General features: G+C 63.2%; 102 protein-coding genes and 1 other annotated feature (1 of these 103 cut by a window edge). Of the genes, 61 read left to right on the forward strand and 41 right to left on the reverse strand.

Going from position 1 to position 113,840, the window contains the following annotated elements; genetic code table 11:
• The 5 genes from clpP to ppiD form a co-directional block, all read left to right on the forward strand.
• A protein-coding gene (gene clpP, locus BN1119_RS09205) for an ATP-dependent Clp endopeptidase proteolytic subunit ClpP (RefSeq protein ID WP_041996934.1) crosses the window boundary here: on the forward strand, nt 1–534 show its 3' portion. 90 nt of this gene lie to the left of the window's left edge; 534 of the gene's 624 nt are visible here — the last part of the coding sequence; its start codon lies beyond the left edge, outside the window; it ends in the stop codon at nt 532–534.
• 69 nt (nt 535–603) lie between these two features.
• Nucleotides 604–1,878, forward strand: a complete 1,275-nt coding sequence (clpX, locus tag BN1119_RS09210; protein ID WP_041996937.1) for an ATP-dependent protease ATP-binding subunit ClpX — start codon at nt 604–606, stop codon at nt 1,876–1,878.
• Between the two features lie 141 nt (nt 1,879–2,019).
• Nucleotides 2,020–4,374 (forward strand): endopeptidase La, encoded by a 2,355-nt coding sequence (lon, locus tag BN1119_RS09215; RefSeq protein WP_041996940.1) that lies wholly within the window; start codon nt 2,020–2,022, stop codon nt 4,372–4,374.
• 240 nt (nt 4,375–4,614) lie between these two features.
• A complete protein-coding gene (hupB, locus tag BN1119_RS09220) occupies nt 4,615–4,887 on the forward strand; it encodes a nucleoid-associated protein HU-beta (RefSeq protein WP_005315375.1) in 273 nt (90 codons plus the stop codon).
• A gap of 149 nt (nt 4,888–5,036) precedes the next feature.
• Entirely contained in the window at nt 5,037–6,950 is a 1,914-nt protein-coding gene (gene ppiD, locus BN1119_RS09225; protein ID WP_041996942.1) for a peptidylprolyl isomerase, read from the forward strand.
• A 130-nt stretch (nt 6,951–7,080) separates the two neighbouring features.
• Here ppiD and cdd read toward each other — a convergent pair whose 3' ends face one another.
• The 3 genes from cdd to BN1119_RS09240 all read right to left on the reverse strand — a co-directional run bounded on the left by cdd (nt 7,081) and on the right by BN1119_RS09240 (nt 9,204).
• Entirely contained in the window at nt 7,081–7,959 is an 879-nt protein-coding gene (cdd, locus tag BN1119_RS09230) for a cytidine deaminase (RefSeq protein WP_041996944.1), read from the reverse strand.
• A 193-nt stretch (nt 7,960–8,152) separates the two neighbouring features.
• Nucleotides 8,153–8,839 carry an LrgB family protein gene (locus BN1119_RS09235; protein ID WP_041996949.1) on the reverse strand — a complete coding sequence of 229 codons (687 nt, stop codon included), beginning with the start codon at nt 8,837–8,839 and terminating at the stop codon, nt 8,153–8,155.
• Nucleotides 8,836–9,204 carry a CidA/LrgA family protein gene (locus BN1119_RS09240; RefSeq protein ID WP_041996952.1) on the reverse strand — a complete coding sequence of 123 codons (369 nt, stop codon included), beginning with the start codon at nt 9,202–9,204 and terminating at the stop codon, nt 8,836–8,838. The genes BN1119_RS09235 and BN1119_RS09240 overlap by 4 nt, the downstream gene beginning before the upstream one ends.
• A 130-nt stretch (nt 9,205–9,334) precedes the next feature.
• On the opposite strand from BN1119_RS09240, the gene BN1119_RS09245 reads away from it, so the two are divergent.
• Nucleotides 9,335–11,050, forward strand: a complete 1,716-nt coding sequence (locus BN1119_RS09245; RefSeq protein WP_041996955.1) for a glycoside hydrolase family 36 protein — start codon at nt 9,335–9,337, stop codon at nt 11,048–11,050.
• Between the two features lie 75 nt (nt 11,051–11,125).
• On the opposite strand, the gene BN1119_RS09250 is transcribed toward BN1119_RS09245, so the two are convergent.
• A complete protein-coding gene (locus BN1119_RS09250) occupies nt 11,126–11,647 on the reverse strand; it encodes a hypothetical protein (protein ID WP_041996958.1) in 522 nt (173 codons plus the stop codon).
• Between the two features lie 111 nt (nt 11,648–11,758).
• Nucleotides 11,759–13,186: an exodeoxyribonuclease I gene (gene sbcB / locus BN1119_RS09255; protein WP_041996960.1), complete on the reverse strand. Its 1,428-nt coding sequence runs from the start codon at nt 13,184–13,186 to the stop codon at nt 11,759–11,761.
• A gap of 326 nt (nt 13,187–13,512) precedes the next feature.
• On the opposite strand from sbcB, the gene BN1119_RS09260 reads away from it, so the two are divergent.
• The 3 genes from BN1119_RS09260 to BN1119_RS21120 are packed head-to-tail and all read left to right on the forward strand — an operon-like array spanning nt 13,513 to nt 16,646.
• On the forward strand, nt 13,513–14,688 hold the full coding sequence (locus tag BN1119_RS09260) for a hypothetical protein (RefSeq protein ID WP_209434901.1): 1,176 nt from the start codon (nt 13,513–13,515) through the stop codon (nt 14,686–14,688).
• Nucleotides 14,689–14,748: 60 nt separating this feature from the next.
• On the forward strand, nt 14,749–16,371 hold the full coding sequence (locus BN1119_RS09265) for a hypothetical protein (protein ID WP_041997200.1): 1,623 nt from the start codon (nt 14,749–14,751) through the stop codon (nt 16,369–16,371).
• Nucleotides 16,368–16,646 carry a YkgJ family cysteine cluster protein gene (locus BN1119_RS21120; RefSeq protein ID WP_084205378.1) on the forward strand — a complete coding sequence of 93 codons (279 nt, stop codon included), beginning with the start codon at nt 16,368–16,370 and terminating at the stop codon, nt 16,644–16,646. Before BN1119_RS09265 ends, BN1119_RS21120 begins: the two co-directional genes overlap by 4 nt.
• 68 nt (nt 16,647–16,714) lie before the next feature.
• Here BN1119_RS21120 and BN1119_RS09270 read toward each other — a convergent pair whose 3' ends face one another.
• Nucleotides 16,715–17,635 carry a BrxR family helix-turn-helix transcriptional regulator gene (locus BN1119_RS09270; protein ID WP_041996962.1) on the reverse strand — a complete coding sequence of 307 codons (921 nt, stop codon included), beginning with the start codon at nt 17,633–17,635 and terminating at the stop codon, nt 16,715–16,717.
• Between the two features lie 100 nt (nt 17,636–17,735).
• Here BN1119_RS09270 and BN1119_RS09275 point away from each other — a divergent pair, with 100 nt between their 5' ends.
• The 13 genes from BN1119_RS09275 (at nt 17,736) to BN1119_RS09335 (ending at nt 31,201) form a co-directional block, all read left to right on the forward strand.
• Nucleotides 17,736–18,026, forward strand: a complete 291-nt coding sequence (locus tag BN1119_RS09275) for a DUF4258 domain-containing protein (protein ID WP_041996965.1) — start codon at nt 17,736–17,738, stop codon at nt 18,024–18,026.
• A gap of 6 nt (nt 18,027–18,032) precedes the next feature.
• Entirely contained in the window at nt 18,033–18,674 is a 642-nt protein-coding gene (locus BN1119_RS20900; RefSeq protein WP_244463713.1) for an ADP-ribosylglycohydrolase, read from the forward strand.
• 558 nt (nt 18,675–19,232) lie between these two features.
• Nucleotides 19,233–19,727, forward strand: a complete 495-nt coding sequence (locus BN1119_RS09285; RefSeq protein ID WP_157438646.1) for a putative pterin-binding protein — start codon at nt 19,233–19,235, stop codon at nt 19,725–19,727.
• A 1-nt stretch (nt 19,728) separates the two neighbouring features.
• Nucleotides 19,729–21,627 (forward strand): putative bifunctional diguanylate cyclase/phosphodiesterase, encoded by a 1,899-nt coding sequence (locus BN1119_RS09290; RefSeq protein WP_041996969.1) that lies wholly within the window; start codon nt 19,729–19,731, stop codon nt 21,625–21,627.
• A 57-nt stretch (nt 21,628–21,684) separates the two neighbouring features.
• Nucleotides 21,685–22,287, forward strand: coding sequence for a recombination mediator RecR (gene recR / locus BN1119_RS09295; protein WP_041996972.1), 603 nt, complete (start codon nt 21,685–21,687; stop codon nt 22,285–22,287).
• 218 nt (nt 22,288–22,505) lie between these two features.
• Entirely contained in the window at nt 22,506–24,419 is a 1,914-nt protein-coding gene (gene htpG / locus BN1119_RS09300) for a molecular chaperone HtpG (protein ID WP_041996975.1), read from the forward strand.
• A gap of 223 nt (nt 24,420–24,642) precedes the next feature.
• On the forward strand, nt 24,643–25,287 hold the full coding sequence (gene adk, locus BN1119_RS09305; RefSeq protein WP_041996978.1) for an adenylate kinase: 645 nt from the start codon (nt 24,643–24,645) through the stop codon (nt 25,285–25,287).
• A 73-nt stretch (nt 25,288–25,360) separates the two neighbouring features.
• Nucleotides 25,361–26,335, forward strand: coding sequence for a ferrochelatase (gene hemH, locus BN1119_RS09310; RefSeq protein ID WP_041996981.1), 975 nt, complete (start codon nt 25,361–25,363; stop codon nt 26,333–26,335).
• 53 nt (nt 26,336–26,388) lie between these two features.
• Nucleotides 26,389–26,784 (forward strand): MAPEG family protein, encoded by a 396-nt coding sequence (locus BN1119_RS09315; RefSeq protein ID WP_392440879.1) that lies wholly within the window; start codon nt 26,389–26,391, stop codon nt 26,782–26,784.
• A gap of 197 nt (nt 26,785–26,981) precedes the next feature.
• The gene (locus BN1119_RS09320; RefSeq protein WP_041996984.1) at nt 26,982–28,286 is read left to right on the forward strand and encodes an inosine/guanosine kinase; all 1,305 of its coding nucleotides are present in this window, start codon (nt 26,982–26,984) and stop codon (nt 28,284–28,286) included.
• A 153-nt stretch (nt 28,287–28,439) separates the two neighbouring features.
• Nucleotides 28,440–30,071, forward strand: a complete 1,632-nt coding sequence (locus BN1119_RS09325; protein ID WP_041996987.1) for a methyl-accepting chemotaxis protein — start codon at nt 28,440–28,442, stop codon at nt 30,069–30,071.
• 155 nt (nt 30,072–30,226) lie between these two features.
• Nucleotides 30,227–30,589 carry a DUF2750 domain-containing protein gene (locus BN1119_RS09330; protein ID WP_041996990.1) on the forward strand — a complete coding sequence of 121 codons (363 nt, stop codon included), beginning with the start codon at nt 30,227–30,229 and terminating at the stop codon, nt 30,587–30,589.
• A 117-nt stretch (nt 30,590–30,706) separates the two neighbouring features.
• Nucleotides 30,707–31,201, forward strand: coding sequence for a hypothetical protein (locus BN1119_RS09335; RefSeq protein WP_041996993.1), 495 nt, complete (start codon nt 30,707–30,709; stop codon nt 31,199–31,201).
• Here the strand turns inward: BN1119_RS09335 and BN1119_RS09340 are convergent.
• Nucleotides 31,195–32,775, reverse strand: a complete 1,581-nt coding sequence (locus BN1119_RS09340) for an EAL domain-containing protein (protein WP_041996997.1) — start codon at nt 32,773–32,775, stop codon at nt 31,195–31,197. The genes BN1119_RS09335 and BN1119_RS09340 overlap by 7 nt on opposite strands.
• 186 nt (nt 32,776–32,961) lie before the next feature.
• On the opposite strand from BN1119_RS09340, the gene glgC reads away from it, so the two are divergent.
• A complete protein-coding gene (gene glgC / locus BN1119_RS09345) occupies nt 32,962–34,245 on the forward strand; it encodes a glucose-1-phosphate adenylyltransferase (RefSeq protein ID WP_041996999.1) in 1,284 nt (427 codons plus the stop codon).
• Nucleotides 34,246–34,329: 84 nt separating this feature from the next.
• On the opposite strand, the gene BN1119_RS09350 is transcribed toward glgC, so the two are convergent.
• Nucleotides 34,330–36,327 carry a hypothetical protein gene (locus tag BN1119_RS09350; protein ID WP_041997001.1) on the reverse strand — a complete coding sequence of 666 codons (1,998 nt, stop codon included), beginning with the start codon at nt 36,325–36,327 and terminating at the stop codon, nt 34,330–34,332.
• A gap of 130 nt (nt 36,328–36,457) precedes the next feature.
• Nucleotides 36,458–37,042 (reverse strand): lipoprotein, encoded by a 585-nt coding sequence (locus BN1119_RS09355; RefSeq protein ID WP_244463714.1) that lies wholly within the window; start codon nt 37,040–37,042, stop codon nt 36,458–36,460.
• 182 nt (nt 37,043–37,224) lie between these two features.
• Here BN1119_RS09355 and lpxM point away from each other — a divergent pair, with 182 nt between their 5' ends.
• From lpxM to BN1119_RS09370, 3 genes are all read left to right on the forward strand, one after another.
• Nucleotides 37,225–38,214 carry a lauroyl-Kdo(2)-lipid IV(A) myristoyltransferase gene (lpxM, locus tag BN1119_RS09360; RefSeq protein ID WP_041997216.1) on the forward strand — a complete coding sequence of 330 codons (990 nt, stop codon included), beginning with the start codon at nt 37,225–37,227 and terminating at the stop codon, nt 38,212–38,214.
• A 168-nt stretch (nt 38,215–38,382) separates the two neighbouring features.
• Entirely contained in the window at nt 38,383–39,369 is a 987-nt protein-coding gene (locus BN1119_RS09365; RefSeq protein ID WP_041997004.1) for an LpxL/LpxP family acyltransferase, read from the forward strand.
• Between the two features lie 160 nt (nt 39,370–39,529).
• The gene (locus BN1119_RS09370; RefSeq protein WP_041997007.1) at nt 39,530–40,390 is read left to right on the forward strand and encodes a PA4780 family RIO1-like protein kinase; all 861 of its coding nucleotides are present in this window, start codon (nt 39,530–39,532) and stop codon (nt 40,388–40,390) included.
• Nucleotides 40,391–40,477: 87 nt separating this feature from the next.
• Here BN1119_RS09370 and BN1119_RS09375 read toward each other — a convergent pair whose 3' ends face one another.
• Complete coding sequence (locus BN1119_RS09375; RefSeq protein ID WP_041997010.1) at nt 40,478–41,356, reverse strand: pirin family protein; 879 nt, start codon at nt 41,354–41,356, stop codon at nt 40,478–40,480.
• Between the two features lie 31 nt (nt 41,357–41,387).
• Entirely contained in the window at nt 41,388–41,969 is a 582-nt protein-coding gene (locus tag BN1119_RS09380) for a DUF3106 domain-containing protein (protein WP_052448043.1), read from the reverse strand.
• A gap of 147 nt (nt 41,970–42,116) precedes the next feature.
• On the opposite strand from BN1119_RS09380, the gene BN1119_RS09385 reads away from it, so the two are divergent.
• From BN1119_RS09385 to alkB, 3 genes are all read left to right on the forward strand, one after another.
• The gene (locus BN1119_RS09385; RefSeq protein WP_041997013.1) at nt 42,117–44,507 is read left to right on the forward strand and encodes a DNA polymerase II; all 2,391 of its coding nucleotides are present in this window, start codon (nt 42,117–42,119) and stop codon (nt 44,505–44,507) included.
• 119 nt (nt 44,508–44,626) lie between these two features.
• The gene (locus BN1119_RS09390) at nt 44,627–45,178 is read left to right on the forward strand and encodes a DUF3617 domain-containing protein (protein WP_041997017.1); all 552 of its coding nucleotides are present in this window, start codon (nt 44,627–44,629) and stop codon (nt 45,176–45,178) included.
• A gap of 23 nt (nt 45,179–45,201) precedes the next feature.
• Nucleotides 45,202–45,876, forward strand: coding sequence for a DNA oxidative demethylase AlkB (alkB, locus tag BN1119_RS09395; protein WP_209434902.1), 675 nt, complete (start codon nt 45,202–45,204; stop codon nt 45,874–45,876).
• 72 nt (nt 45,877–45,948) lie between these two features.
• Here alkB and pfkA read toward each other — a convergent pair whose 3' ends face one another.
• From pfkA to BN1119_RS09410, 3 genes are all read right to left on the reverse strand, one after another.
• The gene (gene pfkA / locus BN1119_RS09400; RefSeq protein WP_041997020.1) at nt 45,949–46,920 is read right to left on the reverse strand and encodes a 6-phosphofructokinase; all 972 of its coding nucleotides are present in this window, start codon (nt 46,918–46,920) and stop codon (nt 45,949–45,951) included.
• A gap of 122 nt (nt 46,921–47,042) precedes the next feature.
• On the reverse strand, nt 47,043–47,798 hold the full coding sequence (gene tpiA, locus BN1119_RS09405) for a triose-phosphate isomerase (protein WP_041997024.1): 756 nt from the start codon (nt 47,796–47,798) through the stop codon (nt 47,043–47,045).
• A 135-nt stretch (nt 47,799–47,933) separates the two neighbouring features.
• Complete coding sequence (locus tag BN1119_RS09410; RefSeq protein ID WP_041997225.1) at nt 47,934–48,668, reverse strand: ElyC/SanA/YdcF family protein; 735 nt, start codon at nt 48,666–48,668, stop codon at nt 47,934–47,936.
• 179 nt (nt 48,669–48,847) lie between these two features.
• Here BN1119_RS09410 and cmoM point away from each other — a divergent pair, with 179 nt between their 5' ends.
• The 10 genes from cmoM (at nt 48,848) to BN1119_RS09460 (ending at nt 59,619) form a co-directional block, all read left to right on the forward strand.
• Nucleotides 48,848–49,624: a tRNA uridine 5-oxyacetic acid(34) methyltransferase CmoM gene (gene cmoM / locus BN1119_RS09415; protein WP_039040723.1), complete on the forward strand. Its 777-nt coding sequence runs from the start codon at nt 48,848–48,850 to the stop codon at nt 49,622–49,624.
• A 114-nt stretch (nt 49,625–49,738) separates the two neighbouring features.
• The gene (gene mukF, locus BN1119_RS09420; protein ID WP_041997030.1) at nt 49,739–51,058 is read left to right on the forward strand and encodes a chromosome partition protein MukF; all 1,320 of its coding nucleotides are present in this window, start codon (nt 49,739–49,741) and stop codon (nt 51,056–51,058) included.
• A complete protein-coding gene (gene mukE, locus BN1119_RS09425; protein ID WP_041997033.1) occupies nt 51,039–51,776 on the forward strand; it encodes a chromosome partition protein MukE in 738 nt (245 codons plus the stop codon). Before mukF ends, mukE begins: the two co-directional genes overlap by 20 nt.
• Nucleotides 51,777–51,821: 45 nt before the next feature.
• Nucleotides 51,822–56,249, forward strand: coding sequence for a chromosome partition protein MukB (gene mukB / locus BN1119_RS09430; RefSeq protein ID WP_084205380.1), 4,428 nt, complete (start codon nt 51,822–51,824; stop codon nt 56,247–56,249).
• 163 nt (nt 56,250–56,412) lie between these two features.
• Nucleotides 56,413–56,802: a septal ring lytic transglycosylase RlpA family protein gene (locus BN1119_RS09435; RefSeq protein WP_041997036.1), complete on the forward strand. Its 390-nt coding sequence runs from the start codon at nt 56,413–56,415 to the stop codon at nt 56,800–56,802.
• A 170-nt stretch (nt 56,803–56,972) separates the two neighbouring features.
• Nucleotides 56,973–57,446 (forward strand): cupin domain-containing protein, encoded by a 474-nt coding sequence (locus BN1119_RS09440; protein WP_041997038.1) that lies wholly within the window; start codon nt 56,973–56,975, stop codon nt 57,444–57,446.
• A 33-nt stretch (nt 57,447–57,479) separates the two neighbouring features.
• Nucleotides 57,480–57,962, forward strand: a complete 483-nt coding sequence (locus tag BN1119_RS09445; RefSeq protein ID WP_041997040.1) for a GNAT family N-acetyltransferase — start codon at nt 57,480–57,482, stop codon at nt 57,960–57,962.
• A gap of 137 nt (nt 57,963–58,099) precedes the next feature.
• Nucleotides 58,100–58,465 (forward strand): SH3 domain-containing protein, encoded by a 366-nt coding sequence (locus BN1119_RS09450; protein ID WP_041997043.1) that lies wholly within the window; start codon nt 58,100–58,102, stop codon nt 58,463–58,465.
• Between the two features lie 199 nt (nt 58,466–58,664).
• On the forward strand, nt 58,665–58,994 hold the full coding sequence (locus BN1119_RS09455; RefSeq protein ID WP_041997046.1) for a putative quinol monooxygenase: 330 nt from the start codon (nt 58,665–58,667) through the stop codon (nt 58,992–58,994).
• Between the two features lie 133 nt (nt 58,995–59,127).
• Nucleotides 59,128–59,619 (forward strand): SixA phosphatase family protein, encoded by a 492-nt coding sequence (locus BN1119_RS09460; protein WP_041997050.1) that lies wholly within the window; start codon nt 59,128–59,130, stop codon nt 59,617–59,619.
• Between the two features lie 115 nt (nt 59,620–59,734).
• On the opposite strand, the gene BN1119_RS09465 is transcribed toward BN1119_RS09460, so the two are convergent.
• Together BN1119_RS09465 and BN1119_RS09470 are read right to left on the reverse strand one after the other, a co-directional pair.
• Nucleotides 59,735–60,325, reverse strand: coding sequence for a hypothetical protein (locus tag BN1119_RS09465; protein ID WP_041997231.1), 591 nt, complete (start codon nt 60,323–60,325; stop codon nt 59,735–59,737).
• A 110-nt stretch (nt 60,326–60,435) separates the two neighbouring features.
• Nucleotides 60,436–60,639 (reverse strand): hypothetical protein, encoded by a 204-nt coding sequence (locus BN1119_RS09470; RefSeq protein ID WP_041997053.1) that lies wholly within the window; start codon nt 60,637–60,639, stop codon nt 60,436–60,438.
• A 183-nt stretch (nt 60,640–60,822) separates the two neighbouring features.
• Between BN1119_RS09470 and BN1119_RS09475 the strand changes: the two genes are divergently transcribed.
• Nucleotides 60,823–61,689 carry a PhzF family phenazine biosynthesis protein gene (locus BN1119_RS09475; protein ID WP_041997054.1) on the forward strand — a complete coding sequence of 289 codons (867 nt, stop codon included), beginning with the start codon at nt 60,823–60,825 and terminating at the stop codon, nt 61,687–61,689.
• A gap of 122 nt (nt 61,690–61,811) precedes the next feature.
• On the opposite strand, the gene BN1119_RS09480 is transcribed toward BN1119_RS09475, so the two are convergent.
• The 3 genes from BN1119_RS09480 to BN1119_RS09490 form a co-directional block, all read right to left on the reverse strand.
• Nucleotides 61,812–62,447, reverse strand: coding sequence for a LysE family translocator (locus tag BN1119_RS09480; protein ID WP_041997056.1), 636 nt, complete (start codon nt 62,445–62,447; stop codon nt 61,812–61,814).
• Nucleotides 62,448–62,833: 386 nt separating this feature from the next.
• A complete protein-coding gene (locus BN1119_RS09485) occupies nt 62,834–63,016 on the reverse strand; it encodes a hypothetical protein (protein WP_041997058.1) in 183 nt (60 codons plus the stop codon).
• Nucleotides 63,017–63,271: 255 nt separating this feature from the next.
• Nucleotides 63,272–63,850 carry a PhnA domain-containing protein gene (locus tag BN1119_RS09490; protein WP_041997060.1) on the reverse strand — a complete coding sequence of 193 codons (579 nt, stop codon included), beginning with the start codon at nt 63,848–63,850 and terminating at the stop codon, nt 63,272–63,274.
• Nucleotides 63,851–64,593: 743 nt separating this feature from the next.
• Between BN1119_RS09490 and BN1119_RS09495 the strand changes: the two genes are divergently transcribed.
• Entirely contained in the window at nt 64,594–67,812 is a 3,219-nt protein-coding gene (locus tag BN1119_RS09495; RefSeq protein WP_041997062.1) for an ExeM/NucH family extracellular endonuclease, read from the forward strand.
• Nucleotides 67,813–67,893: 81 nt separating this feature from the next.
• Here the strand turns inward: BN1119_RS09495 and BN1119_RS09500 are convergent, their stop codons facing one another.
• From BN1119_RS09500 to BN1119_RS09530, 7 genes are all read right to left on the reverse strand, one after another.
• Entirely contained in the window at nt 67,894–69,474 is a 1,581-nt protein-coding gene (locus BN1119_RS09500; protein WP_041997065.1) for a methyl-accepting chemotaxis protein, read from the reverse strand.
• Nucleotides 69,475–69,679: 205 nt separating this feature from the next.
• Nucleotides 69,680–70,678, reverse strand: coding sequence for a lipid A deacylase LpxR family protein (locus BN1119_RS09505; protein WP_041997068.1), 999 nt, complete (start codon nt 70,676–70,678; stop codon nt 69,680–69,682).
• Nucleotides 70,678–73,782: an efflux RND transporter permease subunit gene (locus BN1119_RS09510; RefSeq protein ID WP_084205383.1), complete on the reverse strand. Its 3,105-nt coding sequence runs from the start codon at nt 73,780–73,782 to the stop codon at nt 70,678–70,680. The genes BN1119_RS09505 and BN1119_RS09510 overlap by 1 nt, the downstream gene beginning before the upstream one ends.
• A complete protein-coding gene (locus BN1119_RS09515) occupies nt 73,779–74,885 on the reverse strand; it encodes an efflux RND transporter periplasmic adaptor subunit (RefSeq protein WP_041997071.1) in 1,107 nt (368 codons plus the stop codon). The genes BN1119_RS09510 and BN1119_RS09515 overlap by 4 nt, the downstream gene beginning before the upstream one ends.
• Nucleotides 74,886–75,290: 405 nt before the next feature.
• Entirely contained in the window at nt 75,291–75,857 is a 567-nt protein-coding gene (locus BN1119_RS20435; RefSeq protein WP_041997075.1) for a nitroreductase family protein, read from the reverse strand.
• Between the two features lie 145 nt (nt 75,858–76,002).
• Nucleotides 76,003–78,930 carry an AAA family ATPase gene (locus BN1119_RS09525; RefSeq protein WP_041997078.1) on the reverse strand — a complete coding sequence of 976 codons (2,928 nt, stop codon included), beginning with the start codon at nt 78,928–78,930 and terminating at the stop codon, nt 76,003–76,005.
• A gap of 268 nt (nt 78,931–79,198) precedes the next feature.
• Nucleotides 79,199–79,738, reverse strand: coding sequence for a glycine zipper 2TM domain-containing protein (locus BN1119_RS09530; RefSeq protein WP_041997081.1), 540 nt, complete (start codon nt 79,736–79,738; stop codon nt 79,199–79,201).
• Between the two features lie 326 nt (nt 79,739–80,064).
• Here BN1119_RS09530 and BN1119_RS09535 point away from each other — a divergent pair, with 326 nt between their 5' ends.
• Nucleotides 80,065–81,687, forward strand: coding sequence for an acyl-CoA synthetase (locus tag BN1119_RS09535; RefSeq protein ID WP_041997084.1), 1,623 nt, complete (start codon nt 80,065–80,067; stop codon nt 81,685–81,687).
• A 131-nt stretch (nt 81,688–81,818) separates the two neighbouring features.
• On the opposite strand, the gene BN1119_RS09540 is transcribed toward BN1119_RS09535, so the two are convergent.
• Nucleotides 81,819–82,118 (reverse strand): hypothetical protein, encoded by a 300-nt coding sequence (locus BN1119_RS09540; RefSeq protein WP_041997087.1) that lies wholly within the window; start codon nt 82,116–82,118, stop codon nt 81,819–81,821.
• A 158-nt stretch (nt 82,119–82,276) separates the two neighbouring features.
• The gene (locus tag BN1119_RS09545; RefSeq protein WP_157438647.1) at nt 82,277–82,678 is read right to left on the reverse strand and encodes a hypothetical protein; all 402 of its coding nucleotides are present in this window, start codon (nt 82,676–82,678) and stop codon (nt 82,277–82,279) included.
• 58 nt (nt 82,679–82,736) lie between these two features.
• On the opposite strand from BN1119_RS09545, the gene BN1119_RS09550 reads away from it, so the two are divergent.
• The gene (locus tag BN1119_RS09550) at nt 82,737–83,414 is read left to right on the forward strand and encodes a helix-turn-helix transcriptional regulator (protein ID WP_041997095.1); all 678 of its coding nucleotides are present in this window, start codon (nt 82,737–82,739) and stop codon (nt 83,412–83,414) included.
• Nucleotides 83,415–83,480: 66 nt separating this feature from the next.
• Complete coding sequence (locus tag BN1119_RS09555; RefSeq protein WP_041997096.1) at nt 83,481–83,801, forward strand: hypothetical protein; 321 nt, start codon at nt 83,481–83,483, stop codon at nt 83,799–83,801.
• A gap of 73 nt (nt 83,802–83,874) precedes the next feature.
• Here the strand turns inward: BN1119_RS09555 and hisIE are convergent, their stop codons facing one another.
• The 8 genes from hisIE to hisG form a co-directional block, all read right to left on the reverse strand.
• Nucleotides 83,875–84,510, reverse strand: a complete 636-nt coding sequence (gene hisIE / locus BN1119_RS09560; protein WP_041997098.1) for a bifunctional phosphoribosyl-AMP cyclohydrolase/phosphoribosyl-ATP diphosphatase HisIE — start codon at nt 84,508–84,510, stop codon at nt 83,875–83,877.
• A complete protein-coding gene (hisF, locus tag BN1119_RS09565) occupies nt 84,503–85,276 on the reverse strand; it encodes an imidazole glycerol phosphate synthase subunit HisF (RefSeq protein WP_041997100.1) in 774 nt (257 codons plus the stop codon). The genes hisIE and hisF overlap by 8 nt, the downstream gene beginning before the upstream one ends.
• On the reverse strand, nt 85,276–86,049 hold the full coding sequence (hisA, locus tag BN1119_RS09570) for a 1-(5-phosphoribosyl)-5-[(5-phosphoribosylamino)methylideneamino]imidazole-4-carboxamide isomerase (RefSeq protein ID WP_041997103.1): 774 nt from the start codon (nt 86,047–86,049) through the stop codon (nt 85,276–85,278). The genes hisF and hisA overlap by 1 nt, the downstream gene beginning before the upstream one ends.
• Nucleotides 86,050–86,054: 5 nt before the next feature.
• Nucleotides 86,055–86,669 (reverse strand): imidazole glycerol phosphate synthase subunit HisH, encoded by a 615-nt coding sequence (gene hisH, locus BN1119_RS09575; RefSeq protein ID WP_041997106.1) that lies wholly within the window; start codon nt 86,667–86,669, stop codon nt 86,055–86,057.
• Nucleotides 86,670–86,754: 85 nt separating this feature from the next.
• Nucleotides 86,755–87,864, reverse strand: a complete 1,110-nt coding sequence (gene hisB / locus BN1119_RS09580; protein WP_041997109.1) for a bifunctional histidinol-phosphatase/imidazoleglycerol-phosphate dehydratase HisB — start codon at nt 87,862–87,864, stop codon at nt 86,755–86,757.
• An 11-nt stretch (nt 87,865–87,875) separates the two neighbouring features.
• Nucleotides 87,876–88,946, reverse strand: a complete 1,071-nt coding sequence (hisC, locus tag BN1119_RS09585) for a histidinol-phosphate transaminase (RefSeq protein ID WP_041997112.1) — start codon at nt 88,944–88,946, stop codon at nt 87,876–87,878.
• Nucleotides 88,943–90,268, reverse strand: coding sequence for a histidinol dehydrogenase (hisD, locus tag BN1119_RS09590; RefSeq protein ID WP_041997115.1), 1,326 nt, complete (start codon nt 90,266–90,268; stop codon nt 88,943–88,945). Before hisD ends, hisC begins: the two co-directional genes overlap by 4 nt.
• Nucleotides 90,269–90,280: 12 nt before the next feature.
• A complete protein-coding gene (gene hisG / locus BN1119_RS09595; protein ID WP_041997120.1) occupies nt 90,281–91,177 on the reverse strand; it encodes an ATP phosphoribosyltransferase in 897 nt (298 codons plus the stop codon).
• 25 nt (nt 91,178–91,202) lie between these two features.
• Nucleotides 91,203–91,331, reverse strand: a sequence feature (His leader region).
• 188 nt (nt 91,332–91,519) lie between these two features.
• On the opposite strand from hisG, the gene BN1119_RS09600 reads away from it, so the two are divergent.
• The 7 genes from BN1119_RS09600 to rnd all read left to right on the forward strand — a co-directional run bounded on the left by BN1119_RS09600 (nt 91,520) and on the right by rnd (nt 99,074).
• The gene (locus BN1119_RS09600) at nt 91,520–91,765 is read left to right on the forward strand and encodes a hypothetical protein (protein ID WP_041997124.1); all 246 of its coding nucleotides are present in this window, start codon (nt 91,520–91,522) and stop codon (nt 91,763–91,765) included.
• Nucleotides 91,766–91,832: 67 nt separating this feature from the next.
• Nucleotides 91,833–93,785 carry a DNA repair helicase YoaA gene (locus tag BN1119_RS09605; protein WP_041997126.1) on the forward strand — a complete coding sequence of 651 codons (1,953 nt, stop codon included), beginning with the start codon at nt 91,833–91,835 and terminating at the stop codon, nt 93,783–93,785.
• 23 nt (nt 93,786–93,808) lie between these two features.
• Entirely contained in the window at nt 93,809–94,510 is a 702-nt protein-coding gene (gene tsaB, locus BN1119_RS09610) for a tRNA (adenosine(37)-N6)-threonylcarbamoyltransferase complex dimerization subunit type 1 TsaB (RefSeq protein WP_041997128.1), read from the forward strand.
• Nucleotides 94,511–94,539: 29 nt separating this feature from the next.
• Nucleotides 94,540–95,070, forward strand: a complete 531-nt coding sequence (locus BN1119_RS09615; RefSeq protein WP_041997131.1) for a Slp family lipoprotein — start codon at nt 94,540–94,542, stop codon at nt 95,068–95,070.
• A gap of 27 nt (nt 95,071–95,097) precedes the next feature.
• On the forward strand, nt 95,098–95,937 hold the full coding sequence (locus tag BN1119_RS09620) for an alpha/beta fold hydrolase (protein WP_409337747.1): 840 nt from the start codon (nt 95,098–95,100) through the stop codon (nt 95,935–95,937).
• Nucleotides 95,938–96,115: 178 nt separating this feature from the next.
• A complete protein-coding gene (gene fadD, locus BN1119_RS09625; protein ID WP_244463715.1) occupies nt 96,116–97,876 on the forward strand; it encodes a long-chain-fatty-acid--CoA ligase FadD in 1,761 nt (586 codons plus the stop codon).
• A gap of 85 nt (nt 97,877–97,961) precedes the next feature.
• The gene (gene rnd, locus BN1119_RS09630; protein WP_041997134.1) at nt 97,962–99,074 is read left to right on the forward strand and encodes a ribonuclease D; all 1,113 of its coding nucleotides are present in this window, start codon (nt 97,962–97,964) and stop codon (nt 99,072–99,074) included.
• Between the two features lie 138 nt (nt 99,075–99,212).
• Here the strand turns inward: rnd and BN1119_RS09635 are convergent, their stop codons facing one another.
• The 4 genes from BN1119_RS09635 to dusC all read right to left on the reverse strand — a co-directional run bounded on the left by BN1119_RS09635 (nt 99,213) and on the right by dusC (nt 102,547).
• Nucleotides 99,213–99,581, reverse strand: coding sequence for an RNA polymerase-binding protein DksA (locus BN1119_RS09635; RefSeq protein ID WP_041997137.1), 369 nt, complete (start codon nt 99,579–99,581; stop codon nt 99,213–99,215).
• A gap of 81 nt (nt 99,582–99,662) precedes the next feature.
• Entirely contained in the window at nt 99,663–100,628 is a 966-nt protein-coding gene (locus BN1119_RS09640) for a DMT family transporter (protein ID WP_041997139.1), read from the reverse strand.
• 74 nt (nt 100,629–100,702) lie between these two features.
• On the reverse strand, nt 100,703–101,530 hold the full coding sequence (locus BN1119_RS09645; RefSeq protein ID WP_041997142.1) for an AraC family transcriptional regulator: 828 nt from the start codon (nt 101,528–101,530) through the stop codon (nt 100,703–100,705).
• A gap of 72 nt (nt 101,531–101,602) precedes the next feature.
• Nucleotides 101,603–102,547: a tRNA dihydrouridine(16) synthase DusC gene (gene dusC / locus BN1119_RS09650; protein ID WP_041997145.1), complete on the reverse strand. Its 945-nt coding sequence runs from the start codon at nt 102,545–102,547 to the stop codon at nt 101,603–101,605.
• 177 nt (nt 102,548–102,724) lie between these two features.
• On the opposite strand from dusC, the gene BN1119_RS09655 reads away from it, so the two are divergent.
• From BN1119_RS09655 to BN1119_RS09690, 8 genes are all read left to right on the forward strand, one after another.
• Nucleotides 102,725–103,102: a YbaN family protein gene (locus BN1119_RS09655; protein ID WP_041997148.1), complete on the forward strand. Its 378-nt coding sequence runs from the start codon at nt 102,725–102,727 to the stop codon at nt 103,100–103,102.
• Between the two features lie 126 nt (nt 103,103–103,228).
• Nucleotides 103,229–103,774 carry an adenine phosphoribosyltransferase gene (apt, locus tag BN1119_RS09660; RefSeq protein WP_041997151.1) on the forward strand — a complete coding sequence of 182 codons (546 nt, stop codon included), beginning with the start codon at nt 103,229–103,231 and terminating at the stop codon, nt 103,772–103,774.
• Between the two features lie 287 nt (nt 103,775–104,061).
• Nucleotides 104,062–106,731: a DNA polymerase III subunit gamma/tau gene (gene dnaX / locus BN1119_RS09665; protein ID WP_041997153.1), complete on the forward strand. Its 2,670-nt coding sequence runs from the start codon at nt 104,062–104,064 to the stop codon at nt 106,729–106,731.
• Between the two features lie 114 nt (nt 106,732–106,845).
• A complete protein-coding gene (locus BN1119_RS09670) occupies nt 106,846–107,175 on the forward strand; it encodes a YbaB/EbfC family nucleoid-associated protein (RefSeq protein WP_041997156.1) in 330 nt (109 codons plus the stop codon).
• 134 nt (nt 107,176–107,309) lie between these two features.
• Nucleotides 107,310–108,494, forward strand: coding sequence for a methyltransferase (locus BN1119_RS09675; protein WP_084205385.1), 1,185 nt, complete (start codon nt 107,310–107,312; stop codon nt 108,492–108,494).
• A gap of 251 nt (nt 108,495–108,745) precedes the next feature.
• A complete protein-coding gene (locus BN1119_RS09680; RefSeq protein ID WP_084205386.1) occupies nt 108,746–110,194 on the forward strand; it encodes a chitinase in 1,449 nt (482 codons plus the stop codon).
• A 174-nt stretch (nt 110,195–110,368) separates the two neighbouring features.
• The gene (locus tag BN1119_RS09685; RefSeq protein ID WP_041997163.1) at nt 110,369–110,767 is read left to right on the forward strand and encodes a GFA family protein; all 399 of its coding nucleotides are present in this window, start codon (nt 110,369–110,371) and stop codon (nt 110,765–110,767) included.
• 41 nt (nt 110,768–110,808) lie between these two features.
• Entirely contained in the window at nt 110,809–111,036 is a 228-nt protein-coding gene (locus BN1119_RS09690) for a DUF4287 domain-containing protein (RefSeq protein WP_041997166.1), read from the forward strand.
• A gap of 111 nt (nt 111,037–111,147) precedes the next feature.
• Here the strand turns inward: BN1119_RS09690 and smrB are convergent, their stop codons facing one another.
• A complete protein-coding gene (gene smrB / locus BN1119_RS09695) occupies nt 111,148–111,672 on the reverse strand; it encodes an endonuclease SmrB (RefSeq protein ID WP_041997169.1) in 525 nt (174 codons plus the stop codon).
• 79 nt (nt 111,673–111,751) lie between these two features.
• Between smrB and prmB the strand changes: the two genes are divergently transcribed.
• Nucleotides 111,752–112,687: a 50S ribosomal protein L3 N(5)-glutamine methyltransferase gene (prmB, locus tag BN1119_RS09700; protein ID WP_041997246.1), complete on the forward strand. Its 936-nt coding sequence runs from the start codon at nt 111,752–111,754 to the stop codon at nt 112,685–112,687.
• Nucleotides 112,688–112,699: 12 nt separating this feature from the next.
• Nucleotides 112,700–113,788 carry a chorismate synthase gene (aroC, locus tag BN1119_RS09705; protein WP_041997171.1) on the forward strand — a complete coding sequence of 363 codons (1,089 nt, stop codon included), beginning with the start codon at nt 112,700–112,702 and terminating at the stop codon, nt 113,786–113,788.
• The last annotated feature ends 52 nt before the right edge of the window (nt 113,789–113,840 follow it).

The raw sequence follows: 113,840 nt of genomic DNA on the forward strand, positions 1-113,840 counted from the left end.
TACGATATCTATTCCCGTCTGCTCAAAGAGCGGGTGATCTTCCTGACCGGTCAGGTCGAGGATCACATGGCCAACCTGGTGGTGGCCCAGCTGCTGTTTCTGGAGTCCGAGAGCCCGGATAAAGACATCTCCATCTATATCAACTCCCCGGGCGGCGCCGTGACCGCAGGCATGTCCATCTATGACACCATGCAGTTCATCAAGCCGGACGTGAGCACCGTCTGCATGGGGCAGGCCTGCTCCATGGGTGCCTTCCTGCTGGCTGGCGGTGCCAAGGGCAAGCGTTTCTGCCTGCCCAACGCCCGGGTGATGATCCACCAGCCCCTGGGTGGCTTCCAGGGCCAGGCATCTGACATCCAGATCCATGCCCAGGAGATCCTGAAGATCAAGAATACCCTGAACGAGCGGCTGGCGTTCCACACCGGTCAGGACATGGCCACCATAGAGCGCGACACCGACCGTGACAACTTCATGTCGGCGGAGCAGGCGATGGCCTATGGCCTGGTGGACGGCGTGTTCAACCAGCGCGGCTAAGCAGGGTACACCGGTCTGTTATAAACTCAGCAGACCGATCATCCTCTATTGATACAACGAGGTTGCTGAATGACAGAGAAACGCAAGGGTGAGGGCGACAAGCTGCTCTACTGCTCTTTTTGCGGCAAAAGCCAGCATGAAGTGCGCAAGCTGATCGCAGGCCCTTCCGTCTACATATGCGATGAGTGTGTCGAGCTGTGCAACGACATCATCCGCGAAGAGATCCGCGAGATCTCTCCCAAGCGTGATGGCGATGCCCTGCCGACTCCTCACGAGATCCGCGCGCACCTGGATGACTATGTCATCGGGCAGGAGTATGCCAAGAAGGTATTGGCCGTGGCCGTCTACAACCACTACAAGCGTCTGCGTAACAGCGGCGATGGCAGTGGCGTCGAGCTCGGCAAGTCCAATATCCTGCTGATTGGCCCGACCGGCAGCGGCAAGACCCTGCTGGCCGAGACCCTGGCCCGCCTGCTGGATGTGCCCTTCACCATGGCCGATGCCACCACATTGACCGAAGCCGGTTACGTGGGCGAGGACGTGGAGAACATCATCCAGAAGCTGCTGCAAAAGTGCGACTACGACGTGGAGAAGGCCCAGCGCGGTATCGTCTACATCGACGAGATCGACAAGATTTCCCGCAAGTCGGACAACCCCTCCATCACCCGTGACGTGTCCGGGGAAGGGGTGCAGCAGGCTCTGCTCAAGCTGATCGAAGGCACCATCGCCTCCGTGCCGCCGCAAGGGGGCCGCAAGCATCCGCAGCAGGAGTTCCTGCAGGTCGATACCTCCAAGATCCTCTTCATCTGTGGCGGTGCCTTTGCCGGTCTGGACAAGGTGATCGAACAGCGCTCCAGCAAGGGGGCCGGGATCGGCTTTGGCGCCGAGGTGAAATCCAAGGACGCCATGGCGACCTTGAGCGAAACCTTCGCCAAGGTAGAGCCGGAAGATCTCATCAAGTACGGTCTGATCCCCGAATTCATCGGCCGTCTGCCGGTGGTGGCGACCCTGACCGAGCTGGACGAGGCAGCCCTGATCCAGATCCTGAAAGAGCCGAAAAACGCGCTGACCAAGCAATATGCAGCCTTGTTCGATCTGGAAGGGGTGGAGCTGGAGTTTCGTGACGACGCCCTGAACGCCATCGCCCGCAAGGCGATGGAGCGCAAGACGGGTGCCCGCGGTCTGAGATCCATCGTCGAAGCCGTGCTGCTCGATACCATGTATGACCTGCCGTCCCTGGATGGGGTCAGCAAGGTGGTGATCGACGAGACGGTGATCAAGGGCGATTCCGCGCCCCTGATGATCTACGAAAATAATGATACCCAGGCGGCTGCATCCGAGTAACAGACTGATTTTTAATCAGATGAAAGGGGCTTTTTGCCCCTTTCTTGCTTTTTACGGCCAAGGCGATTGAATCTCATCTTTACGCCCCCATATACTCAGCCAAGCGCTTTGCCAACGGTATAACAAGCCGAGAGGACATATATGAACCTAGAGCGTTCAGAACGCATCGAGATTCCCGTCCTGCCTCTTCGTGACGTGGTGGTGTATCCCCACATGGTCATTCCACTCTTCGTGGGGCGGGAAAAATCCATTCGCTGTCTTGAAGCGGCCATGGAGCAAGACAAGAAAGTCCTGCTCATTGCCCAGAAGGATGCGTCAACCGATGAGCCAACCGTCGAGGAGATCTTCTCGGTCGGGACTGTGGCCAACATATTGCAGATGCTCAAGCTGCCTGACGGCACCGTCAAGGTGCTGGTGGAAGGTGGCCAGCGTGCCCGCCTCGAGCGGATGATCGACGATCACGACTTCTTCGTGGGGGAGGCCGAGTACATCGCCTCTACCCCGATCGCGGAGCAGGATCAGGAGGTGCTGGTACGCTCCGCCATCGGTCAGTTCGAAGGTTACATCAAGCTCAACAAGAAGATCCCGCCCGAGGTGCTCACCTCGATCTCGGCGATCGATGACGCGGCGCGCCTGGCTGACACCATGGCGGCCCACATGCCGCTCAAGCTCGAAGACAAGCAGAAGGTGCTGGAAATCGCCTCCGTGTCCGAGCGCATCGAGTTTCTGATGGCCATGATGGAGTCGGAGATTGACCTGCTGCAGGTCGAGAAACGCATCCGCTCCCGGGTCAAGAAGCAGATGGAGAAGAGCCAGCGGGAGTATTACCTCAACGAGCAGATGAAGGCCATCCAGAAAGAGCTGGGTGAGCTGGAAGACTCGCCCGACGAGTTCGAGGCCCTCAGTCGCAAGATTGAAGAGGCCGGCATGCCCGCCGACGCCCATGACAAGGCTCAGGCCGAACTGGCCAAGCTCAAGATGATGTCACCCATGTCGGCGGAAGCCACCGTGGTGCGCAGCTACGTCGACTGGATGGTGCAGGTGCCCTGGCGTGCCCGCTCCAAGGTCAAGAAAGACCTTGGCAAGGCGCAAGAGGTGCTGGACGCGGATCACTATGGCCTGGAGAAGGTCAAGGATCGCATCCTCGAGTATCTGGCGGTGCAGGCGCGGGTCAACAAGCTCAAGGGGCCCATCCTCTGCCTGGTCGGGCCTCCCGGGGTGGGCAAGACCTCGCTCGGCCAGTCCATCGCCAAGGCCACCGGCCGCAAGTATGTGCGTATGGCGCTCGGCGGCGTGCGTGACGAGGCGGAGATCCGCGGTCACCGTCGCACCTACATCGGCTCCATGCCCGGCAAGCTCATCCAGAAGATGGCAAAAGTCGGGGTGAAGAACCCGCTGTTCCTGCTCGACGAGATCGACAAGATGAGCTCGGACATGCGTGGGGATCCCGCCTCCGCCTTGCTGGAAGTGCTGGATCCCGAGCAGAACAACAGCTTCAACGATCACTATCTGGAAGTGGATTATGACCTGTCGGACGTGATGTTCGTGGCCACCTCCAACTCCATGAACATCCCGGGTCCGCTGCTGGATCGGATGGAAGTGATCCGCCTGTCCGGCTACACCGAGGACGAGAAGCTCAACATTGCCAAGCAGCACCTGGTGGCCAAGCAGATCCAGCGCAACGGCCTGAAACCGGCGGAGATCATCATCGAGGACTCTGCCCTGGTTGGCGTCATCCGTTACTACACCCGGGAAGCCGGGGTGCGTAGCCTGGAGCGCGAGATCTCCAAGATCTGCCGCAAGGCGGTGAAGAAGATCCTGCTGGACAAGAGCATCAAGCAGGTGCTGGTCAACGGTGACAACCTCAAGGAATTCCTGGGGGTACAGCGCTTCGATTACGGCAAGGCCACTGACCAGAACCAGATAGGTCAGGTGTGTGGTCTGGCATGGACCGAGGTGGGGGGCGATCTGCTCACCATCGAGACCACCAACGTGCCGGGCAAGGGCAAGCTCACTTACACCGGCTCCCTCGGCGACGTGATGCAGGAGTCCATCCAGGCTGCCATGACGGTGGTGCGGGCCCGGGCCGAGAAGCTGCGCATCAACGGCGACTTCTACGAGAAGCGCGACATCCACGTGCACGTACCGGAAGGGGCGACCCCGAAAGACGGTCCGAGTGCCGGTATCGCCATGTGCACCGCCCTGGTCTCCAGCCTCACCGGCAACCCGGTGCGTGCCGACGTGGCCATGACGGGGGAGATCACCCTGCGCGGTGAAGTGCTGCCCATCGGCGGACTCAAAGAGAAGCTGCTGGCGGCCCATCGCGGTGGCATCAAGCGGGTGCTGATCCCGAAAGAGAACGAACGCGATCTCGAGGAGATCCCGGCCAACGTCAAACAAGACCTTGAAATCTATCCGGTTCGCTGGATTGACGAGGTCCTGGAGCTGGCGTTGCAGGAGAATCCACAGGGTTTCGAACGCGTTTCTGTCGTATAAAAGTTGATGCGCCGCAAACTTGGCGCACATGGCCGGGGGTTAAGGCTTGCAAGCGCCGGATAACGGCAGTAGCCTTGACCCCCGTTCCGGTACTCATGATCGGTCGCAATGCGTGATGTGGCGCGGGTTTGCGCCATATTGTCACTTGCAACTGACCAGGAGGCTTGTTATAAAACCTCCACTTGTTGTGGCCAGGGAAATCAGCGCCGCAGCGATGTTCGATAAAAGGGGAATATAAGAGTGAATAAATCTCAACTGATTGACAAAATTGCAGACGGCGCCGATATCTCCAAAGCCGCCGCTGGCCGTGCGCTGGATGCTTTCATTGATGCAGTGGGTGAGGCCCTGAAAGAGGGTGACCAGGTTGCTCTGGTTGGTTTCGGTACCTTCGCCGTTCGTGAGCGCGCCGCTCGTTCCGGCCGCAACCCGCAAACTGGTGCGACCATCGAGATCGCCGCAGGCAAAGTGCCTGCCTTCAAGGCCGGCAAGGCTCTGAAAGACGCTGTCAACTGAGCCGGTTGCTGATCCTGTCGGCTCCGTCCTTGGTCGCAGACCAGACAAAGTGAGAGGGCTCTCCCTCATACTGATTGACCAAGGCGCATCGCAATCGGTGCGCCTTTTCATTATTCATGCCCATCGAGTACGGGAGCATAAGTACACACATGATGTTGGATAAACTACGGGAAGGGGCGCAGGGCACGGTAGCCAAGGTAATACTGGGGCTTATCATCCTCTCCTTCGCCTTGGCCGGGGTAGGCAGCTACCTCAATGGCCCGGCTCGCAGCGCCCCCGCCACCGTCAATGGCATTGATATCAGCCAGCAAGCGCTGGAAAACGCCTATCGCAACGAGCGTGCCCGCATGGAATCCCAGATGGGGGACGCCTTCAACCAGCTGGCCGCCAACCCGGATTACATGAAGCAGTTCCGTCGCTCCGTGCTCGACCGACTGATCGATCAGGCTCTGGTCGATGGCAAGGCCCGGGATCTGGGTCTGCGAGTCAGTGACGAGCAGATCAAGCAGGCCATCGTCGCCATGCCGGAGTTTGCCGAGAACGGCAAGTTCAACAATGACCGCTACCTGCAGCTCATTCGCCGTGCCAACATGACCCCGGAGATGTTCCGCGACTCCCTGCGCCAGGACATGGTGCGCCAGCAGCTGGTTGGCGCCCTGCTCGGCACCGAGTTCGCCCTCAAGGGTGAGGCGGAGCAGCTGGACAAGCTCTACAACCAGACCCGGGATCTGCGCCTGGTGCGTCTGGCCGCCGATCGCTACCAGGGCGAGGTCAAGGTGAGTGATGAAGAGGTGGAGCAGTTCTACAAGAGCAATGCCCCTCGCTTCATGAACGACGAGAAGGTCAAGGTCGATTACCTGCTGCTCGATGCCGCCACCATGGGCAAAGAGATCAAGGTGACCGAGCAGGAGGCCCGTGATTACTACGATCAGCACCAGGACCTGTTCCAGCGTGCCGAGCGTCGCCAGGTGGCTCACATCCTGATCCCCTTTGACAAGGATGAAAAGGCCGCCGAGCAGAAAGCCGCCGGCTTGCTGACCGAACTCAAGGGCGGCGCCGATTTCGCGGCGCTGGCCAAGGCCAACTCCTCCGACACCTTCTCCGCCAAGAAGGGCGGCGAGCTGGACTGGTTCGAGAAGGGGGTCATGGATCCTGCCTTCGAGCAGGCCGCCTTCGCCCTGAAGCAGACAGGGGATCTCTCCAACCTGGTGAAGAGCCCGTTCGGCTTTCACATCATCAAGCTGATCGGGGTCGAGGCCGCCAAGGCCAAGCCGTTCAGCGACGTGATGAGCGACACCATCGCCCGTCTGCAGGCAGACAAGGCCAAGGAGCAGTTCTTCAACCTGCAGCAGACCATGGCTGACACCAGCTTCGAGAACCCGGACTCCCTGGACATGACAGCGGATGCCCTTGGCCTCAAGGTGCAATCCGTCGACTACTTCAGCCAGGGCGATGCGCCGGCGCCGCTCAACGATGGCAAGGTGCTCAGCGCCGCCTTCTCCGAGCAGCTGCGCGACGAGAACACCAACTCGGACGTGATCGAGCTGGGTGACGGCAAGGCGCTGGTGCTCCATGTGACCGGCTATCAGCCCAAGGCGGTCAAACCGCTGGCCGAGGTGAAGGCGCAGGTCGTTGCCGCCATCACCCACGACAAGGCGAGCGAGATTGCCCGTGGCAAGGCTCAGGGTCTGGTCGAGCAGATCAAGGCCGGGGATGACATTCGCGCCGAACTGGCTGCACTGGGTCTCGAGATAGAGACCCATCAAGGGGTGGCCCGTTTTGCCCAGGACCTGGATCAGTCCCTGCTGGCCGATGCCTTCCGTCTGCCCCATCCGGTCGATGGCAAGCCGAGCGTGGATCTGGTGACCGAAGCCAATGGTGACAGGGTCATCGTCGCCCTGGACAAGGTCAATGTGCCCAAGGAGGCGTCTCAGATGCTGACCATGCTGCAAGGGCAGCTGGGTCAGGGCAAGGCCCAGGCAAGCTATCAGTCCCTGGTCGAGGCGCTGCGCAAGTCCGCCAAGATCGAGTACTTCGCCGATGCCGAGGCCACGGTGGAGTGACAGTCTCCCGGCAGTGAATGACAAGGGCCCGCAATCGCGGGCCCTTTCTCATGGTGCTGGCGCACAGAAATAAAAAGAGGAGGCTGGCATGGCGCCAGCCTCCTCTCTTGTCTCATGGGCAAGGCATGGGCTAGATGGCCAGGTATTCCAGCGCGACCCCACCCAGGGCCTTGAGCACGGATCTGGCCGCATCCTGCTGGCTGATCTGGCCCTTGGCGCTCTCAACCAGTACGGCTCGGCGCAACTGGCCGAGATCGGCACCATTGAGCACGGCGTGGGCACAGGCCATCTGCATGGGGGGCAGACTCGGGTTGAAGGCGGCGTTTTCGGCATAGCGGCCGCAGAAGGTACGGCCGTCGGCAAACGCCAGGGCCACGGCGGCATAGCCCTGGCTGTAGGGGGCATAGCTCTGGCGCGCGGCGGCCAGGGCGGCGCACACCAGGGGATCCTCACTGGTGAAGGGCAGATCATGGTGCTGCGGGCTCATCAGGGCATCTGTGATGTCGAGATCTGCCGGGCCGAACGAGTGGGGCAGGAAGGCCTGCAAGGTGCTGATGTCGTCCGGCAGTGAGACCTTGAGCACCTTGGCGGTGCTCAGCTCGTTCATGAACTGACGGCAATGGCCGCAGGGGGTGTAGTTGACGGTGATCTCGCTGATCCCCGTCTCCCCGCCGAGCCAGGCGTTGGAGATGGCGGATTGCTCGGCATGGACCGAGTGGAACAGGCCTTGACCGGCGAATTCCATGTTGGCGCCCAGATACCAGCGACCGCTGAGTCCACAGGCGATGGCGCCGACGAAGAAGCGAGAGATGGGGGCGACCGAACAGGCAGCGGCCAGGGGCAGCAGGGCGAGGCGCAGCTCACGCTCGCCAAGCCGGGTCGCGTCCATCAGTTGCTGGATCTGTTCCGGGCTGAAGCTGGCGGAAAAGTCGTCGCCGAGCATGGGGGCCACGGCGGCGCTCAGGTCCGCGGGCAGGCTGTCGAGTGTCTTGGCAAAGCGGGGATGCATCTATCTGTCCTCATGGGCCAATTGGGAGGACATTGTAGGGAGTGACTCAGCCGATTTGTGTGAACTGGCTCACAGCCTGACTGCGCTGTGCCGGCCGCTCCCGCAGGGAAACGTTTGCCTTCTCCGGCCCCGCTCTGGAGTCGGACAGGGGGCGACGCCATGGGGGCGCAGGGCAGGGGATGGCGCCAGGGGTTCAGGGGATCAACCAGTGATAGAGGGCGAACAGCGGCGGCGCCACGGCGGCGGTGAGTATGCCGCACATCACCATGGCCAGCGATGCGAAGGCACCCTGGCTTATCCCCCGCTCGGCGGAGGCGGCGGTACCGATGGCATGGGCGCAGGCCCCCATGGCGAGTCCCTGGGCCTCGGGGTCCGTCACCCGCAGCAACCTGAGCAGGGGGTAGCCAATCAGGGCGCCCGTGATGCCCACCACCACCACCACGGCTGCCGCGATGGCAGGGATGCCGCCGATGGACTGGCTGACGCTCATGGCCAGCGGCGTGGTGATGGACTTGGTGGAAAGAGAGGCCAGCAGGGCGGGATCCGCCCCCAGCCAGTGGCCAATCCCCAAGGTGGTGCAGACCGAGATCAGCACGGAGGCCAGGGTGCAGATCAGTATGGGCTTGAGCCTGGCCTGGATCTGGCGAGCCTGCTGGTAGAGGGGCAGGGCCAGGGCCACGACGGCGGGCTCGAGCAACGCCGTGATGGGGCGAGTGCCGCTCTCATACTCTGCCAGGGGCAGATCCAGCCAGAGCAGCAGGCCGATGATCACGGCGGTGGGCACCAGCACAGGGTTGATGATGGGCCAGGGCAGCTTGCGATAGAGAGCCCGGGTCAGGAAATAGAGCGCCAGGGTGAGGGGCAGGGCCAGCCAGATCATGGTTTCATCTCCCGGTTCATGCGCTGATAGAGACGGCCGACCACGGCCAGGATCAGCACTATGCCGACGACGACGCACAGCAGGACGATCTCGATGGATTGACGCAGGGGCTCGAGCCAGGCCACCAGGCCGACGGCCACGGGCACGAACAAGACTCCCATGTGGCGCAGCAGCAGGCCGGCGCCCTGCTCGACCCAGTGCAGCTTGACGAGCTGAAGGGAGAGCAGCACGAACAGGATGAGTAGGCCGAGGATGCTGCCGGGGAAAGCGAAGGGCAGCAGGGCCGCGACAGCCTTGCCTACCAGCAGACAGGCGAGGATGACCATGAAGTCGCGAAGGTAGATCAAGGTGCGTTGAACCAGCACAAGAGCCTCGTTGAATAGCTGTGAGCGGGTTCGCAGTTTATCAGAGTGGCGGGGCAACAGGACAGGGCCAACTGGCCCGCAGGGGATACAATGGCCCCGGCATCATCCCCATTCACCAGAAGGAGTTCCCATGTCCTCCCCCTCTCTCCTGGCCAGGTTGCGCCAGCTGCCCGCCGATCCCGCCCTGCCTCCCCAGCTGCTGCAAACCCGTCAGTGGGATGGCCCCCTGTGCCGGGTGAGGCTGGACAACACAGGGTCCGGCCCCGAGGCTGTGCGCCACTGGCGGCTGTTTGAGGGGGATCTCGGTCTTGCCCCCGACGCGGCCATCTACGGAGAGGGGTTCCAGATGCTGGCCCAGACCATGGGTAGCTGGCAGGCCCCCGAGCCGGTGGGCCGTTGCCCCGACGCCGGCGTCTATCGCATCACGGAGGACGACGGTTATCACACGGTGCACAACCTGCTGCTGGTGGCCTGCGAGGGGGGCTGGCTGCTGCTGGCGTTCGCAAGCTGCCAGCGCTTTGGCGGCGAATTTCGTCTCTATCCGGACGGGCGCCTCGAGATAGTAATGAACGCCGAAGGGCGCCCCCTGGCACCGGGAGAGCACTGGCAGAGCGAGGCGCTGATCTGCCTGGAGGGACCGGACAGGGAGGCCCTGCTGGGGTCGCTGGCGGATCACATTGAGGCCGAACACCCTTCGCTGGTGGCGGCCGTGGCCGCGCGCCCGAGTGGCTGGTGCTCCTGGTATCACTACTATGCGAACGTGAGCGCCGCCGACATTCGCGAAAACCTGGCGGTGCGGGCGATGCGTTTCCCGGCCCTGCGCTACGTGCAGATAGATGACGGCTATCAGGCGAAAATGGGGGACTGGCTCACCCCTTCACCCAGGTTCGAGCAGGGGGTGGCAACCCTGGCCGGGGAGATCCGCGCCGCTGGCTGCGAGCCCGCGCTCTGGGTCGCCCCCTTTATTGCCGAGCCCGGCTCCCAGGTGTTCCAGGAGCACCCGGACTGGTTCGTGAAAGGGGAGGATGGCCTGCCGCTTCCCTCGGAGCGGGTCACCTACGGCGGCTGGCGCTGCACCCCCTGGGATGTGCTGGACGGCACCCATCCCGAGGTGCAGTCCCACCTCGAGCAGGTGTTTCGCACCCTGCGCGAGCAGTGGGGCATCCACTACTTCAAGCTGGATGCCAACTTCTGGGGCGCCATCCACGGCGGCCGCTTCCACGACCCCGTCGCCACCCGGGTCGAGGCCTATAGACGCGGCATGGCCGCCATCCTGCGCGGGGCGGGGGCGGGCGCCTTCCTGCTCGGATGCAACGCCCCCATCTGGCCTAGCCTTGGCCTGGTGCACGGCATGCGGGTGAGCGATGACGTGGAACGCCAGGGCCGGCGTTTTCGCCAGATAGCGCGGGAAGCCTTCTGCCGCGCCTGGCAAAACGACCGGCTCTGGGCGCTGGATCCCGACTGCGTCTGCCTGCGGGATATCCCGGGCCAGCACGCCAGCCGCGCCGAGTACGATTTCCACCTGGCCGCCCTGGTGGCGAGCGGTGGCATGGTGCTGGCGGGGGACAGGCTGCAGGATCTGGACGAGGTGCAGGGGGCGCACCTTGGCAAGCTGCTGGCCCTGTGCGCGGCGCGCACCCCGGCGGCCCGTTTCGATGACATGGGGTTTGGCCGCGCTCGGGTGGCCCTGCCCGGGGGCGGCGCGCTGCTCTGCCTGTTCAACTGGGGCGAACAAGCCACGGATATGGCGCTGCCGGCGGGGGGCAGGGATTTCTGGGATGACACCCCCCTGGCAGAGACGCTGGTGCTGATGGGAGGCCAGGGGCGGGTGATCCGCTACTCCTGAGTGCAGCACCCAACAAAAAGGCTCCTGCGGGAGCCTTTTCACTGTCAGGAGCTGCTGAGCCACAGTGGCCATTCGCTAGTAGCGCCACTCGAACCCCATGGCGTAATTGGCCTGGCCATATCCGGGGATCTGGTTGGTGGAGGCAAGGGCCTTGAAGGTGAGCAGGGGAGTGAGGGGAATGCCAAGGCCCATGCCGACCGCTATCTGATCGTTGGGGTTGCCTATCATGTCTGCCCGCAGCATGCGGTAGAGGGAGAGATCCTGGCTCATGTGGACATAGCTTTGGGAAGCGAGGTTGTAGAGCTGACCGAATACCTCCAGCTGGAACCCGGCCTGGGGGGTGATGGCGATGGGCAGGCCGGCAAACTTGTAGAGATCCGAATAATTGAAGTAGCTGTTGGTGATGGCCGGGGTGAAGTCCGTCTTGCGGTAAAGGGCGCTGAAACTCTCCTGCATCAGCAGATAACTCTGGCGCGGCAGTTGCAACAGGTAGTCCGGCAGCTCGAAGCGAGGAGAGGCGAGGGCCGTCGGGGTCAACAGGGTCAGGCCAAGGAGATTGGCGCAGAGCAGGCTGGCAGAGAGCAGGTTGGCGCGCATCTTTTATCTGTTCTCCCTCAAGGGCCCTGGTCCCGGGCGATCACGACCTACCGGCATTATGGCGCCAGCAGGCCGCATTCACAGGGGTTTAACTGTGAAACCAGTCACAAGTTACAGATCTTCAAGGTAATGATAGAGGGACTTCAGGATGGCAAAGTTCCGATCGTTCCCCTGATTCTGCTCCGCCAGCGCCTCGAGACGGGGCACATAGTCCGGCAGACGGCGGCTGAAGTAGTCGCTGCAGTGCAGGCGCCAGCGCTTCTGCTCCGCTTCGCTCAAGGTGTGGGGCCAGTTGCGGGCGCGGTAGCGAAACAGCATCTCTGGCAGGCGCGGGTCGCTGAAGGCAAACTGCCGCTCCCCCAGCAGATCCGCCGGGGTGGCGCGCACCAGATCCAGGGTGGACTTGTCGCCATGGCCGAAGAAACCGGCGTAGAGCTGGGTATCGGGATCGCCATCATTGCTGCCGGCAAACTCCTGATTGAATACCTCCACCAGTTTTTCCCGCACCTCGGGATGGGCCCGCAGCAGATCAAGGCTCTTGCGGCACTGCTCCCGGTCGATGCCAAGCTGATCGGCCCGCTCCGGGGTCAGGGTGGCGGCCGGCGCCAGCACGGGGCACTTGTTGATGTGCACCAGTTTCACCGGAATGCCGGCCAGCTCCCCGAGATCCTCTTTTTTGGTGTAGAGGCGCTCGCGGATCTCCTCGCTGGTGAGCTCGATGAGGGGGGTGGGGTCACGGGTCAGATCCACCATGATCACCGCGTTCTGGTTGCTGGGGTGCCAGGCGAGCGGCGACACCCAGCTTGCGCACCCCTGCCAGGGGGAGAACATGCCGGAGACGTGGACCAGGGGCTTCATGGTCACCACGTCGATGAGGGCCTTCACCTTGTTCTTGTTGCGCAGGGCAAACAGGTAGTCAAACAGCTTGGGCTGGGCCTTTTTCACCAGCCTGGCCATCTCTATGGTGGCCAGCACGTCCGAGAGCGCATCGTGGGCGTTGACGTGGGCCACGTTGTTGGCCACAGTGAGCTTTTCCAGGCGAAAGCTTGGCTTGCCCTCGTCGTCGAGGGCCCACTCTATCCCCTCCGGGCGCAGGGCGTAGCAGGCCCGCAGCATGTCGAGTATGTCCCAGCGGGAGTTGCCGTTCTGCCAGGCGTAGGCATAAGGGTCGTAGAAGTTGCGATACAGGGTGTAGCGGGTCACCTCGTCATCGAAGCGGATGCTGTTGTATCCGAGCACGCAGGTGTTCGGGGTGGCGAACTGCTCGTGGATCTGACGAATGAAATCCGCCTCGCACAGACCGTCCTTCATCGCCTTTTGCGGAGTGATCCCCGTGATGAGGCAGGCCTCCGGATCCGGTAGATAGTCTGCCGGCGGCTTGCAATAGATGACCAGGGGCTCGCCGATGACATTGAAATCGGCGTCGGTACGGATGCCGGCGAACTGCGCCGGTCTGTCCCGTGCCGGGCTGATGCCGAAGGTCTCGTAATCGTGGAAGTAGAAGGTGGGCTCGCTGCCGGGCTGTGCTGTTTTGCTCATGTTGCTCGAGGTGAGGTGTCCGATGGCGGCGCCATGGCGCCTGGGTGGGCGGTGCCATGCACCGCAATTGTCAGCATGGTAAACCATAGCGCAGGCAGAGCGAAGGGAGAGCCGCGCAGGTGGTGGTTTATTGGGCGAAAAGTGTTGAGTGGTGATGGTTTTGGTCTGGTAACTGAGTGGATCGATCCGATATATGTTTGAAAATGTGACATGTCTTTTTATACACCAGTACCGAAATATACAGTTTTATGTATGATAGCCGAACCAAAGAACAGATTGTTCCACCCGTTCGCAAAGTTAATGTGACGAAATAATGTATACCGAGTATGCAGATGCTTATCGATGGACTGCAACTGTTTGGTGTATTCCATTTTTTACGATTCATTAAAGGGATCTTAATCATGCCAATTCCAATTATCCTCGGTGCAGCTGCGCTGGCTACTGCAGCCTACGGCGCCAAAAAGGGTTATGACGGCTACCAGAAACACTCTGAAGCAGACGATACCGTTAACTCTGCAAAAAGGCGTTACGAGGAAACAAGAGCACCGTTTGACATACAGGAAAAAGCCACCAATGAAGTCCTTGATGTATTGGGGCAGGAAGAGCTAAAGATCGGACAGCAGTTCAACGAGTTCAAAACACTTGCCGATGACATTCTGCAAAAGCTCAACAGCGGTCGCCAGAATAAACTCGAGATCAGTATTCCCAAGCACAAGCTACAGAAAATTGAGGGTTACAGCTATACGGCCATTGGTGTGTTGGGCGCGGCGGCTGGAGCCGGAGCAGCCGGAGCTGCGGCTGGATTTGCCATTTATGGTGGAGTCATGGCACTGGGTGCTGCCTCTACCGGTATAAGTATTTCTGCGTTATCCGGCGTCGCCGCTACCAACGCTACTCTGGCGGCCATTGGCGGTGGATCTCTTGCCACAGGTGGCTTGGGAATGGCTGGAGGCAGTGCGATCCTCGGTGCAGCCGTGGCTGGTCCAGTGCTAGCTATTGCTGGCTGGGCATACAACAGCCATGGCGAGGAAGCAATTAAAAATGCGAATAAAATAAACAGTCAAGTTGGTAGTGCTATTGCGAAACTTAAAAATGCTCAGGAACAGCTCAGTAATACAGAAGATTATGCTTTCGAAATTATCGAAGTGATGAAGGCTGTTTACGCCCAGTTTGACCAGTACTTCGACATCCTCAAGGCAGTCACCCGCCAAATTGAAGCAGCTAAGGTGCTCAAGCAGGATCCACAAGTGGCGCTGGCTCAATTGAGCGACACGATTATGCGTGCAATTGGCAACGGCTATGCACTGGCAGCGATCCTCGTTGACCTGATCACCACACCGTTGTTCCGGGTCAAGCATGTCAACGGTGAGATCCAGAAAGACGAAAACGGCGTGCCGGTGATGGATACGGACGAAGACGGCTCAATGATCCTCAATACAGATCAGCTGGATACACAACTCTGCGACACCAAAACCAGCGCTGCCCGCATAGAGCCTGCGTAACTTACTTGCGGGGCCGTTAGGCCCCTTCTTGATATTGTTTAGATAGTCATGGACGCCACTATGCACGCCGCCGCGCAAGACTTCCCGTGGGCTGTAGAGCTCGAGAAAACCGTTATCAGTAGCTTGGTTACCAGTTTTGGACTGGACTTTTTGTTGTTTAAAGATCAGAAGGGTGGTGATGTAAACACGATCCACAATGTTCGTAGTGGCGTGTGGGCCACAACTGATGAACAACTGCGTTATGAACAACGCGAAGATTACAATAGTGAGCTCTACCATAAGCATGCTAATTACATTGCCACCGGCGAGCGGGATAAAGCCAAGCAATCCGCCGGCACCTTGCATGACCCTTATCGCAATACGATGATGGGCGCGAACGAACAGCGCAACCTCGACCACGTTATCAGTGCAAATGAAATCCATAACGATCCTGGTCGTGTTCTGGCCGGTCTAAATGGGGTGGAACTGGCTAATCAAAGTAGCAACCTGCAAACCACCCTCGAAACCGTCAATAAATCGAAAAAAGATTCGCCTATCAACCAGTATCTGCAACGGCTGCCGGGTCTGATTAATGAGCACGAAACTCAACTGGCTAAAGACCGAGCCCGCTTGGCCACCCTGCAGCGCGACACACCAGAGCAGCAGCACAAGGCCCGGGAACTGGAAGACACGATCCGTAAAACCGAAATAAAAGTCTCAAAACTCAAGTCGGTGGATCCTGATGCCATGCGTAAACGTGATGCTGAGGCTAGGGCGCCGTATGAAAAACAGATTAACCACACCTACTACACTAGCAACAAGTTTCTCCACGAAACCGCAAGCGCCGCAGGTAAAGCCGGCTTGGCCATGGGCACCCGACAAATGCTCGGAATGGTCATGGCAGAGGTGTGGTTTGAACTACGCGAGCAACTGCCAGCCCTGCTGACCAAGCTCAAAGTCAATTTCAGCTTCGAAACGTTTGTAGGCAGCATTACTGCCTCGCTTAAAGGCATCTGGGAACGAGTCAAAGCACGTTTTAACGCCTTCTTGGTTGCATTCAAAGACGGCGTATTTTCAGGTATCCTCGGTAGTCTTACCACCACCGTATTCAACATCCTCGCCACCACCCATGTAATGGCGATCAAGATCATTCGCGAGAGCTGGGGTGTATTGGTCAAAGCCATCAAGTTATTGGCCTTCAATCCCGACAAGCTCAGCTTCGTTGAATTGTGCCAGGCGGTCACCTCATTGTTGTCAGTCGGAGCAGCTACCACAGTAGGCTCCATGGCTTACGCCCAACTGCTGCCAATATGCAGTTTTCCGTTCGGTGCTGAGCTTGCAGCCTTTGCCGGTGCTCTAATAACAGGCACTGTTACCCTCGGACTCAACTATTTTTTGCTGCACAGCAGTGTGACTCGTAAGCTGTGGGCCTTCGTCGAATCCATGGGGCCACATGTAGGCACGCTTAAACAGTTCCAGGCTATCAATGCAGAACTGGATCGTTATCTGGCCGAGTTGACCCAACTGGAATTCAATCTAGACGTATATGAACTAAAGGAGTTCACTCTCGAACTGCAAAGTTGCAACGATGAATTACAGCGTAGTGTACTTTTGCAACAAGAAGTGAAAGCTCGCGGAATTGAATTACCATTCGAGGTGGGAAATGTTGTCAGCACTCGTAACTGGCTGGAGTCGCTAATATGACATTACCTGCATTTCCTTGTACACAATGTGGTTTGTGTTGCCAGCATGTGAATCGGTCTGAATATACCATTGATTTAGATCGTGGTGATGGAGTATGCCTACATTACAATGATGCAGAAAAACTTTGTTCGATATATGACTCTCGACCAGATATTTGCAGAGTAGATAAGCAATACAGAATTAATTATTCAAAGTACTATAGCTGGCAAGATTTCATTGCTGCAAATATAAGTATTTGCCAAGAGCTACAGAGTAACGCGATCAGCGGGAAGTGAAAATAAAACAGTGTTTGCATGAGGCTCTGGGACACCGCATGCAACACCTAATCAGGCCATACTTTTTTCTACCGCAGCACCTGCAAATCTGCACTCTTGAGCTTGAAGGTACAGCCTTGCTGGATGAGGTCCTCCCGATTTGCCAGCACCAGCGGGTAGAGCAGGGGATGTTGTTGGTGTTCACCGTTATAGCTCACCTGCATCCGCTCCAATGCGTAGTGCATCAAAGGGATGCGCTGGCTGATCAATAACTTGCCATCTGACATGGCGTAGTCGCTGGCGATGATGGCTTGCTGACCTTGACTAAGACTTGGATTGGGAACGACTACGCCGCTGACTTGGGTGTTCCACTCCAGATCCAGTTCCCTACCATGGGGTGACGCATCCAGCAGGTCAGGTTCGCCACGAAAGCGGCTCATCACGAAGTCCAGATATTCTCCTTTCTTCTCGCAATAGGCCCGCACATGCCAGCGGATCCCGTCATAGACCAGGGTATGAGGCACGATATTGCGGCCGCTCTGCTCTTCTGAACTCAGTGAGACATAGTCCACATCTACCCGTAACTGGCCTCGAGCCGCTTGCACCAAACCACGTACGATCTTCGGGTCAATATGTCGGTTTGGCACATCCAGGATCTCTATGTGGCCGTAGCGCAGATCCATCAAGGGTAGGGTCAGAACCCCGGATTCGTGCTGGCGCTGATATTGCTTCTCCCGGTGCAGCAGCATCAGATACTCGTCAACCTTGCCTTCACTAAAGCGGGGCACAAACTGGTCGGTTGGTTTGTATCCCTTCAGGCTCTTGTCATAAACCAGCCCGTCAGGTGCGTGTTCGTTGAGGTAGAGGTTGATGTCTCGCGAGGCTTGCTGGCGACCGATATTGAAAGCGGTTGTCAGGTGGTTGGTGGTGAGTCGTCCTTCCCACAACAAGACGATCTCCAGCAGGCGAAAACGCAGGGTTTGATCCCAGGTGAGCTCTTTGGGTGTCATATGTGCTCCAAAATGCGACATGTGTATGTAACCAGTATCGGCATGAGTATACAGGCTACATATAATGAGTCCATCTAAAGCGGCACCAAAGGAGAATGTCATGAACGGTAAACTGGATACTACCTATAGCCATCATGCGTCATGCCGGATGCAGCAACGTGGTATTGCACCCGAACTGGTGGATATGCTGCTGAACATCGGACGCTCTGCTTATCACCAGGGGCGCGAACTGGTTTATCTCGATCGCAAAGGATTGGCAATGTTGCAAGCCAGCTGGGGCTTGCCAGCGGAATTCTGCCAGCGTCTGCGTCGTCACTATCTGGTGCTGCAGGGCGGCGAGATTGTCACCGTTGGCCACAAAACCACCCATTTCAAACGCGATCGCCACTGAGGCACTATGAATCAACATCTGGTACCGGGTCAGGGGGATGCCCCCCTGATCAAGGGGATTGCTTGCCTGCTGTCAGCTGAGCGAGTCACGGAACTGACCTCTTTACTTGGCAAGGGGGGGGCTCACCAAGTTCGTGGGGCATCACCGCTGGCGGTTGTGACCGCATTGGCGATCCATATCGAGCAACATCGGCTGGATCGCACGTTACTGCCCATTTACCAGGGGCGTGAGCAACTGATGGCCGGAGCTGCTGACTTGCTGGGGAGAGAGGCAAGTTTTGAAGATCAAGACGCGTTTCGCCTGCTGGCACTGCTGCTCGACAAATTGCTGCGGGGAGGGGGTGGCAGTCGTCAGGCCAAACTGGATGGACTCACGCCTAGCGTGATGGAGCAGCGGGCACTGGCGGCCATATCCCCGAATACCGGTTCCGTAGTGCGCGGCAGCTGGCGGCGCAAGTCACGTAATCAGTTGGGTCATGCCAGTTGGTTGGATGTGGTGGAAGCGGCCCTTTGGTGTTTCTGGCATGGTGACGCCTTGGAAAGCGGCGAAGTATTGCTCGGCGTGCTGTTGGGTCGGGATGAGCGAGTAAGGGGGGTCTATGGTTTGCTGGCCGGGGCTTTCTACATGAACAAGTCAGCTGGGTGCTGATTGGGTTGTTTGAATGTTATCTCAAGGCATTGAAATGTAACTGTAAATTGAACTTCTGCAGTTTATGACCACGAACTTCTGCATGTTGTGTTTCACATATGAAACAGCTGGACTGGCCTTACTTGTTTTTTTGCGGCCAAAGCGGATGAAGTCCTGACGGTTCAGTTACTCAAACGAACACCGTTACTATCTGTAGCAACGGTCCTCAAATTTCATCATGTCCCAATTGTGTACCGCGCTCATCAGCGTAAGAACCATAAACCTTTATAAATCAGTTCATTAAAAAACACATATTGCAAAACGTGGAAGTAGTAGAAGGTGGCTTGTGTCATGGCTCTCTGTCGATGCAGGGGAAAACGGGGCCGCGAGGGCCTGGGCCGCCAATGCTGGCACAGATGGGGAACCCACTGCAACGCTGCTGGTGTCTGACGGGCGTGTCTGTCGCTTTATTGGTCGGCCAGGCCCCTGGTTCGAGCCCCTGGTTGCCATTCGACTATGGTCTACTATGAGACTGCATATCAAGTTGATAGCGTCTAATCAGGCTCGAGGGGAAACCATATGACCAATGGTATCATGACATGGGCGGCCTGTGGCCTGTTGCTGATGACGAGTCAGGCCCAGGCCCGTGAGCAGGCGGACGAGGTGCTCCTTACCGTCAGCGGCGCCGGGTGCTGTGGCGGGGCCGGGGTGGCCCATTACACGGCTGCCGCTCTGGCGGCCCTGCCCCAGAGCGAACTGGTGACCGCAACCCCCTGGACGCAAGGCAAGCACAGCTATCGCGGTGTGTTGTTCAAGACCCTGATCGACAGCCTGGGGCTGCGGTCCGGTCAGTTCAAGGTGAGCGCCATCAATGACTACTGGACACTGCTGCCTGGCGCCGATCTGGATGCCTATCCCGTGCTGCTGGCGACCGAGCAGGATGGCAAGGCCCTGACTCTGCGCAACAAGGGGCCCGTCTGGGTAGTCTATCCGTTGTCGGATCATCCCGAGCTGGATCGGGAGCAATACCACAGTCAGATGGTGTGGCAGGTGAATCGCATCGAGGCGCAATGAGATGGTGCGCGGCAAGTTTGTCTCCCTGACCTGTATTCTGGTGACCTTCGTGGGGGTCACCTTCTGGTCGGCCTGGAGCTATGATCGCGCCTTCACCGAGCTGGTTCGCTACACCCAGCTCTCGGCCTGGTCCCTGGCCCAGCTCGAACTCGAGCTGCAAGGGTTTCAGGAGGGCTTGACCCTCTATCGGAGCGGCCATCTCGACGGGCGTGAGTTGAACAAGCGTTACGATCTGGCCTGGAACCGGCTCGATATCTTCCTCAACGGAGAGGAAGCGAGTGCCATCCGTGCCCGCTTCGGGGCGGCGGACAAGGTGGGCCACATTTTTTCCCTCATCAAGCAACATGAGCCGGACGTCGTCTCACCGCAGCGGGACTCTCCCGCCCTGGGTCAGCTGGCGGCGGGACTGGGCGAGGCCATGCCGGCCATTCGCAGCCTCATGGTCGAGAATTTCACCGGCCAGAGCGCCATTCGTCAGCGGGCCTCGCTGCTGCAATCCAGACAAGACAATCTCTGGCTGCTCAGCGCCCTGCTGCTGGTGGGACTGGTGATGCTCTACATGCTCTCCCGGGAGACCCGACGCCATCAGTTTCTCGCCTGGAACGATCCCCTGACCCTGCTGCCCAACCGCGCCGCCTTCATCCGGCAACTGGAGCAGGAGGCGCGCCGCCACGGCAATCAGGGGCGTCCACTCACCCTTTGCCTCATCGAGCTGAATCATTTCAAGGAGGTCAATGACAGCCTGGGTTATGCCAGCGGCGATGCCCTGCTGGTGAAGGTAGCCCGGGCCATGGCCTCTTTCATTGCCGGGCGTGCCTACCTGGCGCGCATCGGCGGCGATGAGTTTGCCCTCTACTGCTTCGAACCGCTGGCGCCAGAGTGGCCGGACAGCCTGCTGGCGCACCTGCAGCAACTGGTGTTCGAGGCGGATCCGGCCCACAGGGTCAAGGTGAGCATGGGGCTGAGCCAGAGTCGGGTCAGTCAGCATCAGGTCGAGGAGATCATGCTGTTTGCCGACATCGCCCTCGACAACGCCCGCCAGCAGGGGGGGCGCAGCCAGTTGTTCAATCAGGCCATGCTGAGCCGCTACGAGCGCAGTCGCCAGCTCGCCGCCGAGCTGCGTGATCAGCTCAACGGGGCGGGGGCGGATCAGCTCAGCCTCCATTATCAGCCCATCATCAAGCGGGAGCGCCATGTGCTGGGGGCGGAGGCGCTGCTGCGCTGGCAGCATCCCGAGTATGGGTTCATCAATCCTGCGGACATAGTGAGCCTGGCCGATGACAATGGCCTGGGTGAGCGGTTGGGGGAGTGGATCTTTGATCGGGTCAACCGGGATCTGATGCCCATGGCCCCCGAGCGGCTGACGCAACTGGAGGTGTCCATCAACCTCTCTGGCTCCATGTTCAACGAGGCGCTGCCCTCCCGGGTGGCGCGCATGCTGCTGGCGAGCCCCCTGTGCGCGGATCAGCTGATCCTGGAGTTGACCGAGACCATTGCCCTGGATGATCTCAAGCTGAGCCAGCATATCCTGAGCGCCTTGCAGCAGTTGAACGTGCGCATCGCCCTCGATGACTTCGGCACGGGATGGAGTTCGTTCTCCTATCTCAAGGAGCTCCATTTCAACAAGATCAAGATAGACAAATCCTTCATCCAGCAGATAGACAGTCACCCCCGCCAGCAGCTGTTTGTCAGCAGCATCACGGATCTGGCGCACAAGCTGGGGGTTCCCGTGGTGGCCGAGGGGGTGGAGACGGCGGCCGAGCTGGCCGAGGTGTACGAACTTGGCGCGGACGAGATCCAGGGTTACTTCTATGCCAGGCCCATGGCGGCGGCCGATTTTCGTGCCTTCTGCCAGCGTTATCTGGCCCATCAACCCCAGGCCATGGCACAGATGGGCTGACGCTCGCCCCCGCCTCGGGTATAGTCCTGCGCCAGGATATGCCTTGAGGAGTGCGAGATGAAATTCAGTCCCCTGCTGGACGACATGATGAAGGCCCTGCAGGTGTTGCCGGGTGTCGGTCCCAAGTCGGCCCAGCGCATGGCGTTTACCCTGCTCGAGCGCGAACGCAGCGGCGGTCTCAAGCTGGCCCAGCTGCTCTCTCGCGCCCTGACCGAGATAGGGCACTGCAGCCAGTGCCGCACTTTTACCGAGCAGGAGCGCTGCGAGATCTGCCAGAGCCCGAAGCGGGCAGAGAGCGGCATGCTGTGCGTGGTGGAGAGCCCGGCTGACGTGGCCGCCATCGAGCACACGGGCCAGTTCTCCGGCCGCTACTTCGTGCTGATGGGTCACTTATCGCCCCTTGACGGCATAGGTCCCGAGGAGCTGGGGCTGGAGATCCTGGCGCGGCGCCTGCAAGAGGAGCAGATCCAGGAGCTGATCCTGGCCACCAACCCCACCATAGAAGGGGATGCCACCGCCTGGTACATCGCCGACATGGCGCGCAGTGCCGGGGTCAAGGTGAGCCGCATCGCCCATGGGGTGCCGGTGGGGGGCGAGCTGGAGCTGGTGGACGGTACCACCCTCTCTCACTCGCTGATGGGGCGCCAGCCCCTGAACTGAGTCCGCGCCAGCCCCTGAATTGGGCCCGTGTCAGGCTTGTTGTTTCCCAAACCCGCTGCGGCGGGTTTTTGTTTGACGGCGGCGGGGCGCTCAGGGCCATCCTGGCGTAAAAATCGCCATTCGCATCGACACAGGCATTTGCCCCCTTGAAATGGGGAAGCCCGGCCCCATCTTGTATCAGGAATATGTTCAACCCGAATCGCCTGAGGATAGTGTCGATGACCCAAAGCGTTCATGCCGAAACCCACGGGTTTCAGACTGAAGTCAAACAACTGCTGAGCCTGATGGCCCACAGCCTCTACTCCAACAAAGAAGTGTTCCTGCGCGAGCTTATCTCCAACGCCTCCGATGCGGCGGACAAGCTGCGCTTCAAGGCGCTTTCCGATGCCTCTTTGTTCGAAAACGACGGCCAGTTGCGCGTTCGCCTGGTGGTTGATAAAGAGAATCGGACCCTGACCATCTCCGATAACGGGATCGGTATGACCCGGGATCAGGTGATCGAGCACCTGGGTACCATAGCGAAATCCGGCACCGCCGAGTTCTTCAAGAACCTCTCCGGTGATCAGGGCCGTGACTCCCAGCTGATCGGCCAGTTCGGGGTGGGCTTCTACTCCGCCTTCATCGTCGCCGACAAGGTGACCGTGGTGTCCCGCGCCGCCGGTACTGCTCCGGAGCAGGGCGTGCAGTGGGAATCACAAGGGGAAGGCTCCTTCACCGTGGCCGACGTGACCAAAGCCGGTCGCGGCACCGACGTCATCCTGCACCTGCGTGCCGAAGAGGAAGAGTTCCTCGACGACTGGCGCCTGCGCTCCGTGGTCAGCAAATATTCCGACCACATCAGCGTGCCGGTGGAGATGTTCAAGGAGGGCACCCCGGATCGGGAAGAAGACGGTGAAACCATCGTCGGCACCCTCGGCGAGTGGGAGCAGGTCAACCGCGCCACTGCGCTCTGGACCCGCAACCCGAAGGACATCAAGGACGAGGAGTATCAGGAGTTCTACAAGCACGTCGCCCATGACTTCGAAGATCCGCTGCTCTGGGGTCACAACCGGGTGGAAGGGGCCCAGGAGTACACCAGCCTGCTCTACGTGCCGGCCCGTGCCCCGTTCGACCTCTACAACCGCGAGCAGAAGCACGGCCTCAAGCTCTACGTGCAGCGCGTCTTCATCATGGATGACGCCGAGCAGTTCATGCCGACCTACCTGCGCTTCGTGAAAGGGGTGCTGGACTCCAACGATCTGCCGCTCAACGTCAGCCGTGAAATCCTGCAAGACAACAAGGTGACCGTCTCCCTGCGCAAGGCCTGCTCCAAGCGGGTGCTCTCCATGCTGGCCAAGCTGGCCAAGGATGATGGCGAGAAGTACGCTAAGTTCTGGAGCGAGTTCGGCAACGTGCTCAAAGAGGGCCCGGCCGAGGATTACGCCAACCGCGAGGAGATCGCCAAGCTCCTGCGCTTTGCCAGCACCGCCGGCGAGGGCGAAGCCCAGACTGTGTCGCTGGAGGATTACGTTGGCCGCATGAAGGAAGGCCAGCAGAAGATCTACTACATCACCGCCGACTCCTACGCTGCCGCCAAGAACAGCCCGCATCTGGAGATCTTCCGCAAGAAGGGGGTCGAAGTGCTGCTGATGTGGGAGCGGGTCGACGAGTGGCTGATGAGCCACCTCACCGAGTTCGACGGCAAGCAGCTGGTCTCCGTCACCCGTGGCGAGCTGGATCTCGGCGATCTGGAGGACGACGCCTCCAAGCAGGCCCAGGAGGAGGCTGAAAAAGCCAACGCCGGTCTGGTGGAGCGGGTCAAGCAGAGCCTGGGTGAAGCGGTGAAAGAGGTGCGTGTCACCCATCGTCTGACCGATTCACCGTCCTGCATCGTCACCGACGATCACGGCATGAGCACCCAGATGATCAAGCTGATGCGCGCCGCCGGCCAGCCGGTGCCGGAGCAGAAGTACATTCTGGAGCTCAACCCCGACCACGCCCTGGTGAAGAAGTTGGGCGCCATCGAAGACGAGGCGCTGTTCGGCGAGTGGGTCACCCTCTTGCACGAACAGGCCCAGCTGGCAGAGCAGGGCGGCCTCAATGATCCGGCGAGCTTCGTCTCCCGTATCAACCGTCTGTTACTCCAGGCATGATTTGTTGGCCCACTGCATGCAGTGGGCTTTTTTTTCGCCAAGGCAGGGGGGCGCTGCATTTTCACGCAGTTTCGGTTTCCATCTGTCACTCAGCATTGCCGGAATGACGCCGGGAAACTGGTGGTAAAAGCGGCACTCGTTTGCGGTTTGCTTGTTAAAAAGCGTGAAACCGTGTAGTTTTTTGCCTTCTCAAGAATTGAATAACCAATCAATAGGAGCGTGTATGCGCATTGTTCTGTTGGGGGCTCCGGGCGCCGGTAAAGGCACCCAGGCTCAGTTCATCATGGAAAAACACGGTATTCCCCAGATCTCCACCGGCGACATGCTGCGGGCGGCGATCAAGGCGGGCACCGAGCTGGGCCTCAAGGCCAAGGCCGTGATGGACGCAGGTCAGCTGGTCTCTGACGACATCATCATCGGTCTGGTCAAGGAGCGTATCGCCCAGGCCGATTGCGCCAACGGCTTCCTGCTGGACGGCTTCCCCCGCACCATTCCCCAGGCGCAGGCCATGAAGGATGCCGGTGTGGTGGTGGACTTCGTACTGGAATTCGACGTGCCGGACGAGGAGATCGTCAAGCGCATGAGCGGCCGCCGCGTTCACGCTGGCTCCGGCCGTACCTACCACGTGGTGTTCAACCCGCCGAAAGTGGAAGGCAAGGATGACGTGACCGGCGAAGAGCTGGTGATCCGTGCCGACGACGAAGAGACCACGGTGCGCAAGCGTCTGGATGTGTACCACCAGCAGACCGCGCCCCTCATCGGTTTCTATGGCAAGGAAGCGGAAGCGGGCAACACCCGTTACGTCAAGATCGACGGCACCCAGCCGGTCGACCAGGTGAGCCAGCAGCTGGCTGCCATTCTGGGCTGATCCCGACTTCGGGAACATAGCGCTATGAGCAGGGCCCATTGTGGGCCCTCTTTTCATGTGACAGGAAGTAAACGTGACCACCAAAACCGGGATCCTGCTTGTCAATCTTGGCACCCCTGCCGCGCCCACTCCCGCCGCCGTCAGGGCCTTCCTCGGAGAGTTTCTGCGCGATCCTCGCGTCGTCGAGTTGCCGCGCCTGTTGTGGCTGCCGCTGCTCAAAGGCGTCATCCTGCCGTTTCGTGCCCCCAGGGTGGCCAAGCTGTATCGTCAGATCTGGACCGAGCAGGGCTCGCCGCTGCTGGCCATCAGCCGCGGGCAGCGCATGGCGCTGGAGCAGGAGCTCAAGCGCGAAGGCGTCGATGTGCCGGTGGAGCTGGCCATGACCTACGGCTCGCCCTCCCTCGAAGAGGGGTGGCAGGCACTCAAGGCGCAAGGGGTCAATCGGGTGATACTGCTGCCGCTCTATCCCCAGTATGCCGCCAGCACCACGGCCGCCGTGTTTGACGGCTGGGCCCGGGCGATGCGCGCGGAGCGCCACCTGCCGGTGATGCGGCTCATTCGTGACTACCATGCCCATCCCGAATACATTCAGGCGCTGGCCATGAGCGTGCGTCGTCACTGGGAACAACATGGCCAGGGGGAGCTGCTGCTGATGTCGTTTCACGGCATTCCCCAGCGCTGCGAGGACGAGGGGGACCCTTACGGTCATCAGTGTCGACGCACCGCCAGCCTGCTGGCGGAGGCGCTCGGCCTCTCCGCATCCCAGTGGCGTGCCAGCTTCCAATCCCGTTTTGGCAAGCAGGAGTGGCTCAAACCCTACACAGATGCCACCATCGCCGAGCTGGCCGAGCAGGGCATCAAGCGACTCGATGTCATCTGCCCCGCCTTTTCGGCGGACTGCCTCGAGACCCTGGAGGAGATCCAGGTCGAGAACCGGGAGGTGTTCATGGCCGCCGGTGGCGAGCAGTTTGAATATGTTCCGGCCCTCAACTGCGACCAGGCCCATATCCGCATGATGGTCTCGCTCATCTGCCGCGAGCTGGCCTGAGGGGGAGGGCGGCTATCGACCCGCCCCTGTGCATGACACGACATGGAGATCCTATGATATTGCCCGTCACCCTGACATACGCCGGCCTGCTCGGTCTGCTGTTTCTGCTGCTCTCCATCTGGGTCGTCAAGCGCCGTGCCCAGTTCAAGGTGGCAATAGGAGAGGGGGATGCGCCCCCGCTGCGGGCCGCCATCCGGGCCCATGGCAACTTTGCCGAGTATGTGCCCCTGACCCTGCTGCTGCTCGCCCTGTGCGAGCTGGCGGGCACGGCGCCGCTCTGGTTGCACCTGGCTGGGGGCATGCTCTTGCTGGGACGCATGCTTCACGCCATCGGCATCCAGATCCCCAAGGCCCCCAACATGCCCAGGCTGTTTGGTACCCTGCTGTTCTGGCTCTCCCTGACCTTGCTCAGCGTGCTGGCTCTGGTGACCGGGCTCTCGGCGCCCTGAGTGGCTCGCCGCCGGCTGATGCCGATTGTTAACAACCACCCGCGAAAACGGGTGGTTTTTTTACCCCGCCAAGACAAACGTTTTCGGGCTGCAGCCCTTGTCTATACTGACTTCATATTTTAAAGGCGCGCCTTTTCGGCGCCCGGGATTGTGTTAAAATCCCGCCCCTCGTTCATCCCTGAGTCAAGGCTAGAGCCATGAAATTTCCCGGTCAGCGCAAGTCCAAACACTATTTTCCGGTCGACAGGCGCGATCCCCTCATCACCCAGAATCCGCAACTGACCGAGCTGGGCCAGGCCTATGTGGTGGGTATTGATCAGACCCTGGTGGACATAGAGGCTCATGTGGATGAGGCGTTTCTGAACCGGTACGGCCTGAGCAAGGGCCACTCGGTGGTGATCAGCGACGACGTGGCCGAGCGGGTCTATGAAGAGCTCAAGGCCAACAACATGGTGGTAAGCGAGTTTGCCGGCGGCACCGTCGGCAACACCATGCACAACTACTCGGTGCTGGCGGACTCCCACTCCATCCTGCTGGGGGTCATGAGCCAGGACATCCGCATCGGCAGCTATGCTTACCGCTATCTGTGCAACACCTCGTCCCGAGTCAACCTCGACTACCTGCAACCGGTCAATGGCCCGGTCGGGCGCTGTTTCACTTTCATCAGCGAGTGTGGCGAGCGCAGCTTCGGCATCAACGCCGGCAAGATGGATCACCTGGACGTGGCCCACATCCCGGAAGAGGTGATCAAGGGCGCTTCCGCCCTGGTGATCACCGCCTATCTGGTGCGCGGCGCCGACGGCACCCCCATGAAGGAGGCCGCCATGGCGGCGGTGCGCTATGCCCGCGAGGCCAATGTCCCCGTGGTGCTGACTCTGGGTACCCGTTTCGTCATCGACGAGAACCCCCAGTGGTGGCGCGATTTCATCAGCGAGAACGTGACTGTGCTGGCCATGAACGAGGACGAAGGAGAGGCGCTGACCGGGTTTGCCGATCCCCTGATGGCCGCCGACAAGGCGCTGGACTGGGCCGACATGGTGCTCTGCACCGCCGGCCCCATCGGTCTGTACATGGCGAGCTACACGGACGAGGAGAGCAAGCGCGAGACCACCCATACCCTGCTGCCCGGCCAGATCCCCGAGTTCAACATGTACGAGTTCAGCCGCCCCATGGCGCGGGCCAGCTGCCGCACGCCGCTGCGGATCTACTCCCATATCTCCCCCTACATGGGCGGCCCGGAGAAGATCAAGAACACCAATGGCGCCGGGGATGGCGCCCTTTCGGCCCTGCTGCACGACATGGTGGCCAACGCCTATCACAGGATGAATGTGCCCAACTCCGCCAAGCACACCTCGGATTTCCTGACCTACTCCTCCCTGGCCCAGGTGTGCAAATACGCCAACCGGGTCAGTTACGAGGTGCTGGCCCAGAGCAGCCCGCGCCTGTCTCGCGGCCTGCCGGAGAAAGAGGACAGCCTGGAAGAGGTGTACTGGGAGCGTTGATCCCCACCGAGCAAAACTTGAGGCGCCTGCGGGCGCCTTTTTGCATTCTCTGGGCTGGATCATGTTTTTGGCGCTCCATTCGGGTCATCAATGGACAGGGGAGAGGGCCTCGTCATACCTTGATCGGCATGATAGGAAGCCAAGGATGACGGGATGTTGAGACGATGGACCATAGGCCAGCGCCTGCTGCTGGTGACCCTGAGCGTGTTGTTGATACTGGCGCTGCTGCTGGCGAGCAGCCTGCACCTCTATCGGACAGGCTTGATGGCGGAGAAAAGCCGCCAAACCAAGTTCCAGGTGGAAACAGCTTATTCACTGGTGGCCAGCTTCGAGGCCCAGGTGCGTGCCGGCCAGCTGGAGGCGCCAGAGGCCAAGGCCCAGGCCCTGGCCGCGGTCAAGGCCCTGCGCTACGGCGACAACGACTACTTCTGGATCAACGACAGCCATCCCACCATGGTGATGCACCCCATGAAGCCCGAGCTGGACGGCAAGGATCTCTCCGGGGTGGAGGACAAGCAGGGGCTCAAGCTGTTCGTGGCCTTCGTCGAGATGATCAAGGGACAGCCGGGGGGCGGCGAGGTGGCCTATTACTGGCCCAAACCCGGGGTGGATGATCCCGTGCGCAAGGTCTCCTACGTCAAGCATTTCGCTCCCTGGGACTGGATCATCGGCACGGGTGTCTATGTGGATGACGTGGAGGCCCAGTATCAGGGGGTGCTCAAGACCCAGCTCGGTATCGGTCTGGTGCTGGCCCTGCTGCTCGTGGCCCTGGTCACCCTGATAGTGCGCAGCATAGTGGCGCCCCTCGGCCAATCGGTGGCCGCCCTTGGCAACATAGCGCGGGGGGAGGGGGACCTGAGATTCCGCCTGCCCGCCGAGGGCCGTGACGAGCTGGCCCAGCTCTCGACCAATTTCAACGATTTTGCCAACCAGATGGCTCAACTGGTGGGACGCACCCAGCAGATGGCCAGCCAGAACCGTCAGGCCGCCGGCCAGCTGGGTCAGGTGGTGGAGCGCACCTGCGAGATTGTGACCCATCAGGAGCAGGACACCATGCGGGTGGCCAGCGCCATGGAGCAGATGACGGTGAGCAGCCGGGAGGTGGGGGAGCATGCGGCGCAGGCCGCCCTGGCCGCCGACGAGGCCAAGCGCCTGGTCGATGATGGCTGCCAGGTGGTGGATCAGACCATCCATACCATCGCCCAGCTGGCCGATGAGATGCAGGGCACGGTGCGGGCCGTGACGCACCTGACCCAGGAGACCCAGCAGATTGGCTCGGTACTGGAGGTGATCCGCGGCATCGCCGAGCAGACCAACCTGCTGGCCCTCAATGCCGCCATCGAGGCGGCCCGGGCAGGGGAGCAGGGGCGGGGCTTTGCCGTGGTGGCCGACGAGGTGAGAACGCTGGCCAATCGCACCCACAGCTCCACCGACGAGATCCGGCAGATGATACAGCGCCTGCAGGAGGGGGCGAGTGCGGTGACGGGGGGGATCAACCAGTTGCAACAGCTGTCGCGCACCACGGCCGACAAGGCAGGGGATGCGGGCAGCGCCATCGAGGCCATCAACCAGGTGGTGGATACCATCACCCAGATGAATGCTCAGATAGCCAATGCGGCCCATGAGCAGAGCAAGGCGGCCGACGAGATCAATCACAGACTGGTCTCCATCTCCCAGCAGGCGGGAGAGGCTCTGGGCCAGAACCGGCAGACGGAGCAGGCGGCCCAGAGTCTGGCTCACTCGAGCGATGAGCTGAGCACCCTGGTGGCCCAATACCGTACCTGACGGCCGGGAAGGCGCTCGACTTTTCACCCCGCTGGCCGGGAAGGGCGCCTATCTCCCCTTTATTGGGGATTTGACTTGAGTCCGCTGCGCTTTTGCGACACCATTTGCCCCAACCTGGCCGGCAGTGGCCCCGGCAGCCCGAAAGAGAGAACACCATGAGCAAGCTAACTGACAACCTTGACGCCAATTTCCAACTGTTTATCGAAGAGGTCCGTGAGTCGGGTCAGCTGTGGGGCCTGCGTTATGGCGAGGATTGGGTGGTGTGCCGCTCCGCCGAATTCGAAGACGCGGACGTGATGCCACTCTGGTCCAGCGAGGGGGATGCCCGCCTGCACTGCGTGGACGAGTGGGCGGACTATGAGCCCGAGCTCATCGATCTGGAAGAGTTCCTCGACATCTGGATAGGGGATCTGGACGAAGACGACGTACTGGTCGGCCCGAACTGGAACGGCGATCTGGAGGGGCAGGAGCTCGAGCCCATCGAACTGGCCAAGGCCCTGGTCGAACTGGACGCCTGATCCCAGTCCCGCTTTTCCTGACAAACCTGCGCCCCGGCGCAGGTTTTTTCATGGGCGTTTGTCTTTGCAGCGCCGCTGGCTATGGTCCATCATGAACCTTTTGCCGAGGGAGGAGCCATGTTCGTATTCGAGGTGACGGGAGAGGCGGGAGCAAGGGCCGAGATCCGGGTGCAGGCGCTGGACTGGAGCCAGAGCGGCGTTGTCAGTTTCTCCTGCAACGACGATCCCCTGGCGGTGCTGCTGCTGACCGAGTGTCGCTGCGATGCGGTGGGCTTCTTCAACCTGCTGGCCGGCTGCAAGCCTCTCTATGTCGAGCAGTGGCTGACCTATTTGCAGGAGAGTGGCCGCATCGCCCGGGTGGCGTGTCGCCAGCGCAGCCCCGCCGAGGCGGACTACCTCGCCGATGCCGGGTTGGAGAGCGAGGAGCTCAACGCCCTGCTTGGCCAGATCTACCGGGTGGCGGGCTTCAACCGCCTGCAGATCAACCGCTACCTCAAGCACCGCCACAATCAGACCCTGCTGGCGACCCGGTATGATCAGAAGGAGCTGGAGCGCTATCGCCAGCTCAACGATGTCATCCTCACCCTGCTGCGCTTCAAACGGTCTCAGTGAACCGGCATGGTCGGGGTCGCGCTCGGGTGGGCGATGAGATGGCCCTGGAGCCCATCCACGTACAGGCTCTCTAGCAGCGCTTTCTGACTCGACTGCTCGACCCCCTCTGCGATCACCTGGCTGCCCATGCGGTGCGCCATCTCCACTATCATCCGCACGAACTGCTGATTGGTGCCATCTTGCTCCAGATCGAGCAAGAGCGCGGGATCCAGCTTGAGATAGTCCGGCTTTATCTCCTGAAACAGGGAGAAGGAGCGGATCCCCTGGCCGAAGTTGCAGATGGCCGAGCGGCTGCCGCAGCGGCGCAGCAGCTCGAACAGGCGTCGGGCCCCGGCCCGCTGCCGGGACAGACTCTCCTCGTCGAGCTCGAAGACCAGGTGGGCGGCCGTGTCGGGGTCGGTGACCAGTTGATATTCCAGCCAGATGAGAAACGCGCTGTTGTGGAGCAGGTGAGGGGACAGGGCTATGCCCCATCGGCTCTGCTCTGCCCCCAGGGTCTTGTGCTCGCGGATCAGGTGGCGGATCACCAACTGGGTCAGGCGCATCAGCAGATCCAGGCGCTGGGCCATGGCGAACAGGCTGTCTGCGGCCAGCATGGATTCATCCTCGCCATAGAAGCCGGGGTACACGCTGTAGTAGGCGAGCAGATTGCCATGGAGGCGCGCGATGGGCTGATAGGAGAGGGTGATGCGCTCCTGCTCGAGTATCCGCTCTATGACCTGGCGCCACTGCTGTTCCCCCACCCCATGCTCGTGTTCATCCTCCAGCTGGATGGACCAACCGTTGAGTTCGCCGGTCTGGGCCCTGGCCAGGGCCAGATCGGCCCGGGAGAGGATGGCTTCGATAGGCTGCTGGCTGCAGACGGTGGTGATCCCGCTGCAGGCCACGCTCGCCAGGGGTTGGCTCTGCTGATGGAGATCGAAGGTGAGCTTGAGATCCCGGCCTATCAGAGGCAGGGGCAGGTTGTGAATGTCATGGATCAGCACGGCGAAGTCGCTTCCCGAGATGCGATAGAGGTGGTGGGCGGGCCAGCGCAGGGCCGCGCGCTGGATCAGGGTAGTCACCTCCTTGAGATAGTGATCGCCGGAGAGAAAGCCCCGTTGCCGATTGACGCTCTCCAGGGCAGTGGCCCGGATCAGCACCAGGATGGCGGTGCGGGTGCCGCTCTCTTCTTGCAGCAGATGGGTGATATCGCGGCGAAAGCATTGGCGATTGGCGAGCTGGGTCAGGGGATCTTGCTGACTGCTGCGGGTGAGCTCGTCCAGCCTGTGATGGAGCTGAGCCAGCTCCTGATGCTGGCGCTCAAGCAGCTGTTGTAAGGCCTGCTGTTCCGGCGAGGGGGCAAGCTGGGCCGCCGAGCCCTGTTCGAGCGCCTCGATGAGGGCGGCGCGCCGGTTTTCCTCTGCCTTGTGCCAGCGATAGCGGCCATAAACCAGGGCAAGCATGGTACATATGAGTACGCTGATGGTGCCGGGCCAGGGTAGACTGGCGGGGAGCAGGCTCCACTGGGCCAGCAGTACCAGCCCCGTCATCAGGGAAAAGGGGATCGCTGTCTTGGTGGGTTTTGTCTGCATCCTGATATTCCGGGCCCGCGCGCGTGAGTGTCAAAACATGCAGTCAGTATGGATGCTGGTACCAGGTTTGGTCATAAGGCTTGCCATATGGGAAAGGGATCCTGTAAATGTGAGTGAAAACACTTTCATGGACTCGGAAAAAAGGGAGTATGGAATGGAAACGCAGACAGAGACGTCGAGGTACATATGTCGTTAGAGCCCATGAATACTGCCAAGGCACGGCAGCTGTTGAACCAGAGTATGGCTTTGGTATTGGCTGGGGGGCGTGGAAGCCGTCTCAAGCAGTTGACCGATAATCGCGCCAAGCCGGCGGTGCACTTCGGTGGCCGGTTTCGGATCATCGATTTCGTCTTGTCCAACTGCATCAACTCGGGGATAAAACGGGTCGGGGTGGTCACCCAGTACAAGTCCCACAGCCTGCTGCGCCACCTGCAATCCGGTTGGTCATTCCTGCGCTACCAGATGAACGAGTTCATCGACCTGTTGCCCGCCCAGCAGCGGGTGGACGAGGTGCACTGGTATCGCGGCACCGCCGATGCCATCTATCAGAACGTCGACATCATTCGTGACTACGGCCCCAAATACATAGTGGTGCTGGCGGGAGATCACATCTACAAGATGGATTATGCCGCCATGCTGCTCGACCATGTGCGCCTGGAGGCCAAGGTGACCGTGGCCTGTATCGAGGTGCCCCGCTGCGAGGCGTCTGCCTTCGGCGTCATGGACATAGACGAGCAGCGCAAGATCCGCGATTTCGTGGAAAAACCCGCCAACCCCCCTGCGATGCCGGGGTGCGAGGATACCTCCCTCGCCTCCATGGGGATCTACATCTTCGATGCGGAGTACCTCTATCAGCTGCTGGAGGAGGACATCCACAACCAGAGCTCCAAGCACGATTTCGGCATGGACGTGATCCCGCGTATCGTCGAGGAGGGCATGGCCTACGCCCATCCGTTCAGCATGTCCTGCGTCGGTGCCCGGGAGGGTCAGCAGCCTTACTGGCGCGATGTGGGGACCCTGGATTCGTTCTGGGAGGCCAACATGGATCTCGCCTCCGTGGTGCCGGATCTCGACATCTATGACGAGAACTGGCCCATCTGGACCAGCCAGATCATGACGCCGCCCGCCAAGTTCGTGCAAGACAGGAACGGCCAGCATGGCATGACCATCAACTCGGTGTTTGCCGGCGGCTCCATCGTCAGCGGCTCCTTCGTGCTCAACTCTGTGCTGTTCACCAATGTGCGGGTGCACTCCTTCTGCACCCTGGATCAGTCGGTGATCTTCCCCGGGGTGGAAGTGGGCAGTGGCTGCCGTCTGCGCCGGGTGGTGGTGGACAAGGGCTGCAAACTGCCCGATGGCATGGTGATAGGGGAGAACGCGGATGAGGATGCCCGTCGCTTCTACCGTTCCGAGAACGGCATAGTGCTGGTGACTAAGCCCATGCTGCAGGCGCTGCAGGCGAAGGAGTAAGGGGCCAGAACCTGTGACCGAGAAGGGGAAATAGCAAAGGGAGCGCATGGCGCTCCCTTTGTCATGGCGGCGTGAGCCGGGGGATTATTCGCTGATCAGCGCCTTGGCGGCCATCACCATGGCGGTGCCGTGCTGGCCACCGGCGGCGGTCACCTGCGGCACGCCATCTTCATCTGTGTCGCTGCCGGCGCCCTCGATGATGTTCTCGCCGGAGTCGCCTACCCACTCGGCCATCTGCATGCCGCCGTTGACGGTGCCACGGAACCAGCTGACGTACTGGCCGGTCAACTTGGCCAGCTCCAGCTCGGGTGCCTTCTCGGCGCCTTCGTTACGCAGGTTCAGCATGGCGGCCCGCAGACCACCCGAGATGGCAGCCTGGGTCCAGGGGGTGTATTCACCCTGCTTGCCCGCCAGCCAGGTGCCGGCCTTGGCATTGAAGTAGGCCTTGTCGGTATTGATGAACAGCTCGCGGGCGGCGGTGCGGTACTTGGCATCCTGGGTCGCCAGGAAGGCGGCGCTCAGACCCCGCACGGCGGCGAACTGGGCATCCACGGATTGGCCCGCATCAGGCTGGCCGCCGAGGATCAGGCCGTCATGGACCAGGCCGTTCTTGCCCATCAGCTGGGTCAGGATGAAGTCGGCCTGCTTGCGGATCAGCGCCAGCGCTTCCTTGCCCTGGGGGGTATCCAGGTTCAGCTCGCCATTGTCACCGGCGGCGTAACCCACCGGCAGGGCATCCTGGGCACGCTGGAAGATCTGCAGGGCGACCAGGGCGTAGGCGGCGTCGAAGGTGGTGACGTGCTGGCTCTGCTTGCCTGCTTGCCAGCTGTCCACCAGGGTACCGGCCTTGGGCTCGAAGTGCAGGGCGGCCAGGTTCTTGAAGGTGAGGTTGGAGAGATTCAGGGCCAGGGAGAAGGCATCGTTGCCCGCCACCGCCTTACCCAGATCGTTGGCCTTGTTGGCGGCCGGGGCGGCGGCGAACGGGGCACCGTCAAACACGGCGTGGAAGGCCGGGTTCTGGTTGCTGTTGGCGCTGCGCTGATCGCTGTAGGCGTAGAATTCGGACAGGGGCCACAGCATCATCCAGGCATCGCGCAGCTGGGCGGAACCATCCACCACCTCCAGCTTGCCGATGGCGCCGGCGTCGTTCTTGCTGGTCTCGGTCACCTTCACCTGATGGGGGAAGTAGACGACCCCCTTGGCGGGATCGTACTGGGGGCTTATCTTGGCGCCCAGCTGCTTGCCGTCATAGCCGAGCTGGCCCTGCAGGATGGCCAGCTTGTCGATGGACTGCTCGGTCAGCATCATGCCGTTGAAGCCATCGGCGGCGGAGACCCCCAGCTTGTGCTTGCCATCCTGATCCATGGTGGCGGACGCGGCTTCCACTTCTTCATCGGTCTCGGCCACGTGCATGCCGCCGAGGAAGTCCTGGGACCACATCACCTCTTTGAGCAGTATGCCGCCGACGGCCGCGGGCACCAGCAGGTTGTCGCTGCCGCTCCAGCGCAGGGTGGCGTAGTCGCGGAAGTAGGCAGGCACCTGGGTCTTGACGGTTTTCTCGACTCCTTTGGCGGTCTTGATGGTGATTTGGTCGCCGTTGACCGGGCTGGTGTTGACGGCTTGGGCGAACTGCGGCTTGGCAGAAGCGTAGGGCAGGGAGAGGGGATACATGCCTTGCGGCACTTCATCGGCCGGGAAGCCGACGGCCTCGGCCATGGCCAGCACCCGCTTGCCAAGGTCGGCCAGGGTGCCGCCACGGGCCAGGTTCTGGGGCCCGTTCACCAGGTGGGGACCCATGCCGGACTGGTAGTTGAGGGCGTACATGGCCTCTTCGGAATACTCATAGGATTCGATGCCGGCGGCGAAGTCGAACGGGGTCGGCTCATCGGCGCGGTTGGGATCCAGCACATCCAGATCCAGCCCCAGGGCTTCGGCCAGCGGCTCGCCCGAGAGTTCGAACTCTGTGTAGGCCAGCATGCTGGCGGCGGTATTGAAGCTCGCGTCTTCGACCTTGACGGCGGCGTGGGCGGCAGAGCCCAGCAGTGCCAGGGTGATCCCCTGTACCAGTGCGGTTTTTTTCATGTGTCCCTTCTTCTTATGGTGGCTTGTTGCGGTGACGCTTCTCATGAATCTAAATGAGAATGGTGTGCATTATGCGTCAAGCCATGCACCATGAGAAGAAAAAAGCCGCTCGGGGGAGCGGCCTAATTAATCACAGCAACTTGAAGGGGATGACCAGGCGTCCCGGCTCGACCCTGAGGGCTTCCACCTTCTCCTTGATGCGGGCCTCGTTCTGGCGATTGCCATCGAGCCGATAGATGGGGGTCTGATTGAGGAAGAGGCCGAGGGATTGATTGAAGGTGGGCAGCAGGGGGGAGAGGGCCGTCCCTATGTCGGCGGGCTCTGTCTTGACCGAGAGCAGCTCGAGGTCGCGCAGATAGATGGCTCCCTGCTCTGCCACATAGTCGGGGCGGGCGCTCAGGGAGAAGCGTACCTTCATCTGCTGGCTGCCGAGGGGGCTTGCCACCTGCAGATCGCCGGCGGCATCGAGTTCAATCCGGTCGCTGCGGCTGCGGCCGATGCGACTTTGCATCTCGTCCAGGCGGATCCTGCTCGACATGATGCCGGGGATGCCTATCTGCTTTTCGAAGGCCACCTGCTGTTTCAGGTAATCGTTGATCTCCTGCTCGCTGACGTTGTACTGGGTCAGGGAGCAGGCCGCGAGCAGCAGGGTCAGGGGAAGCAGCAACAGGGTGCGTAACGGGCGACGGGGCATGGCGTGTCCAGAGGTGATCATGGGATGGCGCCATCTTACGGGGAAACCCGGGCCGCGCCAACCCGGCTCGAATGGCGAGAAGTGTGCCCAAATGCGGCTAATGGGTGAGATTTGTCGCAACTTCGAGGGGATATTGATGAATTAACTGGTATAACCTGTCAGTCCCTCTACAATGAGCTTCCTTTCACTGTTTGATCCAATTCATGCCCGTGTCCGACCCTGTTTTCGATAGCGCCTTTCAATCCCGTCTGCTGCGTCCCCGTTACTGGCCGAGCTGGCTGGCCCTCGGCCTGCTCTGCGTGCTCGCCTTCGTGCCGCCCCGCCTGCGCGACAAGCTGGCCGACTGGCTGGCCCCCCTGGTGCTGCGTTTTTCCAAGAAGCAGATCTATATCGCCAATACCAACCTGGACATCTGCTTTCCCGAGCGCAGCGAAGCCGAGCGCCAGGCCATCTTGCTCAAGTCGATACGCATCGGCCTCAAAAGCCTGCTCGGTTTTGGCGAGTTCACGGTGCGCAGCCCGGCTTACCTGATGAAGCGCATCCAGGTGAGCGGCTGGCATCATATCGAGGCGGAGCAGGCGGCGGGACGCCCCGTCATCCTGGTGGTGCCCCACAGCTGGCCGGTGGACGCCGCCGGTTACTTCTTCGCCCAGCGGGGCATCGCCATGTGCACCATGATGAAGAGCGCCCGCAACCCGGTGTTTGACTGGCATATCAACCGTGAGCGGGCCAGGAGCGGCTGCCAGGTGTATGAGCGCAAGGCGGGCATCAAGCCGGTGATCAAGGCGGTCAAGGGGGGGCGCAGCTTCTTCTACCTGCCGGATCAGGACCATGGCCGCGAGGCCAGCATCTTCGTGCCCTTCTTCGGACGGGCCAAGGCGACCCTGCCGGCCCTGCCGCGGCTGGTGAAGCTGACCGGGGCCAGGGCCGTGCCCCTGCTCGCCTGCTATGACGAGGCGCAGCACTGTTATCGCCTCGAGATAGAGGCTCCCTTCGCCGACTATCCGAGCGACGATCTGGTGGCCGATACCGGGCGCATGAACCAGATGGTGGAGCAGCAGCTCAGGCAGCATCCGGGCCAGTACATGTGGTTTCTCAAGATTTTCGAAACCCTGGAGCACCCGGTAGACAAGCATGGTCTCTACGAGGCGGGGATCAAACGCATCCGCCGCGGCCTGTCGCCCCATCCCTGATGCTTGCCCGCCATGAAAGACAGCCCCAATAGGGGCTGTTTTTCATGGCAAGTGGTGACCCTTTGCCAGCCGGGGCAGCTCAGGTTCAGTTTCGACCCGGTTGCGGGCTAGAAAAATGTAGCGGGATAACTACAATAACCTCCTTGTTTAGACGACAAGAGCCGCAACATGGCCCCTCACGATCCTGTGTTCGACACCTCATTTCGCCCCGCACTGCTGCATCCCAGGCTATGGGGCAGCTGGCTGGCCCTGGCCCTGCTCAGCCTGCTCGCCTTTGTGCCGGCCCGGCTGCGGGACGCCATGGCCAACGGCCTGGCGCCGCTCATCCTCTCCTTTTCCAAGAAACAGGCCTATATCGCTAACACCAATCTCGACATCTGCTTTCCCGACCTGGACGAGGCGGGACGCCAGGCGCTGCTGCTCAAGTCGATCCGGGTCGGTCTCAAGACCTTCATGGCCTTCGGCGAGCTGACCTGGCGCAGCGATGCCTATCTGGCCGGGCGGATCCGGGTCGACGGCTGGGAACACATAGAGGCGGAGCGGGCCCAGGGGCGCCCCGTGATCCTGGTGGTACCGCACACCTGGGCGGTGGACGTGATAGGGCGACTGTTCGCTCTGCGGGGCCTGCCCATGTGCACCATGATGAAGAGCCCGAAAGACGCGCTGTTTGACTGGTATATCAACCGTGAGCGGGCCAAGGGGGGGCGGGTCTACGAGCGCAGCGTCGGCATCAAGCCCGCCATCAAGGCGATCCGCGCTGGCGACAGCTTCTTCTATCTGCCGGATCAGGACCATGGTCGCGAGGCCAGCATCTTCGTGCCCTTCTTCGGTCATCCCAAGGCGACCCTGCCGGCCCTGCCCAAGCTGGTGAAGCTGACCGGCGCCAAGGCGGTGCCCATCTTCGGCAGCTATGACGAGGACGAGGGCTGTTACCGCCTCGAGATAGCCCCCCCCTTCGACCCTTACCCCACCGACAATCTGGAGCAGGATGTGGTGCGAATGAACACCATGGTCGAGCAGCAGCTCGGCCGCCGTCCGGAGCAATACATGTGGTTTCTCAAGATCTTCGAGACCCAGGCCGAGTCGGACAGCCGTCAGGGGCTCTATGAAGAGGGGATCCGCCGCATCCGCCGGGGACTGCCCCCCGAGTCCTGATCCCAGGTCGTGACGAAGGAGCCTGATGGCGCCCGGTTTCTCGCCGCGTCGCACCCGGGTTGGCGACGGCGTGAGCAGCCGGGGGACCGGACTCCCCAAAACGGACAGGAATGCGCGGCACCACTGGCGCCGCGCGCGCAAATAGGGTAAAAGTTCGGCCATGAAAATACCAAATCGAATCCAGCCCCTGGTGGACGACGGCCTCGTCGACGAGGTCATCAGCCGGCTGATGAGCGGCAAAGAGGCCGACGTCTATGTGGTGCGCTGTGGCGAGGAGATCCGCTGCGCCAAAGTCTACAAGGAGGCGGCCAAACGCAGCTTCAAGCAGGCCGTGGTCTACCAGGAGGGGCGCAAGGTGCGCAACAGCCGCAGCCAGCGAGCGATGGAGAAGGGCTCGCGCTATGGCCGCCGCCAGCATGAGGAGGTGTGGCAGAACACAGAGGTCGATGCCCTGTTCAAGCTGGCCGCCGCCGGCGTGCGGGTGCCCACCCCCTATGTCTGCCTCGATGGCGTGCTGCTGATGGAGCTCATCACCGACGGGGAGGGCAATGTGGCCCCCCGCCTCAACGACGTGGCCCTGAGCCCGGAGCAGGCGCGGGCGGATCACGACAAGGTGATAGGCTACGTGGTGCGCATGCTGTGTGCCGGCCTCATCCACGGGGATCTCTCCGAGTTCAACGTGCTGGTGGACGATCAGGGCCCCGTCATCATCGACCTGCCCCAGGTGGTGGACGCCGCCGCCAACAACCAGGCCAGGGCCATGCTGGTGCGCGATGTGGAGAACATGCGCAACTACTACGGCATGTATGCCCCCGATCTGCTGGCGACCCGCTACGCCCAGGAGATGTGGGCCCTGTACGAGGAGGGAGAGCTGACCCCGGAGACCCGCCTCAGCGGCCAGTTCACCGAGAGCACGGCCGCCATCGATCTTGACGGCGTGCTGCAGGAGATAGAGAGCGCCGAAGAAGAGGTGATGGCGCGCCGGGCCAGGGCTCGCGCCGAGCAGGAAGATCAGTACTGATCCCCGTGACATGCCATGAGACAGGGCGCCTTCGGGCGCCCTGTCTGTTTTTGCTCTGTGGGCATGAGTTCGCCCCAGGCACGGGCCTCAGAGCCCGGCCATAGGCGGGGCCGGGAGCCTGGGGCCATGATAGCCGACCACATCGCCAAAGCGTGGCGCCCCCGACTGCCAATCCTGGGCGGCGCGGCGGATGGCCTCCTGGTCGAAGCTCACGAAGTTCCACCAGATCTGCAGGGGCCTTGGCAGGGGCTCGCCACCGATGATCAGCAGACGGGCCCCCGCTGGCAGGGTGAGGGTCAGCTCCCGGCTGCCGGGCGCCAGGTAGGCGAGCTGTTCGGGAGCCAGGGGCTGGCCGGCCAGGGTCACCTCGCCGGCCAGGGCAAACAGGCCGTGCTCGAACTCGGGGGCCAGGGGCAGGGTCAGGGTGCCGTCACGCTCGGCCAGCAGATCCAGCCCCAGTATGGGGGCGAAGCTGAGGGTCGGCGCCTGCCTGTCCTGATGCTGGCCGATCAGCAGGGTGAAGGTGATCCCCTGTTGCTGCCAGCGGGGCAGGTCCGGATAGTGATCGAAGCGGGCCCGGGTCCCTTGCTGGTGCTCCGGCAGGGCTATCCAGAGCTGGGCCGCATGAACGCTCGGGTGGCCCGCCACCGACTCCTCGGTGTGGACGATGCCGTGCCCTGCGGTCATCAGGTTGACCTGGCCCGGGCGGATCCGCTGTTCGCTGCCCAGGCTGTCGCGGTGCAATATTTCCCCCTCCAGCATCCAGGTAAAGGTCTGCAGCCCTATGTGGGGGTGGGGACCCACGTCCAGCCCGGGATCCCCCGGGGCGAAGCGGGCCGGGCCTATGTGGTCGAGGAAACACCAGGGCCCTATGGTGCGCCGCTCCTTGACCGGCAGGGCGCGGGCGACCGGGATGCCGCCCACGTCCGTGGTACGCGAGTCGATGAGTTGCAGCTTGTCTGTCATGGCTCTCTCCTTGACCCCTGGGGTCACCGGGTTAACGGCGCCGGATCACCGGCATGTTCATCATGTGGGCAGGACGATTGACCGGCATGGTCACCGGACGGGGAGCGGGTCGGCTGGCGGGGAGCGTGACGGCGCGCCCTGCGCCCTGACCGTCCAGTTGGATGCGCCGCGCCGCCTCGTTGGCCTCTGACAGGGAGAAGCGCGGGCTCGTCGCCGGGCTCAGCTGGCGCAGCACCTGCTGGCGATCACGCAGCACCGCTTTTTGCTCCGGACTCAGGGCATTCCAGCGGGCGGAGAAGTCGCCGCGCAGGGCCTCTATGTCAGGCTGATCCGTCCCCTGGTGCCAGTCCTCGAACCTGTTCTTGATGTCAGCGCGCTTGCCCTCATCGAGATCCTGCCACCAGTGGCGGATCAGCTCGTCGAACTCGCCATCGTTGTTGCAGCACCAGGGGTAGTAGCGATCCCAGTAGTAGAAGTAGTCGTCATACCACCAAGGGTAGGGGGCGGCGCCATAGCCGCTGCCATAACCCATGCCGGCGGACACGGTGGAGGAGGGGGTGCTGCAGCCGCCAAGGCCGAGGGCGGTCAGGGCGAGGATCAGGGGCAGGCGCATGAAGACTCCTTGTCAGGGTGAGGGCGACACCGTCATCACTATAAGGCAAATCGCCGCCGAGGCTAGCCCGGCGCGCCTCAGGATTGCCCATAACCACTGTATGAACGTACAATAGACCATCCTCAGCCGCAGCCAGACCCCAGTGCCATGACCCCGACCCCAGCGCCCACCGACGGTTTTATCCTGACCCGCCACAGCCGGGATGTGCGCGGCCGCAACGGGGAGCGCACCACCGAGATCCTGTTGTGGCTCTGGAGCACGCAGGGACCGGTGCGGTTGGTGGTGAGGGGACAGGAGCCCCTCTTCTTCCTGCCCCTGGCCCACATGGAGGAGGCGGCCGCCCTGTTCAAGGGGGCCGGGGTGCGCGGCCGGTTTCGCCGCTTGCCCCTGCACACCTTCGACGACAGGGCCGTGGTGGCCTGCTACTTCACCACCTTGAGCGCCTATCACAGGGCGATAGAGCTGCTGCTGATCCGCGGTCTGGAACACTTCGAGGCGGATATCCGCCTGCCCGAGCGCTTCCTGATGGAGCGCTTCATCACTGCCGGGCTGCGCTTTGACGGCCAGGCCGTCAAACGGGGCGACCACTGGCAGGTGAACGAGGCGCGTTGCGCCCCCCAGGCGGTGACGCCGACCCTCTCCTGGGTCTCCCTGGACGTGGAGTGCGCCATGGACGGCGCCCTCTTCAGTGTGGGCCTCTTCAGCGAGCAGGATGCACGGGTCATCATGATAGGGGAGGCGCCCCCGGGCGCCGAGGGGTGGGAGACCCGGGTGCAGTGGGTAGCGGACGAGCCCGCCCTGCTGGCGGCCCTCGAGGCCTGGTTCCTGCGCCACGATCCGGATCTGGTGCTTGGCTGGAACGTGGTCAATTTCGACTTTCGCCTGCTGCTGCGCCGGGCCGAGCTGTACAAGCGGCGGCTGCGTCTCGGCCGTGGCCGGGAGCTGGCGTTCTGGCGCGCCTCCCGCAGCGATCCCCAGAGCGGCAGCGTCATCCTGCCGGGGCGCATGGTGCTCGACGGCATAGATACCCTCAAGAGCGCCACCTGGCAGTTTGCCAGCTACAGCCTGGATGCGGTGGCGAGCGAGCTGCTCGGCCGCGGCAAGGACATAGAGGACGTGGCGAACCGGGGGGAGAAGATCACAGAGCTGTTTCACTCCGACAAGGAGGCCCTGGCCCGCTACAACCTGGAAGATTGCAAGCTGGTGTGGGAGATAGTCGAACACTGCGCCCTGATCCCTTTCGCCATCGAGCGGGCCAACCTCACCGGCCTGGAGCTGGACAGGGTAGGCGGCTCGGTGGCGGCCTTCACCAACCTCTATCTGCCAAGGCTGCATCGGGGCGGCTATGTGGCCCCCAACCTGCCTGCCGATGGCGGCCTGGCGAGCCCGGGGGGGTATGTGATGGACTCCAGGCCCGGCCTCTATCGCCAGGTGCTGGTGCTGGACTTCAAGAGCCTCTACCCCAGCATCATCCGCACCTTCTGTATCGATCCCATGGGGCTGGTGGAGGGGTTGAAGGCCCCCGATGAGGCCATCCCCGGCTTTCGCGGTGCCCTCTTCTCCCGGGACAAGCACTTCCTGCCGGGGCTCATCGCCACCCTGTGGGCGGCGCGGGACAAGGCGAAGGCGGCCCGCAACCAGGCGCTCTCCCAGGCCATCAAGATCATCATGAACTCCTTCTACGGGGTGCTGGGCTCGGGGGGCTGCCGCTTCTACGATCCCAGGCTCGCCTCTTCCATTACCCTGCGCGGTCACAGCATCATGCAGCAGACCCGGGAGTGGATAGAAGCGCGGGGCTATCAGGTCATCTACGGCGACACGGACTCCACCTTCGTCCACCTGCCAGACGAGATGAGCCCGGCCCGGGCGGACGAGGTAGGCCAATCCCTGGCCCGGGAGATCAACGAGAGCTGGACCAGGCTTATCGAGGCCGAATTCGGCCTGCCGAGTCATCTGGAGATAGAGTACGAGACCCACTATCGCCGCTTCCTGATGCCTACCATCAGGGGGCTGGAGAAAGGCAGCAAGAAGCGTTACGCCGGTCTGGTGGGGCAGGGGGAGTCGGAGCACCTGGTGTTCAAGGGGCTGGAGACGGTGCGCACCGACTGGACCATGCTGGCCAAACAGTTCCAGACCCGGCTCTACGAGCTGGTGTTCCACGATGAAGACCCCTGCGACTATGTGCGCACCATGGTGGACGAGACCCGCAGCGGGCGGCACGACGAGCTGCTGGTCTATCGCAAGCGGCTGCGCCAGAAGCTGGAGGAGTATCAGAAGAATGTGCCGCCCCATGTGCGGGCCGCGCGCCTGGCGGACGAGGAGAACCTGCGCCGCGGGCTGCCCCAGCGCTACCAGCACAGGGGCACCATCAGCTACCTGATGACCCTGGCGGGGCCCGAACCGGTCGAATACCGACGCAGCGCCATCGATTACGAACACTACATCGACAAGCAGCTCAAGCCCATAGCCGACGCCATACTGCCCTTCATCGGTGAGTCCTTCGAGCGGATCTGCGGCCGCCAGCTGGATCTCTTCTAAGGCCCTTGTGCCATCCTTGATCTGCCCGTTCCCGCCACCGGCCCTGCCCGGGTGAGGCGTCGTGGCAAAGGAGGCTGGCGGGAATGGCAGATGGCACATCAACCCATGCAGGAGGCCCCATGGCCCTATCTCTTCGTCTGGCGACCCTGGCGGTCGCCATCATGCTCGGCGGTGCGGCCTGGGCTTATCCCCTCAAACCCGGCCTGTGGGAAATGCAGACCAAGATGGAGGCGGGTGACGGCGCGCTGGCGCAGGCCATGGCCGCCATGGAGAAACAGCTGGCGGCCCTGCCCGAGGGGCAGCGCAAGATGATGGAGGAGATGCTGGCCAAGCAGGGGGTTGGCATCACGGGCCTGGGGGCGGACGGGGTGCGGATGCGCCACTGTCTCAGCCCGCAGATGGTGGCCGAAGAGAAGCTGCCCTTCGAGCGCCAGGGGGAGGGGTGCGAGCGAACCCTGGTCTCGCGCAGCGACAGCGAGATCCGCTTTACCCTCAGCTGCCGCGAGCCACCCGCCAGGGGGGAGGGGGAGGTGCACTTCGTCAACCCCGGCGCCTACACCAGCCGCTTTACCCTGGAGATGGAATACGAGGGCAGGCAGGAGCGGATCCAGGGCAGCAGCGAGAGCCGGTGGCTGGCGGATGAGTGTGGCGACATCAAGCCGCTGGAGTAGACCATGAGACGAGGGGAGGAGCCATGGCAAGGTTGACGGCGCTGGACAACGCCATGGGGGATCTCTTCTCCCGTGATGAGGCGCCAGACCGCTGGCTCGCCCCCGGCGCCCTGCATCTGCCCGGCGGGGCGACGCGCCTCGGCCCGGGAGCGCGCTGGCTGCATGCCTGGATCGACGCCGTGAGCGCCCGGGCGCCCTTTCGCCATATGCAGACCCCGGGAGGCCAGACCATGTCGGTGGCCATGACCAACGCAGGCCCCTTGGGCTGGGTGTCTGACAGGCAGGGCTATCGCTACAGCCCCCTTGACCCCCTCAGCCACGTCCCCTGGCCCCCACTGCCGCCTGAGCTGCTTGAGCTGGCTCGCCGCGGGGCCGAGGCGGCCGGATTTGCCGGTTTCGTGCCCGATGCCTGCCTCATCAATCGCTATGAGCCGGGGGCCCGCATGTCCCTGCATCAGGACAGGGATGAGGCGGACCTGCGCCACCCTATCGTCTCCCTCTCCCTGGGGCTGGGGGCCGAGTTTTTGCTGGGTGGCCTCGGTCGGCGGGATCCGGTGCAGCGATTGATCCTGCACGGCGGCGATCTGCTGGTGCTGGGGGGTGAGGCGCGGCTGCGCTTTCACGGGGTGGCGCCCCTCAAGGCGGGGGCGGAAGGGGAGGTGCGCTTCAATCTCACCCTGAGGCGGGCGGCGCCCTGAGCGGCAGGCAAGGGGCAAGCCGCGGACAATAAAAAACCCTCCGCAGGGAGGGTTTTTTCATGGCAAGGGGGATCAGAACAGGGTAGAGGAGAGGTCGTACAGCTCCTGGTTGAAGGGGCGCTGCAGGTTCTCGATGCAGTCGATGATGTCGTGGTGCACCATCTGGTTGTTCTGGATGCCGACGCAGCGGCCACCGTGGCCGGCCAGCAGCTGCTCGACCGCGTAGGCGCCCATGCGACTGGACATGATGCGATCGCGCGCACTGGGGGAGCCGCCGCGCTGGATGTGCCCCAGGATGGTGGCGCGGGTGTCGCGGCCGGTGCGCTCCTCTATGTCCCTGGCCAGGGCGTTGACGTCGGTGACGTGCTCGCAGATGGCGACGATGGCGTGGCGCTTGCCCTTGGCCTCACCCTCTTCGATCTGGCGGATCAGGGCTTCCTTGTCAAAGGCCACTTCCGGCACGATCACGTACTCGGCACCGCCGGCGACCGCGGCAGACATGGCCAGATCGCCGCAGTGGCGGCCCATGACCTCGACCACGGAGATGCGGTGGTGGGAGCTGCAGGTGTCGCGCAGACGGTCGATGGCATCCACCACCACGTTCAGGGCGGTATCAAAGCCGATGGTAAAATCGGTACCTGCGATGTCGTTGTCTATGGTGCCCGGCAGGCCGATGCAGGGGAAACCCTCTTCGGTCAGCTTCTTGGCGCCCATGTAGGAGCCGTCACCGCCGATCACCACCAGGGCGTCGATGCCGTGCTTTTTCAGGTTCTCGATCGCCTCGGCGCGTACCTTGGGATCCTTGAAGGCGGGGAAGCGGGCAGAGCCGAGGAAGGTACCGCCGCGGTTCACCACGTCGGAGACGCTGTGACGCTCGAGCTTGGCGATCTTGTCCTGGTGCAGACCCAGGTAGCCATCCTTGATGCCATAGACTTCCAGGCCGTGATGCAGGCCGGCGCGCACCACGGCGCGAATGGCAGCGTTCATACCCGGTGCATCGCCACCACTGGTCAACACACCAATACGTTTGATTTTTTTGGTCATGAGTGCCTCTGGATCTCAAGTTGTCGAATAGATAAGCCAGTTCTTACTATATCGGCTTTCGTATCGGCTGACGCCATACGAAAGCCGGTAACGGAGGGGGCGTGGGGCCCCCTCCTGGCTCATTACTGGGCGGCGCCAGCGATGATCTGGGAGAAGTCGTCCACTTTCAGGGACGCACCACCCACCAGGCCACCGTCGATGTCCGGCTGGCCGAACAGGTCGGCAGCGGTGGCGCCGGTGACGGAACCACCGTACAGGATCTGTACCTTGGCGGCCACGGCGGCGTCGAAACCGGCCAGGTACTGACGGATGTGAGCGTGTACGGATTGCGCGATTTCCGGGGTGGCGGTCTTGCCAGTGCCGATGGCCCATACCGGCTCGTACGCCACGACGGCGTTGGCGAAGGAGGCGATGCCGCAACGGTCGATCACGGCTTTCAGCTGGGTCTCGACCACCTGATTGGTGGTGCCGGCTTCGAACTGGGCCAGGGTCTCACCGATGCACAGTACCGGGATGAGGCCGCCCTTCTGGATGGCTTCGTACTTGGCAGCCACCACGTCGTCTGTCTCTGCGTGCAGGGTACGACGCTCGCTGTGACCGACCAGGGAGTAGGTGCAGCCGAAGGCTTTGAGCATGGAGGGGGCGTTCTCGCCGGTGAAGGCGCCGGACTCGTGAACGTCGGCGTTCTGGGCACCGTAGGCGATCTTGCTGCCGGCGGTCAGCTGTTCAACCAGACCCAAAAAGATAACCGGCGGGCAGACGGCCACTTGCACGGAAGGATGGGCGGCAGCAGCCGGGGTCAGTCCTTTGATCAGGGCTTCGACAGAAGCCTTGGTGCCGTTCAGTTTCCAGTTACCCATTACCAGGTGCTGTCTCATCTTCTATATCTCCTAGGCGTTTGATTGCGCGTCATTATATGAATTGAACCGAGCCCAAGATAGCCGACCCGGCGGCAAATGACGTAATTTTTTTTCCCTTTCCTGATCCAAATCAGGAATGCAAGGCGCGATTGCTCACTCGGTGACCTGCCCCCGCAAACGGGCCCACCCTGCCCCAATCCACTCGTGAATGGCGGCCTCGGAATACATCAGATAGCGTCCCCTGGGGAGGTAGCTGTAGAGGGGCTGAGGGGACTGGCTCTGCTTGGCGGTGTAGTCGGTGGGGGCCGGCACGGCATCGAGTCCCTGACCGCGATAGAGGGCCATGGCCCGGGGCAGGTGGGTGGCCGAACTCACCAGCGCCACCCGCTTGCCCAGGAGGTGACGGGCGATGCTGACCGCCTCGTCATGGGTGTCTTTGTTGTTTTCAAACAACGTCATTCGGGATCTCGCTATCCCGAGGCTCGCCGCCATGCGGGCGTTGACCTCGGCGTTGGAGAGGGGATCACCCGACACATAACCGGAGAAGATCAGCTCCGCTTGTGGATAGGCCAGGGCCAGCCGCACTCCCTCCAGGGTTCTGGCGAGGGCTATGTTGTTCTGCCAGGCGCGCATAGGGAGCGCCGGATCGCTGACATGGTCGTTGCCCAGCACCACGATGGCCTGGATGTCCGGATGCTGGTTCACCTCGAAGGGGGGATAGGTCTGCTCCAGGCTGCGGGCCAGCTCGTAGCTCACCGGCCGCGTCCCCATCAGGGCGATGAGCACCAAGGAGAGGGTCGCCAGCAGCTTGCCGCTTTTTTGAAAGCGGGTGAACCAGAGCAGCACGAGCGCCAGCAGCAACAAGGAGAGGGAGAAGGGGAGCGGCATCAGCAGCTGGCCCAGCCATTTCTTGATGACAAAGAAGTTGAGCTCGAACACGACAGACACGTCCTTGAGTTTTCAGCAAATTCGGGATGTGACAGAATACCCCTCTTTTTTCCTGTGGCCCAATCCTGTGTGGTTCCTCCTGCGGCCCTCATGGCGGGGCGGCCGAAGATGAGTGTGTCTTGAAGCAAGATCAGAGTTTTGACGGGCGCGCGGACAAGTTCGCCCGCAACATTTACGACTCCACCAAGGGGCGCATTCGCACCACCATTGTCTGGAGTGATATCGAAGCCTGCCTGGCGCGTCTGGGCAATCGGCCCCTTCGCATCCTGGATGCCGGCGGCGGCTTTGGCTATTTCGCCCAGAAGCTGGCGGCCATGGGCCATCAGGTGGAGCTGTGCGATCTGTCGGCAGAGATGCTGGATCTGGCCCGGGAGCAGATCGCCCAGAAGGGGCTGGAAGACAGAATTCGTCTCATCCATTGCCCCATTCAGGATCTCAAGCACCAGGTGACCGGCACCTTCGATCTGGTGCTCTGCCACGCGGTGCTGGAGTGGCTCGCCGAGCCGCGCCAGACCTTGCTGGGTCTGTTCCCTTTCGTCAAGGCAGGGGGCATACTGTCGCTGCTTTTTTACAATCGTCACGGCCTCCTGTTCCAGAGCCTGGTGGTGGGTAATTTCGACTATGTGCGCCTGGGCCTTCGCAAGAAACGCCAGACCGCCCTGACCCCCACCAATCCCCAGTTGCCGGAGCAGGTCTATGACTGGATAGGCCGGGGGGGATTGCGGATCATCGGCAAGACGGGGGTGCGCGTCATCCACGACTACATGCGCCACAAGCAGGATCAGGTCGAGAAGTTCGAGGACCTGCTGGCCATGGAGCAGCAATATTGCCGCCAGGAGCCCTTTGTTTCCCTGGGGCGCTACATCCACGTGATGGCCCAGAAACCGGCCGGTTGAGGCACACCGGCGTGAATACGATGCGGGATCCAGTCGCCGGGGCGCCACCGACCCCGGCCTATATCACCACGGCGGGCGAAGACCTGCCGACTATAACAACGAGATGATAACGTCATGATGAGTACATCCCGTACCCTGCCAGAGACGGTGGGATGGGTCAGACAGGAGGGGTTGGCGCTGAACCTTCCCACCGACAGGCTGGCCTTTCTGATAGCGATCAAGACGCTGTCCGAGGACGAGTCTGATCTCTCGGAGGCCGCGCTGCACGACGCCTTTGGCTATGTGAGCAGTGCCTTCGGCCAGATGGACGAGACCCTCACCGGTCGCGCCAACAACGCCATCAACGATCTCATTCGCCAGCAGCTGCTGTCGCGTTTCACCACCGACATGGTGGCCGGCGAAAGCCTCTACCGCCTGTCGCGCCTTGGCATGAGCATCGTCGATTTCTTCATGGATCAGCGCCAGGTGGACTCCATCAAGCTCTCCATCCTGCTCGAGCACCTGGCGGCCGAGCTCGACACCGCCCGCAAGGCAGCGCTCGAGACCAATACCCGGGAGCAGTGGGACGCCGAAGTGCTGCCGCGCCTCTCCTTCTCCCTGGAAGAGACCCTCGGGCGCATCGATCTCACCCAGCGCGCCATGGACGAGCAGCAGAATCAGGTCAAGAGCGAGATCGCGGCCCTGCTGACCCAGAACTGGGTCGATGCCATCCACAGCTGCGAGAAGCTGCTGCACGAGACCGGCCAGACCCTGCGCGAATTGCAGGACACCCTGGACGCCGCCGGCCACCGCCTGCAGGCGGGGCTGCTCAACATTCAGGAAGCGGCCCAGGGGCGCGAGGATCTGTTCCACGTCGAGGAGCTGACCCACGCCCTGCAGGGGCGTCTGGACGTCATCACCGCCTGGGGCCAGCAGTGCATCGAGCTCTGGTCCCGTTATGACAGGCATGTCCACAAGTTCATCCGCAACGCCATCGACATGGACAAGAACCGTGCCTTCAGTCAGCGGCTGCGGGAATCCATCCGCAACTTCGAGCAGCACAACTGGCTGCTTAGGGTGGCCGAGGAGCCGCGCCTGCTGGAGCTGCGGGATGAAACCATCGCCATCCACGACGAGGAGGTGACCGGCGAGGTGCCCCTCGAGATGGAGTACGTGGAGATGGTGGACATCAACCAGGAGCTGGCGGAGCGCATCGAGCGCTACCTGGCCCGCTACCCGGAGCAGGGAGATCGGCTGGATCTTGCCGACGTGCTGCGGGAATACCTGCTGGACTACCCGGCCCATGCCCACTTCGACGTGGCGCGCCTCCTGATCGATCAGGCCGTGCGTCTCGGCCATGCCAGTGGTGAGCGCGAGCACCACCGCCAACCCGCATGGAAACCCATCAACCAAGCTGGATCCAAGGTTCAGGCCTATGTCATCGATCAATACTGAATTCCCCTTGCCCCTGCGCCTCGCAGAGGCCATCGCCAACCCCTTGTTTCCGCGCATCGATACCGCCCTGCGCTCCGGTCGCCACATCAGTGCCGACGAGTTCGAGCAGCACTCGGCCCTGGTGGAATACCACCAGGAGCTGGAGATCTTCTACGGTCGCTATCAGGTGGAACTCATCAAGGCGCCGGAAGGCTTCTTCTACCTGCGTCCGCGCCCGAGCGCCGACATCGGAACAACAGTGCTCTCCGAGCTCGACATGCTGGTGGGCAAGGTGCTCTGCTACCTGTTCCTGAGCCCGGATCGGCTCGCCTCTGAAGGGGTGTTCGCCATGAGCGAGCTGCAGGAAGAGGTGCTGGGTCTGGCGGACGAGAAGCAACTGCTGCGCATGGTCAACAGCCGCTCCGGCGGCACGGATCTGGACAAGAAGAAGCTCCTCGAGAAGATCCGCACCTCCATGCGCCGTCTCAAGCGCCTCGGGATGATCACCCCCCTTGGCAACAGCGACAAATTCCGGGTCAACGAATCCGTGTTCCGCTTCGCCGCCGACGTGCGATCCGACGAGGATCCCCGCGCGGTGCAACTGCGGATGATCCAGGAGGGGGAGGCCATCTTCCACGACGACGAGATGCCGAGCAGCGATTCCCTGTTCGAGGATATCGAAGAGGATCTGGACGAAGAGCAGCTGGAGCTGGAGGTGGAAGATGATCTGCAACGTTAATGTGCCGGCACTGATGGTGTCTGCCGGTTTGATGGAGAGTGTGGCGTGAGAGGCAAATTCAAATCCCTGACCATGGTCAACTGGAACGGCTTCTTCGCCCGGACCTTCGATCTCGACCAGCTGGTCACCACATTGTCCGGCGGCAACGGCGCGGGCAAGTCCACCACCATGGCAGCCTTCATCGCGGCCCTCATTCCCGACCAGTCACTGCTCCATTTCCGTAATACCACGGAGGCGGGCTCCTCCAGCGCGTCCCGTGACAAGGGGCTCTACGGCAAGCTGCAACGGGGCCACTGCTATTCCCTGCTGGAAGTGATGAACAGCCGCGAGCAGCGGATCTGGGTCGGCGTGCACCTCGAACAGGTGGCCAACCGTGACAACAAGGTCAACATCACCCCCTTCGCCCTGGTGGATGTGCCAGACAGCCTGCAACCCACGGATCTGCTGCTGGAGAAGCTCGACGATGGCAAGGGGCGGGTGCGCGCCTTCGCCGATCTGAAGGGGGCGGCAGCAGAGCTCGGCGCCATCAAGGTCGCCAAGTTCAATACGGTGACCGATTATCACAACTTCATGTTCGAGTTCGGTATCACCCCGAAGAAACTGCGGGATCAAAAGGATCGCGGCAAGTTCTATCGCCTGATCGAGGCCTCCCTCTACGGCGGTATTTCGTCTTCCATCAGCCGCTCCTTGCGTGAATACCTGCTGCCGGAGAACTCCGGGGTGCGCAAGGCGTTTCAGGACATGGAGGCGGCCATCTACGAGAACCGCCGCACCCTGGAAGCCATCAAAGAGACCCAGGGTCAGCGGGATCTGTTCAAGAATCTCATCACCGAGACCACCCACTATGTGGCCGCCGAGTATGTGCGGGGCGCCGCCGAGAAGAGCCGCCTCTCCGAGCTGGCCCTCAAAGCCCGTGTCGAGCTCGCCGGCAAGCGTCGTCTGCTGGCGGAAGAGAAGCAGCGCGCCATCTATCTGGCGGACGAGGTGGATCAGCTCACCAACCGCGAGAAGCTTTTGACCGACGAGCTGGAGTCCGCCGCCGAGCACCTGGCCAAGGTGATGGCGGCCGTGGCCCTACAAAAGAAGATTGCCCTCTATCGCGCCGATCTGGCGGAGCTCAACGACAAGCTGGAGCAGCAGCAGGCGGTGGTGGAAGAGATCCACGGCCAGCTGCTGGAAGTGGAAGAGCGCAAGGAGCTGGCCCAGGCAGAGGTGGACAGCCTCAAGACCCAGCTGGCCGACTACCAGCAGGCGCTCGATATCCAGCAGACCCGCGCCATCCAGTACCGTCAGGCGGTGCAGGCGCTGGAGACGGCCCGCGAGCAGTGCGAGCTGCCGGGATTGAGTGCCGAACAGGCGAGCGATACCCTGCACCAGTTCCGCGCAGCCGAGCAGAGCCTCACCAGCCGTGTGCTGGGGGCCGAGCAGCAGCTGGCGCTGGCCAAGGCGGCGGTGGCCGAGCACGAAGCGGCGCTGGCACTGCTGCTCAGCATCGCCCCCGAGACCGCGCGCGAGGCCGCCTGGCCCACGGCGCAGGCGCTGCTCAAGCGCCACATCGAAGACAAGGCCCGCGTTAATCAGGGGCAGGGTCTGCGCGCCGCCCTGGCTCGCCTCGAGAAAGAGAGCGAAAGCCAGCAGGCGCTCTTCAAGTTGCGCGACGAGCTGCAGCAGGCTTCCGGTCAGCTGATTGCCAGCCAGGACGAGCTGGAGTTGTTTCTTGAGGCCCAGCGCACCCGTCAGGAGGAGCTGAGTGATCAGCAGGCGGAGGCGAACCAGCGCCGCGCCAGCCTCGAGCATCAGGGCACTCAGCTCGGCCGCGATATTGCGGAACTGACCAAGCTGGCCCCCCGCTGGCTCAAATCCTTTGAAAAGCTCGAGCAGCTGCGCGAGCAGAGCGGCCTGCCGCTCGCCACCGCCGAAGAACTTTCTTCCGGCATGCAGAGCGTGCTCGACAAGGAGCGCGAATTCGAGCAGGAGAGCAACCGCATCCAGGGCCAGAAACAGGCGCTGGAGCTGCAAATTCGCAACCTGCAGCTGGGTGCTGGCGAGGCGGATCCGCGCCTTGCCCGCATCGCCGAGCAGGTGGGGGGCGTACTGCTCTCCGACGTCTATGACGACATCTCCATCGACGATGCCCCTTACTACTCCGCGCTCTACGGCCCGGCTCGCAGCGCCCTGGTGGTGCTCGACCTGGAAGGGGCCATCGAGCGGCTGAAAAAGCTGGAAGATTGCCCGGAAGATATCTATCTCATCCAGGGCAACCCTGACTCCTTTGACGAGGATCTGGTGGAAGCGGACGAACTGGGGGATGCCGTGCTGGTGCGCACCAGCAAGCGTCAGGTGCGCTTCTCCCGCTACCCCGAGCTGCCACTCTTTGGCCGCGCCGCCCGGGAAAAACGGATCGAGCAGCTCGATCTTGAGCGGGAAAACCTCATCGAGGGCTACGCCAAGGCCGCCTTCGAGCAGCAGAAGTATCACCGCCTCTACGGACATTTTCGCGACTTTATCGGCCAGCATCTGGATATCGCCTTCCGCCCGGACCCCGAGGCCGAAGTGCAGGCCAAGCAGGCCGAACTGCGCAAGCTGCAAGAAACCATGGCCGAGTGCGACAAGCAGCTGAGTGATGCCAAAGCAGCCGCCGCCCAGCTGACTCGCCATATCCAGCTGGTGCAGGGGATGCTGCCCTTTGCCCACCTGTTTGCCGAGACAGATCTGGCGGCCCGCCTCGAGGCGGCTCACGCCGACGTAGAGGCCCTTAAAACCGCCGAAGCCTTTATCGCGAAACACGGCAAGGCGCTGGAAAAACTCGAGACCCAGGTGCAGGTGCTGCGCCAGGATCCCCAGGATCTGGCGGCCCTGCAGGCGGCCTTCGACGAGGTGAGCGAGTTGCTGGCGGAGCAGAAGCGCCGCTGCTACGCCCTCGATCAGCTGGTAGCCCGTCTGCCGCACTTTGCCTATCAAGATGCGCAAGACCTGCTGGGCAAGGCGTCCGAGATGAGCGAGCGGCTCAAAGAGAAGCTCAAAGCCGCCGAGCTGGCCGCCCGCACCGCCGGTGAGCAGCACAAGCAGATTTCCCAGCGCCACACCGAGGCGCTGCAACTGCGCACGGCGCTCGATTCCAGCGCCTCGGCCAAGGGGCAGACCCTGGCGGAGTTCGAGCAGGAGCTGGGGGCCATGGGGCTCACCCTGTCGGACGACATGGAGGAGAAATCCCGCGCCCACAAGAAGGAGATCGAAGAGCTGCTTATCCGCACCCGGACCCGCCGCACCAGCGCCGAGGCCCAGTTGCAGGTGTGCAAGCGCGAAATCGAATCCCTTGGCGGTCGTCTCAAGCTGGAAGGCAAGGATTACTACAGCGCCCGCAAATCCCTGGTGGGTCACAAGGCGAGCTGGTCGCGGGTGGTGCGTCTGGCACGGGAGACCGACGTCGAGAAGCGTCTGAACAAGCGCGAGCTGGCTTATCTTGACAGCGACGAGCTGCGCTCCATGTCGGACAAGGCCCTCGGCGCCCTGCGGGTCGCCGTGGCCCACGACGAGGCCCTGCGCGATGCGCTGCGTCTGTCGGAAGGCAATCGCAGCACAGAGCAGAAGGTCGCCTTCTACGTGCAGGTCTACCGTTACCTGAAAGATCGCATCCGCAACGACATCATCCGCTCGGACGATCCTGTGGAGGCCATCGAGGAGATGGAGATCGAGCTGGCCCGTCTGGCGGACGAGCTCAAGCAGCGGGAAAATCACCTGTCCCTCTCCTCCCACGAGGTGGCGGCCAAGATCACCAACATCATCCGCCGTGAGCAGAACCGCATCCGGGTATTGAACCAGGGCCTGCAGAACATCGCCTTCGGTCTGGTGCGCGGGGTGCGTCTCAACGTCAACATCCGCGAGGCCCACACTCGCCTGCTGACCGCACTCGCCGATCAGAGCGCCATGCACAACGATCTCTTCGCCGACAAGGAGCTCAGCTTCTCCGAGGCCATGGCCAAGCTGTTCCAGCGCCTCAACCCGCAGGTGGAGCAGGGGGAGCGAAACTACCAGGTGATGGGGGACGTGCTGCTCGATTATCGCAACTACCTGGAGCTGGAAATCGAGGTGCAGCGGGGGGCCGACGGCTGGCTGCGCGCCGAGAGCGGGGCGCTTTCCACCGGCGAGGCGATCGGTACCGGTCAGGCCATCCTGCTCATGGTGCTCATCAGCTGGGAGGAGGAGTCTCGCCGTCTGCGCGGCAAGGACATCGCCCCCTGCCGTCTCTTGTTCCTCGACGAAGCGGCGCGCCTGGATGGCAAGTCCATCGCCACCCTGTTCGAGCTGTGCGAGCGGCAGGACATGCAGCTGCTTATCGCGGCGCCGGAGAACATCAGCCCCGAGAAGGGCACCACCTACAAGCTCATCCGCAAGGTGCAGGGCAAGCACGAGCATGTGCATGTGGTGGGGCTGCGCGGCTTTGGCTTCGCCGACGACAAGCTGATCGCCTGAGCCCTGACAGGGACTGACGGGTGAACACACAAACGGGAGGCCTGGGCCTCCCGTTTTCCATGGGAAATATGAGAGAGTAGGCGCCTGTTCGCGGGATCCAGACTGGCGATGCAGGGTAAGGGCCAGGGCGCATCAACCTGACATCGCATCGAGGGAATAAAGCATGACGTGGAAATTACAAAAAGGGCTGCTGGCCTCCCTGTGCCTGCTGCTCGCGGCCTGCAGCAGCCAACCTGATGCGGGCAGTGCGGGCAACGGGCGGGGCTATACCCAGACGGGGCTGGCCTCCTACTATGCCGATCGCTATCACAACAAGAAGACGGCGAGCGGCGAGCCCTACCAGAAGAGCGCCAACACCGCCGCCCATATGACGCTGCCCTTCGGCGCCATGGTGAGGGTGACCAACCTTGCCAACGGCAAGAGCGTGGTGGTGCGGGTCAATGACAGGGGCAACTTCCCCAGAGGCCGGATCATCGATCTCTCCAGGGCGGCGTTCAGCGCCATAGGCAACACCCGATCGGGCCTTCTCAAGGTCAAGGTCGAGGTGTTGTAGGGGGCTATAAGCCCGGCCCATTGCACAGCGGGAAACGGCAAGGCCCCGGACATTGCATCTCAGCGTTGACAGCCTCCAGCCGTATCTGTGTTATTGCGTGACTGCCGCTCAAGGCACTTGGCTTGTCTCTTGCTGCCCCTCGCCAGGGCGCCAATATGGAGGTTGTTGTGATGACGAACCGCACACCCATTCAGGCCACACAGATCCCGGAGAGCAAGGCAAAGTCCCTCTATCCGGAGCCCTTTGCCTCCCTGGTCAAACACCGTACCCGGCGCAGGCTGGGGGACCACTTCGGTCTTGCCAATCTGGGGGTCAACCTGACGACCCTGGCGCCGGGGGCCATCTCGGCGCTCAAGCACCATCACGGCCTGCAGGACGAGTTCGTTTATGTGCTCTCTGGCAATCCCACCCTGCGCTATGGGGAGGAGGAGTATCTGATGTCGCCGGGGGAGTGCATCGGCTTCAAGGGGGGCAGCGGCCTGGCCCACCAGTTGGTCAACCACGGTGAGGTGGATGCCGTCTATCTCGAGGTGGGGGACAGGCTGCCAGGGGACACCGTCGACTATCCCGACGACGATCTGGCCCTGGTACAGGGTGCCGATGGCGCCTGGTCAGCCAGACACAAGGATGGCAGCCCCTATTAGGGGCGCCTCTTCGCGCAATTGAGAGAGACTTCCATGGAATTCAGATCCTTCGCTGACGTCAATGCAGCGGATTTTCTGCCGCTGCTCAACGACGAGACGCTGCGACAGCACCTGATTGACCATCCCCCCTTCGAGCTGGCCACGGTGCGGCGCTGGATGGAGGAGAAGATGGCGATAGACGCGCTGCCCGGCTGCCGCGTGCGCGCCGTTCTCATCGATAGCGCCCTGGTGGGGTGGTGCGGCCTCCAGCCCGATGAGGAGGGGGTGGAGATGGCCATCGTCATCGCCAGGGCGGGCTGGGGCAGGGGGCTTGCCATCTTCAACGAGATGATGGGCTGGGCGCGCAGCCTGGGCCATCAAGAGGTGGTCTTTCATCTGCTGGGCTCGCGCCCCTTGTACAAGTCCCTCGCCAGGCGCGCCACCCGGGTGAAGACGACGACCCTGTCCGGGCACCCCTTCACCACCTATTGCTTCGGCGTCGAGAGCCGGTTTGCCGGCCGTGATCCCGGGCCGTGATCATCTGTGCCCCTGTCATGGCGATATCGCACCCTGCTCAATGGGGGCCAGGCGTGCCTGTCTCCTCGAGGATGCCCCCGTGACGGCGAACCATGGGCGCATGCCCTTTCATCACGCCATTATGGCCAAGGAGCAATATGAACAGTGAGAGCAAGGCCTTTGTGGTGATCAGTGCCCACCGCAGCGAGTATCCGGACCCTATCACCTTTCGCAAGGGGACCTCACTCATGGTTGGCGAACGCTATGAAGGGGAAGGGGGGTGGCACGACTGGTTCTTCTGCCATTGTGACGGGCAACAAGGGGGCTGGGTGCCGGCCCAGATCATAGGGGCGACGGGCGATGGCACGGCTCGCGCCTTGGAGGATTACACGGCCAGGGAGTTGAGCGTGCAAGCGGGTGATCGGCTCGGTGGCCATCGAGTGATCAACGGCTGGATCTGGTGCGTGAGGGACCAAGATGGCGCCTCCGGCTGGGTGCCCCAGGCCAATCTCAGGGAGGCATAAGCGCCCTCATGGGCAGTGGCCGATCTGCTCTGTTGTGCAAGGGCGTTGTTCAGCAGGATGGATAGTCTGTCCAGATTGTCTGTCTATTCGTATCAATCCCCCGTGATTACACTGGCTCTCAGGTTGAAACATGCGCTCTTCGCGCGGTGACAAGCCGCCGTGAGGAGTGTTTCAAATAGCCCCTTGATAACGGAGTGTGATGAAGATGACAGCAGACAAATTGGTATCCATCGCCGTGCTGACGGCAAAGCCTGGGATGGGCGAGCGCCTGCGTCAAGCGCTGCTCGCCTTGATCGGCCCCACCCGCCGGGAGCCCGGCAACCTCGATTATGTGCTGTTCGAGCTCAAAGACGAACCCGGCACCTTCTATATGCGCGAAGCCTTCGTCAATCAGGCCGCCCTGGATGCCCACTGCGAGACGGACTATTTCCAAGGCTTCGTCCGCCAGGCGGACGAGCTGCTGGCCGAACCCCTTAGGCTTATCTTCATGGAGGAAGTGAGCCCGCCATCGGCCATGGGGCAGGGCTGAGCGCCTCTCCTGCCTTCTCCCCAGGTTTGCAAGCGGCTTCGCTATGATTGAGATGGCGCAGTGACAGGGACTAGGCACCTGGTCTAGGCCAAAGCGGGCACTGGGCCCATGGTCAGTGGCAACGGGAGACGTCATGAAGAGAACCCTTGTGCTGGTGCGTCACGGCAAGTCGAGCTGGGAAGATCAGGGGCGGCCAGACAGGGCGCGGCCGCTCGCCGAGCGTGGCCTGCGCGACGCGCCCCTGATGGGCAAGCGGCTGGCGCACGATAAGGTGCGACCCGATCTCATCTTGTCGAGCCCCGCCAGCCGGGCCTTGTCGACGGCCCATATCATGGCCGAAGTGCTCGGTTACCCGTCAGGGGAGATAGTCACGGACGAGCGGCTCTATGGCAGCGATGCCGGGGTCCTGCTCGAGGTGATGGGTGAGCTGGGTGACGGGTTCAGGTGTGTCATGCTCTTTGGCCACGATCCCGAGCTCACCGACCTTGCCCACCGCTTTTCCGGCAAGATCACCCGGATGCCAACCTGCGCCGTCGCCCGCTTCACCTTTGACGCCCCCTCCTGGTCGGCTGCCGTGTCGCAACCGCCGCTGACGGCCGTGCTCGACTATCCGAAGAAGAGGTAGGTGAATAGCAAGAGGACGTGCAGGGCTGTCGCTCACCGGGGTCTGGTGAAGAAGCCAGCAAGAGAGCAAGCAAGAAGGGGAGCCCAGACTCCCCTTCGCATTCCCGTCATGTCGCCTATTTGGCGGCGATCGGCCCCTTGGTGCCCGCATCGTTGTCGACCCAGCCATCTTCTCCCTTGAGGCGGCGATCCCCCTGGATGCGGTAGGTGACCATGCCGTCCTTGAACACCAGGGCGCCGTCGGACTTCCTGGCACTGACCTGCTTGTCGTTGACCCAGACCTTCTCCTTGTCATCGATGCGGATGGTGGCCACTGTGGCGCCCGTCTCGGGGAAGGTGGCGACCCAGTTGCCGGCGTAGGGGCTGGCGCTGGCCGCCGCCGGAACATCGCCAAACCCGGCGGCCGCGTTCTCGGCCCTGGTCTTGTTGATGTCGCAACCATTGAGCTCGCTCACCTGGGTGCAGCCGGAGTGCTCCAGCTTCTGTTCATAGCTCATGTTCAGACCGCCGTCGGCGGCCGGGGCGGCAGCACCGAATCCCGCCTTGGCGTTTTCCGCCTTGGTCTTGTGAATATCGCAGCCCTGGGCTTCGGTCACCTGGGTGCAGCCGGAGCGCTCCAGCTGCTCGGCGTATTTGGCGTTGATGGCGTGAACCTGGGCGCTGCCCAACAGGGTGAGGGTCAGGGCGAGCGCGGTCTGTCTGAACATGATCAATACCTCTGGCAATGGGTCATTCGGGCTGGTGGCAAAGGGCATGCGATGGCTGGTCGCGGCCACCTCTCACGATAGCAGGCGCGCACGACATGTGGCGTCTGTGATCAGCTTTGGGGGATGCGGACCCCCTTGTCCAGATAGAGGCTGCTGTAGTGGGCGCGGTGGGTGACGAACATCACCTGGTGACGACTGCCATCGGAGAGGATGATGAAATCCCCGGCCTGGGCCGGGCTTTGCAGGCTGATCTCCTGCTCGGGGGCGGTCAGCTTGTCGACCTCCTCCCGAAAGCTGAGGGTGTAAGAATACATAGGGTTCTCCACTGCAGGACCGTATACAGACACGCACCACAAGGCTAGTTGTCATCTCCCGGATCCGCGGCGCCCAAGCGGCACCTGTGTGCCATTTAATTTCACGAGTAAGCTGGGTCCATTCGGTCGATGGGCGCAGGCCCTGTCTCGGCACGCTCACTTTAGCCTGCAAGGAGTTGTCACATGGAACTTGTCCCCGAATTGGTACGCATCGCCGCCTTTTCCGATGGACGGCAAGGGGGCAACCCCGCCGGTGTCTGGATAGGGCCCGCCTTGCCAGAGGCGGCCGAGATGCAGCGGATCGCCGCAGAGGTCGGATTCTCGGAAACCGCGTTTGCCGCCCCGTTGCACGGCGAGGGGCAAGGCGCAGAGGTGCGCCAATGGCGGGTGCGCTACTTCTCCCCCGAGGCGGAGGTGCCGTTTTGCGGCTATGCCACCATCGCCCTCGGGGTGGCGCTGGCGCGCCGTTTCGGGGCAGGGGACCATGACTTGCGCCTCAGCCAGACCGAGAGCCGGGTCTCTGGCTGGCAGGATGAGACGGGGCAGTGGCAGGCGGCGCTGCAATCACCGCAGACCCGCAGCAAACCGGCCACCGCCAGCCTGGTTGCCGAGGCACTGGCGCTGTTTGGCTATGATGCGGCCAGTCTGGATCCCCGCCTCCCCCCAGCACTCATCCACGGCGGCGCCGATCATCTGGTGCTGGCCCTGTACAGCCGGGCCGCGCTGTCGGCCATGAACTACGCGCTGGCCGAAGGGCGCACCCTGATGCGCCGCGAGGGCCTGGTTACCATCTTGCTGGTGCATGCCGCGGGGGAGCGGCTGTTCCATACCCGCAATCCCTTCGCCTATGGCGGCGTCTATGAAGACCCGGCCACAGGCGCCGCGACCGCGGCCTTGGCCGGCTATCTGCGCGACCTTCACTGGCCCCATGGCGGCGCCATCGACATAGTGCAGGGGGAAGAGATGGGCATGCCGTCGCGGCTGCATGCCGAGATCCCGGCCGAGCCCGGCAGCTCAATCCGGGTGTCCGGCGCAGCGCGGCTGATGTGATGGCGGGATGCGAGAGTGACAACCTGTCCGGCCGCCGTCTTGGCTGGGGAGTGAAGGGAAAGAGCCCCTTGGAGGGCAAGATGGGCCCCTGATCATCCGCTGATCAGGGGTCTATGGGGTGTTCAGGGTCGGCCGCTGAGCAAGATGGCGCTGCCCAGAGAGATGAAGATCCCCCCTGTGATGCGGCTGAACAGACGCTGGTCGCGCGCCGGCTTGAAGTAGCTGCCAGCGCGTCTGGCCATGGCCACATAACAGAGGTGCACCAGGGTGACGATGACGCAGATGGTCAGGTACATGGTGAAGAACTGGATGGGCAGGGTGCTCTGGTGATCGAGAAACTGGGGCAGCAGCGCGCAGAGGAAGATGATGGTCTTGGGGTTGCTGGCAGACACCAGGCAGGCTTCCCGCAGCAGGGAGCCCGTGCTCCGTGAGGGAGGGATGACGCCAACCCGCTGCGCTTCCTGACTCCCCGCGCCGGACGCCCGCAGCGCCTTGTAGCCGAGATAGATCAAGTAGCCACCCCCCGCCAGCTTGAGGACGAGGAAGAGGGGCGGCAAGGTCTGCAGCAGGGCCCCCACCCCCATGGCGACCAGACAGATGAAAATGGCCTGACAGAACAGATTTGCACCTATGGTGAGCAGGGCCGGACGCCAGCCAAGCTGCAGGCCGTTCTTTACCACCAGCAGCACATTGGGCCCCGGGGTCAGGGTCGCCAGCAGATAGGCCAGCAGGAACAACATCCATGTATCCAGACTCATGACATCTCCTTGGTAAAGAGCACATCATGCTCCGCTCCCGGGGCCGCGTCCAGTGACGACTGCCACCAGGATGTGGCTGTTTTTCAGGTGCTTAACTTAAATGGTCGTCATAACGGGGAGGGGCGTTCGGGGGGAGTTTGCTGCCCGGCCAACATAAAAAACCGCCTTCATGGTGAAGGCGGTTTGAATCAAGCGGACAAGCCGTTATTTCAGGGCTTTCTTCAACTTCTTGATCTTGCCCTCGTGCTTGGCGATTTTTGCCTGACGGGATTCAATCTTCTTCTTGATCGCTTTCTTGGATACCTTGGCCATGGATTGCTCTTCCTGTTTGGGGGGGGCTTGGCCCCTGGATTGTCTCTCCATCGACGACTGACTGATGGCAAGGGTTACTTATCGTCCTGCTGTGAGCGAAGGTACTGGCGAATGAAGCGGCGGATCTCTCGGGATGCCGTGCTGTCTTGCTGCTCACACAGGTCGATAAACTGGTCCCGCTCCTCGCTAGAGAGGCGGATGATCAACTGGGCGTCCTTCTTGGGCTTGCTGGCCCGTTTGCGTGGCACCTGCTCCATCGGGCTTCTCGCGTATCGCCAACGTATATACACTGTAGTGCAATTTGTTCGAAACGCAAGCAATGGTGATGGTCGGCTCCCCAAAGGGTGATCCCGGGCAGGTAATGGGCTGACGCCATGGCGGCGGAGAAGAGGGTGGGGGTGCGGGAGGGTCGAGGGCGCAGCCGAGGCGGTCATGGTGGCGGCAACCTTATTCTGAACGGGGGCGCCCCATGAAAAAAGCGCCCCGTGGGGCGCTTGATATGGCGAAGCCTGTCAGGCTTTTTTCAGGTAGGCGGCGACCAGCACGATTTGCACGCCGTTGACCTTGCCCTCGATATGGAGCGGGTTGTTGGTCAGGCGAATGCCCTTGACCAGGGTACCGCGCTTGGCGGTGAAGCCACCCCCCTTGACCTCGAGATCCTTGATCAGGGTGACTGAGTCCCCCTCCGCCAGCACGGCGCCGTTGGAGTCGACGGTGGGCACGCTGTCGTCATCCTCGCTGGCGCTGCCTGCTTCGGCCCACGCCTTGGTCTCCTCTTCCATGTACATCATGTCGAGCAAGTCCTGGGCCCAGACCTCTCCCTGACCGACCAGGGATTTCAGCTGGCGCCAGGCCAGTACCTGCACCGCAGGCACCTGGCTCCACATGCTGTCACCCAGGCAGCGCCAGTGATTGACGACCGTGGTCTGCGGTTGTTCCAGCTGGCCGCGGCAGGTGTCACACAGAGCGGCGCTGTGGTCATCATCCTGGGATGCGGAGTGGGGAACCGGGTAGGCAGTCAGGGGTTGCTGGGCGCCGCACAGTTCACATTTGGCGTCTGCACGCGCCAGCAAGATGGCATTGATGGTCATAGCAAGGGTCCGGATTGTAGCAGGCCAGCGGGCCTGACGGAGGATTCGAGGGGGCGGCCGATGGGCCGCCCGCCATAACAGGGGTGGGAATATAGCACAAAGTCCCTGCTTTTGTCAGGGAGAAACGAGGGGATGAGCGGCCCCCCTGTATGGGGGGAATAAATGAAAAAATAAATGCAGAGGCACTGCGAGCCGGCCGCTGCTGAGTATCACTTCGCGCTCTTGCTTATTTTCTGCCCGGCTTCTTGGGCGAGCAAAAAATAACGCAGCGGGCCCGGCCCTGCCGCGACAATATATATCCGGCCGCCCTGTCCTGGTCCGGGTCTCATCAGCTTCTGACCCTATTTCCGGGACTGGCTCTGGATCCAGAATATGGCGAGGCAAGCGGCGACCACCCGAGGTAGACACGCCACAGTCGATGGCAACACATTGTTAATATGGGATATTTCATCCTTGCTCAAACATAGGGGCCGCGTCGCTTGCCTGGGCGTGCGGGCACAATGCAGCGAGGCGCCGCTTATTTCCCGTCCAGTTTTCACCCCCTTGGGATATTAGCTGTCACCGGCGCGCAACAAATGTCTGTAAATGTTAACCAGCTCGCGGCGCGAATGGAGCCAAACTGGCACATTAGCGCGGTATTTGGCTCGGCCAATTACCTCATGAAACCCAGAGCGTCATGAGAAAAGGTGCTGCCCGCTTGGCGGGTCATAAATAACATTGTTAATAACAAGGAATACTGGCTTATGTCTGGACGACATTCACTGATAGCGGCGGCCGTTGGCCTGGCCCTGTCAGGGCAAACCCATGCCCAATTGCTCATCACCGAGTATCTGGAAGGATCCGGCAACAACAAGGCGGTGGAGCTGAGCAACCTGGGCACCACGGCGGTGAACCTCGCCGACTACCGACTCGCCCTCTATGCCAATGGCCGCACCCTGGCCCAGGGCCCCACCAACAGCCTGGTCCTGCAAGGCCAGCTCGCCCCCGGCGCCAGCCTGGTGCTGGCCCATCCCAGTGCCAGCGCCGACATCCTCGCCAAGGCCAATCAGACCAGTGGCAACCTCACCTTCAACGGTGACGACGGCCTGGTGCTCTACCGTGGCGATGAGGTGGCAGACAGCCTGGGCCAGGTCGGTGTGGATCCTGGCGTGGCCTGGGTGTCCGGCAACGTCTCGACTCTGGACATGACCCTGCGGCGCAAGGCCACGGTCAACCAGGGCCGTGTGGAGGCCGACTCCCCCTTCGATCCGGCCCTGACGTTCAGTGCCTTTGGCAAGGACGATGCCAGCGGCCTTGGCTGCAGCGGCGAGGCCTCCTGCGATGGCACCCCCCCCAGCACCTTCCTCTGCCCGGTCGATGGTCTGACCCCGATCCCGGCCATTCAGGGGGATGGCGACAGCAGCCCGCTGGTGCCGGCCGGCAAGCTTGAATCCGAGCAGACCTATGCCGCCCGCGGCCTGGTGACCCAGGTGGTCTCCGGCCTCTACAAGGGCTTCTTCATTCAGGATCTGCACGGTGATGGCGACGAGGCCACCTCGGATGGCCTCTTCGTTCACAGCACCCAGAGCCATCCGGCCATCGTGCCCGGGGTCGAGGTGTGCGTGCAGGGCAAGGTGGCCGAGTACTATCGCCAGACCCAGATAAGCGCCAGCGATCTGGTGGTGACCGATGCCAGTGTGCGGCCGGTGGCTGCGGTGGATCTGCGGCCCCGGGGCGACGAGTCCCTGCAGACGCTGCTGGAGCGCCACGAAGGGATGCGGGTGCGCCTGGTGCCGGAGTCCAGCCTGGTGGTGACCCGCAACTTCAGCTTCGATTACGACGGCAAACGCAACAACCTGATGCTGGCCTATGGCGCGCCCCTCATCAAGTCGACCCAGAAGTTCCCGGCCATGAGCGAGGAGGCGAGCGACTGGGCCCTGCGCAACCAGCAGAACCAGCTGGTGGTGGAGACCGACGCCAAGGCGCCGGACGGCGTGCTGCCCTGGTATCCCGGCTTCAACGCCAAGGACGGTTATCTTCGCATCGGCGACAAGCTCAACGGGCTGGAGGGGGCGCTCGGCTACTCCTACAACCAGTTCCGGCTGGTGGCGGACAACCGCATCGACGCAAGCGACATCGATCATGGCGGCTGGGACAGGGTGCAGGCGCCCGAGCTTGCCGAGGCGGGGGATCTGCGGGTCGCCAGCTTCAACGTGCTCAACTTCTTCACCACTGTCGTGGGTGGGGATGCCAACCCCACCGGCAGCAACCGGGGCGCCCTGACGGTGGCGGAGTTCGAGCTGCAGCGCACCAAGATAGTCAGCGCCATCACCCGCCTCAATGCCGACGTGGTGGGGCTGATGGAGATAGAGAACAACGGCTACGGCGACAATTCCGCCATCGCCAACCTGGTGGCGGCCTTGAACGCCGCCCTGCCGGACGAGGCGGATCACTACCGCTGGATTGCCTCGCCCGATGGCCAGCCCATCGGCACCGACGCCATCACGGTGGGGCTCATCTACCGGCCTGCCCGGGTCGCCCTTGAGGGGGGGGCCGAGCTGGTGCCGCTCCCCTTGCAAATCGCCCAGACGCAAGATGGGGCGGGCAAGCCGGTGAGCATTCGTCAGGGGATGCGCGAATCCCTGCTGCAACGCTTCCGCTCGCCCGAAGGGGATGCGCCCCTGACCCTGGTGGTCAACCACTTCAAGTCCAAGGGCTCCGCCTGCTTCGAGGATTACCCCGACTACGCCAGCGCCGATCCCCTGGATGGGCAGGGCCACTGCAACGCCCTGCGGGTCTCCGCCGCCAGGGTGCTGGGGGAGCGCCTGGCCGGCGAGCAGGGGGATGTGCTCATCATCGGCGATCTGAACGCCTACGGCATGGAAGACCCCATCCGGGTGCTGACCGACTATGATCCGGCCGCCCAGGCCCGCCAGATCATGAGCGCCTCCTTCACCACATTGGCGGGGCAGTCCTATGAGGAGAGCGGCAGCGTCCTTGGCAAGGGGTATGGCCTGGTGAACCTCAACACCCGCTTCCACGGCACCGACACCTACTCCTACAGCTACGAGGGGGAACTTGGCAACCTGGATCACGCCCTGGCAAGCTCCGGCCTTGCGGCCAAGGTGATCGGCATCGAGGATTGGCACATCAACTCCGCAGAGAGCAACTTCTTCGAGTACGGCAAGAAGTACAGCGGCCAGCTGGCCAAATCCGAAGGGCCCTTCAGCGCCTCGGATCACGATCCCGTGCTGATTGCCATCGACTACCCCGCGCCACCCGCCGGGGTATTGAGCCTGGAGAGTGCCGCCGCCAGCGTGGAGGAGGGGAACACCTTGTCCCTCACCGTCCGCCGCAGCGAGGGCAGCCATGGGGAGGCCAGTGTCGGCTATGGCATCGTTTACGGCAGCGCCGATGCCAACGACGTGGCGCCGCTCGCAGGCACCCTGCACTGGGGGGCGGGTGAGAGCGACAGTCAGACCATCAGCATCCCGGTGCAGAGCGACACCCTGCATGAGGGGGACGAGACCTTCACCCTGGCGCTGTTTGATCCAAGCGGCGCGACCCTGGGCGAGCAGAGCCAGACCCTGGTGACCATCAAGAACAAGCTGGCGCCGTCCACCATCTCGTTGGCGCGCGCCAGCCTGACGGTGAACGAGGGCCAGTGGTTTGCCGAGATCCCCCTGGTGCGCAGCGGCGATCTGGGCCAGCCCGCCCGCGCCCAGCTCGCCTTCAAGGGGCACAGTGCCTACTGGGGGCTGGATTTCCTGCCCTGGCTCAGCCCCTCGGTGAGCTGGGCCGCCGGGGAGGGGGGCACCAAATCGGTCAAGGTGCTGATCATCGATGACTGGTTCGTCGAGGGCACTGAACGCTTCACCGCCACCCTGCGCCAGGTGCGCGGGGCGGTGGCGGGAGAGACGCGCCAGACCCGGGTCGACATAGAGGACAACGACAAACCCTGGTGGCCCTTCGGGCGCCACTAACCTTGGGAAGGGAAGGAAAACGGGAGCCATAACGGCTCCCGTTTTTATGAGGGGCACTGTCCGCCCACCGGCGCAAGGGCGCTAACCCAGGCGATAGCTGCCGACCAGCTCGCTCATCTGTTCGGCGCTGCCTCGCATCTGTCGGCTGGTGTCCCCCAGCGTCCTGGCGACCTGCTCGGTCTCCTGCACCAGGTCTCGGATCACTTGCAGCGACTGCAGGGTATCTCCGGTCACCGCAGTCTGCTCTTCGGTGGCGGCGGCGATCATCTGGCAATGGCTCGACAAGTGCCCTGTGCTGCCGGCGATGGCCTCGAAACATGCGGTGGCCTCCGTCGAATCCTCTCTGGCCCGGGACGCGGCCTGAATGCTCTCCTGCATCAAGTCGACGCTCTGGCGCGTGCTTCCCTGCAAGGCGACTATCATGCCGGCAATCTCGAAGGTTGCCTCCTTGGTACGTTTGGCAAGGGTGCGCACCTCGTCGGCGACCACGGAGAAGCCGCGCCCCTGCTTGCCGGCCCGGGCGGCCTCGATGGCGGCGTTCAGCGCCAGCAGGTTGGTCTGCTCCGAGATGCCGTTGATGGTGTCTATGATGGTGCCGATGAGACTGACCTTGTCCGCCACCTCGCCGACGGCGGCTGCGCTCTGGTGCAGGTTGTCGAACAGGTGGTTGATGGCGCTGATGGACTCCTGGATCTTGCCGGCGCCGCCGCTGGCCCATTGATCCATCTGATGGGCGCTGTCGGCGGACGCCTGGGCACTCTGGGTCACCTCGCGAATGCTGGCGATCATCTGCTCCATGGCCGATGCCAGGTTGTCCAGACGCAGCCGCTGCTCGCAGATGGCGGCGTTGACCTCGTCCATGCCCCGGTTGATCTGACCTGACGCCAGGGTGACCTCTCCCGCCTGGGCCCGCTGGTGATGGAGCAGATCGGACAGCTGTTGGCGGGTGTCGTCCATGGCGTTGATGATGAGGGCAATCTCATCGTTTCCTTTCGACTGGACCCGGTTGGTCAGGATCTTGCCGGCCATCTCCTGCAGCCCCTTGAGCACCAGGGTCACGTGGGATGAAAACGTTCGTGAGAAGAAGGTGACCAGGCCGAGCAGGATAGCCAGGGTCGCCAGCAGTATGACGCTGCTGTGGTGCAGGTAGTTGTAAAACACCGTATCGGCGCTGTCCAGGTAGACGCCAGCTACCAGCAGATACTCCCCCAGAGGGTACACATAGGCCGTCTTGAGGATGGGGGTCTGGCTCGCGGGCTTGACGTAGGGGTAGGTGATGAGGCTGGCCTTGCCCGAGCCGGCAATGCGGATCAGCGCCTGGTTGACGCTCTCGTGTCCCTCCTCCAGGGGCACATCATCGAGCCGCTTGCCGATGCGGGCGGGATCCGGTGGATAGACCAGCAGAGTGGCGTTTCTGTCAGTGATGAAGAAGTAGCCGGCATCCTGTTCCCCCCAGCGCAGCGTGGCAAGGGAGCGGGCCGCCTGTGCAATGAAGGTCTTGGGGTCATGTTGATGAAGGGCCTCAAGCCGGCGGGCCTCCCCCTGCACCTGGTTGATCAGGCCCCCTTCGATGGCGGTGCGTATCTCGTCATAGACCAGCCTGGCGGTCAGGGTGTTACCAACCAGGGTCAGCAGGGTGATGCACAGCAGTAAGATGCGCATTTTCCCATTGAAACTCAGCCGACCCGTCCAGACATGCAGGGGGCTGCCTGCTATCGTCCTCTCTTGGTCAACTGCGGTCAGCATGCTGGCACTGACCTCTATCCTGTTGTCTGTTCTCATGCAAATCATCCCTTGATGCCAGCGGCTGCCGTGACTGGCAGACCGCTGCGCCATGATGGGGCAGGCTGGCCCGTGGTGAGAGGGTCTACAGCACCCATGACAGACTCAGGGTGCCGAAGTCGGTCTGCTCTCGCTGGGTGTCGAAGGTCTCGGTGAAAAAGGTGCGAGCGAACCCCAGGGTCAACTTGCCCCGCCGCAGGCAGAAGCCGAAGGAACCCATGGCGATGACGGGCTCGGAATCGACGGCGTGACTGGTGCGAAACAGGGTGCCGTCGAGGGGCAGGTAGTGAACGACCCCGTAGGCGCCGCCACCGCCAAAGAGCGAGACCGACCAGCGATCGCGGGGGGCTATCCCGACCGTGGAGGCGGCATTGAGCCCGGAGCGCAGGGCGGTAACCCCTAGGGCATCCACCAGATCCCAGCCTATTTCGCCATAGAGGCCGACCCCGGCCCCGGTGAAATAGTTGCCGACTCCGGCGGTGGCCAGAGGCACCAGGCGCCACTCCAGATCGGCGACGGTGTGCCCGGCCGCCGCGAGGTGGGCCAGCGTGTAGTTGAGGTTGACGATGGGTTCGTTCGGCAACTGGGTATCCCAGCCTCGGGGCTTGTCGGCCCCGATCAGCCGATGGAACTCCCGCTGGGTGTCGTCGGCCTGGGAGGCGGGGCCCACCACCCCCAGCCTGAGCTGCCAGGCGTGGCTCCAGTCCCACCTGCGGGCATAGAGGGTGCTGTCGACCACCAGCACCCCTGAGTAGGGCTGATCGTCGACATCGGGATGGGGTTCCCCTATGTCGTCCGGGGTGTTGATCTCCTGGGCCAGGGCCCAGGAGGCGTAAGTGGTGTAGTCCTCATCGGCCACGAACGGCAGGAATGACCAGAAGCGGGTCCATCGACCGAGGGGACCGTCGTCCTCCCGAGCGATGGCATCAGAGACCCAGGCGATCCCCACGCCATTGGTGTAGTTGTTGTCGGAGCCGGTAAAGACGTCGTTCTCCACCGTGAGGGTCAGGCTGCCGTCTGTGGCCTGACTGGCGCCGCTCAGCAGCAGACCGGTCAACACCAGGGCAGTGCGTCGCTTGTTCATTATGCTCGCTCCTCTGCGATCCCGATCTGGGCCTCGGGGGCCCGGGCGCTGTCGTGCCCGATCGGGGCGATCCGGAACCAGGCCGCATAGAGGGAGGGCACGAAGAAGATGGTCAACAGGGTAGCGATGGTCAACCCCCCCATGATGGCGATGGCCATGGGACCCCAGAAGACGCTGCGGGTCAGGGGGATCATGGCCAGCACGGTGGCCGCCGCCGTCAACATCACCGGGCGGGCCCGCATCACGGCCGCCTCGACCACGGCGCTCCAGGGATCCCGGCCACTGGCGGTCTCTATCTGGATCTGGTCGATCAGGATCACCGAGTTGCGCATGATCATGCCGCACAGGGCGATGATGCCGAGGATGGCGACAAAACCCAAGGGCGCCTGGAACAGCAGCAGGGCGGCCACCACCCCTATCATCCCAAGGGGCGCGGTCAGCAGCACCATGGCCATCAGGGAGAAGCTCTGCAGTTGCAGCATCAGGATCAGCAAGATGGTGATCAGCATCACGGGGGCCACGGCGATCAGTGCCTCGTTGGCCTTGTTGCTCTCCTCGACCGCGCCGCCGACATCAATCCGGTAACCGGCGGGCAGGGGCGCCTCTATCTCCTTGAGCAAGGGGGTGATGGCCTGGGTCACGGAGACCGCCTGGGCACCGTCCACCACGTCGGCGCGCACCGTGATCGCCATGTCGCGGTTGCGTCGCCACAGCACGGGCTCTTCCAGCTCATGGTGCACGGCAGCAATCTGCGACAGGGGCACCACTGTCCCCTGGCTCGTGTAGAGGTTGATGTCCTTGAGGGTCTCCACATCCAGTCGCTCCGAGGGAATGGCACGGGCGACCACGTCGACCAGCTCCTCACCGTCACGCAACTGGGTCAGGGTCGTCCCCTGCATCAGGGACTGGGTCGCCATCGCCACCTCGGCGGGGGAGAGCCCCAGGGCGCGCACCTTCTCCTGATCGAGTTCGACCCCGAGGGCGCGCACCGGATCGTTCCAGTCGAGCTGGACGTCGCGCACCTGGGGATTGCTCGCCACCACCTGTTCCACCTGGCGGGCGATGGTGCGCACCCCCTGGGTGTCGGGACCCACGATGCGGAACTGTACCGGGAAGCCCACCGGTGGGCCGAGCTCGAGGCGGGTGACGCGCACCCAGGCCTGGGGGAATTGCTCGCCGGCCATGGCCATCAGGCGCGAACGCACGCGCTCGCGAGCCTCCAGATCCCGGGTCATCACCACGAACTGGGCATAGCCAGGGTTGGGCAGCTCGGGATCCAGGGAGAGGTAGAAGCGCGGCGCGCCGGCCCCCGTGTAGGCGGTGTAGAAGCGCACGTCCTCGTCCTTGGCCAGCACCTGTTCCAGGCGTTTTACTTGCTCTGTGGTCGCGGCGAACGAGGCCCCCTCCTTGACGCGCAGCTCGACGATGAGCTCGGGCCGCGTGCTGTTGGGGAAGAACTGTTGCGGCACCAGCTTGACCGCCGACACGGCCAGCACCAGGGCTCCGAAGGTGATGCCGATGACCAGCCAGCGGCGCGCGATGGCCGCCTCTATCCAGCCGCGCAGCTTGCGATAACCCTTGGTGTCATAGGGATTGGCCCCTTCGTGGTGATGCCCCAGATTGTCCGGCAGCATCTTGACGGCGAGGTAGGGGGTGAACAGGCCCGAGCAGAGCCAGGAGAAGACCACCGCCGCGCCGACGATCCAGAAGATGCCGCCGGCGTACTCCCCCGTGGTGGACTGGGAAAAGCCCACCGGCATGAAGGCGGCAGCGGTGATCAGGGCGCCGGAGAGGCGGGGCATGGCGGTCGCCTGATAGGAGTAGGAGGCTGCCTTGACCTTGTCCCAGCCCGCTTCCATCTTCACCACCATCATCTCGAGGGCGATGATGGCGTCATCCACCAGCAGACCCAGGGCGATGATGAGGGACCCCAGGGAGATCCGCTCCAGATTCCAGCCGGTCCCCAGCATGAAGATGGCGACCATGCACAGCACCAGGGGTACCGACAGGGCGACCACTATGCCGGTGCGCCAGCCCAGGCTCAGCAGGCTGACGATGACGACGATCACCAGGGCCTCCACCAGGGAACGTTCGAAGTCCCAGACCGCCTCCTTGACCGTGGTAGGCTGATCGGCAACCTGCTCGAGCTCGACGCCATAAGGCAATTCGTTCTGGATTTGGGCTATGGCGGTCTCGAGTGCCTCGCCCAGCTGGACTATGTTGCCGTCATTGGTCATGGAGAGACCCAGCATCAGCACCTGCTGGCCGTTGTGGCGGATGCTGTAGGTCTGGGGATCCTCATAACCCCGGCGCACAGTGGTGAAGTCGCCGAGCTTGATGAGGCGCCCGCCCGCGGCAATGGGCAGGTTGCGAATGTCTTCCAGATCGCGGAACTGACCGCTGATACGCACATAGATACGGTCGGAGGCGGTATCGAGGGATCCCGCCGGCAGCACGGCATTCTGGCTCTTGAGGGCCGCCATGATCTGCAAGGGCTGGATGCCCAGCGCCGCCAGGCGTTCATGGGAGAACTCGATGTAAACTTTCTCCGCCTGCTTGCCGAGCAGATCCACCTTCTTGACCATGGGCACCTTGAGCAGGCGGCGCTTGATGATCTCCCCCTGATCGGCGAGATCGGCAAGGCTGACCCCGTCCCCCTTGATGGCGTACATCAGGCCGTAGACGTCACCGAACTCGTCGTTGAAGATGGGCCCCACGACCCCTTCGGGCAGCTCGAGCTCGAGATCGCTGAACTTCTTGCGCGCCTGGTACCAGGCCTCCTGCTGATCCGCCTTGGAGGTGCCCCCCTTGACGGTGATCAGCATGCCGCCGAACCCCTGGCGGGCGAAGGTCTTGACCTTCTCGAAGTGATCGAGCTGCTCGAACTTCTTCTCCATGCGGTTGAGCACTTCATCCTGGAGCTGCTGCGCCGTGGCGCCGGGCCAGACCACCATAGCGGTCATGGAGGGCACCGAGAAGTTGGGATCCTCCAGCTGGCCCAGCTTGCCAAAGCCCAGGGTACCCGCCAACGTGATGAGCAGGATCAGGAACAGCACCACGGCGCGGTGGCTCAGCGCCCATTGGGTGAGATTGAAACCGTTCATCGGGTCACTTCCTCACTGGCAGAGGGGGCGGCGGGCAGGGCGACCTTCAGCCCAGGTGCCATCTTCTGCACCCCGGCGGTGACGACGAGGGCCCCCTCGGCGGGACCGGAGACGAGCACCTGGTCGCTGCGATAGCCCTGGATGCTCACCTTGACCAGCTTGACGGTGCCTGTCTTCCCCTTGCCATCTTGCTGCACCGTCCATACCGCCGGCGCCCCCTGCTCCTGGGTGAGGGCCGTGGCGGGGAGGGTGGCGACGCGGGTGCCCTCATCGGTGTGCTCGGCGAGCAGGGTGGCGGTCGCCCCCAGCGGTAGAGCCCTGGGCTCGACCGGCTTGAGACGGGCGCGGTAGGTGCGGGTCTGGGCCGAGGCCTGGGCCGACAGCTCGCGCAGTTCGACCGCAAAATAGCGCTCCGGCGCCGTGGCGAGCGACGCCTTGTAGCGCGCCGCCTTGAACTCGGCCAACCGGTTCTCGGGAATGTCCGCCACGATTTCCGGTTTGCCTTCGTTGGCGAGGGTGATGACGGGCTGACCCGCCGCCACCACCTGGCCCGACTCCATGCGCAGCGCCGTCACCACGCCGCTGATGGGGGCCCGCAGCTGGGTGTAATTGACCTGGTTGCGAGCCAGCTCGAACTGACGGGCCTCGGCCTGCGCCGCCGCCCTGGCGGTGAGCAGGGTGCTGTGGGCCTGCTCCTCGTGGGAGGCGCTGACGGAGCCGTTCTTCTTGAGCGCCTTGAGACGAAGCCAGTCGGCTTCGGCCTGCCAGGCGGCCGCCTTGGCCGCCGTCAGACGCTGGCGGGCGGCCTCTTCGGCGAGCAGGTAGTCCGCATCATCCAGGATGGCGAGCACATCGCCCTCTTTCACCACCTGGCCGACATCGACCTTGCGCTCCAGCACCTTGCCGCCAATGCGAAAGGCCTGCTCGACCTCGTAGCGGGAGGCGACCGAGGCGAAATAGCGCTGGCTGTTGCGCAGGCTGTCGTAGTGCAGCGCCATGGTGTTCACCGGCCTCAATACACTCGTGGAGGGGGCCGGCTCTGAGCATGCGCAGAGCAGGGTGATGAGCGTGGCGGCGCTGGCCGCGGTGACGAAGCGTTTCACGACAATTCCTCGTTGGTTGGCAGAGATGGGGTATTTCGCCGGGAGGCGGGTGATCGCTGGCTCGCACGCCGCCAGGCCGGAGCAAGGATGCGGCGCACCGCCTTCTCGTTGGGCATGACGCCGGGAGAGGAGCGGGCTGGAGACAGGGTCACACTCGCGTCGTCCATGGTGCGAATCAGGAGGCTCAGCCTAGCAAGGTGCGCCCGACCTGGGGTCGGGAAACGGTCAGACTTTGGTCGGAAATGGGGAGTGAGGGCCCTGGGGGGAGACGCAAGAGAAGAGGAGAGGGTGCGGCGCAGGGCGGGAACGAGTATCAGGATGTGGCTCCTCGGCGGGTGGGAGCGGGTGAAGTGTACGAGAAGTGGGAGGAGAGGAGGCTGGCAAAGGGCTCCTGGTCGGTGCGGGTCAGCGCCGACTCATGACGAGGTGCTTAGGCAGCCGGGCGTGGGCGAGTGGGTCGGGGTCGTCCCCCGCAGGGGGATAGCCGAGGGCCAGGACCACCCGGCTGGTCAATCCCTGCTCTCCCAGGCCGAGCCAGTCATCGAGCAAGCCGCCATCAAAGGCCTCCACCGTATGGGTCTTCAGCTCGAACACGGCCGCGCCGAGCAAGAGGGAGCCCAGGGCGATGTAGACATGGTGCGACCCTGCGCAGGCATGGGATGCTGCGCCCCGGCAAGGCATGGCCAGCCCTGGCGATCCCGTCTCGTCGGCCAACTCCCGGGTACAGAGCACCATGAGGTGGGAAGCCTGGTGCAGTATGGGGAGGCTGGCGGGGAGGTGGGAGGCGATGGCCTGCCGGATCCCGGCCCGGGTCTGGCGGGAAGCGGCCACGACGAGATGCCAGGGGAGCTGACGCTGGGCCCGGAGGCAACGGCAGGGCAGGGCGCAGAGATCCTCTATGACGGATTCGGGGATCCGCCGCCTTGGGTCGAAGAGGGGATCTTCGGATCCTCCCTGAAAGTGATGCTTCATGGCGTCGTATGTCCCATGGTGTGAAAGGCGGGTCCTGATGCCCGAAGGGATGATGGTGTCATCTGACCCGGATCTCCCCATCATAGGGGGTCTGAAGGGGATCCGGGTCAGGGAGAGGTCGCGATTTGGTCGAGACCGGCGAGGATCAGGGGGCCGACGGCCCGGTGGCGAGGAGGCGGTGTGCCTGGGCGAGGAGAGGGGTGTCCTTGGCCTCGGCGAGCCGGGTGGTCAGGGCGGCGAGGGTATCCCACTCGGCCCGGGTCGGGGTCTGGTATGCGCACAGGGTGATCAGCGCCAGCAAAGCCAGCCAGGGGGTGCCCTGGGCCTGGGCCTCCTCGAACGCCTCACGGGCCGAGGTGGCGGCGGCCAGGGTATCGCCGGCGGCCTGTGCGATGGCTCCCTGGATCAGCAGCAGTTGCGGCAGCACGATACGCTCACCATGGCGCTGCACCAGGGCGAGGGCCTGATCCAGTACTTCCCGTGCCTGGTGCCACTCTCGTTGCCGCATCAGGGCCTCGGCGAGGTAACCCAGGGTCTCGCTGCCCCCCGAGACCATCCCCAGCGCCCTGTTGTCCAGGTAGGCCTGCCGGATCTGGCGTGCCCCTTCATGGGGCCTGTCCCACTGGGTGTCAGCCCATCCCTGGAACCAGCGCCAGGGCGCCTGACCCTGGGCGAGGGCAAACTCATCGACCAGAGTGCGCATCTCGCCGGCCAGGGCCGCTACCCGCGCCACCTCGCCGCACCGGATCCCGCACAGGGCATCGCACCAGAGGACGATCATCTGCGCCATCGGCTGGGCGAGCTGGCGGGCGCGGGCATAGGCCTGTTGCAGGCGCGCCCTGGCCTGGGCAAACAGGCCGAGCTGGGCGAGGGAGAGGCTCAGCAAGGCCAGTACCGTCGCCTGAGGATCGGCGATGAAGCCGATGAAACTGTGTTCGGCCCCGGTCTGTGTCCGCTCTAGCAGGGGTAGGGCCTGCTCCAGGGTCTCCCTGGCCGCACCATGGTGACCCTGCATCATGAGCGCCTGGCCCTGCACGGTACAGGCGGCCAGGATCAGCAGGGGGTCCGCCTGGGTGGCGGCGAGGGCCCGCGCCCGGGCGGCGACGGCCAGGGCCTCCGGGTATTCGGCCCGCAGGGCATGGAGGAAACCCAGACCATGGAGCGCCAGGCCGGTCATGGGGTGAGCGGACATCTCGGCCAGCCGGTCGGCGGCTCTTTGGTAGGCATGGCGGGCCTCCTCCCCGGCCCCCAGGGTGTGGAAGGCGGCTGCGCCGCGCAGGGTGGCGAGGCTGATCTCCAGGGTGTGGCGCGCCGAGCTCTCGGGGATCTGCTCGATGAGGATCAACCCCCGGGCGGTCAGGCTCATGCACTCGGCGGGGCAAAGATGAAGCAGGGCAGCCTCGGCGGCCTCGGCATAATAGCCCAGGGCCTTCATGGGGGCGTGGCCGCGGTCGAAATGCATGGCCAGCTCGGCGGCGGTCACCTCCTGCCCCTCGGCCCGCAGCGCCTCCAGAGTGCTCCCTGTCTTGCCGTGCAGCGCCCCGCGCAAAGGGGCGGAAAGGCCATCATAGAGACGCTGGCGAAACAGCTGATGGCGAAACTGGATGCAGCGGTGGGGATCCTCAGCCGATGTCTCAGGGGCTGGCGCCATCAACCAGAGCCGCTCCCGGATCAGCGCCTCGCACTGCTGCGCCATCTCCATCAGGCTGTCTCCCAGCACCCACGCCAGGGTGTCGACCTGAACCCTCATGCCCAGCACGGCGGCGGCGGCGAGCAGCCGGCGGCGCGGCTCGGTGAGCCTGGCCACATGGTGATCGATCAGGGCGGCGAGGCTCTCGGGCAGCGCCCGACGAACCAGGCGTGCGGGCTCGGTGTCGTCGCCATGGGCCGTCAGGCTCATCACCTCGCTGGCGAGGGCGGCAACGAATAGCGGGACGCCACCGGTGCGCTCATGGAGGGCGAGGGCAAGGCCGGGAACCGTGTTCATGGTCGGCATCCGTTCCCTCACATAGCTCGACACCTCCTGCTCGCTGAAGGGGGCCAGCCCTACCTCCTCACCCAGGCCCTGCCCGCGCAGCGCCTGTCTGAGGGCATGGAGCGGATGGTCGGGAACAAGGGGCTCATCCGGCCGGACACTGCCCAGCCACATCAGGCGGCTGGGACTGGGGCGGCGGGCGAGGTAGTCGATGAGCTGCAGGGTCGAGGGATCGCCCCAGTGCAGATCCTCGGTGATCAGCAGCAGTGGTCGCCGTGCTGTGTAGCAGTCCAGAAACTCGCTCATCTCCCGCAGCATGCGCTGGGGATGGGCGCCGACCAGTTCATGGAGCAGGGTCTCGCGCTGCGCCGGCGAGCAGAGCCAGGGCAGTTGCAGCAGCCAGGTCGGGGCCACCCTGCGCAGCAGCGAGACCGCCTCCTCATCGCGACGGCACAGCTCGGCGATGGCCTCCAGCACCGGCAGATAGGGCTCACCCGCCCCATGCAGTTGCACGCATTGCCCCCGTATCCAGAGGGTATCGGGGAGCCCGGCACAAAAACGCGCGATCAGGGTCGACTTGCCGATCCCGGGTTCACCCGCGACCCAGACGATGGCGCGCAGGCCTTGGCCCGCCCGCTGCCAGGCGTCTTGCAAGCGCGTCAGCGCCTGCTCTCGCCCGATGAAGATCCCCGAAGAGGACGTTCGTTGCGACATCGGCAGCGAAGTGGTGGCAGGGGGGAGGGGGGAAAGACCCGTCTCCTGAGGGTGCAGCGGGCAGATGAAGCGATAACCGCGGCGGGAGACTGTCTCTATGAAGCCGGGCTGGCGGGGATCGTCTCCCAACAGGGTGCGGATATCGCTGATGGCGCCCTTGAGGACGGAGGCGCTGACGAAACGATGGCCCCAGACCCGATCGAGCAGCTCATCCTTGGTCAGCAGCACGCCAGGCTCGCGGATCAGGGTACACAGCAGGCAAAACGGGATGGGGGAGAGGGGAACGGCGTGGCCATGGTGCAGCAGCCGTGCATTGCGTTCATCCAGTTCGAAGTCGCCAAAGCGGACATGCAATGGAGGCGATGTACTTGATATCTTTGACATATTCAAACCGTTATGGCCCAGGCTGGCAATCGGCAACATCTTAGTCAGCCCACTGTGGTGGTCAAGAAAAAACAGCGGCGGGGTGAGTATAGGGGGAAAAGGGCGGTTCAACAGGATAAAAGGGGAACTTATGAAGCCTATTTAATTGAATTATCTGGGGTTTTCCACATGGAACCTTTCATGGGCGGCCCGGATTTCCCTGGTGCGCCATGAAAAAGACCCACTGCTGTGGTGGGCCTTATCCTGGCAGAGGGCTTCGAGCTGAGCATCAACCCGGCGCGTTGTTCACGACCAGCTTGCCATCTTCGACCGGGATGGTTTTGCCGGGTTGTTTCTCCATGCGGATCACCCCCTCCTGACCGGCGAGGCGGTAGCTGACGTCATAGCCGATGGTGCGGGTGCTGCTCTCCTGCACCGTCTTGCAGCGCTGCTCCGTGGTGGTGTAGGTGTCACCGGCCTGCATGTTGCCCTGCACCTGGTTGCCGGCATAACCCCCCGCCACGGCACCGGCGGCGGTCGCGACCTTCTTGCCGCTGCCACCGCCGAACTGGTGACCCACCACGCCCCCCAGGGCCGCGCCAACCACGGTACCCAGGATCTTGTGCTGGTCCTGTACCGGCTTGCGGTGGGTGACGGTGACGTTGCGACACTCCTGGCGGGGGGTCTTGATGGTTTCAGTTACCGGTGTGCTGGCCAGCACCTCGGCGAACTGGGGTTTGGACTCAAACAGTGAGCCACTGGCCACCGCCGAGAGGGTCACTGCCGAGGCGATACCGATGCCGAGACCGGCTAACAGGGACTTGTTCATCTCTCTCTCTCTCCTTCAACTGTTGCTGCCCAGGGTGGGGCTTGCCGCTATCTTGGCAGCTTGCGAGGGAGTCTCAAGGCGAGGGGGCCTGGGTTGCGACAGGGGGTGACTGCGCCAAAAATGGCCGCCGAAAAAAGCTGTCTGTGATTGGCGACAAACTAGGGGGCATAACGGCAAGGCCATAGACCCGTAAGACGTTTCGCTAATACCTGGCCCTGTCTCCCCTTGGTACCCTCATCGGGTATACGGATCCGCCGTCGGCAAGGTGCCCGGGCGCCGTGATCCGCGAAACGCCCCCGTTTTGTGCCCCTGTGAGGAAGGATCCGATGACAGAGCAGAACATGTACGACTCAGGTCTTGGCAAGACCCCCGCCAATTTCGAGGCCCTGACCCCCTTGCGCTTCCTGGCCCGGGCGGCCAGTGTCTACCCCGATTATCCGGCGCTGATCCACGGCCCCCTGCGCCAGAGCTGGGCCCAGACCGAGCGCCGCTGTCGCCAGCTCGCCTCGGCCCTGCGTCGCCGCGGCATCGGCGAGGGGGACACCGTCTCCATCGTCGCCCCCAATGTGCCGGCCATGTTCGAGGCCCACTTCGGGGTGCCCATGAGCGGCGCCGTGCTCAACACCCTCAACACCCGGCTCGATGCCGAGTCCATGGCCTTCATCTTCCAGCATGCCCAGAGCAGGGTGGTGCTGGTGGACCGGGAGTTCGGCGCCCTGGTGCGCAAGGCGCTCTCTCTCATTGACAGCCAGCCCCTGGTGATCGCCATCGACGATCCCCTCTATGGGGAGGGGGAGCTCATCAGCGAGCTGAGTTACGAGGCCTTCATCGCCACGGGGGATGGGGACGAGCCCGGCTGGCTGCCGGCGGACGAGTGGCAGGCGATTTCCCTGAACTACACCTCCGGCACCACGGGGAACCCCAAGGGGGTGGTCTACCACCATCGCGGCGCTCACCTCAATGCGGTCAACAACGCCCTCTCCTGGGAGCTGCCCAAGCACCCCGTCTACCTGTGGACCCTGCCGATGTTTCACTGCAACGGCTGGTGTTTCCCCTGGACCCTGGCGGCGACCGCCGGGGTGAGCGTCTGCCTGCGCCATGTGCAGGCGGGCGCCATCTATGAGGCACTGCACGCGCACAAGGTGAGCCATTTTTGCGCCGCCCCCATCGTGCTCAACATGCTCAACAACGCCGATCCGGCCCTGAAACTGGGGCTTGACCATCCCATCAAGGCGATGACGGCGGGGGCGGCGCCACCCGCCACCGTGATCGCCGGCATGGAGGCCATGGGGATCGCTGTGACCCATGTCTATGGCCTCACCGAAACCTATGGCCCCTGCGTGGTGTGCGAGCCGCAAAGAAGCTGGCAAGGGCAGGATGCCACTGCGCTCTCCCGGCTCAAGGCGCGCCAGGGGGTGGCCTCTCCATTGCAGGGAGAGATGGGGGTCATCAACCCGGTCAGCGGCGAGCCGGTCCCCATGGATGGCAAGACCCTGGGGGAGATAGTGCTGCGGGGCAACATCGTCATGAAGGGCTACCTCAAAAACCCGGCGGCGAGCGAGGAGGCGATGGCGGAAGGGTGGTTTCGAAGCGGGGATCTGGCGGTCTGGCACCCGGACGGCTATGTGGAGATCAAGGACAGATCCAAGGACATCATCATCTCCGGCGGGGAGAACATCTCCAGCCTGGAGGTGGAGGACGTGCTCTATCGTCACCCGGACGTGGAAGAGGCGGCGGTGATCGCCATGGCGGACGAAAAATGGGGGGAGGTGCCTTGCGCCTTTGTGAAGCTCAAGGAGGGGCGGGAGCTTAGTCAGGCCGAGCTCATCGCGTTTTGCCGCGAGCAGATGGCCCACTTCAAGGCCCCCAAGCGCATCATCTTTACCTCCTTGCCCAAGACCTCCACCGGCAAGGTGCAAAAGTTCATGTTGCGCCAGCAGCTGGCGTGAGTCTGACGGGCCTGGGGATCCATAATCGGGCCCGCGGGCCCGTTCTTCATCAGTCAGACAAGACCCGCCGTGTCGCATGCCTGGCACTGGCCTGCGGCCCTCTGCTTGACGGGCGCGTCTTCTGGCGTTTGTCAGCGAGGCGGGTTGGCGCCCCTGATGCGCTTGTGCAGCGCCTCCCACAGGCCGGCGATGAAATAGTAAAGGCCACCGGCTTCGGTCGCCTTGGTGTACTCGGAGAGCGGCTCAATCATGCCGCTTTTGAACTTGTCGAGCGCCTCTGTCTCGTTGGCTGCGTCGATATAGTCCCCCACCACCTCGAAGCCCTGGGCGAGCAGCTGCTCTTTTTCCGACAGGAATGAGGGGGAAGACATCGGCAGGAAGGTGACGGTAACGGGATCTTGTCCCTGACGGAAGAACTGGTATTTGCTCATACGCCCTCTGGCTCTGGTTGGCTCGGCGACATTGTCCGCGCCGGTCTGGGCCCTGGATAGACCCCATGTGCGGCGTCAAATGGAGTCGAATGTTCAGCCTGGCTTCAGGCAAGCGGGCGTTGGCTCCCCCTGAGCGGGCAGATCCAGCGGCGAGGCGGCTACCGCTTGCCAAACAGCCGGGGGGCATGAAGCAGCAGATACGCCAGGGTACCGCGGGCGGCGGGGGCTCCGTAGGGGAGGCTGGGGTTGATCAGGTAGTCTTGATAGGTGTGGGCCGCCGTCCGGGCATCGGGAGCCAGTATGGGCTCCCCCATCACCTCCAGGCCCTGGGCCAGCAGGGTCTGCTTTTCTGTGAAAAAATCGGCGGCGGCCATGTCCAGCAAGGTGAAGGCGTCGGGCGCCGCCAGGGTGGCAAAAACCTGATACTTGTTCATGGCATCTCGGTTGCGGTGGCTGGGGATGGCCGCCATTGTCGCCTCAGGCTCACGGGAGCGCGACTCCCTGTTCAGGGGGGCGGCAATCAAGCAGCGCATGCCATCGACCCCTGTCCCGTTTACCATGGGCCATGTCCTGGCATCCCGGGAGGGGAGAGTGCGAAAATCGGATCGACTGTTTCAATTGACCAACCTGCTGCGGGCCCATCAGCCCCTGACCGCCCGCGAGCTGGCGGCGCGTCTGTGCGTCTCCGAGCGCACCATCTACCGCTATATGGACGATCTCTCCCTGGCCGGCATCCCGGTTTACGGTGAGGCCGGACTGGGCTATCGGCTGAGCCAGGGGTTCGAGATGGCCCCATTGCAGCTGAGCACGGCCGAGCTGGAGGCCCTCATCACAGGGGTGAATCTGGTGGCCGTGCTGACCGGCAAGGGGATGGCGGATCCGGCCCGGGCCCTGCTTGCCAAGATAGAGGCGGCCCTGCCGGTTCGCGGCGGGGACGGGCAGCCCCCCGTGGTGCGGGTGCCTGACTATCGTACTGTGCATCCGGTATACGCCCGCTGGGACAGTTTGCACGAGGCCATCAGGGCGGGGCGTTGGCTCGAGATGAGCTATCAGGATGGCGCGGGCAGACAGACTCGGCGCCACCTCTATCCCCTGGGGCTCTTCTACTGGGGAGGGCGCTGGACGCTCGGCGCCTGGTGCGCGCTGCGCCGGGACTATCGGGATTTCAGGGTGGATCGCATCGACAGCCTGGCGCCGTGCCGCCCGGGGGAAGGGGCACCACCTGGCGTGACTCTGGCGCACTATCTTGCGCAGCGACGGGCCGAGGCGGAGCCGGAAAAAGGGGCCGGGCACTGACACAAGGCTGTCAGTAGCCCTTCGTTATGCTGGCTTCTCCAGACCATTCATAACGGAGAGCACGAGATGATCATCAATGGCGACATGCAAGGGGCAGGGGGCGTCGAGTTTGCCACCTTCAGGCTCAGGGAAGGGGTGACGGAGGAAGATTTGCTCGCCCTGTCACGGCGGGTCGAGTCCGAGTTTCTTGTCCAGCAATCCGGGCTCATCCTGCACTGCCTGCTACGGGGCGCCGACGGCCTCTATGCCGACCTGGTGATGGCCCCCAGCCAGTCGCTGGTCGAAGCCTATTGCCAGCAGTGGCTGCACAACGCCGTGGCAGGGGAGTACCTGACCCTGCTTGACCATCACTCGGTCAACATGAGCTTCTGGACCCGCATCGGCTGATGGCGGCGTGCTGCCAGTCGGCGGCCATCAAATGAAACGGGCCCATCAGGGCCCGTTTTGTTGAATTCAACAATTACTTGTTGTGGCGATCGGCGAGGCGCTGCACTACGTCTTTGAGGCCCAAGCCCTCGTTTTGCAGCAAGACGGTCAGGTGGTAGAGCAGATCGGCGGATTCATTGATGAGCTCTTCTCTGTCTTTCGCCATGGCGGCCAGGGCCACTTCCACCCCCTCTTCACCTACCTTCTGGGCGATGCGCTTGGTGCCCTTGCCATAGAGGCTGGCGGTGTAGCTGGTGGCCGGATCCGCGCCCTTGCGCGACGCCAGGATCTGCTCGAGCTCGGCCAGGAAGCCGAGCGGCGGCACGGGGTGGCCGTCGAAGCAGGAGGGGTTGCCCAGATGGCAGGTGGGGCCCACGGGGTCTGCGGCGATGAGCAGGGAGTCCTGATCGCAGTCGGTGCTGATGGCGACGAGCCTCAGCACATGGCCCGAGCTCTCTCCCTTGGTCCACAGGCGCTGCTTGCTGCGGCTGAAGAAGGTGACCTGGCCGGTAGCTTCAGTCTTTTCCAGGGCTTCGCGGGTCATGAAGCCCTGCATCAGCACCTCGCCGTTTAGGGAATGCTGGACGATGGCGGGGATCATGCCGTCACACTTGGCCCAGTCCAGGCGCTCGGCCAGGGGCAATGCATTGTCTACTGCTTGATTATTCACGGATGGCGACTCCTTCGGTTTTCAGCCAGCGTTTCAATTCGGGAATGGGGATGAGGCCCTTGTGGAACACGGACGCCGCCAGGGCACCGTCCACGTCGGCCAGGGTGAAGGCATCGCGAAAATGTGCCATGGCACCGGCGCCGCCGGAGGCGATCAGCGGCACCTTGCACAGGGCCCGCATCAGCTTGAGCTGCTCGAGATCGTAGCCCTGGCGCATGCCGTCCTGGTTCATCACGTTGAGCACGATTTCGCCGGCGCCACGTTTTTGCACCTCCTTGACCCACTCCTGGGTGGTCCAGGGGGTGGTGCGGGTGCGGCTCTCGTCGCCGGTAAACTGCTTGACCTGATACTGACCCGTCTCGGCGTCGAAGTAGGAGTCGATGCCCACCACCACGCACTGCACGCCGAAGCGCTCGGCGAGGCGGGTGATAAGTCGGGGATCGGCCAGGGCCGGGGAGTTGATGGAGACCTTGTCGGCGCCGAACTCCAGGATCTGGCGGGCATCCTCCACGCTCTTGATGCCGCCGGCGACGCAGAAGGGGATGTCGATGACTTCCGCCACCCGGGTGACCCAGCTCTTGTCCACCACACGGGCGTCGCTCGAGGCGGTGATGTCATAGAACACCAGCTCGTCGGCCCCCTCTTCGGCGTAGCGGCGGGCCAGCTCGACAATGCCCCCCATCACCTCGTGGTTGCGAAACTGCACGCCCTTGACCACCACGCCATCTTTGACGTCGAGGCAGGGGATAATACGCTTTGACAACATCAGCGGCCTCCTTGCTCATTGGTTGCCTGTTCCGGATCCGGTGCGCCCCAGCAGGCGATGGCGTCGGCGACCGAGAACTTGCCTTCCAGCAGGGCGCGGCCGAGGATGATCCCCTTGACCCCGGATCCCTTGAGCGCCTCTATGTCCTCAATGCCGCCGATACCGCCGGAGGCCTGAAAACCCACGCTCGGGTAGCGGGCGCAGAGATCCCGGTAGAGCGCGACATTGCTGCCAGCGAGGGTGCCGTCCCGGCTGATGTCGGTGCAGAGCACGTGCTTGAGTCCGACGGGGAGGAAGCGCTCGATCAGCGCCTCAAGGCTCACGCCGCTGTTCTCCTGCCAGCCCGCCACCGCGATGTGGCGATTGCCCTGTGCATCGATGTTGACATCCAGGGCCAGCACGATGCGCTCGGGGCCGTATTTCTCCATCCAGCCGGCTACCAGTTCCGGGGACTTGACGGCGGTGGAGCCGATCACCACCCGGCTGGCACCGGCGGCCAGCAGATCTGCCACGTCCTGCTCGGTGCGCACACCGCCGCCCACCTGTACCGGCGCCTCCGTGGCCGACAGCAGCTGGGCAATGAGGGTCAGCTGGCGGGCTTGTGTCTCTTTGGCGCCGTCCAGATCCACCAGGTGCAGCTGCGCCGCGCCCTGGCTGACATAGTCGTCGAAGCGGGCCTGCGGGTTGTCGCTGTAGGCGGTCTTCTGACCGTAGTCGCCCTGATAGAGTCGGACTACCTGACCATTGATGAGGTCGATTGCGGGAATGATCATCCTTGTTACAGCTCCAGAAAGTTTTGCAGTAAACGGGCACCGGCCGCACCGGATCGCTCCGGGTGGAATTGGGCGCCAAAGAAATTGTCCCGACCGACGATGGCGGTAAAGGGCTGGCCATAGTCGCAGCTGGCGATCGTCGCCTCGGTCACCTCCAGGGCGTAGGAGTGGACGAAGTAGAAGTAGCTGCCACTGGGGATGCCTTTGAGCAGGGGGTGGGTCTCGTCGTGTTCGATCTGGTTCCAGCCCATGTGGGGCAGGCGCAGGTCGCCCACCTCCATCAGGCGGATCCTGCCTGGCACTATGCCGAGGCAGTCGATGAGCCGGCCATCGGCGCTCATGGTCTCTTCCGAGGCCTCTGCCAGCATCTGCATGCCGAGGCAAAAGCCGAGCAGGGGCTGCTTGGCGGCGCGTATCAGGGGGACCAGCTCCCGCTCATTGAGATTCTTCATGGCGGCGACGGCGGTGCCAACGCCGGGCAGGATCAGCTTGTCCGCCTGCTCGATATCGGCGGCCTTGCGGGATACCTGCGGCGCGACGCCGAGACGCTCGAACGCCATGCGCACCGAGGCCAGGTTCGCGCAGCCGGTGTCGATGATGACAAGTTTTTGATTGTTCATCGTCTGCCCTTACTCATATCGATTGGCGAGATTCGCACCATCAATGCGGTGTCGATGATGACCAGCTTCTGCTTGCTCACATCCATCACAGCACCCCCTTGCTGGAGGGAAGCTCGCTCCCTTCCACCCGGATGGCCTGGCGCAGGGCGCGGCCAAAGCCCTTGAACAGGGCCTCCACCTGGTGGTGAGTGTTGCCGCTGCCCACCTTCATCTGCAGTGTGATGGCCATGGCGTCCGACAGGGATCGGAAGAAGTGGGGCACCATCTCGGTGGCCATCTCCCCCACGTTGTCGCGGCCAAAGCCGCTCGGGCAGTCGAACACGAAGTAGGGGCGACCGCTCAAATCGAGCGCCGTGCTCACCTCCTGTTCGGTCAACGGGCGTGCATCGATCACCGCCTGCACCTCGTCCATCGCCAGCACGAAGCCGAAGCGGCCGATGCCGCGCTTGTTGCCAAGGGCCTGGCGCAGGGCCTGACCGAGAGCCAGCCCCACATCTTCCACAGTGTGGTGATCGTCGATGTGCAGATCGCCGCTGACCTTCAGCTTGAGGCTAAAGCCCGCGTGGGTCGCTATCTGATCCAGCATGTGATCGAAGAAGCCGATGCCGGTGGCAATCTGGTTGCCACCGCTCTTGTCCAAGTCCACCGTCACCTGGATGCGGGTCTCCTTGGTGTCGCGCTCTACCGAGGCGGTGCGTCCCCTGGCGAGCAGCTGATCACGGATGGCGAGCCAGCCGTGATCTTTTTGGTCATAGCGGATGCCGCGAATGCCCATGTTCTCGGCAAGCTGGATGTCGGTCTGTCTGTCGCCAATGACAAAAGAGTTGGCAAAGTCGATGCGACCGGAGGCCAGGTACTCCTTCACCAGGCCAAGGTGGGGCTTGCGGCAGCTGCAGCCGTCGGTGGGAAAGTGGGGGCAGATCAGCACCTGCTCCCAGGTGACGCCCTGGGATTCGAAGAGATGCATCATCAGGTCCTGCGGGGGCTGGAAGTTTTCCAGGGGCAGGCTGGCGGTACCCAGGCCATCCTGGTTGGTCACCATCACCAGCACGTAACCGGCGGCTTGCAGCTCGCGCAGCACCGGGATCACCATGGGCTCGAAGCGCAGCTTGGCGAGGCTGTCCACCTGCTTGTCGGTGACCGGCTCTTCAATCAGGGTGCCGTCACGGTCGATAAACAAAAACGGGGTCTTCATCTGTTACATCCTTATACGCTGGCTTGGGGCTGATCACGGAGCACGGCCAGCACGGCATCCATCTCGTTCTGATAGCCGACGGTGACGCGAATGCAGTGCTCCAGGCCCGGCTTGCTGGAAAAATCCCGCAAGATGATGCCGGCGGCCTTCATGGCGGCAAAGACGGCGGCGCCATCGGTGAAGCGCACCAGCACGAAGTTGCCCTTGTCCTCGAACACCTCCTGCACGCACGGGAGGGTAGCCAGTTCTGCCTTGAAGCGCGCCTTCTGCCGGTTGAGCTCCAGCACCCGCTCCTCCATCAGCTCAAGCCCCATGGGGGAGAGGGCCTGGGCCGCTATCTGGGCGATGGGCTCGGGAATGGGGTAGGGGGCGATCACCTTGGCCAGCATGGCGATGACCTCGGCATTCGCCAGGGTGAAACCGCAGCGGATCCCCGCCAGGGCAAAGGCTTTGGAGAGGGTGCGGGTCACCACCAGATTGGGGAAGCGGGCCAGCAGATCCACCACTGAGCCTTCCGGGCAGAACTCGATGTAGGCCTCGTCCACCACTATGATGGCGCGATCCCGGGCCGCCTCCAGCAGGGCTGTCAGCCCCTCGCGTCCCACCAGATCCCCGGTGGGGTTGTTGGGGGAGCAGAGAAACACCAGCTTCACGTCCGACAGGCGATCTGTGATGGCGGGCCAGTCCGGCTGGCGGCTGGCGGTGAGCGGTTGTTCCACTATGCCCACGCCACAGGTCTCGGCGCTGATGGCGTACATGCCGTAGGTGGGCGGGCAGATGAGGATCTGATCCTGGCCCGCCTCGCAGAAGGTGCGGATCAAGAGCTCGATGGCCTCGTCGGCGCCGCGGCTCACCAGCACCTGGCTCGGGTTGACCCCGGCGTAGGCTGCGTAGCCATCGATCACCTCGGCCGGCTGGCACTCGGGATAGCGATTGAGTTTGCTTCCCTCGACGGTGAAGGGGTAGGCCAGCGGCGCCTCGTTGGCGTTGAGCCAGACGTGACCCTGGCCGCCGATGCGACGGGCGGATTGATAGGGGGTGAGGGCCCGCACCACGCGGCGAGCCAGCTTGGCAATGCTCATGACAAATCCTTCTGCTGTGCTGTTTGTTGGGGCTCGGCGGCCAGGGCGTTCAACCTGAGGGTGACGGCATGCTTGTGGGCATCGAGCCCTTCCGCCTGGGCGATGCGCTGGACGATGGGGCCAAGGCCGCGAATGCCGTCTGCACTGAGCTCCTGCACCGTGTAGCGGCGCTGGTAATCGGCGAGCCCCAGGCTGGAGCAGGTGCGGGCATAGCCGTAGGTGGGCAAGGTGTGGTTGGTGCCGCTGGCGTAATCGCCGACCGACTCGGGTGTCCATGCCCCCAGGAAGATGGAGCCGGCATTCTCGAGTTTGTCCAGCAGCTGCCGCGGCGCCCGGGTCTGCACTATGAGGTGCTCCGGCGCATAGGCGTTGGAGATGGCGCAGGCCTCCTCCAGATTGTCACACAGTATGGTCAGACTGGCGGCCAGGGCCTGGGTTGCGATGTCGCGGCGGCTGAGCAGGGCCAGCTGGCTGGCCAGCTCCCCCTTGACCGCCTCGGCCAGGGCGGCGCTGGTGGTGACCAGCACCACCTGGCTGTCTGGGCCGTGCTCGGCCTGGGAGAGCAGATCCGAGGCGACGAAGGCGGGGTTCGCGCTCTCGTCGGCAATCACCAGCACCTCGGAGGGGCCGGCCGGCATGTCGATGGCGGCGCCGCGCCAGTCCCGGGAGACCTGGCCCTTGGCCTCGGTCACATAGCTGTTGCCCGGACCGAAGATCTTGTCCACCTTGGGGATCGTCTGGGTGCCATAGGCCATGGCGGCGATGGCCTGGGCGCCGCCGATGGCGAACACCTTCTCGACGCCGCAGGCGCGGGCGGCGAACAGGATCTCGTCGCTGGCCGGCGACGGGGTGCAGAGCACCACCTCGCGGCAGCCGGCCAGGCCTGCCGGAATGGCCAGCATCATCACGGTGGAGGGGAGGGGCGCACTGCCCCCCGGCACATAGAGGCCGACCCGGTTGATGGGCTGGGTGCGCAGCTCGCACACCACGCCGGGCTGGGTCTCGATGCGCAGTGGCGCCTGAGCCTGGGCGGCGTGGAAGGTGCGGATGTTGGCAATCGCCGCCTCGATGGCGTCCTTGATGTCGTCATCCAGACGGGCGCAGGCGGCCTCGATTTCGTCCTCGCCGACGCGAAGCTGCTCGCGGGGAGCGCGCTCGAAGCGTTGACTCAATTCCCGCAAGGCGTCGTCGCCCCGGCAGCGCACCGCCTTGATGATCTCTTGCACCACGCTGCCGACATCGGCCTCGTTGTCCAGGGCGGGCCGGGCCAGGGCCTCGGCCTGCCGGGCGGGAGAGAGCTGATTCCAGATCAGGGTCTGCATGATATCCCTTCCTTATTCCATCATCTTTTCGATGGGCAGCACCAGGATGGAGCTGGCGCCGAGGGCCTTGAGCTGCTCCATGGTCTCCCAGAACAGGGTTTCACTGGAAACCACGTGCAGGGCGACCTGATTGGTGTCACCGGCCAGTTGCATGATGGTGGGGCGCTCGGCGCCGGGCAGCAGATCCGTGATGGCATTGAGCTTCTCTTTCGGGGCGTGCAGCATGATGTACTTGCTCTCGCGGGCCTGCTGCATCCCCTGGATGCGGGGCAGCAGCTTGTCGATCAGCTTCTGCTTGGCGTCGCTCAGGGGGTTGGGAGCCTGCACCAGCACCGCCTTGGAGCGGTAGATCACCTCCACCTCTTTCAGGCCGTTGGCCTCCAGGGTGGCTCCGGTGGAGACCAGATCGCAGATGGCATCGGCCAGGCCTGCACGGGGGGCCACTTCCACGGAGCCCCCCAGCATCACGCTCTTGAAGCCAAGCCCCTGCTCGTCGAAGAAGCGCTTGAGCAGCCCGGGGTAGGAGGTGGCGATGCGCTTGCCGGCCAGGCTCTGCGGGCCGGTGTACACCACGTCTTCCGGCACCGCTAGGGAGAGGCGGCAACCGCCGAAATCGAGCTGTTTCAAGGTTTTGACTTCGAAGGGCAAGCCCTGGGGCTGGCGAATGAGCTGCACCTCTTCCAGCACGTTCTCGCCTATGATGCCAAGGTCGACCACCCCTTCCATCACCAGTCCCGGGATGTCGTCATCCCGTACTCGCAGGATATCGATGGGCATGTTCTCGACGTGGGCGATGAGGCGCTGTTCGCGCAGGTTGATCTTGAGGCCGCAGCTCTTGAACAGGGCTTGGGAGTCCTGGCTCAGACGACCGGACTTTTGCATGGCGATACGCAGGCGTTGTGTTTCCATTTGCTCGATTTCCTTATAGTCAAAAACGAAAAAACCCTCGGAAGTGTGTGCTTCCGAGGGTTCATGAATCTTGCGGTCCTTTTGGAAGTCACCAGTTAAGTGTCTTCCAGCAGTCAACCTCCTGAAAGACTATTCGGGATGATGATGGTGGTGATGAGTCTTCAGGATGGTGAACTTCATGTAATCAATCCTTTACAAATAAGATGTCGTAGTTGACGCCTGATTTAAACTACCTGCCTTGACAGAAAATGCAACCGAAAAATGTGATCCGGGCGATTAAAGTGGAGAAAACGGTTTTCTGGTCGATAACTAGACAGTGAGATGCCAAAAGGAGGCGACATCATGCCCAGTCAGGACCTGCTATTTCCCATCCTGCCCCGTGCACCGGCGACGCCGAGTCCGGACGACATCAAGCGGGAGGTGACCCAGATCAGCCAGAAACATCAACTGCGCAAGATTGGCACCGACACTGGCGGTGCTGGCCAGCAACACCAGCAGGAGCACCCTTCGGCCAAGGATGATCAGCCAAGGGCGCAGGAAGATGATCACAAGCCGGACCCGGACCATCAGATCGATCTCTTCGTCTGAGCACATTATCAGTCCCGCTTTCGCCGCGCTTTTGGCATAATGGCGGCTTTTACGCGGGACGCTCCTTTTGACCATCCAGACCCTGTTCAAGCCAGATGGCCCTCTGGCCAGCCACATCGAGGGCTTCAAGGCCCGCGCGCCCCAGCTGGCGATGGCCGAGGCGGTCGCGGATACCATAGCGGGGCATGGTCGCCTGCTGGTGGAGGCGGGGACGGGCACCGGCAAGACCTACGCCTATCTGGTGCCGGCGCTGGAGTCCGGCAAGCGGGTAGTGATAAGCACTGGCTCCAAGAACCTGCAGGAGCAGCTCTTCTACCGGGATCTTCCCACCATCACGGCGGCACTTTCTTACACGCCGCCGGTGGCCCTGCTCAAGGGGCGCAGCAACTATCTGTGCATCGAGCGGATGAACCGCCTCTTGAGCGAATCCCACCTGCAAAAGCCCGAGATCCTCAGCGATCTGGTCAAGGTGAAATCCTGGTCCACCGCGACCCAGACCGGGGATGTGGGGGACATCCCGGGGCTGCAGGAGAACGCCGAGATCCTTCCCCAGATCACCAGCACCAATGAGAACTGTCTGGGGCGCGACTGCCCCTACTATGACGACTGCCACCTGGTGGTGGCCCGGCGCCGCGCCATGGAGGCCCAGGTGGTGGTGATCAATCATCACCTCTTCTTCGCCGATATGGCGGTGAAAGACACGGGGTTTGGCGAGTTGGTGCCAGAGGCCCAGGTCTATGTGTTCGATGAGGCCCACCAGTTGGGGGAGATAGCCAGCCACTATTTCGGCAAGTCGGTGGGCAGCCGCGCCTTGCAGGATCTGGCCCGGGACATCCAGCTCGCCTATCGGGCAGAGGCCCATGACATGGGACAGCTTGGCAAGGCGGCCGACAGGCTTGCCATTGCCAGCCAGGATCTGCGCCTGGCCTTTGGTGTCGATGGCGGGCGGGGCAACACCCGCGACATGTTGCGTCAGCCACTCTGGGGCCAGGCGCTGGCCCGCCTCAATGATGCCATCGGGCTCTGTTATGAGGTGCTGAAACTGGCTCTGGGCCGGGGCGAGCAGCTGGATCACTGCTTCGAGCGGTTGTGCGAACTGCGTACCCGGCTTGGTGAGGTGCTGGCCATCAACCAGACCGGTTTCTCCTACTGGTACGAGTGCAGCCGGCTCCACTTTTCCCTCAATCTCACCCCGCTGTCGGTGGCCGATCGGTTCGGCGCCGAGGTGCAGCGCCCCGACGTGGCCTGGATCTTCACGTCCGCGACTCTGACGGTGGACATGGGCTTTGATCACGTCAAGAGCGAGCTGGGGCTGGCGGGGAGCCGCGAGCTTATCCTCGACAGCCCGTTCGACTATGGCGAACAGGCGCGCCTGTGCGTGCCGCGCCAGCTGCCCGAGCCCAATGCCTTCGGCCGGGGCGAGCAGTTGGCCCTTCGCCTGATCCCCCTCATCAACAAGACGCCGGGGGGCTGTTTTTTCCTCTGCACCAGCCACCAGGTGATGCGTCAGGTGGCCGAGGTGCTGCGCCGGGAAATTGGCCGTACCGTCTTGCTGCAGGGGGAGGACAACAAGCAGCGCCTGCTCTCGACCTTCGTGGAAAACGGCCGTGCCGTGCTGGTGGCCACCAGCAGCTTCTGGGAGGGGATAGACGTGCGAGGGGCGGCATTGTCCTGTGTTATCATCGACAAGCTGCCGTTTGCGAGCCCCGACGACCCGCTACTGAAGGCGCGGGTCGATGACTGCAAGTTGAAGGGGGGGGATCCCTTCGCCGAGATCCAGCTGCCCAAGGCGGTGATTGCTCTCAAACAGGGGGTGGGGCGGCTGATACGTGATCGCCGTGATCATGGCGTCCTGGTCATCTGTGATCCGCGCATGGTCAACAAGCCCTATGGCGCCACCTTTATCAAGAGTCTGCCTGCCATCCCCCGCACCCGGGACTTGACGGGGCTGGGGGATTTCTTTAGCGGACTGGCCGATGCGGCGAGTCCCGATCCGGCCAAGTCCGATCTGTTTCAATGATGCCTTTTAGAGAAGAGTCGAGAATGAATGAGTTGAAGATCCTGGCCCTGGATACCGCCACCGAAGCCTGCTCCGCCGCCCTGCTGGTGGGGGAGCGCGTTTATGCTCGCTGGGAAGAGGCGCCGCGGGATCACACCAAGAAGATACTGCCCATGGTGCAGGCCGTGCTCGATGAGGCTGGCATTGCCCTGAGCGATCTCGATGCCATCGCCTTTGGCCGGGGGCCTGGCTCCTTTACCGGGGTACGGATCGGGGTCGGCGTGGCCCAGGGACTGGCCTTTGGTGCCGGTGTGCCCCTGCTTGGCATCTCCACCCTGGCGGCCATGGCCCAGGGGGCTCATCGCCAGGAGGGGGCAACGCGGGTGATCAGTGCCATCGATGCCCGCATGGGGGAGGTCTATGTGGGCCGCTATCTGCTGCAAGACGGCATCATGGTGCTGGATGGCGAGGAGCAGGTCACGGCCCCCGAGGCGGTGGCGCAGCAGCCGACGCTTTCCGGCCTCTGGTTTAGCGCGGGTACAGGTTTTGAGACCTATGCTGATGGCCTGAGCGCCCTGGCCGATGAGCAGAAACCCTGTCCGGCGGCGCGCCTGCCCGCCGCCCTGGACATGCTGCCCCTGGCGAGGGCCGCCTGGCTGGCCGGGGCTGCGGTGACCCCGGAGCAGGCCACCCCCGTATACCTCAGAGACAAGGTAACCTGGAAGAAGCTGCCCGGCCGGGAGTGAGCCTTGTGCACCCGGTGAAGGAGACAAACATGAATGAGAGCCGTCTGTTGAGATACCTGCTGCTGGGCCTGGGTGCCCTGGTGCTGGCCGGGTGCAGCACCATCCCCAAGGAGCTGGCCTATGAGCCGGAAACCGCCCTGGTGGCCTATCAACCCGCCCTGGCGGGGCAGGAGGGAAAACCGGCCCGCTGGAGTGGCGTTATCGCCGCCGTGCATAACGAACAGGATCGCAGCCTGGTCGAGGTGGTCTATCTGCCCCTCAAGAACAATGGCGTGCCCGTGCAGACCGAGCAGAGCCCTGGCCGCTTCCTGGCGGTGATGGAGGGGTTTGTCGACCCCACCCTCTACGCCAAGGGACGCAGCCTGACGGTGCTTGGCACCCTGGACAAGCCGGTGCAGAGCCAGATTGGCGATCACAAGTATCAGTTTTCCGTGATCCGGGTGACCGGCAGCAAGCTGTGGCCACCGGTCAAGGAGGTGGAGGTGCGTTACATGGACCCCTATTTCCATGACCCTTTCTATGATCCCTTCTGGCCGCGGCGGCCGATACGGCGCTGGTGATCCTTGGCTATGACGATGGACGCCGGGATGAGAGAGGGGCAGTTGCAGCTGGCCAATGGGCGCCGTGTTGCCCTGCTGGAGTCGGGGCGTACGGGCCAGCCCCTGGTGCTGGCGCTCCATGGCTGGCTCGACAATGGCGCCAGTTTCCTGCCGCTGGCTGCCTGCCTCGAAGGGATCCATCTCATCTGTGTTGACCTGCCGGGGCACGGCCTGTCCGATCACAAATCTTCTCCTTATGTGTTCACCGACTGGCTCGACGATCTGCATCAGATCATGGCGGCGGGAGGCTGGTCTGATGTCACCCTGCTCGGTCACTCCCTCGGGGCCTTGATTGCCAGCGCCTATGCCGGCGTCTTTCCCGAGCAGGTGGTGCGGCTCATCCTGCTGGAGGGGCTGGGGCCCCTCAGTCAACCCGATGAGGAGGTGCCCGCCCAGCTGCGGCGGGCCATTCTCAATCGCAGCCTTACCCGCGAGCGCGCCTCCAGTGGTTTTGCCTCCCTCGACGAGGCGGTGGCGGCCCGCTGCAAGGTGGCCGATATCTCTCCCGAGGCGGCCAGGCTCATCTGCGAGCGCCAGCTGATCCTGCGGGATGGTCGGCTCCATTGGCGCAGCGATGCCAGATTGCGGGATCTCTCGCCGCTGCGCATGAGCGAGGGGCAGGCGAGGGCCCTGATGGCGGCGATCCGCTGTCCCGTGCTGTTCGTGCAGGGGGAGCAGGGCTTTGCCAGCCTGACGGCGCAATGGCTGGCCCGGCGGGACTGTTTTACGCAGATCCATCGGGAGTCGGTGGCGGGCAATCACCATTTTCATATGGATAATCCGCTGCAAACCGCCATTGTTATCGAAAAATTCTGTCACATTCGTTAGAATCCCCCGTTTTCAATCTTTCAGGTTTGCCTCCTTCCTCACATTTCACGATTGTTAATTGGCTGTTAATTGCTATTGCCATATGTAAAGATACCCGGCATTAGAGCGGTAACTCAAAACAAGTGATTGAAATTGGGACAGGGATGGAGGCAACACAGTGAGCGCACAGGTGCGAGTTATGCATGAGCATGAAGGCAAGCATGAGAATACCAGGTTGCAGCAGGCCGACGCCGCTGGGGAGCAGGCGGTGCCGGTCGACAAGATCTGGCTGACACGCTATCCAGAGGGGGTGCCCGCCGAGATCAATCCCGATATCTACGGCTCCCTGGTCGAGATGTTCGAAGCCTCGGTGAGCGAATTTGCCGACCAGCCCGCCTTCGTCAACATGGGGCAGACCATTACCTATCGCCGGCTCGAGGAGCAGTCCCGGGCGTTTGCAGCCTACCTGCAAAACGAGCTCAAGCTGGAGAAGGGGGACAGGGTGGCGGTCATGATGCCGAACCTGTTGCAATACCCCATCGCCGTGTTCGGCATACTGCGCGCCGGCATGATAGTGGTCAACGTCAACCCCCTCTATACCCCCCGCGAGCTGGAGCATCAGCTCAACGACTCGGGGGCCAAGGCCATCGTCATCGTCTCCAACTTTGCCCATACCCTGGAGAAGGTGGTCTACGGCACCCCGGTCAAGCACGTGATCCTGACCCGGATGGGGGACAACCTGGGGCTGGCCAAGGGAACCCTGGTCAACTTCGTGGTCAAGTACGTCAAGAAGCTGGTACCCAAATACAATCTGCCCCACGCCAGCACCATGCGCCAGGCCCTGGCCAAGGGGCGCTATCTGCAGTACATCAAGCCCGAGATCCACAACGAGGATGTCGCCTTCCTGCAATACACGGGAGGCACCACTGGCCTGTCCAAGGGGGCCATGCTGACCCATCGCAACATGATTGCCAACGTCGAGCAGTGCCTGGGGGTCTATGGTCCCGTGCTGGAGCGGGGCAAGGAGTTCGTGGTCACGGCTCTGCCGCTCTATCACGTCTTTGCCCTCACGGTGAACTGCCTGTTGTTCATGCGTCTGGGGGGATACAACTTGCTCATCAGCAACCCCCGTGACATCCCGGGCTTTGTCAAAGAGATCAAGCGCTACCCCTTTACCTGCATCACAGGGGTCAACACCCTGTTCAATGCCCTGGTCAACAACGACGAGTTCCAGAGCATGGATTTTGCCAAGCTCAAGCTCACCATCGGCGGCGGCATGGCGGTGCAGCGGGCGGTGGCCGAGCAGTGGAAGACGCTGACCGATACCCCCTTGCTGGAGGGTTATGGCCTGACCGAGTGCTCCCCCCTGGTGAGCGTCTGTCCCTATGATCTGACCGATTACAATGGCTCCATCGGCCTGCCGGTCTGCTCCACCGATATCCGCCTGGTGGATGAGGCCGGCAACCCCATCCTCGCCACCGGTACCCCGGGGGAGATGCAGGTGCGCGGCCCCCAGGTGATGACGGGCTACTGGCAGCGGCCCGAGGCCACCGCCGAGGTGATGCAGGATGGCTGGCTCTGCACCGGGGATATCGCCGTGTGCGACCAGCAGGGCTTCTTCAAGATCGTCGATCGCAAGAAGGACATGATCCTGGTGTCGGGCTTCAACGTCTATCCCAACGAGATTGAGGACGTGGTGGCCCTGCATCCCAAGGTGCTGGAAGTGGCCGCGGTCGGTGTGCCCCACAAGGTGTCCGGGGAGCTGGTCAAGGTGTTCGTGGTCAGGAAGGATCCCAAATTGACCCAGGAGGAAGTTATTGCCCATTGCCGTCAACATCTTACTGCCTATAAGGTGCCTAAGCTGGTAGAATTTCGCGACGAACTTCCCAAGACCAATGTGGGCAAGATCCTGCGCCGCGTGCTGCGCGACGAGGAGATAGCCAGGCAGGCCGGGCAATAAGCCGGGCCATCAAGCCGATATGGGGTAAACCGTGGTTCAGGCCACGGTTTTTTCTTTTGGGCCCACCGACAAGATGCAGGCAAAGATGCAATTTCAACTCATTTCAGAGCAAGCCGAGCTGGCGGCCTACCTCGCTGACCTGGCCCGGGTGCCGCTCGCCATCGATACCGAATTCGTGCGCACCCGCACCTATTATCCCCAGCTTGGTCTGTTCCAGATCTATGATGGCGAACGCCTCGCCCTGCTCGATCCCCTGACCCTGGATCTGACCCCCTTGTGGCAGCGCCTCGGCCAGGCCGACCAGATCTCCATCCTTCACGCCGCCGGGGAGGATCTCGAACTCATCCAGCACCAGGCGGGCCATCTGCCCAGCCGGGTGCACGACACCCAGCTCGCCACCGCCTTCCTGGGCTACGGGGTGTCTGTGGGGTTTGGCGCCCTGGTCAAGGAGTTCCTCGGCGTGGAGCTGGAAAAGGATCAAGCCCGCACCGACTGGCTGGCGCGCCCGCTCACCCCCCGTCAGCTGGAATACGCGGCGGCGGATGTCTTCTACCTGATGCCCCTCTACGAGAAGGTGATGACCAGACTCAGGGAGAGCGGCAAGTTTGCCTGGTTCGAGCAGGAGTGCCAGAACCACTGCGCCCGCAAGACCCAGGCCAGCGATCCGTATCAGGCCTATCTCGACATCGTCAACGCCTGGCAACTGGGGCGCCGCGAGCTCGCCATCCTGCGCGAGCTGGCGGCCTGGCGTCAGAAAGAGGCGGTACACCGGGATCTGGCCCTCAACTTTGTGGTCAAGGAGCTGCACCTGTTCAAGGTGGCCGAGCGCCGACCCGCTTCGCTTCGGGATCTCAACGAGCTGGGGCTCTCTCCCATCGAGATCAAGATCCACGGCAAGCGGATGCTGGACATAGTCGCCGCTGCCCAGCAGAGCGCTCCTGACAGCTGGCCCGAGCCTATCCGCCGTCTGGTGGATTACCCCCAGTACAAGGGGGAGCTCAAGCGCATCAAGGCCCTGGTGGAGGAGAAGGCCAAGGCCAGCAACATCCCCCCTGAGCTGGTGGCCAGCAAGAAAATCATCCACCAGTACTTCACCTGGAGCTGGCGCATGAGCGAGGAAGAGCGTGCCCGGGCCGACAAGCCCATGCTGCTGCAAGGCTGGCGCCATGAGCTGGTAGGTCACCTGCTGGCCCAGTGAGGCCGTCTGCTTCCGGTTGAGCGATAGACAACAACGGGCCCCCGCCATGGCGGGGCCCGTTTCATTGACGCTGGTGGGGTGTTCGGCCTGGCTCTGCGGCTGGCTCGACGGGCGGGGTTGGGTCCCGCGAGGGGCCCGTTACAGCTCGTGGCCGTGGAAGCCCTTGCGATAACGCTGCTCGCAGCGCGGGCAGCGCTGCCGGGTCGGATCCTGATCCAGCTGGGTCAGGGTCAGCGGCTCCTCGCAGTCCGAGCACAGACCAAACAGCCCCAGCTCAATCTGACAGAGGGTGGCGTCGATGCGCTTGAGCGCCGCCACATTCTGCTCTACCTGCGGCAGATCCAACCGACTGGTGAGATCCACCAACTGATCCCGTTCGCAGTGACTGGCCTGTTCGGCCCAGTCACCCTGACGGCTTGCCTTGAGCTGAGCGATCAGCTCCTCTCGAATTCTGGCCCAGTCGGTCAGCAGGCGATCTCGCCATCCTGCCAACTGCGCTTGCGTCATTTCACACACAGATGCCCCCAACAGACGATTACAGAGTCAGGGCAGTATAGGGAGTCGATGGGAGAGTCAAGATGACATGCGTCAAGTTAACCGTGCTTTGGCGCGCTTTTCTGGCTGGGGCCTCGGCTTGCCGGCGAGCACATAGAGCACCCCCGCCACCAGGCAGACGACGCCGGCCAGGGTCATCATAGGGGGCATGGCTCCGCGCAGCATGAAGGCGTAGAGCAGCCCCGCAAGAGTCTCGAACACGATGAGCGGACCTACCAGCACGGTCGGCAGACGCTGGCTCGCCTCGTTCCAGCACAGGGTGCCGAGCCAGGAGCAAAAGAGCCCCACCGCCCCCATCAGCAGCACGAAGCGCAGGGGCGTCGGGCCGAAGGGCAGGGGGAAGTCCGGTGCGCTCAGGGCGAGATGACCGAGACTGCCGAGGTAGGCAACGAGCGCCACCGGCAGGGTCACCAGTCCCTGGGCGGTGGCCCAGAGCGCCGGGCTGCGGCCCGGGTGTTCGCGCAGCCAGCGGGCATTGCGTAGGGGATACCAGGTCCAGCACAGCACGGCGGCCACCGCCAGGGCGAGCCCGAGCAGCTGATCGGTGCGTGTCTCTGCCTGCCAGGTCAGCTCGGTGCGGTTGACCAGGTAGAGGCCGGCCCCCATCAGCAGCAGGGCCGGGTAGAGGCGGGCGCGGGAGAGGCGGCCGTCCCGTGCGCCATAGAGGCGGTTGGCGGCCAGGGCCGTCACCACCGGCAGGGTGCCGATCAACATGGCCGCCAGGGGCGAGCCGATGCGCAAGATGGCCCCCGACAGGCAGAAGTAGTAGACGAGGTTCCCCACCAGGGTGAGGGCGAGGGCCTCGCGCCAGTCGCTGGCAGAGAGGGCCGCCAGGCGCTTGCGGGCCCGCCAGGCCAGCGGCAGCACGATGAGGCCGAAGGCGAGATAGCGGCCGCTGGCGAGCAGGGCGGGGGGATAGCCGTCCACCAGCAGGGGGGCGACGAAGATGAGCCCCCACATCAGGCCGGCCAGCAGGGCAAACAAGACTCCGAGCAACATTTTCCATATCCGTTGGAGAAGAAGAAGGCCAGCCTAGCAGGGGGGAGTGGCGGCGTATTGAACCAGATTGCGCTTTAGCGGCCGGCCTGCACCTGTTTCTGGTAGCGCACCGGGGTGGTGCCATAGCGGCGCAGGAAGGCGCGGTTGAGGTGCGACTGATCGGCCAGACCACAGGCGGCGGCCACCTCGGCGGCGGGCAGGCCGGCGGCCAGCCACCCCTTGGCGCGCTGCAGGCGGATGGCCATCAGCATCTGCTGGGGGGTGACGTGAAAGCGGGCCTTGAAGCTGCGCTGGAAGTGGTAGGAGCTGAGGTTCACCGCCCCCGCCAGCTCTGCCAGAGTGATGGGGCGGGCAAAACAGGCCTGCATATAGTCGATGGCGCGGCCCAGAGGATGGGCTGCTTCGCGCGGGGCCGCCAGGGCCCGGGCGTGGGGGCGCAGGGCCTCGCATACGGTGAGCAGCAGGCCGTCGGCGGCGAGCGCGCTGTCACAGTGCCAGAGGGCATCCAGGGTCGCTTGCAGGAGGGGAGCGGCGTGCGGGTCGCTGCGCACCGCCTCGGCAAAATGCCAGCCGCGCTCGCCGCTGATGGCCTCGAGCCGAGAGGCGGGCAGGTAGAGCATGCGATAGCGCCACCCCTGTTCGCAGGCGGCCTCGCCGGTGTGCAGCTCGTCGGGGTTCATCAGTACCAGGCTGCCTGGGCCCGCCAGGTGCTGGCTGCCGCGATAGCGAAAGCGCTCGGCACCGCACTCGATGACACCGAGGCCAAACCCCTCGTGACTATGGGGATCGAAGGCGTGGTGCTGGATGTGGGCGCGGTAGAGCTCGGTCGCAGGCTGGCCCGGCAGGGAGCGAAAATCGGCCCTGTCGTGCTGATGGGTAAAGGTAACCGGTACTCCCTGCATCCTGACCTCCTGTCATTGAGCCCTCATCATAAGGCGCCGTGGGGCGGCGGCCAAGACGAGGGCCGGGCGCGCTCAGGGGTGGCGTTCGCTCTCGACCAGCAGGCGAGCGCGGATCTCGTCGGCGTGCTTGAGCAGGCGCACCTCGGTGAACAGGGCATCGGCCTGGGGATACTCGCGCTTGAGATAGGAGAACCACTGCTTGATCCGGCTCGGGTAATAGTCCGCCTTCTCCCCGGCGAGATCCTGCTCTGTGTAGCTGACCATGAGGCGCAGGGCCTCGGACCAGCTCATGTGGGGGCAGTTCGTCTTCATCACCCGGGCCAGGTTGGGCAGGGAGACGGCGCCCCGTCCCACCATCAGGCTGTCACAGCCCGAGACCCGGGCGCAGGTGAGGGCGTCCTCATGGTTCCAGATCTCGCCGTTGGCGGTGACCGGGATGGGCAGGGCGCGGCGGATGGCATCCACATACTCCCAGTGGGCGGGGGGGCGATAGCCCTCGCGCTTGGTTCGGGCGTGCACCGCCAGCTCCACCGCGCCCCCGTCACTGGCGGCGTGGGCATTTTCCAGAAACAGCGACTTGTCATCGTAGCCCAGGCGGATCTTGGCGCTCACCGGCAGATGGGCCGGCACGGCCTCCCGCACCGCCTTGACGATGCGATAGACGGCCTCCGGCTCCTTGAGCAGCACGGCGCCCCCCTTGCTCTTGTTGACCGTGGGGGCGGGGCAGCCGAAGTTGAGATCCACCCCGGGGGAGCCGAGAGCGATGGCGCGCACCGCATTCTCTGCCAGCCACTCGGGATGCTGACCCAGCAGTTGCACCCGCACCGGGGTGCCGGCGCGGGTCTTGCCCCCTTGCCTGAGTTCGGGGGCGATGCGGTAGAAGACCTTGGTGGGCAGCAGCTGATCGACCACCCGCACGAATTCGCTGACGCACAGGTCATAGTCGTTGACGGAGGTGAGCACCTCCCGCATCAGGTGATCGAGCACCCCCTGCATGGGGGCCAAAATTACGCGCATAACTGCTTCCGAAGACAAGGGGAGAAAAAAGAGCGCAGATTGTAGTGGCAATGGCTGGCGTTGTCAGCCGTCTGCCCACTCGATGAGCCTAATCGACTGCCGCCGCATGAGCCGGGCTGTCAGCTTCCGGGCCAACTCTGTTAGGCTAAAGGCAGAGATGCATTCAGAGGAGTACCCATGAAACGCTGGTGTCTGATGGCCCTGGGCTGGCTCGCGTTCGCCACCGGGATAGTCGGGATAGTCCTGCCCCTGCTGCCGACCACCCCCTTCATGTTGCTGGCGGCGGCCCTCTTTGCCCGCTCGTCGCCCCGTTTTCACCGCTGGCTGCTGGCGCACCCCTGGTTCGGGCCCCCCATCCATGACTGGCAGTTGTATCGCGGCATTCGGCGCCATGCCAGGCGCCGCGCCATCCTTTTCATCCTGGTGAGCTTCGCCTTCTCCCTGGCTCTGGTGCCCGTCGACTGGGTGCGCTGGCTGCTGATTGTCATCATGGTGATCCTGCTCACCTGGCTAATACGTTTGCCTGTGCTGGAGCCGGTTGCAATGAAGAAGTGAAGTCCCTAAGCTATTGCGGCAATAATGCTATGGAGTTGGCCTGTCGTTTTTGCACGATGGGCCTTTTTGTTTTCCCGGCGCCTGGCCCATCGGCCTGTGCCGGGTCAAAAAATAAGCGGTCATCACATGAATCCGGACATTCTGAAATTTATCGAAGCCAGCATCAAGACCATCCCCGACTATCCCAAGCCCGGGATCCTGTTTCGTGACATCACCAGCCTGATCGAGAACGCCGAGGCCTTCAAGGCCACCATCGATCTGCTGGCCGATCATTACCGTGATCAGGGGATCACCAAGATCGTCGGCACCGAGGCCCGCGGCTTCATCTTCGGCGCCCCCGTTGCCTTCGCCATGGGGCTGGGTTTCGTGCCGGTGCGCAAGCCAGGCAAGCTGCCCCGCGCCGTCATCGAGGAGTCCTACGCGCTCGAATACGGCACCGACACCCTGCAACTGCACACCGATGCCATAGTCCCCGGTGACAAGGTACTGGTGGTGGACGATCTGCTGGCTACCGGCGGCACAGTCGATGCCACCGTCAAGCTCATCCGCCGCGCCGGTGGTGAGGTGGCCGATGCGGCCTTCATCATCTCCCTGCCGTCCCTCGGTGGCGATGCCCGCCTGACGGAAGCCGGCATCAAGGTGGTCTCCCTGGTCGAACTGGCCGGCGCCTAAGGGGCGGGAGTGCACGGGCGGCAGACGCCACTTGCCATGGGCGCCAGCCGCCTGCCTGATACAGGGAGCCACGACGGGTCGGGCTCCCTGTTGTTTTATGGGGCTCCCATCTTCCGGCTGGCGCGGCGATCCGGGGCGGGAGGATGGCCTTGCTCATCTATCTGGTTGAAATAGCGGCACTTATCCCGGGCTTTGCCGCAACTTGACGCCATGGTCGTTACAGGGCTCTCGCCATTTGTGTTAGCATTCGGCCTCAATGCCCTGTCATCCCCGCATTCAAAGGTTCTATGAGCTATCAGGTTCTGGCGCGTAAATGGCGCCCCCATACATTCGAGCAAGTGGTGGGCCAGCAACATGTGCTGACCGCCCTGACCAATGCCCTGGATCAGGGGCGGCTGCACCATGCCTATCTGCTCAGCGGCACCCGTGGCGTGGGCAAGACCACCATAGCCCGCATCCTGGCCAAGAGCCTCAACTGCGAGCAGGGTATCAGCAGCACCCCCTGCGGTGTGTGCGACACCTGCCGCGAGATAGATCAGGGCAATTTCGTCGATCTGCTGGAGATAGACGCGGCGTCGCGCACCAAGGTGGAAGATACCCGGGAACTGCTCGACAACGTGCAATATCGCCCGGCCCGCGGCCGCTTCAAGGTCTACCTCATCGATGAGGTGCACATGTTGTCGCGTCACAGCTTCAACGCCCTGCTCAAAACCCTGGAAGAGCCGCCCCCCTATGTGAAGTTTCTGCTGGCCACCACGGATCCCCAGAAGCTGCCCATCACCATCCTCTCCCGTTGCCTGCAATTCCACTTGAAGAGCCTGGATCAGGGGCTGATCGCCAAGCAGCTGGCCTGGGTGCTGGAGCAGGAGGGGCAGCCCTTCGAGCCGCGCGCCTTGCAGGCCCTGGCCAAGGCGGCCGATGGCAGCATGCGCGATGCCCTGAGCCTCACCGATCAGGCCCTGGCCCACGGCAATGGCCGGGTGGGGGAGGCGAGCGTGCTGGCCATGCTCGGCACCCTGGATCATCACCACCTGCACCAGTTGCTGGAGGCGGTGCTGCGCCAGGATGCCCAGGCCACCATGGCCAAGATAGGGGAGATAGCGACCCTGGGGCCGGATTTTGATCAGCTCCATGCCGAGCTGGAAGCTTTGCTCCATCGCATCGCCCTGGCACAACTGCTGCCGGCCAGCGTGCAGGAGCAGGGGATGGAGGCGGATGCCCTGATGCAGCTTTCCAAGGCCATGAGCCCGGAGGAGGTGCAGCTCTGCTATCAAATCGTGCTGGGGGGGCGCAAGGACTTGCCCTGGGCCCCGGACGGTCGCACCGCCCTGGAGATGACCTGTCTGCGCATGCTCGCCTTCTCGCCCCGGTGCGACCCGATACCCCCGGCAAGCCTGGGCGCCCTGCCGACACAGGCGGGGCAGGGGGCCGCTCCCCTGGGGTTGGGAAAGCCGCAACCGGCTGAACCTGCCCCGGCGCTCGCCCGTGACAGCGCCGCCGCCCCGGCGCCTCTTCCGCCAGCCGAGGAGGTCAAGGCCCGGCCGGCGCAGGCGGATGCCTCTGGCGCAGCAGTGGGTGACGCAGCCCCCCTGGCACGGCCAGGGGAGAGCGAGCTGGTGAGCCCGCCCAGCCAGGTTGAGGAGATGACAGGCGAGGCGCTCTCCCCGCTCTTTGCCGAGCAGGAGGCGCTGTTGCAGGCAGCGAGCGAGATGGGCTATCGAGACGCGCCTTCTGCCCAGATCGGGAGCGTGCCTGCGGGTCCGCAGGCAGAGTCGCCAGCGCATACGTCCGGGAGCGGGCAGCCGCCTGCCCCCTATCCCGATCAGGGCGAGGCTGGGGGACTGACGCCTTCAGTGCCCCGGCAGGGGGAAGGGCCGGCCCCCCAGGGGATGCCCGCCGCAGCCGACACGGCTTTGGGCGAGGAGCGCGCCGGGGGCGGCATCATGAGCCTGCTTGGCACCCGCAACATGCTGCGAAGCCGGCTGCGGGCCTCGGAAGGGGCGACCAGACCCGCAACCAGATCGGCGGCGATGGCTGAAGGGACTGCGCCAGGGACTGCCCAGGTGAGTCTTGGGGCCTCGGCCAAGTCTGATGTCGCCGAGGCGCCCGCGGCCATCCCGAGCCCGGCGGCGCCGGCCTCTTCTGCCGCGGGGGAGACTCCCTGGCAGGGAGATTGGTCCTATGATGTCCCAAGCGAGCGGGACGAGGGGGACCTTCAGGCCTATCAGGAGTACCTGGCCCAGGGTGAGCCGAGCGCGCCAGCGTCCGCGTTGGCGACGCCGAGTGGGCCGCGCAGTGCCAGCCAGGGCGGGCGCGAGGCGGACTCTCCCCCCTGGGATCCCGACGGTCCCTCGACCGGGGCGCAGCACCCCGTCGACCATGGCGCCCCTGCGGCTCCTGGGCCTGCTCCCACCCCCGTCTCGCCCCCGGCGCAGGGGAACGCTGCCCCGGCCAGGGCAGAGACGGCGGTTCCGACCCTCGAGACCATCGACTGGAACGCCATCGAGAGCGAGCAGGAAGAGGAGGTGGGGGACGAGCCGAGCCGACTCATCCCCGCCAGTCTGCTCGCCAGTTGCGGCGATCCCTGGAGCGAGCTCATCGCCCGCACCCGGGTGGGGGGCCGACTGCGTCAACTCGCCATCAATGCGGTGATGAGCCAGCAGGAGGAGCGGGTCTTGCTGACCCTCAAACCCGAGCTGCGTCATCTGGTGAGCGATCGCGCCCTGGCCGAGCTCGCGACCATCATAGGCCCAGAGCTTGGTCGCGAGGTGCGCATCGAGGTGACCCTGGGCACTGTGCCCGAGCAGGAGACGCCGCTGGAGATAGAGCATCGCCTCTACCTCGGGGTGCTCGAGCAGGCGGGGCGGGATCTGGAGCAGGATCCCAATGTGCAGTTTTTACGTCAGCGATTCGGTGCCGAGCTCCACATGGAGAGTATCGAGCCCCTCAATCGCTGAATCAGGTGCGGGGAGTGCGCTCCCCGCTTGAAATGCCGCTCGGCCGTCCCCATCTAGGACAGACGAGCCTAACGCCCGGCCAGGTGCGCCGGATTTCAACGCGAGAGACGACATATGTTTGGTAAAGGTGGAATGGGTAACCTGATGAAACAGGCCCAACAGATGCAAGAGCGCATGCAGAAGATGCAAGAGCAGCTGGCCCTGATGGAAGTGACGGGTGAAGCGGGCGCTGGCATGGTCAAGGTCACCATGACCGGCAGCCACAGCGTGCGTCGCATCGAGATCGATCCCTCCCTGATGGAAGATGACAAGGAGCTGCTGGAAGATCTGGTGGCCGCCGCCTGCAACGACGCCGTGCGCCGGGTCGAAGAGCAGAACAAGAGCAAGATGGGCGAGCTGACCGGTGGCATGCAGCTGCCCCCCGGCATGAAGCTGCCGTTCTAAGGCGCTTGCCAGTCGAGTCAAAGAGGGGCCCCTGTGGCCCCTTTTTCATTGGGCGCCGGCCATCATGGCGGGTGCAATCTGGCGCAGGATGGCTACAATAGCGCCCTCTCATTTTCCCCCTCAGGGAGCCCCTTGTGCTGGCCCAACGCTTCGAACGCCTCGATCACCTGCTGACCGTCTGTCGCCCCTGGTGGCAATACCAGCCCTATCATCACCTGGCGATCGCCTTTGCCGGCGAGGCTCCCGAGCTGGCGGCCCTGCTCGACGGCCTGAGCCTGGAGGAGCTGAACCGGCTCGATGGCGACATGGCTGCCCTGGCCAGTCTGCTGGCCCCCTGGATCCCCCAGGGCGCCGAGTTGCAGGCCCTGAGCGAGTTGACCCGCTTTGAGGCCGACCCCGTCGAGTGCGGCAAGGCCATGGCATTGCACATGCCGGGTCGCAAGCAGGCCCAGATCGAGGCCTTCACCGGCTGCCTGCCCCCCCATGCGGGGCCCTACCTGGAGTGGTGCGCCGGCAAGGGACACCTGGGTCGGCTGCTCTCGGTTCACCGCCGTGCCGAGGTGACCAGCCTGGAGTGGCAGGGGGCGCTGTGCGAGGAGGGACGCAGGCTCGCCGAGCGGGACGGCGCCCGCATGCGCTTCATCGAGGCCGATGCCTTCGCCGCCGAGTCGGTGGCGCTGATCGCCCCAGAGCATCACGCCATGGCGCTCCATGCCTGTGGCGAGCTGCATACCCACCTGCTGGAGGGGGTGGCGGCGCGCGGTGCCCGCGGCGTGACCCTCTCCCCCTGTTGCTATCACCTGATCCGGGGAACCCACTATCGCCCCCTCTCCCGGGCGGCCCGGGCCAGTGCCCTGGGGCTGAGCAAGGCAGACTTGCGCCTGCCCCTGCAAGAGACGGTCACCGGCGGCGCCCGCATCGCCCGCTTGCGGGAGCTGGAGGTGGTGTGGCGCCTTGGCTTTGACTGCCTGCAGCGCCAGGTGCGCGGGGTGGATGCGTATCTGCCTGTGCCCAATATGCAAAAAAGCCTGCTCACCGGCAGCTTCGAGGCCTTCTGCCGCTGGGCCGCCGAGCGCAAGGGGATAGCCCTGCCTGCCGGGCTCGACTACGACGGCCTGCTGGCCCGGGGGGAGGCGCGTTATGGGGACGTCGCCCGCATGGAGCCGGTGCGCCACCTGTTTCGCCGTCCTTTGGAGATCTGGCTCGGGCTGGATCGCGCCCTCTTCCTGCAAGAGCAGGGCTACCGGGTGGAGCTTGGCGAGTTCTGCGCCAAGCCCATGACCCCGCGCAACCTGCTGATCCGCGCCGTGCGTGGCTGAGTCTGCCTTGGCCAGGCCGGTGGTGGGGATAGGGTTGCCCCCTGATTTGCTTGGTGTTTATCCCCTTGCCTCGCTCCGTTTCCCAGAGGGAAACCGTGCTGGCGGGGCGGCGCACAGCCTTCTTGCTGATGGATTGATCAGGCAGTGAGTCGGCTCACAAATTCATCAGATTTCTTATTTTTCCCTGTAAATTTAGTTCTTGACCTGCCTATGCTCGGCTGAGTTTTCATCTGAGACAAGGACGGTTACCCATGTTGAACATCACCCGTTGCGCCTGGCTGGTGGCCGCGGCCTGCGCCCTGCCAGGCCACGCCGCCATGACTATCCAGCCAGATCCCGAGCTGGCCGGGGGCTATGTCATCGCCCAGGCCGATGTCGAGGCGCAGGCCCAGGCCAAGACGGCCAACCCCATGTATGCCCTCTGGTCCAAGGCGCTGGCGACCCGGCCCAACACGATCGTGGAGGCCATTTATCCCAGGGCGGCGAGCAATCCTGACAACGTCAAGCGGGTCGAACGGGTGTTCCCAGAGTCCGAATGGGACTTTCTGACCCAGATGGCGGCGCCGGAATACACCTATGAGCGTTTCTTGCGGGCGGTGGGCAAGTTCCCGGCGTTCTGCGGAGAGTACACCGATGGCCGCGACGCCGATGCCATCTGCAAGAAATCCATCATCACCGCCTTCGCCCACTTTGCCCAGGAGACCGGCGGCCACATCGCCAAGGAGAACGTCTCGGACAACCCTCTGGCCCTGGAGGAGTGGCAACAGGCCCTGGTCCATGTGCGCGAGATGGGCTGGGCCGAGGGGCAGCTGGGCTACACCACGGGCTGCGGCCAGAATGACTGGCAGAACAAGAAGTGGCCCTGTGCCAGCGGACAGGGGTATTTTGGCCGCGGTGCGAAACAACTCTCCTATCACTTCAACTACGGCGCCTTCTCCGAGGCCATGTTCGACGGCGATGCCAGCGTGCTGCTAAACAACCCCGGGCTGGTGGCGGACTCCTGGCTGAATCTGGCTTCCGCCATCTGGTTCTTCCTGACCCCGCAGGCCCCCAAACCCGCCATGCTGCACGTGATCGACCGCACCTGGGTGCCTTCCCAGCGCGAGCAGGATGCGGGCATCGGCTACGGCTTTGGCACCACCATCAACGTCATCAACGGCGGCATAGAGTGCGGCGAGCAGAACAAGGACAAGGGGCAGCCGGTCAATCGCATCCGCTACTGGGAAGGGTTGGCCGCTCACTACCAGATCCCGGTCGCGAGCGACGAGAAGAACACCTGCTGGCAGCAGACCCCCTATGGCAGCCTGAACCTCAATGGCGCCACCGACGTGCTCTACACCAACTGGGATGGCAACTGGAAATACTACCCGGACCGACCCGGCGGCTATTCGTTCGAGTGCGAGCTGGTGGGATTCCAGACCGCCTATTCGGCCCTGGTGCCGGGGGATTACCAGAAGTGCGTCAGCAACTTCTATGGCTCCCACGCCAACTGGCCCAAGGTGCGCATCGTGGCCGAGCTGACGCCGCCAACCGACCCCTCCACGCCCCCCGTCGGCGGCGTGGCGGCCTGGAGCGCGACCCAGGTCTATGTCGCCGGGGACAAGGTCAGCTTCCAGGGGGCCCTCTACCAGGCCAAGTGGTGGACGCAAGGCAACGAGCCCGGCCAGGGGGATCCCTGGGCCCTGATCCCCGCGAGTTGAATCGGGGGCAGGGGCGCTGCCTTCTCTGCCGTCCTCATGGGGCCGGACTCCGCCGGCAGGGGATGGGCGCCGGGCCCTCAATATGGTCAGTGGCATGGCAGGGGTGGCCATGCTACTCCTCTGTGAACCTGGGCCAGGCACGGTGCCGGCCCGGATCAACCTCAAGGAGGCGTTATGCAAGGACGTTGTCTGTGCGGCGGGATCACCGTCTCGAGCGATGAACACAAGGAGATCAGCCTGTGCCACTGCACCATGTGCCGGCGCTGGTCGGGGGGGCCCATGTTCGCGGTCCATTGCGGCGGCGGGGTGCAGTTCAAGGGCCTGGCCCCTGTGGCCTACCGCTCCTCCGAGTGGGCGGAGCGCGGCTTCTGCCCCACCTGCGGCACCCATCTTTTCTACCATCTGCTGCCGACGGACGAGTACATCCTGTCCGCCGGTCTGTTCCAGACGCAGCACTTCGAGCTGGCCAGTCAGGTCTTCATCGACGAGAAGCCGGACTTTTATGAGCTCAAGAACGAGACGCCCACCCTGACCGGGCAGCAGGTGTTCGATCTGTTTGCCCCCAAGCCCTGAGCCTGTTGCCGTGTCGGCGCAAACCCCGAGGAGAGCCAGTGATGGATGAACAACAGAAGGTGAGGGGGCCTGCCTCCTATTTTCCCGCCATCGAGCAGGCCTACGGCCAGCCGATCGCCCACTGGCTGGCCCTGCTGGCGGGGCGGGAGGAGCGCAAACACATGGCCCTGGTGCCCTGGCTCAAGGCTGAACATGCCATGGGCCACGGCCATGCCAATGCCCTGGTAGCCCACCATCTGGCGCAGCCCGCAGCGCCTCGCGTGGTGTAACGGCGCGCCAGGATGGAGGCCGATCCCGGGCCTCACCCATAAAAAACCACCGCAGCCTGTCGGTGGTTTTTTCATGGCGCCCGCCCAGGGCAACTCCGGGCGGGGAAGGGGTCACTCCTCGATATCCAGCAGCACCAGGATGGCGCTCTCGCCCCCCCATTCCCGGGGGGCCTGATGGAAGGCTCGCACATTGGGATGCTGGGCCAGCCAGCCCGGGAGTCGCTGCTTCAAGATATGCTTGCCGATGCCGTGCATCACGGAGGCGACGTGAAGGTTCTCTTTTCGGCACAGGGTCAGCAGGGCTGACAGCTCCTGCTTGGCCTGATGCTGGTTCATGCCATGCAGATCCAGATAAATCTCCGGCGGATAACTGCCGCGCTTGAGCTTTTTCAGCTCGAAGGTCGAGACGTCGGAACGGACGTAGCGGGTCGGGCCATCCTCTTCCAGATGGGGCTGATATTCATCGCTGAAAAAGTGGTCAACCCCAAGCTTTTCGCGGCTCTCACGCAATTCGCGTTTCTGCTTGACCGGGCGCAACTCGGCCCTTAAGGTATCTTGCTTGATTTTCCGGGTACCTTTGATCGCCTCGCGAAACAGCAGGCTCTCCTCGTCTGTGGGTGAGGGCGTTTTTTTCATCAGAGACTCATTTATCAGGTATGCATCTTGCCCACTATACAGGGGCTCGGGCCGGATATTACTCGACTTGGAGGTGGATTTGGACAAGATATTTATCGACGAGGTGGTTGCCGAGATGCACACCATCCAGGACATGTTGCGCTGGGCCATGAGTCGTTTCAACGACGCCGGTATCTTTTACGGCCATGGTACGGACAACGCCTGGGATGAAGCGGTGCAGCTGGTACTGCCTGCGTTGCATCTGCCGCCGGACGTGGATCCGGGCATGCGCCACTCCCGTCTGACCCCGACCGAACGCCATCGCATCGCCGAGCTCATCATCCGCCGGGTGCAGGAGCGGGTGCCCGCCGCCTACCTGACCAACAAGGCCTGGTATGCGGGCTGGGAGTTCTACGTGGACGAGCGGGTGCTCATTCCTCGCTCCCCCATCGCCGAGATGGTGGCCAACCGCTTCGCCCCCTTCCTGAAAGACGAACCGACCCGGATCATGGATCTCTGCACCGGCTCCGGCTGCATCGCCATCATCATGGCCCACGAATTTCCCCACGCGGAAGTGGATGCCATCGACATCAGCGTCGATGCCCTCAACGTGGCCGAGCGCAACATCAATGATCACGGGTTGGAGCAGCAGGTCATCCCCATCCGCTCGGATCTGTTCCGGGATCTGCCGGCCGGTGACAAGTACGATCTCATCGTCTCCAACCCGCCCTATGTGGACTCCGAAGACATGTCGGATCTGCCGGACGAGTTTCGTCACGAGCCGGAGCTGGCCCTGGCGTCGGGCTCAGACGGTCTCAAGCTCACCAAGCGCCTGCTGGCCCATGCGGCCGACTTCTTGAAGGATGACGGCGTGCTGGTGGTCGAGGTGGGCAACAGCATGATCCACCTGGAGGCCCAGTTCCCCGAGGTGCCCTTTACCTGGGTCGAGTTCGAGAACGGCGGCCACGGGGTGTTCGTGATGACCCGCGCCGAGCTGGTGCAGTATCAAGATCATTTCGCCATCTACAAGAACTAAGCAGGAGCAAGCATGGCAGGGAACAGTTTTGGCCAACTCTTTCGGGTCTCCACCTTCGGCGAGAGCCATGGCCTGGCGCTCGGCGCCGTGGTCGACGGCTGCCCGCCGGGGCTCGAGATAAGCGAAGCGGATCTGCAAATCGATCTGGACAGGCGCAAGCCCGGCACCTCCCGCTACACCACCCAGCGCCGCGAGGCGGACGAGGTGAAGATCCTCTCCGGGGTGTTCGAGGGCAAGACCACGGGCACCTCCATCGGCCTGCTCATCGAGAACACAGATCAGCGCTCCAAGGATTACTCGGACATTCAGGATCTGTTTCGTCCGGGTCACGCCGACTACACCTACCACCAGAAGTACGGTCAGCGTGACTATCGCGGCGGCGGCCGCTCCTCGGCCCGCGAGACCGCCATGCGGGTGGCGGCGGGGGCCATTGCCAAGAAGTACTTGAAGCAGGTGCATGGCATCGAGATCGTCGGTTTCCTCTCCCAGCTCGGCCCCATCAAGGCCGAGGCGTTCGAGCAGGATCAGATAGAGCAGAACCCCTTCTTCTTCCCCGATGCGGGCAAGCTGGAGGCGCTGGACGAGTACATGCGCGCCCTCAAGAAAGAGGGCAACAGCATAGGCGCCAAGGTGGCTGTGATCGCCCGCAACGTGCCGGTGGGCCTAGGGGAGCCGGTGTTCGATCGCCTCGACGCCGACATCGCCCACGCCATGATGGGCATCAATGCGGTGAAAGGGGTGGAGATAGGGGACGGCTTCGCCGTGGTGGAGCAAAAAGGCTCCGAGCATCGCGACGAGATGACCCCGACCGGTTTTGCCAGCAACCATGCCGGCGGCATCCTGGGAGGCATCTCTTCGGGTCAGGATATCCTGGTGAGCATGGCGCTCAAGCCCACGTCCAGCATCACGGTACCGGGCAAGACCATCAATACCAGCGGCGAGGCCACCGAGATGATCACCAAGGGTCGCCACGATCCTTGTGTCGGCATCCGCGCCGTCCCCATCGCCGAGGCCATGCTGGCCCTGGTGCTGATGGATCACCTGCTGCGCCACCGCGCCCAGAATGCCGGGGTGCATACCGCTACGCCGCAGCTGCGCTGATCGCGCAAAGGCCAGGGTGAGTGATCACCAGAGACGACAAGGCGACCCCAGG

This window comes from Aeromonas bivalvium (assembly GCF_000819765.1).
In the GTDB taxonomy this organism is placed as follows: domain Bacteria; phylum Pseudomonadota; class Gammaproteobacteria; order Enterobacterales; family Aeromonadaceae; genus Aeromonas; species Aeromonas bivalvium.

Excerpts from the sequence above, each read along its gene's own strand:
- recR (WP_041996972.1), top strand. The coding sequence starts at position 21,685 with ATGAAATTCAGTCCCCTGCTGGACGACATGATGAAGGCCCTGCAGGTG.
- BN1119_RS20900 (WP_244463713.1), top strand. The coding sequence starts at position 18,033 with ATGAATCAACATCTGGTACCGGGTCAGGGGGATGCCCCCCTGATCAAG.
- BN1119_RS09500 (WP_041997065.1), bottom strand. The coding sequence starts at position 69,474 with ATGCGCATCTTACTGCTGTGCATCACCCTGCTGACCCTGGTTGGTAAC.
- BN1119_RS09485 (WP_041997058.1), bottom strand. The coding sequence starts at position 63,016 with ATGGAGCAGGTGCCACGCAAACGGGCCAGCAAGCCCAAGAAGGACGCC.
- BN1119_RS09510 (WP_084205383.1), bottom strand. The coding sequence starts at position 73,782 with ATGAACGGTTTCAATCTCACCCAATGGGCGCTGAGCCACCGCGCCGTG.
- BN1119_RS09315 (WP_392440879.1), top strand. The coding sequence starts at position 26,389 with ATGATATTGCCCGTCACCCTGACATACGCCGGCCTGCTCGGTCTGCTG.
- BN1119_RS09250 (WP_041996958.1), bottom strand. The coding sequence starts at position 11,647 with ATGCGCGCCAACCTGCTCTCTGCCAGCCTGCTCTGCGCCAATCTCCTT.
- BN1119_RS09645 (WP_041997142.1), bottom strand. The coding sequence starts at position 101,530 with ATGCAGGGAGTACCGGTTACCTTTACCCATCAGCACGACAGGGCCGAT.
- BN1119_RS09435 (WP_041997036.1), top strand. The coding sequence starts at position 56,413 with ATGACGTGGAAATTACAAAAAGGGCTGCTGGCCTCCCTGTGCCTGCTG.
- tpiA (WP_041997024.1), bottom strand. The coding sequence starts at position 47,798 with ATGAGACAGCACCTGGTAATGGGTAACTGGAAACTGAACGGCACCAAG.
- BN1119_RS09350 (WP_041997001.1), bottom strand. The coding sequence starts at position 36,327 with ATGAAAAAAACCGCACTGGTACAGGGGATCACCCTGGCACTGCTGGGC.
- BN1119_RS21120 (WP_084205378.1), top strand. The coding sequence starts at position 16,368 with ATGACATTACCTGCATTTCCTTGTACACAATGTGGTTTGTGTTGCCAG.
- BN1119_RS09685 (WP_041997163.1), top strand. The coding sequence starts at position 110,369 with ATGCAAGGACGTTGTCTGTGCGGCGGGATCACCGTCTCGAGCGATGAA.
- BN1119_RS09540 (WP_041997087.1), bottom strand. The coding sequence starts at position 82,118 with ATGAGCAAATACCAGTTCTTCCGTCAGGGACAAGATCCCGTTACCGTC.
- BN1119_RS09370 (WP_041997007.1), top strand. The coding sequence starts at position 39,530 with ATGAAAATACCAAATCGAATCCAGCCCCTGGTGGACGACGGCCTCGTC.
- cdd (WP_041996944.1), bottom strand. The coding sequence starts at position 7,959 with ATGCATCCCCGCTTTGCCAAGACACTCGACAGCCTGCCCGCGGACCTG.
- BN1119_RS09690 (WP_041997166.1), top strand. The coding sequence starts at position 110,809 with ATGGATGAACAACAGAAGGTGAGGGGGCCTGCCTCCTATTTTCCCGCC.
- BN1119_RS09335 (WP_041996993.1), top strand. The coding sequence starts at position 30,707 with ATGTTCGTATTCGAGGTGACGGGAGAGGCGGGAGCAAGGGCCGAGATC.
- ppiD (WP_041996942.1), top strand. The coding sequence starts at position 5,037 with ATGATGTTGGATAAACTACGGGAAGGGGCGCAGGGCACGGTAGCCAAG.
- glgC (WP_041996999.1), top strand. The coding sequence starts at position 32,962 with ATGTCGTTAGAGCCCATGAATACTGCCAAGGCACGGCAGCTGTTGAAC.
- htpG (WP_041996975.1), top strand. The coding sequence starts at position 22,506 with ATGACCCAAAGCGTTCATGCCGAAACCCACGGGTTTCAGACTGAAGTC.
- BN1119_RS09390 (WP_041997017.1), top strand. The coding sequence starts at position 44,627 with ATGGCCCTATCTCTTCGTCTGGCGACCCTGGCGGTCGCCATCATGCTC.
- BN1119_RS09290 (WP_041996969.1), top strand. The coding sequence starts at position 19,729 with ATGGTGCGCGGCAAGTTTGTCTCCCTGACCTGTATTCTGGTGACCTTC.
- BN1119_RS09325 (WP_041996987.1), top strand. The coding sequence starts at position 28,440 with ATGTTGAGACGATGGACCATAGGCCAGCGCCTGCTGCTGGTGACCCTG.
- BN1119_RS20435 (WP_041997075.1), bottom strand. The coding sequence starts at position 75,857 with ATGAAGCATCACTTTCAGGGAGGATCCGAAGATCCCCTCTTCGACCCA.
- pfkA (WP_041997020.1), bottom strand. The coding sequence starts at position 46,920 with ATGACCAAAAAAATCAAACGTATTGGTGTGTTGACCAGTGGTGGCGAT.
- BN1119_RS09525 (WP_041997078.1), bottom strand. The coding sequence starts at position 78,930 with ATGTCAAAGATATCAAGTACATCGCCTCCATTGCATGTCCGCTTTGGC.
- alkB (WP_209434902.1), top strand. The coding sequence starts at position 45,202 with ATGGCAAGGTTGACGGCGCTGGACAACGCCATGGGGGATCTCTTCTCC.
- BN1119_RS09445 (WP_041997040.1), top strand. The coding sequence starts at position 57,480 with ATGGAATTCAGATCCTTCGCTGACGTCAATGCAGCGGATTTTCTGCCG.
- BN1119_RS09680 (WP_084205386.1), top strand. The coding sequence starts at position 108,746 with ATGTTGAACATCACCCGTTGCGCCTGGCTGGTGGCCGCGGCCTGCGCC.
- BN1119_RS09535 (WP_041997084.1), top strand. The coding sequence starts at position 80,065 with ATGACAGAGCAGAACATGTACGACTCAGGTCTTGGCAAGACCCCCGCC.
- BN1119_RS09505 (WP_041997068.1), bottom strand. The coding sequence starts at position 70,678 with ATGAACAAGCGACGCACTGCCCTGGTGTTGACCGGTCTGCTGCTGAGC.
- BN1119_RS09260 (WP_209434901.1), top strand. The coding sequence starts at position 13,513 with ATGCAGATGCTTATCGATGGACTGCAACTGTTTGGTGTATTCCATTTT.
- BN1119_RS09655 (WP_041997148.1), top strand. The coding sequence starts at position 102,725 with ATGAAACGCTGGTGTCTGATGGCCCTGGGCTGGCTCGCGTTCGCCACC.
- BN1119_RS09355 (WP_244463714.1), bottom strand. The coding sequence starts at position 37,042 with ATGATCACCTCTGGACACGCCATGCCCCGTCGCCCGTTACGCACCCTG.
- BN1119_RS09285 (WP_157438646.1), top strand. The coding sequence starts at position 19,233 with ATGACCAATGGTATCATGACATGGGCGGCCTGTGGCCTGTTGCTGATG.
- dnaX (WP_041997153.1), top strand. The coding sequence starts at position 104,062 with ATGAGCTATCAGGTTCTGGCGCGTAAATGGCGCCCCCATACATTCGAG.
- mukF (WP_041997030.1), top strand. The coding sequence starts at position 49,739 with ATGATGAGTACATCCCGTACCCTGCCAGAGACGGTGGGATGGGTCAGA.
- rnd (WP_041997134.1), top strand. The coding sequence starts at position 97,962 with ATGCAATTTCAACTCATTTCAGAGCAAGCCGAGCTGGCGGCCTACCTC.
- BN1119_RS09340 (WP_041996997.1), bottom strand. The coding sequence starts at position 32,775 with ATGCAGACAAAACCCACCAAGACAGCGATCCCCTTTTCCCTGATGACG.
- lon (WP_041996940.1), top strand. The coding sequence starts at position 2,020 with ATGAACCTAGAGCGTTCAGAACGCATCGAGATTCCCGTCCTGCCTCTT.
- BN1119_RS09330 (WP_041996990.1), top strand. The coding sequence starts at position 30,227 with ATGAGCAAGCTAACTGACAACCTTGACGCCAATTTCCAACTGTTTATC.
- BN1119_RS09375 (WP_041997010.1), bottom strand. The coding sequence starts at position 41,356 with ATGACAGACAAGCTGCAACTCATCGACTCGCGTACCACGGACGTGGGC.
- BN1119_RS09270 (WP_041996962.1), bottom strand. The coding sequence starts at position 17,635 with ATGACACCCAAAGAGCTCACCTGGGATCAAACCCTGCGTTTTCGCCTG.
- hisD (WP_041997115.1), bottom strand. The coding sequence starts at position 90,268 with ATGCAGACCCTGATCTGGAATCAGCTCTCTCCCGCCCGGCAGGCCGAG.
- BN1119_RS09555 (WP_041997096.1), top strand. The coding sequence starts at position 83,481 with ATGATCATCAATGGCGACATGCAAGGGGCAGGGGGCGTCGAGTTTGCC.
- BN1119_RS09545 (WP_157438647.1), bottom strand. The coding sequence starts at position 82,678 with ATGGTAAACGGGACAGGGGTCGATGGCATGCGCTGCTTGATTGCCGCC.
- smrB (WP_041997169.1), bottom strand. The coding sequence starts at position 111,672 with ATGAAAAAAACGCCCTCACCCACAGACGAGGAGAGCCTGCTGTTTCGC.
- apt (WP_041997151.1), top strand. The coding sequence starts at position 103,229 with ATGAATCCGGACATTCTGAAATTTATCGAAGCCAGCATCAAGACCATC.
- sbcB (WP_041996960.1), bottom strand. The coding sequence starts at position 13,186 with ATGAGCAAAACAGCACAGCCCGGCAGCGAGCCCACCTTCTACTTCCAC.
- BN1119_RS09600 (WP_041997124.1), top strand. The coding sequence starts at position 91,520 with ATGCCCAGTCAGGACCTGCTATTTCCCATCCTGCCCCGTGCACCGGCG.
- BN1119_RS09410 (WP_041997225.1), bottom strand. The coding sequence starts at position 48,668 with ATGCCGCTCCCCTTCTCCCTCTCCTTGTTGCTGCTGGCGCTCGTGCTG.
- BN1119_RS09465 (WP_041997231.1), bottom strand. The coding sequence starts at position 60,325 with ATGTTCAGACAGACCGCGCTCGCCCTGACCCTCACCCTGTTGGGCAGC.
- BN1119_RS09450 (WP_041997043.1), top strand. The coding sequence starts at position 58,100 with ATGAACAGTGAGAGCAAGGCCTTTGTGGTGATCAGTGCCCACCGCAGC.
- BN1119_RS09670 (WP_041997156.1), top strand. The coding sequence starts at position 106,846 with ATGTTTGGTAAAGGTGGAATGGGTAACCTGATGAAACAGGCCCAACAG.
- BN1119_RS09245 (WP_041996955.1), top strand. The coding sequence starts at position 9,335 with ATGTCCTCCCCCTCTCTCCTGGCCAGGTTGCGCCAGCTGCCCGCCGAT.
- aroC (WP_041997171.1), top strand. The coding sequence starts at position 112,700 with ATGGCAGGGAACAGTTTTGGCCAACTCTTTCGGGTCTCCACCTTCGGC.
- BN1119_RS09320 (WP_041996984.1), top strand. The coding sequence starts at position 26,982 with ATGAAATTTCCCGGTCAGCGCAAGTCCAAACACTATTTTCCGGTCGAC.
- BN1119_RS09275 (WP_041996965.1), top strand. The coding sequence starts at position 17,736 with ATGAACGGTAAACTGGATACTACCTATAGCCATCATGCGTCATGCCGG.
- tsaB (WP_041997128.1), top strand. The coding sequence starts at position 93,809 with ATGAATGAGTTGAAGATCCTGGCCCTGGATACCGCCACCGAAGCCTGC.
- BN1119_RS09460 (WP_041997050.1), top strand. The coding sequence starts at position 59,128 with ATGAAGAGAACCCTTGTGCTGGTGCGTCACGGCAAGTCGAGCTGGGAA.
- BN1119_RS09480 (WP_041997056.1), bottom strand. The coding sequence starts at position 62,447 with ATGAGTCTGGATACATGGATGTTGTTCCTGCTGGCCTATCTGCTGGCG.
- BN1119_RS09615 (WP_041997131.1), top strand. The coding sequence starts at position 94,540 with ATGAATGAGAGCCGTCTGTTGAGATACCTGCTGCTGGGCCTGGGTGCC.
- BN1119_RS09495 (WP_041997062.1), top strand. The coding sequence starts at position 64,594 with ATGTCTGGACGACATTCACTGATAGCGGCGGCCGTTGGCCTGGCCCTG.
- hisG (WP_041997120.1), bottom strand. The coding sequence starts at position 91,177 with ATGGAAACACAACGCCTGCGTATCGCCATGCAAAAGTCCGGTCGTCTG.
- hisC (WP_041997112.1), bottom strand. The coding sequence starts at position 88,946 with ATGAGCATTGCCAAGCTGGCTCGCCGCGTGGTGCGGGCCCTCACCCCC.
- lpxM (WP_041997216.1), top strand. The coding sequence starts at position 37,225 with ATGCCCGTGTCCGACCCTGTTTTCGATAGCGCCTTTCAATCCCGTCTG.
- hisF (WP_041997100.1), bottom strand. The coding sequence starts at position 85,276 with ATGTTGTCAAAGCGTATTATCCCCTGCCTCGACGTCAAAGATGGCGTG.
- BN1119_RS09265 (WP_041997200.1), top strand. The coding sequence starts at position 14,749 with ATGCACGCCGCCGCGCAAGACTTCCCGTGGGCTGTAGAGCTCGAGAAA.
- mukE (WP_041997033.1), top strand. The coding sequence starts at position 51,039 with ATGTCATCGATCAATACTGAATTCCCCTTGCCCCTGCGCCTCGCAGAG.
- fadD (WP_244463715.1), top strand. The coding sequence starts at position 96,116 with ATGCATGAGCATGAAGGCAAGCATGAGAATACCAGGTTGCAGCAGGCC.
- BN1119_RS09470 (WP_041997053.1), bottom strand. The coding sequence starts at position 60,639 with ATGTATTCTTACACCCTCAGCTTTCGGGAGGAGGTCGACAAGCTGACC.
- BN1119_RS09490 (WP_041997060.1), bottom strand. The coding sequence starts at position 63,850 with ATGACCATCAATGCCATCTTGCTGGCGCGTGCAGACGCCAAATGTGAA.
- BN1119_RS09640 (WP_041997139.1), bottom strand. The coding sequence starts at position 100,628 with ATGTTGCTCGGAGTCTTGTTTGCCCTGCTGGCCGGCCTGATGTGGGGG.
- BN1119_RS09365 (WP_041997004.1), top strand. The coding sequence starts at position 38,383 with ATGGCCCCTCACGATCCTGTGTTCGACACCTCATTTCGCCCCGCACTG.
- hisH (WP_041997106.1), bottom strand. The coding sequence starts at position 86,669 with ATGAACAATCAAAAACTTGTCATCATCGACACCGGCTGCGCGAACCTG.
- hisB (WP_041997109.1), bottom strand. The coding sequence starts at position 87,864 with ATGAAGACCCCGTTTTTGTTTATCGACCGTGACGGCACCCTGATTGAA.
- BN1119_RS09380 (WP_052448043.1), bottom strand. The coding sequence starts at position 41,969 with ATGCGCCTGCCCCTGATCCTCGCCCTGACCGCCCTCGGCCTTGGCGGC.
- clpX (WP_041996937.1), top strand. The coding sequence starts at position 604 with ATGACAGAGAAACGCAAGGGTGAGGGCGACAAGCTGCTCTACTGCTCT.
- hisA (WP_041997103.1), bottom strand. The coding sequence starts at position 86,049 with ATGATCATTCCCGCAATCGACCTCATCAATGGTCAGGTAGTCCGACTC.
- BN1119_RS09635 (WP_041997137.1), bottom strand. The coding sequence starts at position 99,581 with ATGACGCAAGCGCAGTTGGCAGGATGGCGAGATCGCCTGCTGACCGAC.
- BN1119_RS09620 (WP_409337747.1), top strand. The coding sequence starts at position 95,098 with ATGAGAGAGGGGCAGTTGCAGCTGGCCAATGGGCGCCGTGTTGCCCTG.
- BN1119_RS09440 (WP_041997038.1), top strand. The coding sequence starts at position 56,973 with ATGACGAACCGCACACCCATTCAGGCCACACAGATCCCGGAGAGCAAG.
- BN1119_RS09530 (WP_041997081.1), bottom strand. The coding sequence starts at position 79,738 with ATGAACAAGTCCCTGTTAGCCGGTCTCGGCATCGGTATCGCCTCGGCA.
- BN1119_RS09475 (WP_041997054.1), top strand. The coding sequence starts at position 60,823 with ATGGAACTTGTCCCCGAATTGGTACGCATCGCCGCCTTTTCCGATGGA.
- BN1119_RS09455 (WP_041997046.1), top strand. The coding sequence starts at position 58,665 with ATGAAGATGACAGCAGACAAATTGGTATCCATCGCCGTGCTGACGGCA.
- dusC (WP_041997145.1), bottom strand. The coding sequence starts at position 102,547 with ATGCGCGTAATTTTGGCCCCCATGCAGGGGGTGCTCGATCACCTGATG.
- adk (WP_041996978.1), top strand. The coding sequence starts at position 24,643 with ATGCGCATTGTTCTGTTGGGGGCTCCGGGCGCCGGTAAAGGCACCCAG.
- BN1119_RS09235 (WP_041996949.1), bottom strand. The coding sequence starts at position 8,839 with ATGATCTGGCTGGCCCTGCCCCTCACCCTGGCGCTCTATTTCCTGACC.
- BN1119_RS09385 (WP_041997013.1), top strand. The coding sequence starts at position 42,117 with ATGACCCCGACCCCAGCGCCCACCGACGGTTTTATCCTGACCCGCCAC.